This window comes from Erwinia sp. SLM-02 (assembly GCF_037450285.1).
Taxonomy (GTDB): Bacteria; Pseudomonadota; Gammaproteobacteria; order Enterobacterales; family Enterobacteriaceae; genus Erwinia.
Map to the genome: position 1 here is coordinate 633126 of NZ_JAQISN010000002.1, position 115343 is coordinate 748468.

Annotated in this window: 102 protein-coding genes (2 of these 102 cut by a window edge); 42 read left to right on the top strand and 60 right to left on the bottom strand. The window is 58.7% G+C overall.

Annotated features, from left to right (window positions below; translation table 11 throughout):
* The 3 genes from acs to actP all read left to right on the top strand — a co-directional run.
* Window positions 1-695, top strand: the 3' end of a protein-coding gene (gene acs / locus PGH32_RS16085) for an acetate--CoA ligase (protein ID WP_314417478.1). Its footprint begins 1261 nt before the window's first position; only the last 695 of its 1956 coding nucleotides appear in the window; its start codon lies off the left edge, out of view; it ends in the stop codon at window positions 693-695.
* A 158-nt stretch (window positions 696-853) separates the two neighbouring features.
* The gene (locus PGH32_RS16090) at window positions 854-1165 is read left to right on the top strand and encodes a DUF485 domain-containing protein (protein ID WP_314417476.1); all 312 of its coding nucleotides are present in this window, start codon (window positions 854-856) and stop codon (window positions 1163-1165) included.
* Entirely contained in the window at window positions 1162-2820 is a 1659-nt protein-coding gene (actP, locus tag PGH32_RS16095; protein WP_314417475.1) for a cation/acetate symporter ActP, read from the top strand. The genes PGH32_RS16090 and actP overlap by 4 nt, the downstream gene beginning before the upstream one ends.
* Before the next feature lie 66 nt (window positions 2821-2886).
* Here the strand turns inward: actP and PGH32_RS16100 are convergent, their stop codons facing one another.
* The 4 genes from PGH32_RS16100 to PGH32_RS16115 form a co-directional block, all read right to left on the bottom strand.
* Window positions 2887-3849, bottom strand: coding sequence for an Rpn family recombination-promoting nuclease/putative transposase (locus PGH32_RS16100; protein WP_337894547.1), 963 nt, complete (start codon window positions 3847-3849; stop codon window positions 2887-2889).
* A 350-nt stretch (window positions 3850-4199) separates the two neighbouring features.
* On the bottom strand, window positions 4200-4745 hold the full coding sequence (locus PGH32_RS16105) for a YfaZ family outer membrane protein (RefSeq protein WP_314417472.1): 546 nt from the start codon (window positions 4743-4745) through the stop codon (window positions 4200-4202).
* A gap of 144 nt (window positions 4746-4889) precedes the next feature.
* Entirely contained in the window at window positions 4890-5588 is a 699-nt protein-coding gene (locus PGH32_RS16110; RefSeq protein WP_314417471.1) for an LrgB family protein, read from the bottom strand.
* Window positions 5581-6012 carry a CidA/LrgA family protein gene (locus PGH32_RS16115; RefSeq protein WP_337894548.1) on the bottom strand — a complete coding sequence of 144 codons (432 nt, stop codon included), beginning with the start codon at window positions 6010-6012 and terminating at the stop codon, window positions 5581-5583. The genes PGH32_RS16110 and PGH32_RS16115 overlap by 8 nt, the downstream gene beginning before the upstream one ends.
* Window positions 6013-6121: 109 nt before the next feature.
* Here PGH32_RS16115 and PGH32_RS16120 point away from each other — a divergent pair, with 109 nt between their 5' ends.
* Window positions 6122-7024 (top strand): LysR family transcriptional regulator, encoded by a 903-nt coding sequence (locus PGH32_RS16120; protein WP_314417467.1) that lies wholly within the window; start codon window positions 6122-6124, stop codon window positions 7022-7024.
* Between the two features lie 45 nt (window positions 7025-7069).
* Here PGH32_RS16120 and PGH32_RS16125 read toward each other — a convergent pair whose 3' ends face one another.
* The 4 genes from PGH32_RS16125 to soxR all read right to left on the bottom strand — a co-directional run bounded on the left by PGH32_RS16125 (window position 7070) and on the right by soxR (window position 11776).
* The gene (locus PGH32_RS16125) at window positions 7070-8719 is read right to left on the bottom strand and encodes a Na+/H+ antiporter (protein ID WP_314417466.1); all 1650 of its coding nucleotides are present in this window, start codon (window positions 8717-8719) and stop codon (window positions 7070-7072) included.
* A gap of 196 nt (window positions 8720-8915) precedes the next feature.
* A complete protein-coding gene (locus tag PGH32_RS16130; protein ID WP_337894549.1) occupies window positions 8916-10265 on the bottom strand; it encodes an NCS2 family permease in 1350 nt (449 codons plus the stop codon).
* 340 nt (window positions 10266-10605) lie between these two features.
* Window positions 10606-11268, bottom strand: a complete 663-nt coding sequence (locus PGH32_RS16135) for a glutathione S-transferase family protein (protein ID WP_337894550.1) — start codon at window positions 11266-11268, stop codon at window positions 10606-10608.
* A 40-nt stretch (window positions 11269-11308) separates the two neighbouring features.
* The gene (gene soxR / locus PGH32_RS16140; protein ID WP_314417461.1) at window positions 11309-11776 is read right to left on the bottom strand and encodes a redox-sensitive transcriptional activator SoxR; all 468 of its coding nucleotides are present in this window, start codon (window positions 11774-11776) and stop codon (window positions 11309-11311) included.
* A gap of 143 nt (window positions 11777-11919) precedes the next feature.
* Between soxR and soxS the strand changes: the two genes are divergently transcribed.
* Window positions 11920-12342 carry a superoxide response transcriptional regulator SoxS gene (gene soxS / locus PGH32_RS16145; protein ID WP_314417459.1) on the top strand — a complete coding sequence of 141 codons (423 nt, stop codon included), beginning with the start codon at window positions 11920-11922 and terminating at the stop codon, window positions 12340-12342.
* Between the two features lie 10 nt (window positions 12343-12352).
* On the opposite strand, the gene PGH32_RS16150 is transcribed toward soxS, so the two are convergent.
* Genes PGH32_RS16150 through pgaA form a run of 5 tightly spaced genes read right to left on the bottom strand, consistent with a single transcriptional unit; the run spans window position 12353 to window position 19460 of the window.
* Entirely contained in the window at window positions 12353-13207 is an 855-nt protein-coding gene (locus PGH32_RS16150; RefSeq protein ID WP_337894551.1) for a diguanylate cyclase, read from the bottom strand.
* A gap of 26 nt (window positions 13208-13233) precedes the next feature.
* Window positions 13234-13656, bottom strand: a complete 423-nt coding sequence (gene pgaD, locus PGH32_RS16155; RefSeq protein WP_337894552.1) for a poly-beta-1,6-N-acetyl-D-glucosamine biosynthesis protein PgaD — start codon at window positions 13654-13656, stop codon at window positions 13234-13236.
* 5 nt (window positions 13657-13661) lie between these two features.
* Window positions 13662-14990 carry a poly-beta-1,6-N-acetyl-D-glucosamine synthase gene (gene pgaC, locus PGH32_RS16160; RefSeq protein WP_337894553.1) on the bottom strand — a complete coding sequence of 443 codons (1329 nt, stop codon included), beginning with the start codon at window positions 14988-14990 and terminating at the stop codon, window positions 13662-13664.
* On the bottom strand, window positions 14987-16996 hold the full coding sequence (gene pgaB, locus PGH32_RS16165) for a poly-beta-1,6-N-acetyl-D-glucosamine N-deacetylase PgaB (protein ID WP_443112793.1): 2010 nt from the start codon (window positions 16994-16996) through the stop codon (window positions 14987-14989). Before pgaB ends, pgaC begins: the two co-directional genes overlap by 4 nt.
* A gap of 10 nt (window positions 16997-17006) precedes the next feature.
* Window positions 17007-19460 carry a poly-beta-1,6 N-acetyl-D-glucosamine export porin PgaA gene (pgaA, locus tag PGH32_RS16170; RefSeq protein WP_337894554.1) on the bottom strand — a complete coding sequence of 818 codons (2454 nt, stop codon included), beginning with the start codon at window positions 19458-19460 and terminating at the stop codon, window positions 17007-17009.
* A 769-nt stretch (window positions 19461-20229) separates the two neighbouring features.
* On the opposite strand from pgaA, the gene PGH32_RS16175 reads away from it, so the two are divergent.
* Together PGH32_RS16175 and PGH32_RS16180 are read left to right on the top strand one after the other, a co-directional pair.
* Window positions 20230-20511 (top strand): YjcB family protein, encoded by a 282-nt coding sequence (locus PGH32_RS16175; RefSeq protein WP_314417451.1) that lies wholly within the window; start codon window positions 20230-20232, stop codon window positions 20509-20511.
* Between the two features lie 274 nt (window positions 20512-20785).
* Window positions 20786-21181, top strand: coding sequence for a transposase (locus tag PGH32_RS16180; RefSeq protein ID WP_337894555.1), 396 nt, complete (start codon window positions 20786-20788; stop codon window positions 21179-21181).
* Window positions 21182-21272: 91 nt separating this feature from the next.
* Here PGH32_RS16180 and PGH32_RS16185 read toward each other — a convergent pair whose 3' ends face one another.
* From PGH32_RS16185 to dld, 7 genes are all read right to left on the bottom strand, one after another.
* Window positions 21273-22268 carry a DMT family transporter gene (locus PGH32_RS16185; protein ID WP_337894556.1) on the bottom strand — a complete coding sequence of 332 codons (996 nt, stop codon included), beginning with the start codon at window positions 22266-22268 and terminating at the stop codon, window positions 21273-21275.
* 78 nt (window positions 22269-22346) lie between these two features.
* On the bottom strand, window positions 22347-23177 hold the full coding sequence (locus PGH32_RS16190; protein WP_337894557.1) for an AraC family transcriptional regulator: 831 nt from the start codon (window positions 23175-23177) through the stop codon (window positions 22347-22349).
* A gap of 79 nt (window positions 23178-23256) precedes the next feature.
* Window positions 23257-23721 carry a DUF3828 domain-containing protein gene (locus tag PGH32_RS16195; RefSeq protein WP_337894558.1) on the bottom strand — a complete coding sequence of 155 codons (465 nt, stop codon included), beginning with the start codon at window positions 23719-23721 and terminating at the stop codon, window positions 23257-23259.
* 134 nt (window positions 23722-23855) lie between these two features.
* The gene (locus PGH32_RS16200; protein ID WP_337894559.1) at window positions 23856-24563 is read right to left on the bottom strand and encodes an alpha/beta fold hydrolase; all 708 of its coding nucleotides are present in this window, start codon (window positions 24561-24563) and stop codon (window positions 23856-23858) included.
* Between the two features lie 3 nt (window positions 24564-24566).
* Complete coding sequence (locus PGH32_RS16205; protein WP_337894560.1) at window positions 24567-25985, bottom strand: J domain-containing protein; 1419 nt, start codon at window positions 25983-25985, stop codon at window positions 24567-24569.
* Between the two features lies 1 nt (window position 25986).
* A complete protein-coding gene (locus PGH32_RS16210) occupies window positions 25987-27684 on the bottom strand; it encodes an Hsp70 family protein (protein WP_337894561.1) in 1698 nt (565 codons plus the stop codon).
* Between the two features lie 38 nt (window positions 27685-27722).
* A complete protein-coding gene (dld, locus tag PGH32_RS16215; protein WP_337894562.1) occupies window positions 27723-29414 on the bottom strand; it encodes a D-lactate dehydrogenase in 1692 nt (563 codons plus the stop codon).
* A 605-nt stretch (window positions 29415-30019) separates the two neighbouring features.
* On the opposite strand from dld, the gene PGH32_RS16220 reads away from it, so the two are divergent.
* On the top strand, window positions 30020-31414 hold the full coding sequence (locus tag PGH32_RS16220) for an amino acid permease (protein ID WP_314417435.1): 1395 nt from the start codon (window positions 30020-30022) through the stop codon (window positions 31412-31414).
* Between the two features lie 186 nt (window positions 31415-31600).
* Here PGH32_RS16220 and gdhA read toward each other — a convergent pair whose 3' ends face one another.
* Window positions 31601-32944: an NADP-specific glutamate dehydrogenase gene (gene gdhA, locus PGH32_RS16225; RefSeq protein WP_314417433.1), complete on the bottom strand. Its 1344-nt coding sequence runs from the start codon at window positions 32942-32944 to the stop codon at window positions 31601-31603.
* 859 nt (window positions 32945-33803) lie between these two features.
* Entirely contained in the window at window positions 33804-34826 is a 1023-nt protein-coding gene (locus PGH32_RS16230; protein WP_314417431.1) for a LacI family DNA-binding transcriptional regulator, read from the bottom strand.
* Window positions 34827-35113: 287 nt separating this feature from the next.
* Here PGH32_RS16230 and PGH32_RS16235 point away from each other — a divergent pair, with 287 nt between their 5' ends.
* From PGH32_RS16235 to PGH32_RS16250, 4 genes are all read left to right on the top strand, one after another.
* Window positions 35114-36037 carry a substrate-binding domain-containing protein gene (locus PGH32_RS16235; protein WP_314417430.1) on the top strand — a complete coding sequence of 308 codons (924 nt, stop codon included), beginning with the start codon at window positions 35114-35116 and terminating at the stop codon, window positions 36035-36037.
* A gap of 268 nt (window positions 36038-36305) precedes the next feature.
* On the top strand, window positions 36306-37484 hold the full coding sequence (locus PGH32_RS16240; protein WP_337894563.1) for a Gfo/Idh/MocA family protein: 1179 nt from the start codon (window positions 36306-36308) through the stop codon (window positions 37482-37484).
* A 9-nt stretch (window positions 37485-37493) separates the two neighbouring features.
* On the top strand, window positions 37494-38435 hold the full coding sequence (locus PGH32_RS16245) for a sugar phosphate isomerase/epimerase family protein (protein WP_123331882.1): 942 nt from the start codon (window positions 37494-37496) through the stop codon (window positions 38433-38435).
* Between the two features lie 108 nt (window positions 38436-38543).
* Window positions 38544-40025, top strand: coding sequence for a sugar porter family MFS transporter (locus PGH32_RS16250; protein ID WP_443112800.1), 1482 nt, complete (start codon window positions 38544-38546; stop codon window positions 40023-40025).
* Between the two features lie 191 nt (window positions 40026-40216).
* Here the strand turns inward: PGH32_RS16250 and PGH32_RS16255 are convergent, their stop codons facing one another.
* From PGH32_RS16255 to srlA, 7 genes are all read right to left on the bottom strand, one after another.
* Window positions 40217-41179, bottom strand: coding sequence for a KpsF/GutQ family sugar-phosphate isomerase (locus PGH32_RS16255; RefSeq protein WP_314417421.1), 963 nt, complete (start codon window positions 41177-41179; stop codon window positions 40217-40219).
* 2 nt (window positions 41180-41181) lie between these two features.
* On the bottom strand, window positions 41182-41949 hold the full coding sequence (gene srlR / locus PGH32_RS16260) for a glucitol operon DNA-binding transcriptional repressor SrlR (protein ID WP_337894565.1): 768 nt from the start codon (window positions 41947-41949) through the stop codon (window positions 41182-41184).
* Between the two features lie 92 nt (window positions 41950-42041).
* Window positions 42042-42407 carry a transcriptional regulator GutM gene (gutM, locus tag PGH32_RS16265; RefSeq protein ID WP_337894566.1) on the bottom strand — a complete coding sequence of 122 codons (366 nt, stop codon included), beginning with the start codon at window positions 42405-42407 and terminating at the stop codon, window positions 42042-42044.
* A gap of 43 nt (window positions 42408-42450) precedes the next feature.
* The gene (srlD, locus tag PGH32_RS16270) at window positions 42451-43230 is read right to left on the bottom strand and encodes a sorbitol-6-phosphate dehydrogenase (protein ID WP_314417416.1); all 780 of its coding nucleotides are present in this window, start codon (window positions 43228-43230) and stop codon (window positions 42451-42453) included.
* A gap of 13 nt (window positions 43231-43243) precedes the next feature.
* Window positions 43244-43612, bottom strand: a complete 369-nt coding sequence (locus tag PGH32_RS16275; RefSeq protein WP_314417414.1) for a PTS glucitol/sorbitol transporter subunit IIA — start codon at window positions 43610-43612, stop codon at window positions 43244-43246.
* Window positions 43613-43624: 12 nt separating this feature from the next.
* Window positions 43625-44716, bottom strand: a complete 1092-nt coding sequence (gene srlE / locus PGH32_RS16280) for a PTS glucitol/sorbitol transporter subunit IIB (RefSeq protein WP_337894567.1) — start codon at window positions 44714-44716, stop codon at window positions 43625-43627.
* Window positions 44717-44730: 14 nt separating this feature from the next.
* Window positions 44731-45279 (bottom strand): PTS glucitol/sorbitol transporter subunit IIC, encoded by a 549-nt coding sequence (gene srlA / locus PGH32_RS16285; protein WP_123331897.1) that lies wholly within the window; start codon window positions 45277-45279, stop codon window positions 44731-44733.
* A gap of 1205 nt (window positions 45280-46484) precedes the next feature.
* Here srlA and PGH32_RS16290 point away from each other — a divergent pair.
* Together PGH32_RS16290 and PGH32_RS16295 are read left to right on the top strand one after the other, a co-directional pair.
* Window positions 46485-46838 carry a type II toxin-antitoxin system RelE/ParE family toxin gene (locus PGH32_RS16290; RefSeq protein ID WP_443112801.1) on the top strand — a complete coding sequence of 118 codons (354 nt, stop codon included), beginning with the start codon at window positions 46485-46487 and terminating at the stop codon, window positions 46836-46838.
* Window positions 46838-47137 (top strand): helix-turn-helix domain-containing protein, encoded by a 300-nt coding sequence (locus tag PGH32_RS16295; protein ID WP_123331899.1) that lies wholly within the window; start codon window positions 46838-46840, stop codon window positions 47135-47137. Before PGH32_RS16290 ends, PGH32_RS16295 begins: the two co-directional genes overlap by 1 nt.
* Window positions 47138-47176: 39 nt before the next feature.
* Here the strand turns inward: PGH32_RS16295 and PGH32_RS16300 are convergent, their stop codons facing one another.
* The 3 genes from PGH32_RS16300 to PGH32_RS16310 form a co-directional block, all read right to left on the bottom strand.
* Window positions 47177-47929 (bottom strand): Crp/Fnr family transcriptional regulator, encoded by a 753-nt coding sequence (locus PGH32_RS16300; protein WP_314417405.1) that lies wholly within the window; start codon window positions 47927-47929, stop codon window positions 47177-47179.
* 344 nt (window positions 47930-48273) lie between these two features.
* Window positions 48274-49620: an MFS transporter gene (locus PGH32_RS16305; RefSeq protein ID WP_337894570.1), complete on the bottom strand. Its 1347-nt coding sequence runs from the start codon at window positions 49618-49620 to the stop codon at window positions 48274-48276.
* Between the two features lie 80 nt (window positions 49621-49700).
* Entirely contained in the window at window positions 49701-50825 is a 1125-nt protein-coding gene (locus PGH32_RS16310) for a mandelate racemase/muconate lactonizing enzyme family protein (protein ID WP_314417402.1), read from the bottom strand.
* A 456-nt stretch (window positions 50826-51281) separates the two neighbouring features.
* On the opposite strand from PGH32_RS16310, the gene PGH32_RS16315 reads away from it, so the two are divergent.
* Together PGH32_RS16315 and PGH32_RS16320 are read left to right on the top strand one after the other, a co-directional pair.
* Window positions 51282-52211, top strand: a complete 930-nt coding sequence (locus PGH32_RS16315) for a ribokinase (RefSeq protein WP_314417401.1) — start codon at window positions 51282-51284, stop codon at window positions 52209-52211.
* Window positions 52212-52262: 51 nt separating this feature from the next.
* Window positions 52263-53681: a PTS transporter subunit IIC gene (locus tag PGH32_RS16320; protein WP_337894571.1), complete on the top strand. Its 1419-nt coding sequence runs from the start codon at window positions 52263-52265 to the stop codon at window positions 53679-53681.
* A 204-nt stretch (window positions 53682-53885) separates the two neighbouring features.
* Here PGH32_RS16320 and PGH32_RS16325 read toward each other — a convergent pair whose 3' ends face one another.
* The 5 genes from PGH32_RS16325 to PGH32_RS16345 form a co-directional block, all read right to left on the bottom strand.
* Window positions 53886-54899 carry an OmpG porin family protein gene (locus PGH32_RS16325; RefSeq protein WP_337894572.1) on the bottom strand — a complete coding sequence of 338 codons (1014 nt, stop codon included), beginning with the start codon at window positions 54897-54899 and terminating at the stop codon, window positions 53886-53888.
* Window positions 54900-54911: 12 nt separating this feature from the next.
* Window positions 54912-56405, bottom strand: a complete 1494-nt coding sequence (locus PGH32_RS16330; RefSeq protein ID WP_337894573.1) for a glycoside hydrolase family 32 protein — start codon at window positions 56403-56405, stop codon at window positions 54912-54914.
* A 14-nt stretch (window positions 56406-56419) separates the two neighbouring features.
* Complete coding sequence (locus tag PGH32_RS16335; protein WP_337894574.1) at window positions 56420-57706, bottom strand: OmpG porin family protein; 1287 nt, start codon at window positions 57704-57706, stop codon at window positions 56420-56422.
* 213 nt (window positions 57707-57919) lie between these two features.
* A complete protein-coding gene (locus tag PGH32_RS16340; protein ID WP_337894575.1) occupies window positions 57920-59356 on the bottom strand; it encodes a glycoside hydrolase family 32 protein in 1437 nt (478 codons plus the stop codon).
* 19 nt (window positions 59357-59375) lie between these two features.
* Window positions 59376-60614, bottom strand: a complete 1239-nt coding sequence (locus tag PGH32_RS16345) for an MFS transporter (protein WP_337894576.1) — start codon at window positions 60612-60614, stop codon at window positions 59376-59378.
* Between the two features lie 234 nt (window positions 60615-60848).
* Here PGH32_RS16345 and PGH32_RS16350 point away from each other — a divergent pair, with 234 nt between their 5' ends.
* The 7 genes from PGH32_RS16350 to PGH32_RS16380 all read left to right on the top strand — a co-directional run bounded on the left by PGH32_RS16350 (window position 60849) and on the right by PGH32_RS16380 (window position 70090).
* Window positions 60849-61844 (top strand): LacI family DNA-binding transcriptional regulator, encoded by a 996-nt coding sequence (locus tag PGH32_RS16350; protein WP_337894577.1) that lies wholly within the window; start codon window positions 60849-60851, stop codon window positions 61842-61844.
* 135 nt (window positions 61845-61979) lie between these two features.
* Window positions 61980-63803, top strand: a complete 1824-nt coding sequence (locus PGH32_RS16355) for an ABC transporter permease (RefSeq protein ID WP_337894578.1) — start codon at window positions 61980-61982, stop codon at window positions 63801-63803.
* Between the two features lies 1 nt (window position 63804).
* Window positions 63805-64884: an ABC transporter ATP-binding protein gene (locus PGH32_RS16360; protein WP_314417383.1), complete on the top strand. Its 1080-nt coding sequence runs from the start codon at window positions 63805-63807 to the stop codon at window positions 64882-64884.
* 29 nt (window positions 64885-64913) lie between these two features.
* The gene (locus tag PGH32_RS16365) at window positions 64914-66020 is read left to right on the top strand and encodes an ABC transporter substrate-binding protein (RefSeq protein ID WP_337894579.1); all 1107 of its coding nucleotides are present in this window, start codon (window positions 64914-64916) and stop codon (window positions 66018-66020) included.
* 54 nt (window positions 66021-66074) lie between these two features.
* Window positions 66075-67619 (top strand): inositol monophosphatase family protein, encoded by a 1545-nt coding sequence (locus PGH32_RS16370; RefSeq protein WP_337894580.1) that lies wholly within the window; start codon window positions 66075-66077, stop codon window positions 67617-67619.
* A complete protein-coding gene (locus PGH32_RS16375; RefSeq protein ID WP_337894581.1) occupies window positions 67609-68616 on the top strand; it encodes a LacI family DNA-binding transcriptional regulator in 1008 nt (335 codons plus the stop codon). Before PGH32_RS16370 ends, PGH32_RS16375 begins: the two co-directional genes overlap by 11 nt.
* 268 nt (window positions 68617-68884) lie before the next feature.
* A complete protein-coding gene (locus PGH32_RS16380; RefSeq protein WP_337894582.1) occupies window positions 68885-70090 on the top strand; it encodes an MFS transporter in 1206 nt (401 codons plus the stop codon).
* A 117-nt stretch (window positions 70091-70207) separates the two neighbouring features.
* On the opposite strand, the gene PGH32_RS16385 is transcribed toward PGH32_RS16380, so the two are convergent.
* The 3 genes from PGH32_RS16385 to ssb1 all read right to left on the bottom strand — a co-directional run bounded on the left by PGH32_RS16385 (window position 70208) and on the right by ssb1 (window position 72961).
* Window positions 70208-71122: a hypothetical protein gene (locus tag PGH32_RS16385; protein ID WP_314417372.1), complete on the bottom strand. Its 915-nt coding sequence runs from the start codon at window positions 71120-71122 to the stop codon at window positions 70208-70210.
* Window positions 71107-72186: a type IV toxin-antitoxin system AbiEi family antitoxin gene (locus PGH32_RS16390; RefSeq protein WP_314417369.1), complete on the bottom strand. Its 1080-nt coding sequence runs from the start codon at window positions 72184-72186 to the stop codon at window positions 71107-71109. The genes PGH32_RS16385 and PGH32_RS16390 overlap by 16 nt, the downstream gene beginning before the upstream one ends.
* A 229-nt stretch (window positions 72187-72415) precedes the next feature.
* Window positions 72416-72961 (bottom strand): single-stranded DNA-binding protein SSB1, encoded by a 546-nt coding sequence (gene ssb1, locus PGH32_RS16395; RefSeq protein WP_314417367.1) that lies wholly within the window; start codon window positions 72959-72961, stop codon window positions 72416-72418.
* A gap of 294 nt (window positions 72962-73255) precedes the next feature.
* On the opposite strand from ssb1, the gene uvrA reads away from it, so the two are divergent.
* The 9 genes from uvrA (at window position 73256) to PGH32_RS16440 (ending at window position 85112) form a co-directional block, all read left to right on the top strand.
* Window positions 73256-76084: an excinuclease ABC subunit UvrA gene (gene uvrA, locus PGH32_RS16400; RefSeq protein ID WP_314417364.1), complete on the top strand. Its 2829-nt coding sequence runs from the start codon at window positions 73256-73258 to the stop codon at window positions 76082-76084.
* 249 nt (window positions 76085-76333) lie between these two features.
* Window positions 76334-77386 (top strand): NAD(P)-dependent alcohol dehydrogenase, encoded by a 1053-nt coding sequence (locus PGH32_RS16405; RefSeq protein ID WP_337894583.1) that lies wholly within the window; start codon window positions 76334-76336, stop codon window positions 77384-77386.
* Between the two features lie 723 nt (window positions 77387-78109).
* On the top strand, window positions 78110-79096 hold the full coding sequence (locus PGH32_RS16410) for an ABC transporter substrate-binding protein (protein ID WP_337894584.1): 987 nt from the start codon (window positions 78110-78112) through the stop codon (window positions 79094-79096).
* Between the two features lie 56 nt (window positions 79097-79152).
* A complete protein-coding gene (locus PGH32_RS16415; RefSeq protein WP_337894585.1) occupies window positions 79153-79998 on the top strand; it encodes an ABC transporter permease in 846 nt (281 codons plus the stop codon).
* Window positions 79998-80756 (top strand): ABC transporter ATP-binding protein, encoded by a 759-nt coding sequence (locus tag PGH32_RS16420; protein ID WP_314417356.1) that lies wholly within the window; start codon window positions 79998-80000, stop codon window positions 80754-80756. Before PGH32_RS16415 ends, PGH32_RS16420 begins: the two co-directional genes overlap by 1 nt.
* A gap of 18 nt (window positions 80757-80774) precedes the next feature.
* A complete protein-coding gene (gene hisD, locus PGH32_RS16425) occupies window positions 80775-82103 on the top strand; it encodes a histidinol dehydrogenase (RefSeq protein WP_314417354.1) in 1329 nt (442 codons plus the stop codon).
* On the top strand, window positions 82096-83388 hold the full coding sequence (locus tag PGH32_RS16430) for a hypothetical protein (protein ID WP_337894586.1): 1293 nt from the start codon (window positions 82096-82098) through the stop codon (window positions 83386-83388). The genes hisD and PGH32_RS16430 overlap by 8 nt, the downstream gene beginning before the upstream one ends.
* 3 nt (window positions 83389-83391) lie before the next feature.
* Window positions 83392-84357, top strand: coding sequence for a zinc-dependent alcohol dehydrogenase (locus tag PGH32_RS16435; RefSeq protein ID WP_337894587.1), 966 nt, complete (start codon window positions 83392-83394; stop codon window positions 84355-84357).
* 5 nt (window positions 84358-84362) lie between these two features.
* Window positions 84363-85112: an SDR family NAD(P)-dependent oxidoreductase gene (locus PGH32_RS16440; protein ID WP_443112794.1), complete on the top strand. Its 750-nt coding sequence runs from the start codon at window positions 84363-84365 to the stop codon at window positions 85110-85112.
* A gap of 2 nt (window positions 85113-85114) precedes the next feature.
* Here the strand turns inward: PGH32_RS16440 and PGH32_RS16445 are convergent, their stop codons facing one another.
* The 4 genes from PGH32_RS16445 to PGH32_RS16460 all read right to left on the bottom strand — a co-directional run bounded on the left by PGH32_RS16445 (window position 85115) and on the right by PGH32_RS16460 (window position 89383).
* Window positions 85115-86251, bottom strand: a complete 1137-nt coding sequence (locus PGH32_RS16445) for an alpha-hydroxy acid oxidase (RefSeq protein WP_337894588.1) — start codon at window positions 86249-86251, stop codon at window positions 85115-85117.
* Complete coding sequence (gene hisC / locus PGH32_RS16450) at window positions 86232-87359, bottom strand: histidinol-phosphate transaminase (RefSeq protein WP_337894589.1); 1128 nt, start codon at window positions 87357-87359, stop codon at window positions 86232-86234. Before hisC ends, PGH32_RS16445 begins: the two co-directional genes overlap by 20 nt.
* A gap of 534 nt (window positions 87360-87893) precedes the next feature.
* Complete coding sequence (locus PGH32_RS16455; protein ID WP_337894590.1) at window positions 87894-88538, bottom strand: TenA family protein; 645 nt, start codon at window positions 88536-88538, stop codon at window positions 87894-87896.
* Window positions 88538-89383: a BtpA/SgcQ family protein gene (locus tag PGH32_RS16460; protein WP_123331958.1), complete on the bottom strand. Its 846-nt coding sequence runs from the start codon at window positions 89381-89383 to the stop codon at window positions 88538-88540. The genes PGH32_RS16455 and PGH32_RS16460 overlap by 1 nt, the downstream gene beginning before the upstream one ends.
* Window positions 89384-89410: 27 nt before the next feature.
* On the opposite strand from PGH32_RS16460, the gene PGH32_RS16465 reads away from it, so the two are divergent.
* Window positions 89411-90280, top strand: coding sequence for a PfkB family carbohydrate kinase (locus PGH32_RS16465; RefSeq protein WP_314417338.1), 870 nt, complete (start codon window positions 89411-89413; stop codon window positions 90278-90280).
* A gap of 3 nt (window positions 90281-90283) precedes the next feature.
* Here the strand turns inward: PGH32_RS16465 and PGH32_RS16470 are convergent, their stop codons facing one another.
* Window positions 90284-91237, bottom strand: coding sequence for an ABC transporter substrate-binding protein (locus PGH32_RS16470; protein WP_314417336.1), 954 nt, complete (start codon window positions 91235-91237; stop codon window positions 90284-90286).
* Between the two features lie 356 nt (window positions 91238-91593).
* Between PGH32_RS16470 and PGH32_RS16475 the strand changes: the two genes are divergently transcribed.
* The 6 genes from PGH32_RS16475 to PGH32_RS16500 all read left to right on the top strand — a co-directional run bounded on the left by PGH32_RS16475 (window position 91594) and on the right by PGH32_RS16500 (window position 97719).
* Window positions 91594-92604: a LacI family DNA-binding transcriptional regulator gene (locus PGH32_RS16475; RefSeq protein WP_314417334.1), complete on the top strand. Its 1011-nt coding sequence runs from the start codon at window positions 91594-91596 to the stop codon at window positions 92602-92604.
* 379 nt (window positions 92605-92983) lie between these two features.
* The gene (locus tag PGH32_RS16480) at window positions 92984-93730 is read left to right on the top strand and encodes an ATP-binding cassette domain-containing protein (RefSeq protein ID WP_172606574.1); all 747 of its coding nucleotides are present in this window, start codon (window positions 92984-92986) and stop codon (window positions 93728-93730) included.
* A gap of 18 nt (window positions 93731-93748) precedes the next feature.
* Window positions 93749-94750, top strand: coding sequence for an ABC transporter permease (locus PGH32_RS16485; RefSeq protein WP_205065684.1), 1002 nt, complete (start codon window positions 93749-93751; stop codon window positions 94748-94750).
* A 3-nt stretch (window positions 94751-94753) separates the two neighbouring features.
* Window positions 94754-95833: a phosphotriesterase family protein gene (locus PGH32_RS16490; RefSeq protein ID WP_337894591.1), complete on the top strand. Its 1080-nt coding sequence runs from the start codon at window positions 94754-94756 to the stop codon at window positions 95831-95833.
* A gap of 12 nt (window positions 95834-95845) precedes the next feature.
* Complete coding sequence (locus PGH32_RS16495) at window positions 95846-96601, top strand: glutamine amidotransferase (protein ID WP_337894592.1); 756 nt, start codon at window positions 95846-95848, stop codon at window positions 96599-96601.
* A gap of 5 nt (window positions 96602-96606) precedes the next feature.
* The gene (locus PGH32_RS16500; RefSeq protein WP_337894643.1) at window positions 96607-97719 is read left to right on the top strand and encodes a M20 family metallopeptidase; all 1113 of its coding nucleotides are present in this window, start codon (window positions 96607-96609) and stop codon (window positions 97717-97719) included.
* A 12-nt stretch (window positions 97720-97731) separates the two neighbouring features.
* Here PGH32_RS16500 and PGH32_RS16505 read toward each other — a convergent pair whose 3' ends face one another.
* The 7 genes from PGH32_RS16505 to PGH32_RS16535 all read right to left on the bottom strand — a co-directional run bounded on the left by PGH32_RS16505 (window position 97732) and on the right by PGH32_RS16535 (window position 105090).
* The gene (locus PGH32_RS16505) at window positions 97732-98841 is read right to left on the bottom strand and encodes an iron-containing alcohol dehydrogenase family protein (RefSeq protein ID WP_337894593.1); all 1110 of its coding nucleotides are present in this window, start codon (window positions 98839-98841) and stop codon (window positions 97732-97734) included.
* Window positions 98842-99002: 161 nt separating this feature from the next.
* Window positions 99003-101339, bottom strand: a complete 2337-nt coding sequence (locus tag PGH32_RS16510) for a molybdopterin-dependent oxidoreductase (RefSeq protein ID WP_337894594.1) — start codon at window positions 101337-101339, stop codon at window positions 99003-99005.
* A gap of 13 nt (window positions 101340-101352) precedes the next feature.
* Entirely contained in the window at window positions 101353-102114 is a 762-nt protein-coding gene (locus PGH32_RS16515) for an SDR family NAD(P)-dependent oxidoreductase (RefSeq protein ID WP_337894595.1), read from the bottom strand.
* Complete coding sequence (locus PGH32_RS16520; RefSeq protein ID WP_123331978.1) at window positions 102114-102578, bottom strand: S-ribosylhomocysteine lyase; 465 nt, start codon at window positions 102576-102578, stop codon at window positions 102114-102116. The genes PGH32_RS16515 and PGH32_RS16520 overlap by 1 nt, the downstream gene beginning before the upstream one ends.
* Before the next feature lie 16 nt (window positions 102579-102594).
* Window positions 102595-103263 carry a methionine ABC transporter permease gene (locus PGH32_RS16525; protein ID WP_314417319.1) on the bottom strand — a complete coding sequence of 223 codons (669 nt, stop codon included), beginning with the start codon at window positions 103261-103263 and terminating at the stop codon, window positions 102595-102597.
* On the bottom strand, window positions 103256-104281 hold the full coding sequence (locus PGH32_RS16530) for a methionine ABC transporter ATP-binding protein (protein WP_337894596.1): 1026 nt from the start codon (window positions 104279-104281) through the stop codon (window positions 103256-103258). The genes PGH32_RS16525 and PGH32_RS16530 overlap by 8 nt, the downstream gene beginning before the upstream one ends.
* Entirely contained in the window at window positions 104278-105090 is an 813-nt protein-coding gene (locus PGH32_RS16535; RefSeq protein WP_337894597.1) for a MetQ/NlpA family ABC transporter substrate-binding protein, read from the bottom strand. The genes PGH32_RS16530 and PGH32_RS16535 overlap by 4 nt, the downstream gene beginning before the upstream one ends.
* Before the next feature lie 241 nt (window positions 105091-105331).
* Between PGH32_RS16535 and PGH32_RS16540 the strand changes: the two genes are divergently transcribed.
* Window positions 105332-106510 carry an aminotransferase class I/II-fold pyridoxal phosphate-dependent enzyme gene (locus PGH32_RS16540; RefSeq protein WP_337894598.1) on the top strand — a complete coding sequence of 393 codons (1179 nt, stop codon included), beginning with the start codon at window positions 105332-105334 and terminating at the stop codon, window positions 106508-106510.
* 176 nt (window positions 106511-106686) lie between these two features.
* Here PGH32_RS16540 and PGH32_RS16545 read toward each other — a convergent pair whose 3' ends face one another.
* The 5 genes from PGH32_RS16545 to dnaB all read right to left on the bottom strand — a co-directional run bounded on the left by PGH32_RS16545 (window position 106687) and on the right by dnaB (window position 111586).
* Complete coding sequence (locus PGH32_RS16545) at window positions 106687-107103, bottom strand: secondary thiamine-phosphate synthase enzyme YjbQ (protein ID WP_314417312.1); 417 nt, start codon at window positions 107101-107103, stop codon at window positions 106687-106689.
* A 295-nt stretch (window positions 107104-107398) separates the two neighbouring features.
* Window positions 107399-108592: an amino acid aminotransferase gene (locus tag PGH32_RS16550; protein WP_337894599.1), complete on the bottom strand. Its 1194-nt coding sequence runs from the start codon at window positions 108590-108592 to the stop codon at window positions 107399-107401.
* A gap of 74 nt (window positions 108593-108666) precedes the next feature.
* A complete protein-coding gene (locus PGH32_RS16555) occupies window positions 108667-109284 on the bottom strand; it encodes a YitT family protein (RefSeq protein WP_314417308.1) in 618 nt (205 codons plus the stop codon).
* Window positions 109285-109550: 266 nt separating this feature from the next.
* Window positions 109551-110015 carry an Lrp/AsnC family transcriptional regulator gene (locus PGH32_RS16560; protein WP_337894600.1) on the bottom strand — a complete coding sequence of 155 codons (465 nt, stop codon included), beginning with the start codon at window positions 110013-110015 and terminating at the stop codon, window positions 109551-109553.
* 155 nt (window positions 110016-110170) lie between these two features.
* Window positions 110171-111586 carry a replicative DNA helicase gene (gene dnaB, locus PGH32_RS16565; RefSeq protein ID WP_314417302.1) on the bottom strand — a complete coding sequence of 472 codons (1416 nt, stop codon included), beginning with the start codon at window positions 111584-111586 and terminating at the stop codon, window positions 110171-110173.
* 98 nt (window positions 111587-111684) lie between these two features.
* On the opposite strand from dnaB, the gene PGH32_RS16570 reads away from it, so the two are divergent.
* The gene (locus tag PGH32_RS16570; RefSeq protein WP_337894601.1) at window positions 111685-112665 is read left to right on the top strand and encodes a quinone oxidoreductase; all 981 of its coding nucleotides are present in this window, start codon (window positions 111685-111687) and stop codon (window positions 112663-112665) included.
* A 223-nt stretch (window positions 112666-112888) separates the two neighbouring features.
* Here PGH32_RS16570 and pspG read toward each other — a convergent pair whose 3' ends face one another.
* On the bottom strand, window positions 112889-113119 hold the full coding sequence (pspG, locus tag PGH32_RS16575) for an envelope stress response protein PspG (RefSeq protein ID WP_314417300.1): 231 nt from the start codon (window positions 113117-113119) through the stop codon (window positions 112889-112891).
* Window positions 113120-113256: 137 nt separating this feature from the next.
* On the bottom strand, window positions 113257-114252 hold the full coding sequence (dusA, locus tag PGH32_RS16580; RefSeq protein WP_337894602.1) for a tRNA dihydrouridine(20/20a) synthase DusA: 996 nt from the start codon (window positions 114250-114252) through the stop codon (window positions 113257-113259).
* Between the two features lie 193 nt (window positions 114253-114445).
* Here dusA and zur point away from each other — a divergent pair, with 193 nt between their 5' ends.
* Window positions 114446-114955 (top strand): zinc uptake transcriptional repressor Zur, encoded by a 510-nt coding sequence (gene zur / locus PGH32_RS16585; protein ID WP_314418077.1) that lies wholly within the window; start codon window positions 114446-114448, stop codon window positions 114953-114955.
* 79 nt (window positions 114956-115034) lie between these two features.
* Here zur and PGH32_RS16590 read toward each other — a convergent pair whose 3' ends face one another.
* On the bottom strand, window positions 115035-115343 hold the final stretch of the coding sequence (locus PGH32_RS16590) for an SDR family oxidoreductase (RefSeq protein ID WP_314417294.1). The gene runs 468 nt beyond the window's last position; 309 of the gene's 777 nt are visible here — the last part of the coding sequence; its start codon lies beyond the right edge, outside the window — the gene reads right to left on this strand; its stop codon occupies window positions 115035-115037.

Here is a 115343-nt window from a genome sequence, read left to right on the forward strand (position 1 = left end):
TTATGATCACCCCGCTGCCCGGCGCAACAACGTTAAAACCGGGTTCCGCCACCAAGCCGTTCTTTGGCGTACAGCCTGCGCTGGTGGATAACGAAGGCCATCCGCAGGAAGGCGCTGCCGAAGGCAATCTGGTGATTGTCGATTCGTGGCCGGGACAGGCGCGGACCCTGTTCGGCGATCATGAGCGTTTTGAACAGACCTATTTCTCAACCTTTAAGAATATGTATTTCAGCGGTGACGGCGCACGCCGTGATGCCGATGGCGACTACTGGATCACCGGCCGCGTTGACGATGTGCTGAACGTATCCGGCCACCGTCTGGGCACCGCAGAGATCGAATCCGCGCTGGTTTCGCATCCAAAAATTGCCGAAGCCGCGGTGGTCGGTATTCCTCACGGGCTGAAGGGCCAGGCGATTTATGCCTATATCACCCTGAACCACGGCGAGGAGCCCACGCCGGAGCTGTATACCGAGGTGCGTAACTGGGTGCGTAAAGAGATAGGCCCGATTGCCACGCCGGACGTACTGCACTGGACCGACTCCCTGCCGAAAACCCGCTCCGGCAAGATCATGCGCCGAATCCTGCGCAAAATCGCCACCGGGGATACCAGCAATCTCGGCGATACCTCAACGCTCGCCGATCCGGGCGTCGTGGAGAAACTGCTGGAAGAGAAACAAGCCATTAAAATGCCGTAACCCGATGGGGGCCTCCGTGCCCCCATGCTTAACTGCCGCAGAGCAGCCCGTCGTCTTTCGTCCTAATTTTCAGCACCATGAAGTGATAACAAAAAAACCTGGCCGCCGAAGCCGTGCTTCTGCTGTCCCGGTATAACTCTACCTCTGGAGACGCTGTGATGAACGATGTCATTTATCAACGCATAGAAAAAAGCGCCCGATTTAAAGAACTGGTCAGAAAACGCCAGAGCTTTGCCACCCTGCTGTCCCTGATTATGCTGGTGCTCTACGTCGGTTTTATCCTGCTGATCGCCTTTGCTCCCGGCTGGCTGGGCACGCCGCTACATGACGGCACTAACGTCACGCGCGGTATCCCTATCGGTATCGGCCTGATCGTGGTCTCCTTTGTACTGACCGGCGTTTACGTCTGGCGCGCTAACGGTGAGTTCGACCGCCTCACCCGTGAACTGCTGAACGAGGTGAAAGGATGAAACTTCGCCTGCTACCCCTGACTCTGCCCGCCCTGCTGCCTTTCGGTGCGCAGGCCGCCGATGCGATTACCGGTGCGGTGGAGCGCCAGCCCACCAACGTTGAAGCCATTATCATGTTCCTGATTTTTGTGGCGGCCACGCTGGGTATTACTTATTGGGCGTCAAAACGTACCCGTTCGCGCAGTGATTACTACACCGCCGGCGGCAATATCACCGGTTTTCAGAACGGGCTGGCGATGGCCGGGGACTTTATGTCTGCCGCCTCGTTCCTTGGCATCTCGGCGCTGGTTTATACCTCCGGCTACGATGGCCTGATCTATTCACTCGGTTTCCTGGTCGGCTGGCCGATTATTCTGTTCCTCATCGCCGAACGCCTGCGCAACCTTGGCCGTTACACCTTTGCCGACGTGGCCTCCTACCGCCTGAAGCAAAAGCCGATTCGAACCCTTTCCGCCTGTGGTTCACTGGTGGTGGTGGCGCTGTACCTGATTGCACAGATGGTCGGGGCCGGTAAGCTCATTCAGCTGCTGTTCGGGCTGGACTACCACGTTGCGGTCGTTCTGGTCGGCATTCTGATGGTGATGTACGTGCTGTTCGGCGGCATGCTGGCCACCACCTGGGTGCAGATCATCAAGGCCGTACTGCTGCTGTTCGGTGCCAGCTTTATGGCCATCATGGTGATGAAAACCGTCGGCTTCAGCTTCAATAATCTGTTTACCGAAGCGATGAAGGTCCACCCGAAGGGCATTGAGATCATGCGTCCCGGCGGCCTGGTGAAAGATCCGATATCCGCGCTGTCGCTCGGCCTGGGCCTGATGTTCGGTACCGCAGGCCTGCCGCATATTCTGATGCGCTTCTTTACCGTCAGCGATGCCCGCGAGGCGCGTAAAAGCGTCTTTTACGCCACCGGTTTTATGGGCTACTTCTACTTCCTGACCTTTATTATTGGCTTCGGCGCGATCCTGCTGGTGGGGGCTAACCCGGCCTTCAAAGATGCCGCGGGTGCGCTGATTGGCGGTAATAACATGGCGGCGGTGCATCTGGCCGACGCGGTCGGCGGCAGCCTGTTCCTTGGCTTTATTTCTGCGGTGGCCTTCGCCACGATCCTGGCCGTCGTAGCCGGGCTGACCCTCGCAGGCGCATCGGCGGTTTCCCACGATTTGTACGCCAGCGTGTTCCGCAAAGGACAGGCGACCGAACGCGAAGAGCTGAGAGTATCCAAAATCACCGTACTGGTGCTCGGCGTGGTAGCAATTGCGCTGGGGATCCTGTTTGAGAAGCAAAATATTGCCTTTATGGTCGGGCTGGCCTTCTCGATTGCCGCCAGCTGTAACTTCCCGATTATCCTGCTGTCGATGTACTGGTCAAAACTGACCACTCGCGGCGCCATGATCGGCGGCTGGCTGGGGTTAATCACCGCCGTGGTGCTGATGATCCTCGGCCCGACCGTCTGGGTACAGGTGCTGGGGCACGACAAGCCGGTTTATCCGTATGAGTATCCGGCGCTGTTCTCGATGCTGGCGGCCTTTATCGGCACCTGGCTGTTCTCCATCACCGATAACTCAGCGGAAGGTGCGCAGGAGCGCCTGCGCTTCCAGGCTCAGTTTGTTCGTTCACAAACCGGCGTCGGTATTGAGGGCGGTAAAGGGCATTAAATTATGGCGACAGGGGCGGGTCGGATGCCTGCCCCTGAGTTGGTAAGCCGCAAGCTTAACTGATGATTAATGATTCATGTTGGCGAGTTCATCTTCCGACAGGCCGGTAATTTCTGCTATCGCCTGACGCTCGAATCCCTTCGCCAGCATTTTTCTCGCCAGCGATCGTTTTTCATCTTGTGCGCCTTCCTGGCGGCCTTCTTTCAGCCCCCTTTCCATGCCTTTTTCAATCCCTTGTTCCTCTCCCTGTTCAAAAAAAAACTGATTGCCGTTCTGCTCAAACCATTCTGCCAGCGTCATCATTCCCTCCCTGTATCCAGACATTCGGCGAGACAGCTCCTGTGCAAAAGCATGCGGTGAGGGCGTCCTGCCGACCTGTAACATATAGTTGAACAGCGGTTTCAGCTGCTCTTCGCCAGTGTAGCCAGCGAACAGCAGCGTGACCAGCGGCTCCAGCAACTCCACGAGATCGCGCTGGCGAATATGCTTCTGCAGCAGTTCGAGTATCGCCATTCGGCGATGTTGCATGATTTCATCATCCGGAATAACCGTCACGTCAACCAGTGGGAAGTCGCCGCCGTAGAGCCGGGCCGCTTGTTGCGGATCGCTAAATGCCTGCAGCCAGCTCATTGAACAGGGATAAGGCGTGACCCGACCGTGATAAAAAAGTATCGGCACCACCAGCGGCAGTTGTTCATTGCCGGCATCAAGATGGCGCTGCATCACCGCGATGGCGTAACGCATTAATCGAAAGGCCATATGCCTGTCGGGCGTGCTTTGATGTTCAATCAGCGTATAAATATAGCCCTCCCCTTTGAGGGTTTTGACCGAATAAAGCACGTCGGAATAGTAAGCACGCAGATCCTGTTCAATAAAACTCCCTGATTCCAGTGCGAGGGTATCAAGACGGCACGCATTGAGCAGATCTGACGGCAGGTAGATCTGTAAAAAGTCACGCGCGGTATCCGGGTGGCCTAATATCTTTTTAAAAATCGCATCATGCGGCGTTGGCGTTTGAGTTCCTTTCATCACCGCAAGATGCTTTATTTTTCAGATGCCAGAAAGGGAATTTTTTATTTATTCTCTGCGCCTGCGGCAGCCCTTCCATTTTTCTGCAAACGGCCTGTTTTCGATAATAATAACCCCGAGCTCGGCCCGAAAATTATCACTCCCTATTTCAGTTAAAAACGCCGGTCGGGTAATTTAACTTTAAAGGAACAGCAGAATGAACGGAGATGATGAACGGCTAAGGTGAACGGTGAAATACACCCGGCCAGATAATGCGGCAGACCAACGGGGCGAAACAGGCTCACTGCCCGTTTACGCCCCGTCAGCTTCCGCCGCGCGGGGCAGCGCGGCGGAAGTGTACAACTGGACGATTAGAAGTGCAGCGCGGCACCCACGTACGGGCCGTCGGCCACGACGTTATCTTTACGGCCGTCTTTGCCGTTCATTGACATGTATTTATAGCCAACGTTGACGTCAACCAGCGAAATCGGCTGGAAGCTGATGCCGGCCGAGGCTTCCTGATAGTTATCGATGTGGCTGGAGAAGGAGTCCGGCGAGTAGAAGTACTGGCCGTAAACATTGAACATTTTAGTGACCGGCACCTGTACGCCGCCGCCAACGGCGATCGCGTAGCCATCTTTGGTGTCTTTCGGATTGGTCGACATGGCTTTAATGGTTGGGGACAGCATCACATCGCCGATCGCCACGTTATAGCCCAGGCCCAGGCTGCTGACGTTGCCATCGTGATCGCTGCGCAGCCAGTCACCGGATAAGGCAAAACCCGGCGTGCTGGTGCCCAAACCAACGTGAACGTCGGTGTAATCTTTGCCGACGCTCACGCCGCCATCAATCGCCTGAGCCGTTCCTGCCAGCGCCAGCAGCGCCAGGGCGCCGGTCGTCATTGCCACTTTTTTCATTGTTCTCTCCCAATTTAATTTACTCACGCCTGAAAACGGCGGTGGTGCAGCGTAAACCAACTGTTTTAAGAATTATATGAGAATGAGCTAAATGGTAATAAATTTGAATAATCTTACAAAAGAGTGAGTAACCAGATATTTCCGTCAGGCGCTGACCCACATAATATGGCCGACTACCGGCGCGATAATCACCGTCAGCACCCCGGAGAGCATCATGACCAGGCTGGACACCACGCCCTCCTGCGGACCGAGTTCGTAGGCGCGCGCCGTACCGGCCCCGTGCGAAGCGGCACCGAAACCTGCGCCTTTCGCCATCCCCTGCTTGATCGCCAGGCGCAGGAACAGCAGGTCACCGACCGCCATGCCGAAGACCCCGGTGATCACCACAAACAGGGCGACCAGGTCGGGTTTACCGCCCAGCTGCTCTGCCGCCGCCAGCGCAAAAGGCGTGGTGATGGAACGCACCGCCAGGCTGCGCTGGATCTCCTCCGGCAGCGTCAGCAGGCGCGCCAGCCACACCGAGCTGCAGATCGCCACCAGCGTGGCGGTGATCACCCCGGCGGTCAGCGACAGCCAGTGGCGGCGGATAATCGTCATGTTTTCATACACCGGCACCGCGAAAGCCAGCGTTGCCGGGCCGAGCAGCCACAGCAGCCAGTGGCTTTCGCCAATATAGTCCTGCCAGCTGATGTGGGTGACAACCAGCAGGGCCACCAGCACCATTGGCGTCATCACCAGCGGCATCAGCAGCAGCCGGTGCCAGCGCCGATACAGTCGTTTATTGGCAAAGTAAATCAGCAGGGTTGCGGCCAGGCACAGAACGCTCAGGACAAAATCATTCATGATGCTGCCTCTGCTGTTTACGCGCGGCCAGCCACAGCTCAAAACGGCTGACCCGGTCGACGACGATGCTGGTTGCCCCCAGCACCAGCAGCGTGCTGAGGGTGATCACCAGCAGAATACGCCAGCCCTCAACCCGCAGCAGCTCGGAGTAGTTCACCACCGCCACCACTGCCGGGATAAAGAACAGCAGCATTTCGGCCAGCAGCCAGTTAGACCCGGCCTTCACCCAGCGAAGCGGCAGAATGCGCAGCATAATCATTGCCAGCAGCAGCAGCATGCCGACGATATTGGCCGGCAGCGGCAGGTGCAGCCAGCCCACCAGATGTTGTGAAAAAACAAACAAACCGACATACAGCATTACCTGTAGTGGAACCTGAACCCGTAGCAGCCAGCCCGTTTTCACCGGGTCTGTCATGGTGGCCATCGCGTCATTACCTCATTGGGAGCCTTTTTGCTGTGATTATTATAAAGGAGTAACAAAGCGTGAAAAAAATGACTTAATATTATTTCAACTATGCCAAACAGGAATGATTATGGACGTTCGCGCCCTGCGCTATTTTGTTGAAGTTGTCCGCCAGCAGAGTTTTACCCGGGCGGCCGAACAGCTTTACGTCACGCAGCCGACCATCAGCAAAATGCTCCGCCAGCTGGAGGATGAGCTGGGCTGCACCCTGTTAATGCGCGAAGGCCGCAAGCTGCATCTGACCGATACCGGCCAGGCGGTCTATCAGCGCGGGCTGACCATCCTGCAGGAGTTCAAGCAGCTGGAAGCGGAAATCAGCGATCTTAACGAACTGAAAACCGGCGAGCTGCGGCTGGGTATCCCGCCAATGGTCGGCATGCAGATCGCCGGCTCGATCTCTGCTTTTCGTCAGCGCTATCCCGGCGTGGAGCTGAAAATTTCCGAATTCGGCGGGCTGACCGTTCAGCAGGCGGTGCTGTCAGGCAGCCTGGATATTGCCATGACCGCCCTGCCGGTGGCGGACGATCTGCCGCTCAACTCGCTGCCGCTGATGAGCCATCCGCTGTGCGTGCTGGTACCGCGTACCGAGGCCTGGCTACGGCGCACGCACCTCAAACTCAGCGAACTGGCCGGACAGCCGATTTTAATCTACAACGAAGAGTTTTCCCTTAACCGCCAGTTGATGCGGGCCTTTCAGGCCAGCGGCTTCACGCCGCAGATCGCCGTTCGCAGCGGGCAGTGGGACTTCCTGGCGGCGATGGTACAGGCGGGAATGGGGGTGGCGATCCTGCCGGAACCGATCTGCCAGCGGCTGGATAAAAGCCAGCTGCTGTGGCTGCCGCTGGAGTCGGACCTGGTGTGGAAACTGGGGCTTATCTGGCGGGAAGGCAGCTATCTGTCGCGCAGCGCTCAGGCGTGGATTGCCTGCTGCCGTGAATTCTGGCCGGACAGCACGCCCGGACGGGTGGTTTAACGTCATAAAAAAGGGCGACCCTTTCAGCGGTCGCCCCGTTCAGGCTTACTCTTCTTTTTCGCTCAGCAGCGTTTCCATCAGGTCAAGATCGTGCAGCAGCTTGTGCATCGTTTCGTCACTGATCTGCTGCGTGGCGCGCAGGTGATACAGCTCGCCGCGTTCCGCACGCAGACCGGTCAGGCGGAAGCGGCGCTCCAGATTTTCCGCATACAGCGCGCGCTCCAGATCCTCTTTGCCATCCACCCGGCGGCGCAGATTACCAATCACCCGCGAGCTGACCTCTTTCAGCAGTTCCGGATCGAGCGCTTCTTCGCTGTCGGCCAGCAGGCGTTCTTCCATTTTGTACAGGCTTTCAATCGCCGTGCCGGCCATCACCGCCCGCGCCATCTGCACTTCGCGGCGGTGAACGGTTTTATCGGTGCCTTCAATCCCACGCAGCAGCAGCGGTAAGATCACCACCCCCACCAGCAGGGAGAAGAGGATCACCCCGGTCGCGAGGAACACCAGCTCATAGCGCGCCGGGAAGTCATTGCCGTTGCTTAACAGCAGTGGAATCGACAGTACGCCGGCGAGGGTAATCGCACCGCGCACTCCGGCAAAGGAAGCGATCAGCAGCTCACGCGTGGTGTAGCTGGAAAACTCCATCGGGCGCTTCTTCAGCATATGGCGGCTGATATAGCGCATGCCCCACAGCCAGCCGAAGCGGACGACCATCAGCGCGGCATAAATGGTGACGACGGAGGCAAACAGCGCCCACAGTTCCACGTTCGGATCGGCATCGGCCTGCCTGACGGAAATCTCCAGAATCCCCGGCAGCTGCAGGCCCAGCATCAGGAACACCATGCCGTTGAAGACAAACTCCAGCATCTGCCAGGCACCGTTGGCGCGCAGGCGCATCGCCAGCGGTGCCTGGCGGATGATGCCGGATCGGGAGATGGTCATCCCGGCGGCAACCGAGGCCAGAATGCCGGAAACGCCGATGTGTTCCGCAATCAGGTAAGAGGCAAACGGCAGCAGCAGCAGCAGGACGGTCTGCGTTGCCGGGTCATCGCCGCTCCAGCGGCTGAACAGACGCAGGGATTTGCCGTACAGCCAGCAGATAGCGATACCCGCCAGCAGGCCGCCAATCGCCACCTTGAGAAATTCCAGCGACGCCCCGGAGACGGTAAACACCATAGTGCCCATCGCCACGGCGACGGCAAACTTCAGCGACACCAGGCCCGACGCGTCGTTCATCAGCGCCTCACCCTGCAGGATCGCCATAATCTTTTTCGGGATGCGCCCTTCCCCAACGATGCCGGACAGCGCCACGGCATCGGTCGGCGACAGCACGGCCGCCAGGGCAAAAGCCGGGATCAGCGGGATACCCGGCACCAGCCAGTAAATCAGGTAGCCAATACCCACCACGGTGATCAGCACCAGCACCAGCGCCAGGCCGATGATCTCGCGCCCGTGGTGCAAAAACTCACTGGTGGGGGTTTTCCAGCCGTCGGCAAACAGCAGCGGCGGGATAAACAGCACTAAGAACAGCTCCGGATCGAAATCAACGTGCAGACCAAACGTCGGCCAGGCGAGCAGTGCGCCCACGGCGATTTGAACCAGCGGCAGGGGGATTTGAAATGGGATCATTCGCGCGGCGACGCCCGACAGCGAAACGACCAGCATCAGAATCAGGATGGTAAAGAAGATTTCCATGCTTTCCTTTTATTTATCTTCCAGTGGTGTGCAGGTGAACGCCTGCAAGGCAAGGGCAAAGCCCTATCCGGCAGCGCCGTAAGACACTGGTTATAGTAAAGCAAATAAATAAACTGATGAAAAACAGGATGTGCGTCGAGGGGAAAATTCAGTGACATCTGAAGGTGGGGCCGGCGATCCCGGCCCCGGAACAGGATTAAATCGCCCAGCCGCCCGCGTAGAAGGCCACCAGGATCACCGCGATAACCACGGTGCCAACATTCAGCTTGCGCCATTCACCGGCCACGATGCGGCCAATCACCAGCGAACCGAAACCGATCATAATGCCGGTCACAATGTTACAGGTCAGTACGATAAACACCGCGGCCAGCAGGCCGGACATGGCATCAACGAAGTCATCGAAATCGATTTTCGACACGTTGCTCAGCATCAACAGGCCAACGTACATCAGCGCAGGTGCCGTCGCATAACCCGGTACCAGATACGCCAGCGGCGACAGGAACAGGATCAGCAGGAACAGCACGCCCACCACCACCGCCGTCAGGCCGGTTTTACCGCCCGCCGCCGTACCGGCCGCCGATTCGATATACACCGCCGCAGGCGCAGCGCCCACCAGACCGGAGAAGATGCTGCTCACCGAGTCGCTGGTCAGGGCTTTGCCGCCGTCGATAATCTGATTGTTTTTATCCAGCAGGTTCGCCTGGCCGGCCACGGCGCGAATGGTGCCGGTGGCATCAAACACCGCCGTCATCACCAGCGCCAGCACGCTTGGCAGCACCGCCGGCTGCAACGCACCGAGAATATCCAGGCTGAACACCAGCGAGTTGCCCTGCGCATCGCTCAGGCTCGGCATGGCAAACAGCCCCTGGTATTTCACCGCCGGGTCAAAGATCAGCCCAATCACCGAAATACCGATGATGGTCAGCAGAATGCCACCGGGTACGCGGCGCTTTTCGAGACCAAAAATTACCGCCAGACCCAGCAGCGACATAATCACCGGGAAGGAGACAAAGTTACCCAGCGCCACCGGCAGGCCCGGGGCCGGGTTTTTCACCACCAGGCCCACGCCGTCGGCGGCAATCAGCAGCAGAAACAGGCCGATACCGACGCCGGTACCGTGTGCCACGCCCATCGGTAGATTACGCAGGATCCAGGCGCGGATCCCGGTTGCGGAGATCACGGTAAACAGAATACCCATCAGGAACACCGCACCCAGCGCGACCGGCACGCTGATGTGCTGGCCCAGCACCAGACTGAAGGCGGTGAAGGCCGTCAGGGAGATGGCGCAGCCGATGGCCATTGGCAAATTCGCCCACAGCCCCATCAGCAGTGAACCAAAACCGGCCACCAGACAGGTGGCAACAAACACCGCCGTGGGAGAGAAACCGGCTTTGCCCAGCATGCTCGGCACCACAATCACCGAATAAACCATTGCCAGAAAAGTGGTCACACCGGCCAGAACTTCGGTCCGCACGCTGCTGCCGCGCGCGGATATTTTGAACCAGGTGTCTAACGTACCACCGGCCGGTTTAGAAGGAGTCGACATAGTAATCCCCTGAAATTTCTTATGAGCTATTGCTGCGCGGCACCGGGAAACAAACCTACGTAAACGTTTGCGTCTCCGGTGCAATATTCACGACAAAAGGAAACACGTTGTCTTTTGCGTGTTTAAAACCGCGTAATTTAGATGCTTAATTAAAAGGCAAACGATTATCCAGCGTTTAACGGTCCGTTTTCAACACCTGTTCACGGTTATCTTTATTTATTCCAAAACCCGCAACCCGGTAATTCAATGCGAATCCCGGATTAAGCGAAACTTTATCGGGATATGCTGGACGGCAAAAATAGCGCTTTCTTATGAGCGCCTACCCGCCGCAAACAGACCTTCAGGAGAGGGTGATTTCGCCGCCCTTTTCCAGCGCACGCTGCCAGGCTCCGCGATGCTGAACTTTCTCCAGCCAGTTTTGAATCGCCGGGCTGTCGGCCGCACCTGCGCGGGCGGTCAGCGCCAGCAGCGGGAAGCTCATCTGCACATCGGCAATGCTGAAGCGGCTGCCGGCAAACCAGTCGTGCTGCGCCAGATGCTGTTCGATATACTGCCGGTGGGTGGTCAGCTGCTTGTCCAGGTACGCTTTCTGTATCCCTTTGCCAAACGCGCTGCCAATCGGCCTGAGCAACCAGGGCACCGGCGCCTGCCCCATCCGGCTGAAAATCAGCTTCATCACCAGCAGCGGCATCAGCGACCCTTCGGCGTAGTGCAGCCAGTAGCGGGACTGCAGCAGCTCGTCTTCATCCACCAGCGCCAGGCGGTCTTCGTCATCATAGTGGCCGGCAAGGTATTCAAGGATCGCGCCGGACTCGGCAATCACCCGATTGCCGTCGGTTATCACCGGGGATTTTCCCAACGGATGGATTTTTTTCAGCGCTTCGGGGGCCAGCATGCTGGGTTCACGCTGGTAGCGTTTGATCTGATAAGGCACGTCCAGCTCTTCCAGCAGCCACAGGACGCGCTGCGAACGGGAGTTGTTGAGATGATGTACGGTGATCATGTTCGCTCCGGCAGTCAAAGACTTTCAGTATAGAAGCGGCTCAGCTGCTTTTCACATCCAGCAGGATCGCCCCGGTCCCCTGTTCGCTCAGGCGGTCATTCGGGTTACGCAGCGGGCAGTCTTCCATAGAGAGGCAGCCGCAGCCAATGCAGCCATCCAGATCGTCACGCAAATGGGTCAGCATTTCGATACGGCTGTCCAGCTCGTCGCGCCACTGCTGCGACAGCACCGCCCACTCTCTTGGCGACATCCTTTTCCCCGGCGGAAACTGCATTAAATTATCGCCGATCGTCGCCAGCGGAATACCGATACGCTGGGCAATTTTGATAATTGCCACTCGCCGCAGCACGTCTCGCGTATAGCGGCGCTGATTCCCCGCATTGCGGTGGCTGCTGATTAACCCTTTACTTTCATAGAAATGCAGTGCCGAAACCGCAACGCCGCAGCGCTGCGCCACGTCGCCCGGAGTCAGTTCACGCTTGTTGGGGGAGTTGCCGTTTTTTTTCATTTAGCGCTTTACCTCAAGTTAACTTGAGGAATTATACTCAGCCTCCATTGAAAGGGCGAGATGCATATCATCGTGCCCATCCGTTGCCAGTACGTCAGACGTTATGGCGGCCAGATTTGACGCAGAACCAGGGAGAAAAACGTATGCATGATGACATCATCCGCACCCTTACCGACTGGATCGAAAGCAATCTTGATAAAACGCTGTCGATTGATGAAGTGGCGGCCAAATCGGGCTATTCGAAATGGCACCTGCAGCGTATGTTCCGTACCGTGACCAAGCAAACCCTCGGGGGCTATATTCGCGAACGCCGCCTGACGCTGGCGGCAGAAGAGCTGCGGAAAACCCAGCGCCCGGTGTTTGATATCGCCATGCAGTATGGCTACGACTCGCAGCAGACCTTTTCCCGCGTGTTCCGCCGTCAGTTCTCGCAGACGCCGACGGCCTACCGCCACACTATGCGTCGCCAGGCGCTTCAGCGCGGCAGCTGGAATTTCGACTGCAGCGACTTTGCCATGAACGGCTTCGCGCGCGGCGGCAGTAAAGTCAGCACCGTCTGCAGCTGACCCGCACGGGTCAGCACGGTGCCGCCGCCGTCTCCGGTGGCCCTCCGGGCGTCAGTTCCCAGAACGACGGGGACAGGAACCAGCCGCCGCCCCGCTGTTTAATCTGATACATCGCGCTGTCCGCCTGGGCAAGCAGCACCCCGGTACTTTGATGATGCTTGCCTAAGGCAACGCCGATACTCAGCGTCTGGGGAAGCCGCGTACCGTCTTCCAGCTCTACCGGCTGCCGCATCTCGGCGGTAATATCCCGCGCCACCTGCGCCGCCTGCTCTTCGCGATCGATCGCGGTCAGCAGAATGGCAAACTCGTCACCGCCCAGCCTCGCCACCAGATCGTCTTTGCGCAGCCGCGCCCGCAGCCGCCGGGCGATAACCCTCAATACCCGATCGCCCGCCGCATGACCAAATCGATCGTTCACTTCTTTGAAGCGGTTACCGTCGATAAACAGCACGGCAACGCGCTGGCGCTCGCGGGGATCCAGCCAGCGTTTTTCCAGCTGATGGTTAAACGCCGCGCGGTTGGGCAATCCGGTGAGCGGGTCGTGCAGCGCCTGATGGGCGAGCGTGTCATTTTCCCGCGTCAGGTGCTGATGCCAGCGGTCCAGCTCCGCATTCAGCCGCCGGGTCAGGAAGCTGGCCACCAGCCCGCTCACCAGCAGCGCCACGCTGAGCAGCAGCAGCAGCGGCCATAAATAATCGGGCAGTTGGCCGCCCTGATGGGGGTTATCCAGCGCCATGGCCAGCAGCGAAATCAGACCCGCCAGCAGCGCAACCGCAGCAATAATGAGATGGATGCGGTGAAAAGATTTACGCAGCGTGCGCGACGGTGCGGCGACAGGCGAGCTGCCATCCCGGTCAATGCTCATAGTGAATCCCTCCCTGAAAGCGGCGCTCAGGCCGGCCCCCGTAGCGGTTCTACCTGCGTAATGCGCCCGTCGCCGTCGTGATAAACCCGTAGCCTGTCGCTGCCGCTCAGCAGGCCGACGTCCTGCTGGCTGATGTCAAAGCTGCGCGCCACCTCCACCGGCTCCAGCCCCGGCCTGCGCCGGCGCCGCTCGGTGCGAAAACGCAGCTGGTTATACTTGGCCCAGCCGATCAGCAGCAGGGCATTAAACAGCCCGATGCCGATATACAGCGTCAGCGTGCTCAGCCCGGACACCAGCGGGCGCGGGCCGCTGAACGGCATGGTTTGCAGGACCTTGAGCAGCCCGGTGGTAAACAGCCAGATAAAACCGCCCCAGCCAAACAGCGTCAGCACAAAATCGATTACGCGCGGCACCCAGCCGCGAGGGGTGAAAATTAACGGATTCGCCATAGTGATTATCCTTTTTCGATACCGCGATCGGGGCTTTCCCAGCGGGCGCGCTGCTTTCTGGAACGCAGCATCACTTTGGGGAAGGCCACCAGCGTGGTGAACAGACTCAGCATCCAGTAGACCAGCGGATACCAGATGACCCAGAACAGAGAACCGGCCAGGCGCGGCTCGTAGCGCCGTTCAATCAGCAGACTGACGCTGAACTGCAGCAGACAGGTCACCGCCAGCACCATGCCGGTAAACTGCGGCGGAAACAGGTCGTAAACGCGGATGCTGTCCGGGATCGGCATCACCAGCCCCAGCAGGAACAGAATGACGCTCACCGCATAGGTAAAGGCCCAGATGGTTGACAGGCTGAACTCAAAGAACAGCGTCCACATCCGGCGATATTCCCACGACCAGATATGGCGCAGATTTTTCAGGAACACTTCCGCCCCGCCCTGTGCCCAGCGCAGCCGCTGGCGCCACAGGCCTTTCAGCGTTTCCGGCATCAGGATCCAGCACAGCGCGCGCGGTTCAAAGAACACCGACCAGTGACGCAGCTGCAGTTTCCAGCTGATATCAATATCCTCGGTGATCATGTCCGGGCTCCAGTAGCCGATCTCCGCCAGCGCGCGGCGGCGGAACGCCGCAACCACGCCGGAGACGGTAAACACCTGGCCGTATACCCGCTGCGTGCGTTTGATCAGACCGATAATTGAGGAAAACTCCCCCACCTGGATCCGCCCAATCAGCGTGGAGCGGGTGCGGATGCGCGGATTACCGGTCACCGCCCCCACGCGCGGATTATTCAGCAGCGGCGCCACCAGCCAGGCGGCGGCGTCTCTGTCCAGCAGCGCATCGCCGTCGATGCACACCAGGAAGTCGCTGCGCGCGGCGGCGGCCCCGGTCTGCAGGGCAATCGCCTTGCCCTGGTTAGCCGCCAGATGGATCACCCGCAGCTTAGGATGGCTGGCGGCCATGGCATCCAGCACGGCGGCGGTGTTGTCTTTAGAACCGTCGTTAACGGCGATCACTTCGATATTGCTATAACGCTGCCCCAGCGCGGCCAGCAGCGCCTCCCCGGCGTTGGCCTCTTCGTTGTAGCAGGGAACGATAATCGAAATCAGCGGGTTCCCCTCCAGCTCGGGGGCGGCAACGTCTTTCCCCCATTTCCAGTGGCGTTCGCGGTAAAACCAGAAATAGAGTCCGCCGGTCATCCAGATGCCGGACATAAACAGCGGCCAGAAGAAAACAAAGTTCAGCATCACTTCACCGGTATAAATCACCGTAATACCGAACGGTATGCTCAGCACCAGGCAGAGCATCAGAAAGGCAAGGATACGATCGATCATGGCAGCGGATACCAGGTTGATGAAAAGACGGGACGGATGTCGTTCAGCGCGGGGCTGTCGTTCAGGAAGTCATCCGGGTAATAGCCGAAGCTTTGCGCGCCGCTGGTCTGCAGCTGCTTCATCCAGCTCGTCAACTGGGTGGCAGGAATAGCGCCGTGTTGTTCCGGCTGTCGCCAGTCGCGGGACTGCAGCTCAAAGACGGTCTTCTTCAGCGCGCCCGGTCGGCGACCTACCTCGGTCACCAGCCTGTCCAGCCAGGCGTTGCTTTCCTGCGCGGGCACCTGCTCCATCAGCGGCATCGCCATCGGTGCCACCCAGTCATAGGCCTGCAGGAAGTCGTCGAGGTTTTGCGCAAACCACGCTTCGCTCTGCGGCTCCAGGATCGGCAGGGCAAAGATATTGCGCGCGGTTTTCACCTGCGGTCCGCGAATGGCCCGCACGTCGGCGGTCAGCTGGCGGGTGAAGTCGATCAGCGTGCGGCTCTTGAAGCGCGTCCAGCGCTGGAAGGTTTCAGGATCGCGGCGAATTTCGGCAATCGACGCCGGGAATCCGGCGGCCTGATAGGCACGAAGCGCATCCAGACCGGCGTCCTCATCGTCGGCGAGCACCGCATCATCGTGGTAGATGATGCCGCTGAACACCGCGTGGCTGGCCAGATCCTGATAGATCTCGCGAATGCGGTCGCGGGCGACGCTGCTGTACGGCGACAGCCGCTGATACTGCTGCGGGTCCACCCGGGTCTGCCCGGTTTTCAGATCGATTTTCTCCACGCGCGGCAGGGATTTGTCCAGATCGAAGGCCAGCACCGGCATCCAGGCGTAAACCTCGGCGCGGGTGCGGGTGGCGATCTGCCAGGCGACGCGGTTAAACAGATCCTCGCGCACCGGCAGCCAGCGGTTGGGGAAATAGAGCTCATGCACCTGCCCGTCTCCGTCCGGGTCGGCGAAGGCCTGTAAAAAGACCGTGTTCGCCCCGGAGTCGGCCACGCGCTGGATCAGCTTGTCTAAATTGCGCGCCTGCTGCTTAGGGTCGGCATCGTAGACGTAGTCGAGATCGACATGCATTACCCGCATCGCGCTGGTTTCCTGTGCCTCAACAATCCGCTGGGCAAAGCTTTCCAGGCTGGGGTTATTGGCAATCAGCAGGCGCGGCACGTTGTCCAGCGCATCCACGGAGGCCAGCCCGTCATCCAGCGTCATCGCCATCTGATAGCCGTGCTGGCGCACGATGCTCAGCGCTTCTCCGCCGGCGGCGCCGTAAGGCCAGACCCACACGCGCGGCGCTTTGCCGGTCGCAGCGGTAATACGCTGGGTGATTTTATCCACGTCGGCGTTGACCCGCTGGCGGTACTCGGCCCCGGTTTCGTAACGCTGCTGCTTCGTGTCATAGCGGCGATTCACCGCATACGGCTCGCTGTTGCCCTGCGGGTTGGACACCTCGCCCTCGTGCTGGGCATACGTGTGCGCACCGATTTCAACCAGCCCGGAGCGGGACATTTCGCCAATCTGTTGCCAGGTGGTGAAACGATCGCGCGGCGTCATCAGCCCGCCAAAGTTCACCGGCTGCCCGGCGGGGGTATCAATCCAGCTGCCTACCGGCGCCAGCACCGCGTGCCACTGGTAAGCTTTTAACAGCGGCCAGACCCGGCGATAAAAGCTGCTGTAGCCATCATCGAAGCTGAGCAGCACCGCCTTTTCCGGCAGCGGCTTGCCGCCGGCTCTGGCGGTGAGAATGTCATCCACGGACACCGGGTGATAGCCGTTTTCCCGCAGCCAGGCGAACTGATCGTTCAGCGCGCTGCTGCGCACCGACAGGTAGCGCTGATCGGCGGACTCGTCCTCCACGTCGTGATAGGCGAGAACAATAAAGTGATTTTTCGGCCACGGCTTTTCAGCGGCCGACAGCGGCCGGTCAGCGGGAGAGAGAAAGCGCGGGTGCCCGGCCTGGCTGCAGCCGTTTAACAGCAGTGCGGCAGGCAACAGTAAAAGAAGCATGAACAAACGCATCGTCCGGTCCTCAGAATCGGTAGTTCATATCAAATGAAACAGAAAGGTTTTGCTCGCGGACGCCGTCATACGGGCGTTTATCCCACGTCAGCTTCACGCCGGTATCCAGCACGTCGTTCCAGCGAACCCGCTGGCCGTAGCTGACCGTGGTCACCGCGCCGCTGCCCTGCCCCTGCTGCCAGTACGAACCGGCACCCAGCTCAACCTGCTGGCTCCATTCGGTCTGATAGTGGCGATACATCAGGTGATCGAGGCTCAGCGCGGGCACCACCGCCAGATCCCGCGACGGGCTGTAGTACGGCGTATCCGTTTTGCTGTTGTGGCTGCCGCTGATACCCGGCGTAAAATCGAGGGAGTAGCGCGCCCCGGAGGTCAGCCGCTCCGAGCCGTCAATCGACCACTCCACGCGGTTGTTGCCGTCCGAAAACCAGGAGGGAGCAACGGAAACCTGCCATTCCCGGCGTTCGCTCTGCCGCCAGCGCGCCCACAGGCTGCCGCCGTTAACGGTGATGCCGTTGCGCAGCGCCTGCAGCGGTGCTTCACGCATCAGGCGCTCCGCGCTGCCGCCAATGCGCCAGCTATCGCTGAAGTCGTGCCAGCCCGACAGCCGCGCACCGATTTTCTGCCCGCTGCCGAAGCGCTGGCCGTTCAGTTCGGCTTCCGCCCAGTTATCGCGGGTGCGGTATTCCACACCACCGCGCACGCTGCGGTTAATCCCCCGGCCTTCGCTGAACTCGCTGTCGGCAAACGACAGGCCGGTAAAGATCCGCCAGTTGTCATCGATGGGCGGGCTGTAGAGCAGCGCGTCGAGGGAGAGGTCGTTGTCCCCGCTGACCGGGCTGTCGGAGTTGATGCCGTGTTCACCCTGCACGCGCAGCTCGGCGTAACGATGGACGTTGCGCAGGCGATCGAGGCGCTGCGTGCTGCGGCTTTCCGGCTGGCGCTTTATCACGTCATCCGCCAGCAGGTCGGCCTGCCGCCACTCCTGCAGCTCCAGCGCCGTCAGCCCCTGCTGGGTTTCCAGCCCCAGGCTGCGCGGCTCCATGCTCTCCACGCGCTTCAGCTCGGCTTCCGCGCGGTGCGGCCAGCCGCGAATCAGCCACAGGCTGGCTACGTCTATCTGTAATCCCTGATTGCCCGGCGCGGTTTGCGCCAGATGTTCAGCGCGCTGCTGGGCGGCAGGCAGATCGTCATGCAGCAGGGCAGACTGAACCTGCAGCTGCTGCGCATCCAGCCAGTCATCGTCAGGAACCCGTTCCGGTGAGCCGAAAATATTGAGCAGATAGGGGCTGGAGGCGACGAAACGATCGCTCTGCCGACGGGCGGCATCGGGCTGCTCATCCTCGGCCAGTGCATAGAACAGATCGCTCTGCTCGGTGCGGCTGAGCGGGCTGGTCGACGTTTCGGGCGGCAGCGACTGATAGATGGCCACAGCACGATCCGGCTGGCGCAGCCACAGAAACGCCGCCGCCACCCAGCGGCGGGCATAGGTGGGTATCACCGTCCCCTCTGCCGTCAGGCGCTGATACTCCTCCACCGCGTCCTGCATACGGCTGCGGGCAACCAGCGCACCCAGCCTGTCGATGCGCGCCTGCTGATAATCGGCGTGGGCGTCGGGGTCGTTCTGCCATGCCGCCAGCAGCGGCTGATAGTCAGCCAGCGCACGGTCGGCCACGGCAAAACGCTCCGCTTCCGAACGGCTCGGGGTAAAGGCGACACGCACCTTTTCCGCCGCGGCGTCACGCTGCAGTCGGCGTAGCTGCGCCGCGTCCGGCTCTGCGCGCGTGGCCTGGCGCAGCGCCGGGCCGCTGACCCGGTTCAGGGAGAGCGCGTTAAGGTAGTTTTGCTCAATCTGCCGATCGCCGGCAAAGCGCGACTCCGCCGCGCTGGCGGACTGCAGCGCATCCTCTTTTTTCCCGGCGGCAAACTGAACGTAGGAGAGGTCGAGCCAGCGCCGGGCGGTGGCCGCCGCCGCAACACGCTGCTGCGCCAGCGGCAGCGCCCGCGCACTGTTTCCGGCATCGGCCAGGGTCATCAGATAACCGCTGTGCAGGTCGTCATTGCCCGGCTCGCGGGCCAGCGCCCGCTGCCAGACGGCAAGCGAAGTCTGCCACTGGTGCAGGTTGCGCAGCGATCCGGCCACCGCCTGCAGGCCACGAACCGGCAGCGTAACCTGCCGATCGTAGCGCTGCCAGACGGCCACGACCTGGCGATCCTCCCCGGCCCAGCTGGCAATCTGTAGCCAGTCGGCGATTTCACCCGCGCTCAGCGTTCGTCGTTCGGCTTCACCGTCGAAGAATCGCAGGGCGGGCGCATTGTTTCCCTCGCGAGCGGCCACGATCAGGGCGTCATAATTCTGCGCCGCCGCCAGCGATGGCAGGGTGCTGAATGTGAGTAATAACGCGACCGCTTTTTTCCGCTGGTGTGGGCGGCATTTCAACCTGGAAAAGCAACAAAATAACACGGCAACTCCTTTATTATTTTACTTATCCGTACAGGTGTATTGTTGGGTTTATTATTTATTTGAGTTTTTATAGCGACGAAATCCCCACCCAAAATCAGGTTTCGGGAGAATAGATAGTCGTATCATTTGTTATGAAAATCCTACATAGCATTGAGAGCCTGTACAACTTTTAAGGCTTAAGATTCCTCTTAAACCTTTGTAATACGGACTTATTTGTCGAAATTCAAAAACAATAAGTTATTTATTTTCAATAAATTACCAAACTCACCATACCAGTTGAAATAAGACTCATCCCCGCACTCAGCTCAATTTATAAAAAACGCTGCTGTACAAAAACTGAAAAACAAAATTCCTATCAGACTCATTAATCAATGTCGTAATGCGAATTGAATCGGGGAAATGAAAACAGCAAAACTCCAGTAATAAATGGATCTGATTTACACCGCACGTCCTTAGCCGATCCCCCGCCTTTCTGCAAAGAGAAAAAGCCTTTTTCAACGGCTGAATTTAATCACCGTGATTAATTTCATTCTTTTCAATTGAAAAAAACCCGGCGGCAGCAGAGCGACAGCCCGCTTTCAGCGCGCCAGAAAATTGTCATATCGTGCGTAAATTTCGTTCAACTTTTAAAAACCGATGATATAATGTGACCGTCGTCACACTTCCTTGACCTTTATGTCAGTCCGGAAAGAGCCTACCTGGCAGCTCTTGTTCCGCTTACGGTGATGCCGCTTCCAGTCAGTCAGGACCGATCATCGTGGAGTTAAACATGGGTACGATAACCGCCAGCGTTATGCTGATGAGATGGGAACTGCTGAGCGCAGTCATGATGTTTATCGCCAGCACGTTCAACGTGCAGTGCCGTAAAGCCAGCCGCAACGCTATGGCTTTCGTCTTTACCGGCATCGGTATTGGCATGTCATGCTGGTTCGTTACCGGCCTGCTGGGGATTAGCCTGGGGATGGAAAATTTATACAACTTCTGGCATATCACTAAAGACGTGTTTATCAACGTCATGAGCCAGACGCCGCCGGACTGGCCGATGCCCTGATTTCCCGGCCCGATGAGCCGGACTCATCGGGCCAGTTTGCTTCCCGCCCTGCTTCGTTTCCCCTCCTTATCTGCTTTGTTAAAACAGCGCGAATTATCGCTGGCTTATAAATAATCCTCAGCGCAATAAACCGAATCAGAATTTATTTTTAAATCCACAGGAATTTTCCTAATCGCATATCGTGAAATACTGATATAAAATAGCCGAACTACCTCAGCACGAATTAATTCCAGTTATTATCGCCATATAATAGTTAAGAAAGGTAATAGCATTTATGAGAAAGTCACGATATACGGCAGAACAAATCAGCAGAGCTATTAAAGATTCAGAAGACGGTATTAAAGTTAAACAGATTTGTGAAAACCTCGGTATTTCTGAAGCGACGTTCTACAGTTGGAAAAAGAAATATGCCGGATTAAACTCAGAACAGGGAAGAAAAATCAAAGAATTAGAGGAGTCCCTGCACAGCCTGTCGCGCGAAGTGCAGCTGCTCTCTTCCGATAAAGAACTGCTTCAGAGTATTGTGAAAAACTTCTTCACTACCGGGGATAAACGCAAAGCCGTCACCTTCCTGCAGGATACCCATAAGGTGGGAACCCGCCGCAGCTGCCGCCTGCTGAATATCAGCCGCAGCGTTTATCATTACCCTTGCAATTGTGAGGGCCCGTAACTGACTGACAGTGGAAATTATTTATCACTCTTTAACATTAGCCACCGATCGGGGGAGAGATATACGGTCGGTGCTAATGTTTTCTTTAAAGTTAATGCGGCGTGCTGTCTGGCATGGATTCGTTCAGCGGCACAATTCGCGACTGAGGCTTAATCCTCATCGCGACCACCACCCCGCAGATCAGGCAAAAAATGCCGAAAAACGTCAGCAGCGGCGGCCACGCCTGGCGCAGGGCAAAGGTATAGGCCAGCCCCGCCAGCGTTTCAAACACGATTAACGGCCCCAGCAGCACCGCGGGCAGGCGCTGGCTGGCTTCGTTCCAGCACAGCGTCCCCAGCCACGAACACAGCAGGCCAATGGTCAGCATCAGGGCAATAAATACGCCTGGCCGTGGGCCAAACGGCAGGGTAAACGGCAGGGTAAACGCAGGCTGCGTCAGATGCAGCTGCCCCATCACCAGCAGATAGCCCAGCAGCGCCAGCGGCAACGTGACCAGCCCCTGCGCGGTTGCCCATGTGCCGGGCCTCAGCGTGGGATGCTGCCGCAGCCAGCGCGCGTTGCGCAGCGGATACCACGTCCAGCAGATGACCGCCGCCAGCGCCAGCGCAATGCCGCTGAAATAGCGCCACGGATCGAGCCGCTGCCCGGCCCCGTGAATTTCAGCCACGTTAACGCAGATCAGACCGCATACAATCAGCAGCAAAGCAGGAGCCAGACTACGCCAGCTGAGGCGCCCTTCATCGCCGCCGTAAAACAGGTTGGCACAGACCGCAATCACCACCGGCAGCGTACCGATAATCATCGTGGAAACCGGTGCGCCGGTACGCTGGATGGCCGTGGCAAGAAAGGCGTAGTAAAGCAGATTCCCCACCAGAGTCAGCTTAAACGCTTCCCGCCAGTCATTGCCGGTCAGACCGCGCAGACGCTGGCGATCCTGCCAGGCCAGCGGCAGCGCTATCAGCCCGAAGGCCAGATAGCGGCCCATTGACTGCAGGGTTCCCGGATAATCCGGCACCAGCAGCGGCCCGACAAAGATTAATCCCCACATCAGCCCTGCTCCGAGGGCAAATAAAATTCCCGCTAACATCATTCACTCCAAATCACGCGCAAAAGCAATGCCGCATTATGGCGGGAGATCGCGTGAAGAGGATTGTAGCAAATTGCGCTAGCGGCTCTGGCGAACCTGTTTCTGGTAGCGGGCAGGCGTGATGCCGTAGCGTCCGGCAAAGCTGCGGGTCAGATGCGCCTGATCGGTCAGGCCGACGGCGGCGGCAACGTCCGCCGGGGGCAAACCGTCAATCAACAGCTGGCGGGCCTTATAGAGGCGGAAAGCCATCAGCATCTGATGCGGGGTCACATGATACTGCGCCTTGAACTGGCGCTGGAAATGGTAAGGACTGAGCGACATCAGCGCGGAGAGATCGCCGAGAGTGACGCGCTCGGCCAGATTATCGCGCAGATAGTCCCGCACCCGATCGAAGCGGTGACGGGTCAGTGCCTCGGTGGGGCGAACGCTGCGGGCGTGGGGGCGCAGCACGTCACAGAGCGACAGCAGCAGGCCATCGATCGCCAGCGCATCGTCCGTCTGCCACAGCCGGGCCAGGATCTGCGAAATTTCACGCGCGTGCTGCGGGTGATGGCGCACCGCGCGATCGAACCACCAGCCGTGCTCACCGGTCAGCGCGGCCAGCCGCTGCGGTTCCAGATAGATCATCCGGTACTGCCAGCCGCCCTCGCTGGCCGATTCCCCGGTATGCAGCTCGTCCGGGTTCATTAACACCAGCGAGTCGACCGGGGCCAGGTGCTGTTCGCCGCGATAGCGAAACCGCTCGGCACCGTGGTCGATAGTCCCGATGCCAAACGCCTCATGGGTGTGCGGCTCGAAGGCATAGCGGGTGATATGCGCCCGATACAGCTCCACGCCCGGCATGTCGGGCAGATGGCGAAAGCTGGCGCGGTCCTGCTCGTAGCAAAACTGTTCCGGTACCCCTTCCACTTTCGCCTCCCCGCTTAAAATTCGACCGCCAGTTTACGCTGTTCAGGCCGCGCCGAACAGCGCTGGCTCAACCGGGAGATCAACCGGCGGGCGGCTGAGCGGTGCCGGCAGCCGGTTCCTGCTGCACGTCATCAATCTTCCAGCCGTCGTGCTCGTGCACCAGCGTGACCAGCAGATGCTGTTGATCGGTCGGATCGCGCCCGAGGGTGACGTCACCAAAGGCACGATTGCCGTTGAGGGTGAAATCGCTGACGCTGACGTTATTCACCCAGCCGTCGCTGTAGTCCTGATCCTGCAGAAAATAATCATCATCCATGCCTTCCGGGCTTTTAATCAGCAGATTTATTTTCTGCAGCAGCCGCTGGGTCACGTACTCATTCAGCAGCGGATCGTGCTCATCAATCGGGCTTTCTTCTTTGCTCAGCGCCGTCAGATACCAGCTGTAGAAGGCCACGCTGGTACTGTGCGGATCGGCATTATGCTCTGCCGCCATCGCCTGAAAGGCGAAGATCGGGGCAATTAGCATCAATAACCACTTTTTCATTCCAACCATCCCGGATTCACCACGACTTGTTTTCCTCAATCAGCCCAGGCACTCCCTGCCGCCTGTGATTGTATTGAATTTACGCGGCTAATCCAGTGTTCCCGGCGGCGTTATCGCCTTTTTTTGGTAACGGTTTATCGGCGGGTGATGCGGCTGTTCATCCATTCGGAAAGGATGGCCGCCAGCCGCTGCGGCTGTTCAAACGGCAGCATATGGCCGGAATCTTCCACCAGCCGGAATTCCGCGTGAGGGATCGCCTCACAGAGCGCCTGCGACTCCGCCAGGTTACGCATGCGATCGTCAGCGGCGGCCACCACCAGCGTCGGGCAGCGAATGTCACCCAGCAGCTGGCTGTCGCTGTTGCGGGCCATCAGCAGCTGGCGGATCCAGGTTTCCCGCCCCAGCCGCAGGCTCATATCGAGGATCTGCTGCACCAGCTGTGGATCGTTCTCGTGTTGCTGGCCCAGCGACAGTTTGATCGCCCGGTGGCTCAGTCCGCGAAACGGGCCGCTGTCCTGTTGAAGCCCCCCGGCGACGGTCGCTTTAAACTGCGACTGCATCGGGGTGTCTGCCGCGCTGGAGGTGGCAATCAGCACCAGCCCCCGCACGCGATGCGGCACCCGGCGGGCAATCTCGCGGGCGACAAAACCGCCCATTGAAAAGCCCACCAGCACGAACTCCGGCGGGCAGCACTCCAGCACGCTCGCGGCCATCTCCTCAATCGATTCTCCCTGCGACAGATCGCCAAAGGTCAGCGGGCCTGCCACCTCCAGCTGCGGCAAAAGGCTTTGCCACAGCCCGGCATCGCACATAAGCCCGGGCAGTAATACCAGCGCAGTCATCGGTTAATGCTCCAGAAAGTTATTGGCCAGCTTGAAAAACTTATACATCACGGCGCAGCTGCCAAAATAGACGATCAGCCCGGTAATCGCCCCCAGCAGGCGTGACGGTATCGCACGCGGTGCGTTCCACGGCGCGGACAGCAGCCAGTTGACCAGCTTACCCGGCAGGCAGATAACGGGCACGCCGCGCTCGCGGATGCGCCATACCCCGCTGAGCACAATCAGCGCCAGCATGATTTCTAGCAGGCCCGCCAGCTCTGACCGGTTGCCCAGCAGCTTCGGCAGGCCAAAATGCATCAGCACTAAAAAGAGGGCAACCACCAGGGCCGAGAGTATGCCTTCAATCAGTAGCCAGACGCCTAACGCGATCTGCCAGCGCCGCAGCGTTTGGAAAACCAGATCGTGGCCGTAGAGATAGAACAGGATCAGTACGCCGCTCAGCGTCAGCACTGGCCAGGTGGGATGCGCCTCAACCGCACTGCGGTTAATGACCACGCCCCAGAACAGCAGCAGATACACGCCGGCCCAGCTCAGGGCAACGTGCTTTTCTTCAAAGGGCGTTCCCTGAAAGCACTTTTCCTGACTGTACTGCAACACCATCGGATTGATGCGGTCGGTCAGCTCGGGATAGCGGGTGCACAGTTCATCCACCTGCCTGCTCATATCGGCGAGAAAATTGGGGATCAGCCTTGCCCACAGCGGCATTTTCTCCTCGCTGCCGGTTATCAGAGCCACCATCCGTTTTTTGCGCCAGGAATCCCCGGCGGAGTTCAGCAGCGCCTGCCAGCTTGCCCCCATTGCCGTGCGACGAGCGGCCCGGTTGAGCTGCCACACCAGGCGACCCGACAGCAGACGGGTGTCATCGTAACCGTCCAGCCCCCAGCCGAGTACGTCCGAGAGATGCATCAACCGTTCGTCGGTCAGCCCCGGTCGGTCAACCAGCGCCTGCGCCAGCTGCTGATGAAACTGCTGCTGCTGCAACAGCGAGCCGTTAGCCGCAACCCGCAGCCAGGTTTCCTCCAGCTGCGCCATACCCTGCTCCGACTCCAGCAGCCGGTCCGCCAGCCGGTTGATTTCCTTTATGCTGTAGGCAGGCGGCGGCAGAGGGATATCTTCCGCGTCCTCGTCGGTGATTGCCGTGTCATCACGCGCAGCATCGTCGTCCTTTCCGCTGAAGTCCGCGCCATCATCAAGCACCAGCGTTAAGCCCGTTTCCCCGGGCTGAACCTGAAAACCAAAACCGGCCAGCTCTCCCGGCTCGCTGGCGGCATACTGCTTCGCCTGCTCCCATGCCTCGCGCAGCCGCTGATAACCTTCAGGATCGCGATCCGGGCGGTGCTGCTTCAGCTGCTTCACATAGGCGCGGCGAATCTCACTCTCGTCGCGGGTCGGATCGATCCCCAGTACGCTCCATTCGTTCATGTTACTGGGTCCAGTTATCGTAGCGGGACAGCATCTGCTCCAGATGCTGACGGAAATCGGCAATCTGACGCACGTCCTGGGTTTCCAGCAGCTGTTCAAATGCCGACAGCGCCGCATCAATCTGCTGCCGCTCTTCGCCCAGCAAGAAGCGATAAAGCTCGTTGCAGCGGGTCAGCACCCGGCGGTTTTCCGGCCGATCGCGCGGATGCTGCTTCAGCGAAGCCAGTCGTTGCAGGCTCTGCTGGATCGCCTCCGCGCTCATCTGGCCCGGCACGTTTTCAATCACCAGCCGGCTGATGGTTTCCGAAGCCGACGTACGGCACTCCACTTCCAGAATGCCGTCCAGCGTATAGGTAAAGCGCACGTCAATGCTGACTTCACCCGCCTTGCGCGCCGGTACCTCAAGTTTAATGTCGCCGAGCAGGATATTGTCCTTAACCCGCCGTCCTTCCCCCTGGTAGATCTCAACCTCCACCAGGGTCTGATTATCAACGGCGGTACACAGGGTTTTCTCCATGCTGACCGGCAGGAAGGTGTTGCGCTCAATCAGCGGCAGGAAGAAGCCCGACTCCTGGCGGCCATGCTGCTCGCGCATTGTCGCCACCCCCAGCGAGTACGGCATCACGTCGGTGAGGATCACGTCTTCAACAGCGCTGTCCTCCATCACCATTCCGGCCTGCACGCCTGCACCCAGCGCCACCGCCTGGTCAGGATGCAGGTCATGGCGCGGGAAGCGGCCAAACAGGCGGGCCACGGTCTGACGGATCAGCGGCATACGCGTAGCGCCGCCGACCAGCAGCACGTGATCCAGCTGGTCGAGGGTGAAACGGGCATCCTGCAGCGCCTGACTGACGGGCCGCTGCAGCCGGGCAATCAGCTCGCTGCAAATCTCGGCAAACTTCGCCTCGCTCAGCGCCCACTGCCAGCGCTTATCCTGCCACTCCAGCTCGGCGGTGGCGGGAGAGGACTGGGTGAGATCGCACTTCAGGCGTTCGGCCAGCTGGCTGAGGCTGGCATAAAGCTCCCCTTCCGCCTGCTGAAGCTCCGGGAACTGCTGCTGCATCCAGCGCAGGATCGCCGCATTAAAGTCATCACCGCCGAGGAACACGTCGCCGCTGCTGGAACGCACTTCCACCACGCCGTCGAACATATCGATAATCGACACGTCAAAGGTGCCGCCGCCGAGGTCAAAGGTCAGGTACTTCTGCTGCTGGTTATTCAGCAGGCCAAACGCCAGCGAGGCGGCAGTCGGCTCGTTTAGTAGCCTTTTGACCTCCAGTCCGGCCAGCTCGCCGGCGGTTTTCACCGCCCGGCGCTGCACGTCATTGAAATAGGCCGGCACGGTGATCACCGCGCAGGACACCGGCTGGCCGAGCGCGTTCTCCGCATCCTCTTTCAGCTGGCGGAGCAGGATCGCCGACAGTTCCTCGGCGCGGAAGCTCTGCGCGCCGAGCTTAATCGTGGTTTCGCTGCCCATATGGCGCTTAAAGCTGGCGGCGGTGAGGTGAGGATGCGACTGCAGGCGCGCCTTAGCAGGCTGGCCCACCAGCATATTGCCCGCATCATCCACGCCGACGACCGAGGGCGTCAGAACGTCGCCAAAGCGGTTCGGCACCAGTTCTGAACGCCCGTTGCGCCACAGGCACAGCAGACTATTTGAGGTGCCAAGATCGATACCAATGACTAAATCGGTGGTCATTCACGCTGTCCTTGTTGACCCGCCCGCGCGGGTTAATGTTATGCCCAGTTCTTTTTCTTGCTGGTTTTGCCAATGCCCGGATTGCAGCTGTTGGTCGGGTCAAGCTGATGAAAATGCTGCTCGTGCTCGCTGGAGGCGTGGTACAGATGGCCGATATTGTGCTCCGCCGGGTACTTCGCCCCGCGCTTATCGAGGTACGCCAGCACCGCCTGTTTAAAGGCTGCGCCGTCCACGCCGGGCTTCAGGATGTAGTCCTGATGATTGACCAGGCAGAAGAAGTGGCCGCAGCAGGAACCTTCCAGCACCTGCGCCTGGAGTTCCGGCGGCAGCTGGATCATCCACTGCTCGTCGTTACGCCGCAGCGCCACGTCGAAGGCGATCAGTCGGCGGTCGGTATTGATGCCGTAGTAGTCGCAGTAAAAAACGGTACAGGCACCGACGCCGAAACGCACCAGGAACGCATCGCCCTGCTCCGCCTGCGTACAGTGGAACCAGTCGCCGTTGCGTTCGGCAAAGAAGGCGGTCAGCAGGCGGTTCATCGCGGCGGCTTCCTCGTGCGCCACCTTGATCATCAGATGGTGCTCATAGCGGCGATGCCACGACAGCAGGCGCGGTGAAATAGTCGACGGCGTCAACCGGTTACCCAGCTGGATCAGCTTATCAATGGTGTTGGCCGGCAGCAGCCTGAGCTGCTTCACTCGCGCATCCCAGCGGGCCTTTTTCTGCATCAGCCCCGGCAGCGCCGACGGCCCCAGGCGCTTAATCGACAGCAGCATATGGCGGGCATAGCGCAGCGTCAGGCGGAAGGCATTCCGATGAATGTATTCCGCCTGAATCGGCAGCTGTTCAAGGCTTTCTATCAGATAGCGGCGCAGCTCCAGCAGTACCTGTTCATCGTTGGTGCCGATATAGAAGGTGTCTTCCTGCGGCGTGGCGTCAAAGGTGGCCAGGCGCACGGCGAAGACAATCACCTTTCCGGCGCAGCCCGCACTGTCGTGCAGATACTGCGGATTGCCGTTAAAGCGCGTCGGCGTCACGGCATCCACGTCTTTAATCACCGAAGCGTAGTCGTCGGCCCAGATTTTCCCTTCCCAGTCGGCGGCGGTGCCGGTGGTGTAATCGCCGGATTCCAGTCGGGCAATCATCTCCTCCGGGTCCGTGCCCAGATCGATCCCCAGATGATTCACCAGCTCCAGCTGGCCGTCGTCGGTAATGCGGGCAAACAGGGATTTCTCGGTAAACGCCGGGCCGCGCTGCAGCAGCGAGCCGCCGGAGTTATTGCAGATGCCGCCCACTACGGAGGCACCAATGCAGGAGGAACCGATCACCGAGTGCGGTTCTTTGCCGAAGGGCTTCAGGCTCTCTTCCAGTTCGGTCAGCGTGCTGCCGGGGAAGGCAATAATCTGCTGCGCCTCATCGATCACCTGCACCCCTTTGATTTTGCGGGTGCTGATAATCACCACCGGACGATCGTAATCGTCCCCGTGGGGTGTCGATCCGCCCGTGACGCCGGTGTTGGAGGCCTGCATCAGAATAATCACGTCGTTTTGCTGGCAAACCTTAAGCGCCTGCCAGAGCTGAGCCAGCGACGCGGGCAGCACCACGGCCAGCGCGTCCCCGTGACCGACGCGGAAGCCTTTACAGTAGTACGCTTTCTGATAGCTGTCGGTAATCAGGCCGTCGGCACCAACCACGACGGCAAGCTGTTGTAGGGTATTGGCATGTTGCATAGCGGGTTGACCTCTCCCTGGAAGATTGATGTGCGCAAAGAGTGTACCTGACAGTTTTCCGACAGGGCTAGCTCCGATCGACAGAAAATGCCCCGGCTTACCGGCGGATAAATCCACAGGATTAATAATGATTTCAGCCATTTTGGGAATTTCAGAGAGATCGTCGGTAAAAGCGCAACAGGCAGAGGCGATCGACTGGATGAGTGGCCGTTCATCCAGAATTAGCGCGACGCATGTTTATTCTGACCGTGGATTATTTTTCTGAAAAAACAGCGGGAAAGGATGAATAAATAGTTAGCTTTTCAGCAGCCATAGGCAAAGTATTTTTATGCATATTCTATTCACACAAAATGCATAAAATTATTTTTTCCTCTGTTTTTCAGAAACTTGAATGTGATCAAAAAGTGAATAATTACGAGCTATTCTGTGTTGACATTGTTATCCCCCACGGCCAGCATTAGGCCACTCGCTTACCTCCCGCCAGCGGTTCTGGCCTGAGTGAAGGCCACACGGCGCTGTCCGTTTTCTCGTCGCGCAGTACCCATAACCCCCCTTTTCATCGGGACGGGATTGCTTTGCCTGCAAAAAAATATTGAGAGGATGCCATGTCTGACCAAGCGGATGCGCAGCAAAATCTGCACCGGGGCCTGAGTTCCCGCCATATCCAGCTGATCGCCCTCGGCGGTGCCATCGGGACCGGGCTGTTTATGGGGGCCGGGAAAACCATTGCCGTTTCGGGAACCTCCATTCTGATCACCTACGTGGTGGTCGGATTCTTTATGTATATGACCATGCGGGCGATGGGTGAGCTGCTGCTGACCCGGCTGGACTATCGTTCGTTTGCCGACTTCGTGGCCGACTATCTGGGACCGAAAGCCAGTTTCTACCTCGGCTGGTCCTACTGGCTGAGCTGGGTGGTCACCTGCATCGCCGACGTGGTGGTCTGCGGCGGCTACGTGCAGTACTGGCTGCCGGCGCTGTCGCCGTGGATACCGGCGCTGTCGACGCTGGCGCTGCTGTGCCTGCTCAACCTGCTGTCGGTAAAAATGTTCGGCGAGGCCGAATTCTGGTTTGCGATTATCAAAGTGATCGCTATCGTGGCGCTGATCGTCACCGGCGGCTGGATGATCGCCAGCGGCTGGACCTCGCCGGATGGCGTGCAGGCGTCGCTCAGCAACGTCACCAACCCGCAGGTGTTTATGCCGCACGGCATCGTCGGCTTCTTCGCCGGGTTCCAGATAGCCATCTTCTCCTACACCGGAATTGAGCTGCTGGGCACCATGAGCGCCGAAACCCGCTCGCCGGAGCGGGTGCTGCCGAAGGCGATTAAGGCCATTCCGATGCGCATTATCATTTTTTACGTGCTGTCGATGGTGGTGATTATCGCCGTGACGTCCTGGCAGCATATTGCGCCGGATACCAGCCCGTTCGTCACTCTGTTTGATAAAGCCGGGCTTCCGGCAGCGGCGGCGGTGATTAACTTTGTCGCCCTGACCTCGGCGATGTCCTCCGCCAACAGCGGCGTTTACTCCAGCACCCGCATGCTCTACGGCCTGTCGGTGGACGATCACGCCCACTGGCAGTTCCGCATTCTGTCGCGCACCACCTCGATTCCGGTACACAGCCTGCTGTTTACCTGCTTCTGTATGCTGATCGGTACGCTGCTGCTGTTCCTGGTGCCGGACGTAATGACGCTGTTCACCGTGGTGTCCACGCTGGCGGCCATTCTGGTGATCTACAGCTGGGCGATGATCCTGATTGCCTATCTGGTGTACCGCAAACGCCGCCCGGATCTGCACCAGCGCTCGACCTTTAAGATGCCGGCGGGCATCGCCATGAGCTGGCTGACGCTGCTGTTCTTCCTGTTTTCACTGGTGGTGATGGTGTTTGATGCGGATACGCTGACGGCGCTGTGTACCATGCCGCTGTGGTTTATTCTGCTGGAGTGGGTCTGGCGGGTGAAACAGCGTAAAGCACAGGTCGAGTCGGAGGCGGTGTGATCGCCTCTGCGAGATGGCAAGCGCGTTGCCGCAGACGATAATCACGCTCGACAGGCTGCATCATAAAAAAAGGCTCTGCCGGATAACCGGCAGAGCCTTTTTTGCAGCAGACGGCGTCTCTTCTGATGCCGTCTGCTGAAGCCGCCTGCGGTGAGCTCAGCGCCCACCGCCCGGCGGCGTCATCGTTTACAGCACGCCCTGCGCCAGCATGGCATCGGCCACTTTCACGAAGCCCGCGATGTTTGCACCGTGAACGTAGTGAGTCTGCTTGCCTTCGCCGCCGTGCTCAACGCAGGCGTGGTGAATATCCAGCATGATGTGCTGCAGGCGGATATCCACTTTCTCAGCCTTCCAGCTCAGACGCGCGGCGTTCTGTGCCATCTCCAGACCCGACGTTGCCACGCCACCGGCGTTAGCCGCTTTGCCCGGTGCAAACAGCACGCCCGCATCCAGGAAGGCGTCGGTTGCCGCGATGGTGGTTGGCATGTTCGCGCCTTCGGCAACGGCCTTCACGCCGTTGGCAATCAGCTGCTTAGCGGCAGGCAGATCCAGTTCGTTCTGCGTGGCGCACGGCAGCGCGATATCCACCGGCACGCTCCACGGCTGCTGGCCGGCGAGGTAAACCAGGTTGCGTTCGCGGGCGTAATCTTCCACGGTGCCGTAGCGCACGTTTTTGATCTCGGCCAGATGTGCCAGCTTCTCGGTGGTGAAGCCTTCTTCATCCACCACGGTACCGCCGGAATCGGAAGCGGTCACCACGCGGGCGCCCAGCTCCAGCGCCTTCTCAATGGCGTACTGTGCCACGTTACCGGCACCGGACACGGCAACGCGGCTGCCTTCGAAGCCCAGACCGTGACGCTTGAGCATCGCATCGGTGAAGTACACCAGGCCATAGCCGGTGGCTTCAGGGCGGATCAGGCTGCCGCCGAACGTCAGGCCCTTACCGGTGAACACGCAGCTGGTGTTGTTAGACAGCTTTTTCATCATCCCGGACATAAAGCCCACTTCACGGCCGCCCACGCCGATATCGCCCGCCGGCACATCGGTGTCCGGACCCAGATGGCGATACAGTTCGGTCATCAACGCCTGGCAGAAGCGCATCACTTCCGCGTTGCTTTTGCCTTTCGGATTGAAGTCAGAACCGCCTTTGCCCCCGCCCATAGGCAGCGTGGTCAGGGCATTTTTAAAGGTTTGTTCAAAGCCGAGGAACTTCAGAATGGACAGGTTTACAGAAGGATGGAAGCGCATGCCGCCTTTGAAAGGCCCAATGGCAGAGCTGAACTGTACGCGCCATGCGCGGTTCACCTGTACCTGGCCGCGATCGTCGGTCCAGGCTACGCGAAACTGAATGGCTCGCTCTGGTTCCACCAAACGCTCCAGCAGTCCCTGCTCCTGATACTGCGGGTTCTGTTCCAGAAACGGCCACAGAGAGGTAAAGACTTCACGTACCGCCTGCAGGTATTCCGGTTGATTAGGGTCACGCTGTTGGACGGAGGTTAGAAACGACTCCAGAGAGTTAAAACCTTTCATTACTAAATCCTTCTGACTGTGGGCTGTCACCGGAGCTAATTAAGAGTTATTTGAATAGCCAGTGAGGTAATATTGTGCGTCAACGACTATATCACCGCTTTTCCCGCGCACAACAAAAAAGTTTTCAACCTTAAATTCTTAAAGTGCTATATCCGCGAAATCATCAGGGGAAAAACTTAACTAAGAATCAGGCTCAACGGCACAACCGGCGCGGGTTCCGGAGGATCTGATAGTAATTAAACTACCCAAAACAAGACATGAAGCCACATTGTCAAACCATCGTAATTACATGAAGTTACGAGAATCTATAAGAAAAAATTATGACGACCAAATGTTAATTAAAGTTAATCATAGCCAGAAAAACCCTTTTAATTAACGCGGACAAATAACGATAAATATAAAAGCCATAAGATTGACAAAAATGAATAAGAAAGAATAAAAACGACCATCATCAATATATGAAATTAGTTTTTAAAAGGTAAGAGGGTTTTATTTTAATAAGTCTGCTCCCGGCACCACCTCAGAAATTACAATGATAAAATATCGTAATAAAAATGATTTTAAGTGTATTCAACCAGGTGAACGGGGCTAAACCCCCTGAGTATCCGGCTGATTCACCCCATCAGGCGGATCGGCCATCATGATATTTTTCAAGAAAACATGCGTTTGCTCAGCCGGACTCCCGCGAGGAACGCACCGGCAGGAGAGAGAAATTAATCTAAATGGCGGTCTTCCTGCCCTGCGGAAATTATCGGTTTCTGTTCGACCGGGGCAAAAAAAAATGATTTAGCGGGCAGGAAACGTCAGGCCGTTAATAACAGAATGCCGGCATAAAAGCCGTGCACTCCGTATCGCGGTGCTATTTCAGGCGATTCTTCAGATGGGATCGCCGGATGCGAATTTCACCTTTGCGCCACTCCCCTTCCGGCGTTGCCCGATCGTCAATCAGCCGGTTAAGCGCCTCGGCGATCAGCAAATCAATCCGCTGGCTGAAGGTGGTTAGCTGCCAGCCCTCGGCGGCGGCTTCATCGATGTCATCAAAGCCGACAATGGCAATATCACCCTGATGACCGGCCAGCCGCAGCGCTTCCAGCGCGCCCAGCGCCAGAATATCGTTCTCACAAAACAGCGCATCTACCCGCTGCTCTGCGGGCACCGACTGCAGATAGTCGGCCATCGCCCGATAGCCCGAATGCCGATCGTAATGCCCGGCGGTCAGCAGCACATCGGAACGCAATCCCCCCTCCTGCAGTCGGCCGCTGTAGCCCTGCATTCGCTGTAGATGATCGTTGTGGGTGTCCGGCCCTCTGATGTAACCGAAACGCCGATATCCCTGCTGCATCAGCAGGCTGGCAATATCGCGCCCCGCCTGGTGACCGTTGATATTGACCACGTCGATATCTTCCGCGTCGTTGTTGCGGCACACCTGCACCAGCGGAATATGCAGCATATCGTTGGCCACGGCGATCAGCTCATCGGTTAACAGCGTGCCGAGAAACAGGATCCCGTCCACCTGCAGCTGGTCGGCCATGGTCATCACCGAGGTGTAGTTTTCGCCCGGGGTAATATTCAGCGTCAGCGCCATGCAGCCGCGGCGCTGGAGCTGGCGGGTAACGGCGTCAAGCAGCATCATCAGATGCGGGTTTTTCAACTCGTCGATAACCACACCGATGATGTTGGTTTTCTTCTTCGACAGGCTGCGCGCCAGCAGGTTTGGCCGGTAGCCCAGCTCGCTTGCCGCGGCCAGGACCTTCTCGCGCGAGCGATCGGAAACGGATGCGCCCGGCGTAAAAGCGCGTGAAACCGTCCATTTCGAGACGCCCGCCCGTTTGGCGACGTCGTTCGCGGTGGTTTTATGGTGCATTTTTGCTCTAGTGGTCATAGCCCCTGCGTTTCAGAGTTTGCTCAGTCTGCCCCTGCATTGAACGCTAAACGTGGTGGAAAAGGAACCGAAAAAATAAAATGCAATCGGGTGCAAAATGTTAATTTTTTGTGATCAAGAGCGGTGATTTTCACTTTCGGTGATTGACTATTTTTTAGGCGTGGAAGACATTCCCCTCACTCCCCCGGCGAAAAAAGACTATTTTTCCGGTTGAGTACCCCTCTGACTGCACCCGGTTGCATTCGCCCGACGAATCAGCCGACAACCTTATGATATGGAATAAAAAAATGAAAAATATCAAAGTGCTGCTGTTGATGTTCTGTTCGCTGTTTATGTTCCAGGCCCAGGCCAAAAGCTATCAGGTCGGCGTGGCCCTGGCGAATTTCGATTTAAACTTCGTTTCCATACTGCGCACGCAAATGATTGGCGAACTCAAAAATCAGGGAATGAACGGCCAGTTCTCCGATGCCAAAGGTGACGTGGCGTTACAGATCCAGCAGGTGGACGATTTTATCAACCAGGGGGTGGATGCGATTATCCTCAACCCGGTGGATACCCAGGGCGTGAAACCGGCGATGGATGCCGCCAAACGTGCCGGTATTCCGCTGATCTTTGTTAACCGCAAGCCGGAAGTGAAGCTCGAAGGCATGCAGGCCTACGTCGGATCCGACTCGGCGCTCAGCGGACGGATGCAGATGGAAGAGCTGGCGAAAAAAATGAACTACAAGGGCAACGTGGCCATCCTGATGGGTGCGCTTTCCACCGAAGAAGCCCGCGAGCGTACCCGCGCGGTTGAAGAGGTAATTGCAAAGCATAAAGATATGAAAGTTATCGAAAAACAGAGCGCAAAATGGCAGCGTAACGAAGCGGTTGACGTCACCTCCAGCTGGCTGCTGAACGGCACGGCGATCGACGGTATTGCCGCCAACAACGACGAAATGGCCATCGGCGCGATTATGGCGCTGAACCAGGCGAAGCGCAGCAATATCGCGGTCGCGGGTATCGACGGCACCCCCGACGGACTGCAGTTTATCAAAAATGGCGAAATGGCCGTGACCATCTTCCAGGACGCAAAAGGCCAGGCTATCGGGTCGGTCAAAGTGACCAAAGCGATGCTGGAAAAACAGCCAACGGAAGCCTACAACTGGATCCCTTACGAAGTCGTGACCAAACAGAACTACGCCAGCTTTGCCGAGAGAAATGCGAAGTAACTCACAGTAAACACCTGTTTTAATTACGGATAACTCACATATCACAGTGGATGCCCCTTCGAAACATCCACTTTTGCACCCGGGTGCAATTTGTTGAATTTTTGTGATCCAGATGGTGAATTTTGCATCAGCTCGATTGACTTAATCTTCGCCATCTCTAAAAGTGCAGTACATGACAAGCAACGGCAACACCGCTTATCACCGTCTGTGAAACCCGATAAACATCCTTTTTTGCACCCGGGTGCAAAACAACATTCAGGAGTCAGATATGCTTAACGGCGAAAGAAAAATCCCTCGTCCTCTGCGCTGGGCCATGATCGGCGGCGGGCGCCTGAGCCAGGTTGGCTACAAGCACCGCAGCGGTGCGCTGCGTGATAACACCGCCTATCAGCTGGTAGCCTGCGCCTTTGATATCGATGCCGAACGCGGCCGCGATTTCGGCGTCAACCTCGGCGTGGCGGCAGAGCGCTGCTACGACACCTACCAGCAGCTGCTGGCGGAAGAAGCGAAGCGCGAAGACGGCATCGAAGTAGTGACCATCGCCACGCCAAACGGCACCCACTATGAAATCACCAAAGCCGCGCTGAACGCCGGTATCCACGTGATTTGCGAAAAGCCGCTGTTCTTCACCACCGCAGAAGCGCGTGAAATCAAAGCGCTGGCGGCGGAAAAAGGGCTGATTGTTGGCGTGACCTACGGCTTCTCCGGCCATCCGCTGCTGATGCAGATGCGGGCGATGATCGCCAGTGGCGAAATCGGCGATGTGCGCATGGTCGAACTGCAGTACACCCACGGCTTCAGCGCTAACGACAGCGCCGACAAATTCAGCGAATCGCAGAAATGGCGCGTGGATCCGAAAATTGCCGGACCGACGTTCGTGCTGGGCGACATCGCCACCCATACCTTCTACATCTCTCAGCTGGTGCTGCCGGAGCTGCATATCAAATCGCTGCTGTGCGACCGTCAGAGCTTTATCCCGTCGCGCGCGCCGCTGGAAGATAACGCCATGGTGCTGATGCACTACGAAGGCGGTGCGGTTGGCCGTATGTGGGCCTCCTCCATCAACGCCGGTTCTATGGACAGCCAGTTCATCCGCGTGATTGGTTCCAAAGCCAGCCTGCAGTGGAGCGACTACAACCCGGGCGAGCTGAAGTATGAAATTCAGGGCCAGCCGACGCAGACCATGCACCACGGTATGCCGTACCTCGACGAAAGCGCGCTGGCCGATGAACGCCTGGGCGCGCTGCACACCGAAGGACTGGCCGAGTCCTGGGCCAATATCTACCTGAAATTCGCCGTGGCCATCAGCGCGCAGCAGCGCGGCGACCGCCAGACGCTGGAAAACCTAATCTATCCCGATATCGACGCCGGTCTGGAAGGCGTTCGCTGGATTGAAAACTGTGTACGCTCCGCCGACAACGGCTCCACCTGGGTTAACTACGAGTAAGGCTCCGCCATGAAATTATCATTCTGTACCGACAGCCTGGGCCACCTGCCCTTCGAAGCAATGCTGGATAAACTGCTGGAGCTCGGCGTAACCGGCGTGGAGATGACCACCGGCGGCTGGTCTTCCGCCCCGCACCTGCGCACCGACGAGCTGCTGGCCAGCCCGGCTAAGCGTCAGCAGGTTCTGCAGGCGCTGGAAAGCCGCGGTATGCAGATCGCCGCGCTGAACGTCTCCGGTAACCCGCTCGATCCGGGCGAACTGGGCCAGCGCCACAAAAGCGACACCGATAAAGCATTACAGCTGGCGGGCCACTTTGGCGTGAAGAAAATCGTGATGATGAGCGGCCTGCCGCCGGCCAGCCCGCAGGACACCATTCCAAACTGGATCACCTATACCGTCAGCTGGCCGCCAACGCTGAAAAACTGCCTCGACTACCAGTGGAACGAAGTGGCGATCCCTTACTGGCAGGGGCTGGTTGCCCGGGCGAAAGAGTGCGGCGTGGAGAAGTTCGCGCTGGAAAACTTCAGCTCAATGCTGGTATGGAACCCGGAAACGCTGTTCCGCCTGCGCGATGCCGTGGGACCAACGGTCGGTCTGAACCTCGACCCGAGCCACCTGCTGTGGATGGGCGCTGACCCGATTGCCGCCGCCCGCGCCCTTGGCCCGGCTATCCATCACGTTCACGGCAAAGACGTGCGTATGGAGCGCGGCCTGGTCGGCATCAACGGCCTGCTGGAAACCAAACCGGTGGAAGACGTCGCCAACCGCGCGTGGAACTACGTGGCCGTCGGCTGCGGCCAGGATCTGCAGTGGTGGAAGGAGTTCTTCTCGGTGGTTCGCATGATGGGCTACAACGACTGGGTTTCTCTGGAGATGGAAGATCTCACCATGTCGGTGGAAGCGGGCGTCACCTCCTCTATCGCCGCACTGCAACAAACCATCAGCCAGTAGTTCTGCTCTCCGGTGGCCGCCGCGCGCGGCCACCCGCATCCTTCATTTCAATCCCCGACTGGCCCATAACAACCACACCACATAGCCCAGTCTTTATCCGGAGTGTGAATTTTGGAACATTACATCTCTAAAAATCCGGCATCTGGCCCTAACAGTAAAACCCGGACCGAACCCTTAGTGAAAGTGATCACCGCCATCGCCACCCTCGGCGGCCTGCTGTTTGGTTACGATACCGGGGTGATCTCCGGTGCTTTGCTGTTTATGGGGCCGGAGCTGCAGCTAACGCCCTTTACCACCGGGCTGGTCACCAGCTCCCTGCTGGTCGGTGCGGCCACCGGCGCGCTGGTGTCCGGTAGCCTGGCCGATCGGCTCGGGCGGCGGAAAATCATTCTGATCCTGGCGATTATCTTCGCCGTCGGCGCGCTCGGTACGGCGATGGCCCCTAACCTGGAGGTCATGCTGATTTCCAGGTTGATCCTCGGCCTCGCCGTGGGCGGCGCGGGCACCACGGTGCCGGTCTACCTGGCCGAAATTGCCCCGGCAAACCGGCGCGGCCAACTGGTATCCATCAGCGAGCTGATGATCGTGACCGGGCAGATGCTGGCCTATATGTCCAACTTCGCCTTTAACGAAATCTGGGGCGGCGAACACACCTGGCGCTGGATGCTGGGCATCGCCACGCTGCCTGCGGTGCTGCTGTGGTTCGGCATGTTGTACATGCCGGACACGCCGCGCTGGTACGCGCTGAAGGGCCGCTTTGCCGAGGCGCGCGACGTGCTGAACCGCACCCGGGCGAAGGAAGACGTGGACTGGGAGATGATGGAGATCGAAGAAACCATGACCGCCCAGGCACAGGAAAAAGGTTCACTGCGCGACCTGCGCGTGCCGTGGATGCGCAAAGTGTTTCTGATCGGCGTGGGCTTCGCCTTCTTCCATGCGGCAACGGCGGTGAACAGCATCATGTATTACGCCCCGGTTATTCTGCAAAACACCGGCATGAGCACCAACGCGGCGCTGTTCGCCACCATCGCCAACGGCGTCGTTTCGGTGATTATGGTGATGATTGGCATTCTGCTGCTGGGCTACATCGGGCGACGGAAAATGGCCGCGCTGGGGCAGATTGGCTGCACCTGCTGCCTGTTCCTGCTGGCGGGGATCTCGGCGTTTATGCCGGAGCATATTGGCAGCGAGGTCAACCTGCTGCGCAGCTATCTGATCTTAGGCTCGATGCTGCTGTTCCTGTGCTTTATGCAGGGTGCCTACGCGCCGGTGATCTGGCTGATGCTGTCCGAAATGTTTCCGGCGAAAATTCGCGGCATCTGCATGGGCGGCGCGGTGTTTGCCCTGTGGTGCTCTAACGTGATCATCGCCCTGTCGTTCCCGGTACTGCTGGCGTCGTTCGGGCTGGCCAGCACCTTTGCGATTTACGGCGCGGTGGGCATCGTAGGCATTATCTTCGTGCTGAAATATATCCCGGAAACCCGCAACCGCAGCCTGGAGCAGATCGAGCACTATCTGCGTGATAAGTATGACGAAGAGAGTGCGCTGAAAGCGCAAAAGCGCCAGAAGACGGCACGCCAGGCGGGCTGACGGGCTTGTGAAACCAGGGTGCAGGCCGGGTAGCAGTAAAAAGTAAATGTCCCGATCGTGCAAAGTCGGGATAAACCCAGGGAAACGGGCCGTGGCAGAACGTTACGGCCCGTTTCCCTTCCCGGGTCTGGCGCACCTGGCCGACATCGCCCCCTGCGCTGCCCACTCTCGCACCCCGCCCGCGCGGACGCTTAGATCCCCGCCTCGCGAATATCATGAGCGTTAATCGCCCCGATAATCATGCCGTCCTCGCCCAGCACCGGCGCGGAGGAGATTTTGCGCTGCTGGAACAGCGCCAGCGCTTCGGCGGCATGCTGTGAAGCCAGCAGCGTAAAGCCGGGGGTGCTCATCGCTTCCTTCACCGGGGCCGCAATCACCCCGCCCTTCAGCAGCCAGCGGCGCAGATCGCCATCGGTAAACACGCCCTTCAGCGCGCCGTCTTCACCCGTTACCGCCACCAGCCCCAGCCCGGTTCGGGTCAGTTCAAACAACGCATCGGTAATGCTGGCTTCAACACTGACGCGGGGGATCTTCTCACCGGTGCGCATAATGTCACCCACCAGGCACAACAGGCGCGCGCCCAGGCTTCCCGCCGGATGGGTGCGGGCATAGTCCTGCTCGCTGAAGTTGCGGGCGCGCATCAGCGCAATCGCCATCGCGTCGCCCATAATCAGCGTATTCACCGCCGACGAGGTCGGGGCCAGCCCCAGCGGGCAGGCCTCTTTTTCCACGTGAATATTAATCCAGCGATCGGCGGCCTGCGCCAGCGGTGACGCGGCATTGCCGGTAAAGGCGATGATCCCCACCGGCAGCGCTTTGAGCAGCGGAATAATGCGCACGAACTCGGCGGCGTGGCCGGAGTAGGAGATCAGGATCACCACGTCACCGGCGGAAATCATCCCCAGATCGCCGTGCAGCGCTTCGGCAGGATGCACGTAAAACGCCGGGGTGCCGGTGCTGGCCAGGGTGGCGGCGATTTTTCTGCCGATGTGGCCGGACTTGCCGATGCCGCTGACAATCACCTTGCCCCCGCAGCCGTGTACCATCATGCAGGCCTGTACAAAGTCGTCGTTCAGCCTGTCGGGCAGGCTGGCGGCTTCCTGAAGTTCGGTGGCGATGGTTTCGCGCGCCGCGTTTAATAAAATGTCCCGCACGGTTAATTCTCCCCGGCAATAATGACCTGAATCCCTTTTTCCCGCAGCTGGGCGACGGTTTCATCCTCCACGTCGCTGTCGGTGATCAGCACGTCAACCGCATCCAGGCTGCACACCACGTTCGGGCTGCGGCGGCCAAACTTGGATGAGTCGATCAGCAGCACAATCTTCTTCGCCGCCCGGCACATCGCCTGGCTGACGGCAAAGACTTCATTGAAGGTGGTGACGCCCGCGGTGATCTCTACCCCATCGGCGCCGATAAACAGCGTATCAAAGCTGAAGTGGCTGAAGGCGGACTCCGCCAGGCTGCCGTGGAACGAGGCGGAGGTGCTGCGGTAGGTGCCGCCGGGCATCAGGATCACCTGATCGTTGTTCAGCTCCACCAGCTCGTTGACGATGCCGAGGCTGTTGGTCATCACGGTGATATTATTGAAGCGCGCCAGATGCGGCACCATTTGCAGCACGGTACTGCCCGCGTCAAATATCAGCGAGTCGCCCTCGTGGATCAGCCCTGCCGCCAGCGCGGCAATGCGCTTTTTCTTCTCGATATTGATCAGCGTTTTTCTGTCGATGGGCTGATCGCCTTCATCGCGGTTCAGCATCACGCCGCCGTAGGTACGGATTACCGCGCCCTCCTGCTGAAGCCGGGCAAGATCCTTGCGGATAGTGGTTCCCGTGGTGTTGAAGTGCGCGATCAGCTCCTCCACGGTGGTGCGTCCCTTATCCTGAAGATAATCGAGAATGTGTGCCTGACGCTGTACAGGTTTCATAAAACGGTCCTTTGCAATATCTGAACTGTTCCTCTTCACCCCGGACGGCATAACGCGTGATGCAAAGGATTAATCTTTCAGAATGAAAGGTATCACCGTTTATTTGAAATGGCTAATGCCAGCGCCTGCTGCGCGGATTTATTACGCGGAAACATGATCTCGGGACGGATTTCGCTGGCCAGTTTTCCGGTCAGCATCCCTTCGCTCTGCGGTCGGGAAAATACCGTCAGCCCCTTGATTAAAAAGTTGCCGAGCACCCGGCGATCGTCATCCAGGCTCAGCACCACGACGACGCGGGGCTTAAAGCGCCCGGCAGAACGACCAATGCTGATACTGCCGTTGTTATCGGCCAGGTCGGCCAGCGCCTGATTAAAGCGGCGGATTTGCACCCAGCCCAGCGCGATTTGTCCGAGCCAGGCTACGCCCGCCAGGCAGATTAAGCTATTAACAGGATCCATCGAATCACCTCCAGAACCGGCAGCCGAAGCTGCCGGGGTTAAATCAGAACATCACCTGACCGCCGGTGATATTCACCGACTGTCCGGTGCAGTAGGCGGCTTTATCGCTTGCGTAGAACAGCAGCACGTTCAGCACATCCTGATAGTCGCAGCCGCGCTTCAGCGGCACCTTGTCGATGTAGTGCTGCTCCACCTCTTCCGGTTCGATGCCCAGCTTCTCGGCGTACTGCGGCAGCAGGGACTGGAACATCGGTGACTTCAGCAGGTTGCCCAGCATCAGCGAATGCACGGTAATGCCGTACTCCGCGAGGTCCAGCGCCAGCGACTGGGTCAGCCCCACGCCGCCAAACTTGGCCGCGCTGTAGCCGGAGTTGTGTTTGCTGCCCACTTTACCGGATTTGGAGTTGATCTGGATGATGCGGCCTTTAATGCCGTCGCGGATCATCAGCTTCGAAAACTCTCTGGCGCAGAGGAAATAGCCCACCAGATTCACCTGCAGCGACAGGTCAAAATCGTTCAGCCCGAACTCGGTAATCGGTGCCGCACGCGCCACACCCGCGCTGTACAACAGCAGATCGGAGCGGCCAAAGGTTTCATCTACCGCCGCGGCCAGCGCCACGACACTGGCTTCTTTGGTGGCATCAGCCTCGAAACCGGCGGCACGCCCTTCCCCATAACGGTTGTTAATGGTGTCCGCAACGCGGCGGGCGTTCTTAATATTAAGGTCAGCAACCGCAACGCGATAGCCGGCTTCCGCCAGCCCTTCGCACAGGTAAGCACCCAGCGTCTGACCGCCACCGATGACTACAGCAACCTGATCCATGATTCTCTCCTGGTTATTCACTCAATAAACGAAACTTCTGGCCCGCGCCGATCGCCGACGGCGCAGCGCCGGAGACGTGGACGGTACCGGGAAACTCGGCCTCACCCGCGCCGTCAAAACGCACGGTGATATGCCCGAGGTCGCGCAGGTTTTCCCGCGCCACCTCACCCACCGCCGTCACCGGCCAGTGCTGCTCGCCGATAGCCAGCACCGACCCGGCGCCAAACGCACCGCCGTCATTAATATCGGTGCGGTGGATAAAGCAGTACTCGGCGACATCTTCCGGCGCGCCTTCGCCGAAGGTGATGATGAAATTGTCTTCCAGCGCCGACATGGCCTCAGCGCCGACGGCGACAAACGTGGATTCGTAAACGGTTTTCATAGCTCTCCCCAGTTACTGATAAATAAACCCGGACGCGGCCCAGGCAAGAAGGACCGCCGGTGCGCCGGTCAGGAAGCGGCCAACCAGCACCGAAGGCACCCCGACGCGTACCGTCTCCTGGCGGGCATCGGCCAGCGACAGGCCGACCGGAATAAAGTCACACGCGGCCTGCGAGTTGATGGCGAACAGCGCCGGCAGGGCCAGATGCGGAGGAATGTTGCCAAGGCCGATCTGCACGCCAACCAGCACCCCGATCACCTGAGCGATAACCGCACCCGGGCCGAGAAAAGGGGACAGCAGCGGGAAGGAGCAGATCAGCGCCAGCGTCACCAGTCCGACCGGACTGTTGGCCAGCGGCGTGAGTCCGTGCGCGATCAAATCCCCCAGCCCGGACGCCATGATGATGCCGATCAGCGCCGAGACGAATGCCATAAACGGCAGGATGGTTTTCAGTACGGTATCAATGGTTTCACGACCCGCCTGGAAGAACACCGCCACCACCGAGCCCATGCCCATGCCGACTTTCGCCAGCAGGCCGTCGCTCTGTTCGGTGATTTTTTTGCTGGTATCGTAGTCACGCGTGCCGGCAGCCGCCGGCGCTGAACCCGCAGTTGCCGAGGCAGCAGCCGATGCCGGCGCTGAAGCTGAAACCGGGGCAGTCGCCGCCGAGGCTGTGGAACCCGCCACTGCCGACGAGCTGGCGGAACCCAGCGCATCCGCCTGAGCCGCTGCGCCCTCTGCCACGATGTTGATATCGCCGGGACGCACGCCGGAAACGTAGATATCCTCGACGATATACTGCGCCAGCGGGCCGGATTTGCCGGTGGCATGAATGTTAACCGTGGGAATACGGCGCTTCGGATAGATACCGCAGCGCAGCGTGCCGCCGCAGTCGATCACCGCCACACCGATCTCTTCCGCCGGCGGCTCCCCTTCCTTGAAGCCGTCCACCGCTTCCCAGCCGGTGACTTCCCGCAGTCGGTCGACAATCGCCGGACGCGTGCCTGCGGTGATATAAACAATTTTTTTGCCTGGTGTGGCGGTCAGAGTCAGCGGGCCGCCCCAGCCGCTCTCGCCTTTTTTAATCTCAATCGTGTTAGCCATCGTTTACTCCGCGCTTATAAACGAACCTGACGGTCCAGTTGAATACGCATTTTTTTCTCAAAGATGGTGGTGGTCAGATCGGTCACCCAGCCACGGAAGAAGTTCATGATCATGCCGACCAGCAGATAGCTGACCGCGAGTGGACCCAGCGGCAGATTCAGCGTGGTCAGCCCGCTGGCGATGCCGAGATAAACGAACAGTTCACCGGGGTTGATATGCGGGAACAGGCCGTTCATGGAGTGGCAGCTGTAGGAGGCCGAGGCGTAGTAGCTGGGCTTGTATTTTTCCGGCAGAAACTTGCCGAGGCTTAGCGTCATTGGATTACAGAAGACAAAGGTGCCGATTACCGGCAGGAGCAGATAGCGGGACACCGGATTCCCGGCGCAGCGCTGCGCCAGCCGTTCGATGCGGCGCTGGCCGACGAACACAATCAGCGCGTTCATAACCACCAGCAGGCTGATCAGCAGCGGCAGGATGCCCGTCACCATGCCGACAAACACTTCCCCGCCTTTCTGGAAGAGGCCGATAAACCATTCGGCCCCGTGGGTGATGCTTTCAATCATTGTTAACCCCTCGCGTAGAGAACAGATAAAACGTTCTTATTCACAGCGCTAAGAAGGTAGATCGAAAACCATTTAAAAAAAGCAATCTATGTCACAAAACGATTATAAAATCTTTCATTGTGAAAGAAACAATGAAAGGTAAAATCTTTCATTTAGGATGAGAAGTGGGTGAAAAGCCGTTTATTGGGGGTTTTTGGCATGGGCGGGAGTTGCGCTGGCTGGCAGCGCCCCCGTTCGGGCGGTCCTCGCGCCGCTTCGCGGTCCCTGCAGTACGTTCATTAACCGGTAGGGCCGTGAAGCTAAGCTGTTTGCATAAACGAGAGTTGCGCTGGCTGGCAGCCCCCCCGGCCGGGCGGTCCTCGCGCCGCTTCGCGGTCCCTTCACTTCGTTCGTCAGCCGGTCGGACCGCCACAGACGGGCGTCCCTGCCCGGCTGTGACTTTCGGCCGCGTCCATGCGGCCGAATCCTGGCTTCCTCTCTCCGTTCAGCGCTGCGGATTGCCCGATCGGGGGCGCTGCCAGCCTGCTCTCTGACTTCTGCGTTGCCTGAAAGCCGAAAAGCGATGGAATGGATTAAAGGGGACAGCCTCTGCTGCTGCGCAAGGGCATCCGCAGCGCTGAGGTGTAACCATTGAGCCAGGAGACGACAACAAGGATGTTGGCGTCAGGCCGGGTTTGAACAGGGACGTTCAATCCTGGCCGATCCGTCGGCGCAATGGCGTAACCGAAGGCACCGCAACGCGGCGCGAGGACCGCCCTGAAGCAGCAGCAGAGGCTGAACCCCAAACCCCCGTTCCATAGCAACTTGTTACTCAACATAACCCAGCTTCCAGCTTATTCAGATGTTGACCCTTACCAACTCAAGACGCTGATTTAACGAATAAAATTAGAATTTATAATATTTAAAAAGCGATGAAATGATCAACGAGGGGACAGCCTCTGCTGCTGCGCAAGGGCATCCGCAGCGCTGAGGTGCAGCCCTGAAGCAGCAGCAGAGGCTGAACCCCTACCCCATATTTCACAGCACCACCTTCCTACAAACTAAAAACGTTGAAAATGTAACAAGGGAACAGCCGCTTAAGTTGACACGCTCAATCTGCATGCATGATTTTGTAAACCTGAGGAATAAAAGGAAGAACAATACTTGATGCTATAACCTACGGGTTATATCATTATTGTATAACCTGAAGGTTATAGGTGATGCAAATTTGGACGATAGTTACACGGCCACGCTTTGATGCATGGTTTGCCCGGCAAAGTGATGCAGTACAGGAAGAGATCTTAGCGGTACTTACCCTCTTACGGGAGGATGGCCCTAATCTCGGGCGACCACAGATTGATACACTCAACGGTTCATCATACTCAAATATGAAAGAGTTGAGGGTGCAGGTGGGAGGGCATCCTGTACGAGCCTGCTTTGCTTTTGATCCCCGCAGACGAGCTATCGTTCTATGCGCGGGTGATAAAAAAGGTGAAGATGAAAAGCGTTTCTACAAGCGTCTGATTAAAACGGCAGATACAGAGTATGCAAAGCATCTGCAAAGTCTGGAGGAGGAATAATGGCAACGTTCGAAGAACTGCTGGCACAGCGAACTCTCGAAAGTCGGGAACGCATTGCAGCGCGGGCGGATGAGATCCGCCAGGAAAACACGCTGGCAAAGATCCGTGAAGAGCTTCAGCTATCCCAGGTGCAGATAGCGGATGCCATGGGAATTACGCAGCCGGCCATCGTCAAGATGGAGAAGGTAGAAAACGATCCGAAACTCTCTACGTTAAAACGCTATGTCAAAGCTCTCGGTGGTGAATTATCGCTGGACGTCACGCTCCCTAACGGCAAACGTATTGCACTGCATCTTTAATTCCCGAACGCCAGCAGGACAGGCACACACCGCGAAAAACTATTCATCCAGATACAGCTGTTTTAACGCTTCCGAATTCATAATTAATATTTTGCCGTATCTGGCATCAATCCAACCCAGCTTCTGCCAGTCCACCAGCCGCTTATTGATCGTCTGACGGGTGGTATTGATGATGGTGGCCATATCATCCTGCGTCAGGTACAGACCAATCAGAATGCCCCGCTCGTGCGGCTCTCCGTAAGCTTCCGCAAGGCTGATTAATCGCTTTGCCAACCGGGCCGATACCGACAGCAGCGTGGTGTCGTTCAGAATGGTAAAGGCGTTTCTGACCACCCGGCACAGCAGCAGCGCGAGGAATTTATAAAAAATCGGATAGAGGTTTAGCAGCGTCTGCACATCGTGGGAGGAGAGCACCAGCAGCAGGGTTTTGTTAATTACGCGGGCATCGTGGGTTCTGGCAGATTTATCCAGCATGCCGATTTCACCAAACCAGCTGCCGGGAGCGAGGTAGCGAAAGACGCACTCTTTGCCATCGGCACCGAGGGAGCTGACTTTTACCGCGCCGGAGAGCACCGCATAGAGTCCGCGCGAGGAATCGCCCTGGTAGTGGATAACGTCGCCATCTTCATAGCTGCGGATGCTGGACAGCTCGACGATTTTGGCGATCAGGTAGTCCGGCACTTCGTTAAACCAGCTGCTTGTGGAGAGGATAGCCAGTAATTCCTGTTCCGACAGGGTGATAACGTCGCCTTCGGGCTGAAGCAGGTACTGGCCGTTGTCGGATAATTTCACGTTGTTTACCTTTGCTGCCGGGTGGGGATAGGGATGGGAATTTATAGCATTTATTTGATGTCTGCTGGCTTCGGCGATCGCGCTGACGGGTTTTGCCCCCGGCCGGGCTGGTCCTCGCGCCGCTTCGCGGTCCCTTCACGTCGCGCGTCAGCCTTACGGACCGCCGCAGACGTGCGTCCTGCACGGCTGCGCCTTTCGCCAGCTTCCCTGCTGGCGAATCCGGGCTTCCTTCCTCCGTTCAGCGCTGCAGATGCTTCAACCGGGGGCAAACCCTTTCCGCTGCTTAGCTTTCGCGTTGCCCGATTAAATATCCCGTTTCGTAAATTCAGCCAGCTTCATCTCTTTCATTTCAGCGCGGCGGAAGGTTCCGTGGAGCGAGGAACCGCCACCTTGTTATCCATCCCCATGCGGCGCAGCAGCAGGATCATCACGCCGCCGATAAAGGTCACCAGCGCGAGGAAGTACAGCCCCGCCCGGGCGGAATGGAACGTCTGCTCTGCCCAGACCCGGATATTCGGGGCGACAAAACCGCCCAGATTACCCATCGAGTTAATCAGCGCAATCCCCGACGCCGCCGCCGTGCCGCCCAGATAGGAAGACGGGAAGGTCCAGTACAGCGGCTGCATCGCCAGATGCCCGGCCGCGGCCACGCACAGCGCGGTGATGGCGATAACCGGGACGCTGTCAGCAAAGCCGGAGATGGCAATACCCGCCGAGCCGAGCATAAAGGTCACCGCCGCCACGATCCGCCGCTCGCCCAGCTTCTCGGAAAGGCGCGGCACGTAATAGACCGCAATCGCCGCGCACAGAGGAGGAATGGCGGTGACAAAGCCCACCAGCAGACCCACTTTGGTGCCCATCAGCGTGGCAATCTGCGTCGGCAGGAAGAAGTAAATCCCGTAGCCGCAGACCTGCACGGTAAACCAGATCAGGCACAGATACAGCACCTTGATATCCAGCAGCGCCGCCAGCGCGCCCTTCGGCCCGTGAGCAATTTTTTGTTCGTCTTCCGCTGCCAGCTTATCGGAAAGCGCTTTCTTCTCGCTGGCGTTCAGCCATTTGGCCTTTTCCGGGCGATCGTCCAGGTAAAAAATCACCCACACCCCGACGATAGATGCCAGCAGCCCCTCAACGAGGAACATCATCTGCCAGCCGTGCAGGCCAAAGGCAAACGGCGTGCCGTCCAGCGTCAGCAGCCCACCCGACAGCGGCCCGCCGATAATAAACGCCAGCGGCGCACCGAACAGAAAATACCCGGTCACCCTGGCGCGGATATGCAGCGGGAACCAGAACGTCAGATACAAGATCACGCCCGGGAAGAAGCCGGCTTCGCTCACGCCGAGTAAAAAACGCAGGAAGATAAAAACGTTCTCGGTATGGGCAAACATCATTGAGGCGGAAACTAAACCCCAGGTGATCATAATCCTGCCGAGCCATATTCTGGCGCCCACCTTATAGAGCAGAATATTGCTGGGCACTTCAAACAGCGCGTAGCCGATAAAGAATATTCCCGCGCCAAATGCATAGGCGGCATCGCTCAGCCCGGTATCGTACTGAAACTGTTGTTTAGCGAAGCCAATATTAGCCCGGTCCAGATAGGCCAGAATAAACATAAGCGTCACCATCGGGATAATTCTTTTTATCGCTTTACTGATGGCGACGGACAAATGATCGGGAGACGTATTATCCATGACATTCCTCTGCTGATGTTATTTTAATTATCGATACAGTGATGAAATAAAGGGTACAGTCCTGAAATAGTAAAACCGGATTATCTGACGCTGAATCGCTCTAAAGCTTCCGGACGTAACGTGGTACCCGCGCCCGGCTCAACAGGCGTTTGATACACGCCGTCCTTCACCACCACCGGGTTAACGAAGCAGTCCAGCGTCCACGGAATATACTCCAGCAGCGAGCAGGCCGGGTGCGCCATCACCAGGTGCAGCTGCGCCTGCATCATATCGCCATGGTGCGGGGTCACCGGCAGATTGAACGCCATGCCCAGGTCGGCAATTTCCCATACCGCCGTCAGCCCGCCGCAGCGCGTGGCATCGGGCTGCAGGTAGTCAACGGCACCGGCCAGCACAAACTCCTTAAATGAATCAAACTGATACAACAGTTCGCCCAGGGCAATCGGCGTGGTCATATGTTTTGCCAGCTCTTTGTGGCTGGAGACATCATCGTGCCACATCGGCTCTTCGAACCAGGTAATGTCATAGTCGGCCAGACGTGGGCCGTACTGCTTTGCCGTGCTGATATCCCATTTGGCATTGGCATCCACCATCAGCTGGGCATCGTCACCGATCGCTTTTCTGACGGCTTCAATGCGGCGGATATCCTCTTTCGGATCCGGCTTGCCGATCTTCATCTTGATGGCGTTAAAGCCTTCTTCGAAGATCATTTTTTTACAGTCATCCACCAGCTCGGCGGTTTCACGCACCAGCCATCCGCAGTCGGTGTTATAGGCGGAAACTTTCGCCTGCCTCGATCCGCCAAACAGCTGCCACAGCGGCTGCCCGGCGTGCTTGGCCTTCAGATCCCACAGCGCGATATCAATCGCCGACAGCGCCATTTGCATCAGCCCGCCGCGCCCTACCCAGATATTGGTTGAGCTGCGGGATAACTTGCGGTGCAGGTGGCGCACTTCGGTCGGGTCTTCGCCAATCAGCATCGGGCCAAAAACGTCGGTAATAATAGTGGTGATCAGGCGGTCGGTGGTGATATCCGCGTGGGTGCCGGTATGACCATAGCCCACCAGACCGCATTCGGTTTCAATCATTACCCCCGGCATGCCCCAGTGGGTAATGCTGTGGGTGGAGTCTCCAATGATGTTTTTCGTCACCGGAACATGCATGATAAACGGGGTAAGTTTCTTTATTTTCAGTGTATTAGACATCAGTTTTTACCTGGCAATGTTAATGTGGGTATACTCTAACAACGACCCAAACCGATGACTGTCAAACGGCATACACATCCCCTGCTGCCGCCAGATTTAGTTGGAAAATTTGAACTGGATCTAACTTTTCAGGAAATTATTCCACAAAAAAAATGCCCCAAAACTCAGCATTAAACAGATACACCCACCGGATTTAAAAAAACAAACCCGTTTCTAAACAACGCGTAAAACCTTTATTACGTTACATCACTAAATAACAACTCCGCATAATAAAAAATAACCGCCACGGTCTGAGGCAGGAAAATAACCGCAACAAAACATAAAAGAAGCACCCAAAGCCAACGTATATTCACCTGACGAAAACATTTTTTACTTATTACAAATTCAGTTAATAAAAAGTTAAATTCATTAATTATCGAAACAGCCAATATTGCGCCAAAACACCAGGGAGTGCATATGTACGATATTATCGTTATGGGAAGTATTAATATGGATGTGATTGTTAACTGCCATCACTTTCCTTCAAGCGGGGATAATACCTTCTGCGAATCCATTCGTTTAGCCGCAGGGGGGAAAGGCAATAATCAGGCGGTCAGCGCCGCGCGCTACGGCAAAAAAGTCTGCTTTCTGGGCTGTATCGGTGATGATGCCCCCGGCAGGCAGCTGCGGCAAAACCTGCAGGAACGGGGCATTGACGACCGCTGGCTGATGGTGAAAGAAGGCGTGGGGACCGGTTCCTGCGTGGGTCTCGTGGAGCCGGGCGGCGAAAACACGCTGCTGGTGAATCTCGGCGCTAATTTTGCTTTCGGCGAAGAAGAAATCAGCCAGCGGCTGGATTCGGTAAACGGAAAAATTCTGCTGATCCAGATGGAAACCAGCAAAGAGTCGGTGCTGGCCGCCGTGCGCACCGCGCGTGCCAAAGGCATGCTGATTATTCTCGATCCGGCTCCGGTGCAGGGCATTAATCCGGCCTGCTTCCCTTACGCCGACATCATCGTGCCGAACAGCAGCGAAGCCAGACGTATTTCCGGCGTGGAGGTGAAGGATGAACGCTCGGCGCTGGCGGCAGCAAAGATTATCCATGGTATGGGGGTTAAAAACGTCATTGTGAAAATGGGCGGCAACGGATGCCTGCTTTATCGCAATGAAAAATCGACGTTTTTCCCTGCTCTGAAGGTCGAGGCGGTGGATACCGTCGGTGCCGGTGACTGCTTTGCCGGCGCGCTGGCAAACTACCTGATCGACCATCCCGATAACCTTGACGAGGCCATTCGTTTTTCCCACGTGGTGGCCGGCATCAAGGTTTCCCGCCGGGGCGGCCAGGACGCCATGCCCTCGCTTGATGAAGTCAACGCCGTGTTGAACAAGGGTATGCGCACGGAATAAAACGCGCGCAGAGCTAACACGTTATTTCCATGGAAAAGGAAGAGCCGACCTATGTTTGCTTCACTGAATAGCGGGTTTACCGCTTTTATTTCGCTTGGCGCACCGGCGATGATGTTCTTTATTATCACGCTGCTGTCACTGATCTTCAGGGTTAAAATATCGAAAGCGCTGGAAGGCGGCATCCTGATTGCGCTGGCCCTCACCGGCATGGGCGCAGTCATCACCTTATTAACCGGCGCCTTCGCGCCGGCCTTAACCCAGTTTGTCGAGTCAACCGGCGTCACCCTGTCGATTACCGATCTGGGCTGGGCACCGCTAGCGGTCATTACCTGGGGGTCGGTCTATACGCTCTATTTCGCCACCGTCTGCATTATCCTCAATGTGCTTCTGCTCACGCTCAATAAAGTCAAAACGCTCAATGTGGACCTGTTTAATATCTGGAATCTGTCGGTGATAGGCCTGCTGACCCTGTATTACTCAGACAGCAATTTGATACTCACCACCTGCGTTGTCGGTGTGGTTTACATTCTGATGCTGTTCAATTCCGATGTGATGCAGCCGCAGATTAAAGCGCTGATGAAATATGACCGCAGCAGCATCACCACCACCGCGCACCCTTCCCTGCTGATTTGTCCGCCGGTTCTGGTGATTAACGAACTGATATCAAAGCTGATCCCGTCTATTGATAAATATGACTTTGACGCGGAAAAGCTCAATCAAAAAATCGGCTTCTGGGGGTCGAAATTTGCCATCGGCGTTTATCTGGGGTTCTTCGTCGGGCTGCTCGGCAGGCTGCCGATGAGTGAACTGTTTTCGCTGGCCTTCACCGCCGGGGTGTCGCTGGAGCTGTTCGGTGCGGTCGGTAACTGGTTCGGACCGGCGATCAAACCTCTGTCCGACGGTATTGCCAGTATTATGGAAAAGCGCATGAAGGGCCGTCAGATCTATGTGGCCATCGACTGGCCGATCCTCGCTTCCCGCGCGGAGCTGTGGGCCGTGGCCAATATCCTCGCCCCCATCCTGCTGGTTGCGGCGATCCTGCTGCCGGGGAACAGGGTACTGCCGCTTGGCGGCATCCTGCTGACCGTCCTGGCGCCTGCCCTGCTGGTGATCACCCAGGGAAAAGTGATCCGCATGACGCTGATCGGCACGCTGCTGATCCCGCTTTTCCTCTGGGCCGCCACGCTGATTGCCGAGTTCGTTACCCAGACCTCCATCGCCATGCACAGCTTCCCTAAAGGAATGGCATCCGATCAGCTGTTCTCATCCGTCGATTCCGACCCGCTGGAAAAAATGCTGTCGATGCTGATCGCCAAAGCCAGCGTCACGCTGAATCCGCAGATGCTGATGCTGGCGGCGGTGGCCACCGTGGCCTATCTGGGTATGTTTGTCTGGTACTTTAAACGGATGAAGAAAATTAACGCCGCGCGGTTTAGCGCTACGCCCGTTGCTGATGGCCCGCAGAACTGAAGATCCCGATCGGAGGCAATCTGAAAGCCATTAATGCCTTGTGAATAACTGACCGCGCGGGAATGGCAGGTAGCATGGCGTGATAAAGCAGCGCATCACAGCCAGCGGGAGTCCTGAGAATGTGCCCGAAACGCCAGATTCGGGCACAGAGAAAACCGTGCAGACCACATTCCTGCCGATTGCGGTCAGCCGGTTCCGGCCGGGTTAAAAGTTGTAATCCAGCATCAGCTTATACTCGGTGGTAATCGCATCGCCGTGGGTCACCCAGTTTCCACTCTGCGCAATATCAGAGCCGGTCACTTCCCCCGACACGGTAAAGCGTGTGGTGATGGGATAGTTGGCCGTCAGTTTGACAAAGCGATAGCGCGTATCCTGGAAGACCTCGCTGTTATCCTGCAGCGCGTTGTCCTTTTTAAAGTGGCCGTAGCCGCCGCTGAAGGTGGTGGAGAGCCGGCCCCAGTTGTGCCAGACGCCGGCGGAGGTCGTCCAGTCCCTGCTGTCGATATTGCCCCACTGCGCCCGCTCAAGAATGCCGGAGGAGAACGCCTGACGGAACCAGACCCCGGTGGTGTTGTTGATAATGTACTGTACGCCCGGCTCAATCTGGAACGAACGCAGATCGCGGTCGTTTTGCGATGCGCCGCTGCGGCGATGGTCGATCTGCTGATACAGATAGCCAAAGAACGACAGGCGATCCATCGCCCGCAGGTCGGCAAAGAACTTGGCCCGCGCCTGCCAGCGGTCGTCCTGCGAGGCGCTGCCGCCCATCACATCCCAGCCGAAGCGCAGCCACTGGTAGAAGTATTCATGGCCGACAATCACCTGCGTCCACTGATCCTGGCTGAGGTAAGTTTGATTATCCCAGGCACCGTTATAGTTGGTGGTGCGCCCGTCGGAGAACGCCAGATACCAGCCCGGCAGCGCATCGTGGCGCATCACGCCCTGCACAAAGGTGGCGGATTCGCTGCCGTTATGAAAGCTGCTGTGCCGCCAGTTGTTATCCTCAATGGCGTACTTCACTTTCAGCTGGCCGTGGATTTTTCCCCCGGCCGGATTTGAAGAGCGCGCCGAGGTCCACATCACCGCCTCGTCGAGATAGGACCAGGGATCGACCGCAATGACGTTTCCCGCCCGGTCTTTTGCCAGACTCATACCGGCATGGGTGACGCCGGGTAATATCAGTGCAATTAAAACCGCCAGGGCATGATAATTTTTCATAATAAGATCCCATTAAAGCATTTCTTTAAAATTCAATTCGGCGTGAATGCCATCTTTTTGCGGCAGGCTGATGCTCCAGGGTTTGTCTTCCATGGCATACATTCTCGTGCTGAACGCGGCTTGATTATTGATATAGAACACCGCCATCGAATTCTGGATCAGGATCTTAAGCTCAACTTTTTCCCCCAGGGGAATATCAACCCAGGACTCGGCATTAGCCTGATTAACCGAGGCCAGCGGTGAATTAAAGAAATAGACCTTCCCTTTGCTTTTATTAAATACCACGTTGAGCCGTGCTTCACCGACGTTGTTATTATTCACGCCAAAGCTCATTGCCATTCCGGCGCTGGGGATATCCACGCTGGCGGTCAGCACACCGCGTTTCGGTAAGGCCGGATAAACCGCCGAGCGCAGCGGACCGAACTGCGTGGCGGTGGTAACCTGCGCGGTGCTTTCCAGCGTCCGGGTTCTGCCGCCGTTGGCGTCGATTGCCGCCTGCAGCTCCTGCGGAATCACGCTGTTAAGCTGGCCGTTGGCACCGGCGGTCAGCTCATGCCCGACCAGATTCCCCGCCCAGTCGATATTGCCGCCGTCGCTGTTGCCGCCTTTGGTGGGGATCCAGCCAAAGACAAACAGCCGGTCGTCTTTCATTACCAGCTTACCGGCATACAGCCCCGCGCCGTCGAACACGTAGCTGTCCGGCTTGCGCCACGGCCCTTCGGGTGTATCCGCCACGCGGTACTGGGTCAGGCGCAGCGGCCACTGATCGCTGAAGCTCAGATACCAGCGTCCGTTGAAATACACCAGCGTCGGGCACTCCAGATTGGAGTCCGGGGCAATGGTGTCGTTATCGATGAAGACCCCGCGATCCTGCCAGGTTTTTAAATCTTTTGAACTGTAGCGGGCAATGATCCCACGCCCGTTGCTGCGGGTGGTGATCAGCATCCAGTACTCCTGTTTCTCCTCCACCCACACCACGTGCGGATCGCGGAAGTCATTACCGCGATAGTTCGCACCCGGTAAAATCGTATCCTGCGGATGCTTAACCCAGTGAAGGCGGTCCTGGCTGGTGGCGTGCATAATCGACTCCACCGGGAAAACATTCGCGTTGTGCGCGGTATACCAGGCGTGCCAGGTATCGCCGACCTTAATCATTGAGCCGGTGCCTAATAACAGTTCCGGGCTGTCGACATCATTCACATAGGGAATAACCTCGGAGTGATTCTGATAGTGATATAAATCCGCACTGGAAAGTAAATGAATGGCGTGCACGCCTAAATCGCCGCCGCCGCGAATATCATTCAGATAAAAAATATTAAATTCACCGTTATCGTAAGCCGGCATCGGGTCGCCTACGAATGAACCTTTAATTTTCGGGAAGAAGTCTTCAACGTGGGTAATTTTTTTATTTTCCAGCGTTTCCTTACCCATTTGTGCATAAGCGGCAATATTGCCGCCCGCCAGCAGCAGCAGTGCGGCCAGCGCCGCAGAGGTTAATTTTTTCATGATTACGTTGCTCGTCAGAAATTATAAACCGCGCCCACCACGGTGAACGGCGTCCAGGAGTAGCCCGCGGTGGTCCAGGCACCGGCCTCTTTGGTGAATTTCGCTTTAAATTCGCCGTACAGGCGAAGCTCATCCACAATCGGGTAGCTGAGGGTGCCGCCGACGTACTGATAGCGGCCATCGTAGAACAGCTCGTAGCTGTCGCTGGCGTTGGTGGTTTTCTTCTGGCCGACGCCGACGTACAGCGAGGTTAACAGCGGGTACCAGTTTTTCCACAGTCCGGCGGACACCTTCCATTCACGTTCGATGATATCGCCCCACTGCTCGCGCTCCTGGCGGTTGTAGGAGTAGAACGGGCGCAGATACAGGCCGAGATCCGGGTTCACGCGGTACTGCAGCGCCGGTTCGGTTTCGAAAATGAGTTTTTCCAGATCGCCGTTGCCCGGCTCCGTGCCCTGCGGCTGGAACTCGCCAAAGGCGTAGCCCGCAATGCTCCAGCGGTCGGAGAGTCGCAGGTCCTGCCACAGCTTGAAGCGGCTTTTCCAGCGCTTGCCGGCCGACTCCGAGCCGCCCATCACTTCCGCACCGATATTGCCGCGCCAGGTTTCAAAGATATGCCCGATAAAGACTTCGTTAATCGTATTGGTGCCGCCGTAGTGCTGATTGCTGAACTGGCCTTTATAACTGTCTTCGCGGGCGTTATAGAAACCAAAATACCAGTTCGGCATTTCGTCATGACGTAAAAAAGCCTGTAGCGTGGCGTATTTAAATTTCCCGCCGTTGTGTTCATTATTGCTGCGGCGCGCATCGTCAATTTCAATCTGCGTGCCGATATTGCCGTGCAGGCCACCGGCTTCCATATTGCGGCCGACGCTGTTCCAGTGTACCGGCGGCTCGTCCTGGCGCAGGCGCAGTACGCTGACCTCGTTGGCGTTGCTGAGCAGCACACCGCCTTTATCGGGAACGGAGCCTGGCGCTGCTGCACTGCCGTGCACGGACTGCCCGCCCGGGGCAGCGGCTGCCCGATCGTTCAATCCCGTCAGCGCTGCGGCGGGTGTTGAAGAGACTCCTGCTGCTGCCGTTGTACCGTCAGATGCGGATGTGGCTGAAGCTGCTGATGCCGTTGCACCGTCAGATGCGGATGTTACTGACGGCGCGTTACCGGGTGCCGACGACGACGTTTTACCGTTCGCAGCAGCAGCGGATTTACCGCTGGCTTTGGGCGTATCTAAATCGTCGTGAAAATAACTTTGATAGCCGCCAATATAATTATCGCTATTATCTTTTATTTCATCAGCCATAGCTGGAAGGCTTAACAGCGTTGCCATAATTAGCATGCCATTTCTGCCGTTAACCATTCCGCGCGGACTTATTACCCTATAACGGTGGAGAGGAGAGGTTATTGCTTTCATTTTATTATCCTCGTTATTCAGAGCACAACGATGCCTACCTGAGAAAGGCATTAATTCAGAACGGGTGGCCGCAGTACGGAATGTACTGCGGCAAAGGTTAGATTAGTTATCCAGCGACCAGTATCCCCCCTCTTTCAACACCGCGCTGCCGTTATTAGCGAACAGCAGCAGATCGCGCTGGTCAGCACGCGGATAGATGCGGCTGCTCAGGCAGGCTTCGCCGTCGTTGACGAACACCTCTACGGAGGAGCTATCAATAAACAGGCGCAGGGAGAGAATACCGCCGGCAGGCAGCGCGATACTGCGGCTGCCCTCAACGCCGAATTCCGGGTAGCGGCGATCCAGCACCAGCCGCTGCGCCTGGTTATCCACGTAAACGCGCAGCCCATCGCCCAGCGCAATACCGTATTCTTCCGCCGCTGCCGGATGCTGCTCCCACCGCAGCTCCACTTCCACCGCCTCGGCATTGGCCAGCACCAGCGTCTTCTGGTTTTTCAGATGCTGCACCGGGATCGGATAGTGGCTGCCGCGCAGGGCGGTCACTTCCGCCGCGGGCTTCATCAACAGACGGTTATCGTCGCTGAGGCTCAGCTCGCGCGGCAGGGATAGCATCCCGGACCAGCCGTCCTGCTGCTCCGGCATCGCCGACTCCCACATCGACAGCCAGGCAATCACAATCCGGCGGCCATCCGGGGTGAGGAAGCTCTGCGGGGCATAAAAATCGTGGCCGTGGTCCATTTCCACAAAACCACCGTCGCGCACAAACGGCTGCCCCGGCTGCCAGTCGCCCAGCAGATAGCCGCTCTGGAACAGGTTACGGTGGTGATAGCCGTCAGCGGCGATGCCCTGCGGAGAAAACATCAGTACGCGCCTGCCGTTAAGGGTGAAGACGTCCGGGCACTCCCACATAAAGCCCATGCCCGCTTCCGCTTCGTCGAAGATGCCTTCATCGTGCCACTGGTGCAGATCGGCGGAGCGATACAGCCGCACCTGGCCGGTGTCGCCGACGCGGGAGCCGACGATCATGAACCACTCATCCCCCTCGCGCCACACCTTCGGATCTCGGAAGTGATGCAGCCCCGGTGGCGTGTCGACCACCATGCCGTGGCGCTCAAAGTGAATGCCGTCGCGGCTGGTGGCCAGGCACTGCACCTGGTAGAGATTGTCGTCGCTGCCCGCATCGCCGATAAAGCGGTGCCCGGTATAAATCAGCGCCAGCGTATCGCCGTTGACCACCGCAGAGCCGGAGAAGCAGCCGTCTTTATCGTCCGGCCCTTCGGGAGCCAGCGCCACCGGCAGGTGTTCCCAGTGAACCAGGTCCTTACTGCGCGCGTGCCCCCAGTGCATCGGCCCCCACTGCGTGGAGTACGGATGGTGCTGATAAAACGCGTGATACCAGCCGTCAAACCACACCAGACCATTAGGATCGTTGATCCACCCGGCGCGCGGAGCCAGGTGATAGCGCGGATACCAGCGCGTGTTCACTTCGGCCTGGGCTTTTTCGAGTGTCTGTTCCGCTTGTTCTAACATTGACGTCATAATGTTTACTCTTGCTGAATTAAACCGCATTGGGCTGTGGAAAAGAGTGCCCGGTCGGCGTGCCGTTCGAGCGTAAAAGGAAGATGGAGATAAAGGTGGTGCAGAACACCATGATGCCCATGATCAGATACGACTGCGCGAAGCCGAACTTCTCGTAGCTGAATCCGGCCAGCGGCGACAGCACGGTGCCGATCACCGAGCTGGTGCAGGCAAAGCCCACCAGATAGAGGGTGGAAGACAAACGCTTATCAAAATTCAGGCTGTTGTATTTGAAGATGGCCACCAGCAGGATCGGCAGTTCAACCGCGTGCAGCAGCTTGGTGATGGAGATCAGCAGCGGCCCTTCCACCAGCCCGGAAGCGACCATCCGCAGCGCCATCACCATCCCGGCGAAAATCAGGCCGTTTTTCGCGCCGATGCGGTTAACCAGCCACGGGGCGCAGAACATGCCCGCCGCTTCAAGAAACACCTGGAACGAGTTCAGGTAGCCAAACATGGCGTTGCCTTCGCGCAGCGTCGGGAACTGCGAGGCGAAGTAGACCGGGAACTGCTGGTCGTAGACGCCGTAAATGCAGGTGCCGATAACGAAGAACACCAGCGCCCAGAAGCGCGGCAGCGTCAGCAGGCGCAGCGCGTCGTCGAGGGAGATCCTGCTGGCCGGAACGCCCTGCTCTACCGTACCCGCCGGGAGGGAAACCTTCAGGCGGGTCAGCAGCCAGAAGAACACCAGACCGGAAACGGAAGCGGCCATAAAGTTCAGATGCGGATTGAGGTTAAACAGCAGACCGGCGAAGAAGGTCGCCACCGCCCAGCCCAGCGAGCCCCACATTCTGGCGCGGCCAAACTCAAAGCCGTCGCGGCGTGCGGCGCGTTCGGTGTAGCTTTCCAGCACGCCAATCCCGCCGTTAAAGGTGAGGCCGATAAAGAAGCCGCCGAAAATACTGCCGAGCAGAATGTTAATGTTCAGCAGATAGCCAAACAGCATATAGGCCGGGCCGGAGAGGATCAGCATCAGGGTGATCACCCACAGCAGGTTTTTTCTCAGCCCCAGTTTGTCCTGGATAAAGCCGTAGCAAATCTGGGCAAACAGCGCAGAAACCGACAGCACCGAAAAGATGATCCCGGTATCCGCCGCTTTCAGACCCACTTCCTGATGCAGCCAGATCGAAAGCAGCGAGCTGGATGAAGACCATGTCACAAAGAAAAAAAACAAAAGTGCGCTAAGAATCAAATAATTATGAGAGTGTTCTTGTTTCATAACGGCAAACTCCAGGGAAGGTATGCCGCGAATGGTAACGTTAACCAAACGAACTATTCATGCGGATTGCGTTCACTATATGATGTTAATCACACGAGTTAACGTTAACATACCTGTTATGAGAGCTGGATCAAATTTATGTTCAGATCCGCCTGAAGCCGGTACGCATGCGCGTGGAATAGCGTAGTATTTTATACATCAACGAGTTAATTCGATTATCGCAGGGATAACACAATGTCTTCACTAAAGGACGTGGCAAAACTGGCAAACGTCTCCCTGATGACCGTCTCGCGCGCCATCAACACGCCCGAGCGGCTTCGGCCGGAAACGCTGGCACACGTTCAGGCGGCGATAAAGCAGCTCAACTACGTGCCCGACCTGTCGGCGAAAAAGGTCCGCGGCGCCCGCGCCACGCCCAATGCGATCGGCGTGCTGGCGCTGGATACGGTCACCACGCCCTTCTCCGTTGATATCGCGCTGGCGATAGAGGAAACGGCCCGCGCCCACGGCTGGCACAGCTTCGTGATCAACATGTTCGAGCACGACAATGTCGATGACATTATGAACCTGCTGCTGTCGCACCGCCCGGCGGGGGTGATCTACACCACCATGGGCCTGCGCCACGTGCAGGTGCCGAAAAAGCTGCTTACCCTGCCCTGCGTGCTGGCCAACTGCGAAAGCAGCAATGCACCGCTGGCCAGCTATATTCCCGACGATGAACAGGGCCAGTACGCCGGCACCCGGGCGCTGCTGGAGGCCGGCTATCGCCAGCCGCTGTGCCTGCATCTGCCCGAACAGCGCGTGGCCAGCCACCGCCGGCGCAGCGGACTGGAACGGGCCTGCCGCGAGCAGAATATCGACCCGAACGCCTTTACCCATCTTTATATGGCCAGCGGCGACGAACACTATCGCGACATTCCGGCGATGGTGCTGGCGAATATCCGCCAGGGTAAACCGCAGTTTGATTCGGTGATCTGCGGCAACGACCGAATGGCTTTTATGGTCTATCAAACCCTGCTCGGCCACGGCATACGCATTCCTCATGATGTGGCGGTACTGGGCTACGACAACATGGTTGGCATCGGCGATCTGTTTTTACCGCCGCTTTCCACCGTGCAGCTGCCGCACTACGATATTGGCCGCCTCAGCGCGCTGCATATCATCAACGGCAACGACCACTGCGACACGATTAAGGTCAACAGTCCGCTGCTGCTGCGCGACTCGCTGTAAGGTCAGAGATATCGCGCCTCAAAGAGGGGGAAAAAAGGATCTCGTCGATTTTTGCACATACGTGCAAAGAATTCGCAGAACTGTAACATTGCGCCGATATATTCCTGTCAGACCTTCACTGCCAGGGATAACCCCGTGTCCTACCAAGTTGAAACCCGCCACCGCCCAGCCGCGTGGCCCAGGATCCGCCATACGCTGTCGATCGTCAGCCATGAACCCGCCAATCTGCTGGCCGCCCTGCTGCTGATGCTGTTCAGCTGGATTATCCTTGCCCCGGTGGTATCGGTACTGCTGAATGCGGTGCTGGTTCAGAGCGGCGATGAAGGCCGCACCGGCGCGACCGAAGGCACCGTCACCGCCTATTACCTGCTGCGCACGCTGACCTCGCGGATGTCCGAACTGCTGCTGTGGACGCCGATGCTCAATACGCTGGCGGTGGCCCTGAGCACCGTGGTGGGGGCGATGGTGGTGGGCGTTTCGCTGGCGTGGCTGATTAACCGCACCGATATCGCCGGCAGAAAGTGGTTTGCCACCCTGCTGATCGTGCCGTTTATGCTGCCTTCCTGGACCTTCGCGCTGGCGTGGAGCACCATTTTCAAAAACCACACCATCGGTGGACAGCCGGGCTGGCTGGAAGCCATGGGCATTCAGACGCCGAACTGGATGGCCTACGGTTACTTCCCCATCGTCGCCATTATGGTGCTGCACTACGCCCCGCTGGTGATCCTGATCGTCGGCAACGCGCTGAAGCGCATGGACAGCCAGATGGAAGAGTGCGCGCGGGTGCTGGGCGCATCCCGCAGGGCGATCGCCTTTAAAATCATTATTCCTCTGGTGCGCCCGGCGCTGCTTTCCGCCGCGCTGCTGATTTTTGCCGACTGCATCGGTGAGTTCGCGCTGCCGTATATCCTTGGCCTGCCGGTGCATTTCGATACGCTCTCCACCGGGCTGTATCGCGCTATCGGCACGCGCCAGTCCGGCGTGGCGGCGGTGATCGCCACGGTGATCATGCTGATGGGCATGCTGACCCTGATGCTGGATATGAAAATGCTGCGCGAGGCGAAACGCTTCATTACCGTCGGCGGCAAGGGCGTGATGGAACGCCGCCGCAGTCTGGGCCGCTGGCGCATCGCCGCCGGGAGTCTGCCGCTGCTGTTCGTGACGCTCGGCGTGGCGATCCCGCTGCTGACCCTGTTCCTGTCGACCATCATGATCCTGCCGGGGCGCTTTAACGCCGACAACTTCACCCTCGCCTACTGGATCGGCCATGACCTCGATACGGTGGCGCTGCGCAGCGGCATTCTGCTGACGCCGGAGTTCTGGCACACGGTGGGGAACACGCTGCTGATCGTCGGCTCGGCCTCCGTCGCCTGCGGCGTGCTGGGCCTGCTGGTCGGCTACGCGGTGATGCGCTGCCATTTTCGCTGGATGGCCGCCTGCCTGCGCCAGCTGACTTTCCTGCCTTATCTGGTGCCGGGCATCGCCTTCGCCGCCGCCTTCCTCTCGCTGTTTGCGGTAGCCCGAGGCCCGGTCCCGGCGCTGTACGGCACGCCGCTGATTCTGGTGCTGGCGCTGATTGCGGAAAAAATGCCCTACGCCAGCCGTTCCGGCATCGCCGCGATGACCCAGCTGGGTAAAGAAGCCGAAGAAGCGGCGCGCATTGCCGGAGCAGGCTGGTTCGCCCGTATTCGCCGCATCGTGATCCCGATTCAGGCCGCGCCGCTGGCTACCGGCGTGCTGCTGCCGTTTATCTCAGGGATTAAGGGCGTCAGCCTGTTCGTCATCCTCGCCACCCCGGCGACCGACGTGCTGACCACTTATTCGCTGCGCCTGATTGACTACAACTACCAGCAGGCGGCCAACGCCGTGGTGCTGATGATTGCGCTGATTTCATGGGCTGGCACGGTGATGATCCAGAGGATCACCGGTACCGGTCTGGCTGACGGACTGGAGAAATAAGATGCCGACAATTCATTTAAATAACCTTACCAAGACCTACCCCGGCAGCGATGCGCCGGCGGTGAATAACATTAACCTGACGGTGAAAGACGGCGAGTTTATGTGCCTGCTGGGGCCGTCCGGCTGCGGTAAAACCACCATCCTGCGGATGATCGCCGGGATCGAGCACGCCAGCGGCGGCGAAATCCGCATTGGCGAGAAGATCGTCGACTCCATTGCCCACGGCACCTGGGTGCCGCCGGAAAAGCGCGGCATTGGCCTGGTTTTCCAGAGCTATGCGCTGTGGCCACATATGACGGTGGAGCAGAACGTGGATTTCGGCCTGCGCCTGCAAAAGGTGCCCGCCCGCGAGCGCATTGCCCGCTGCCAGGACGTGATGGAAAAGCTGCGCATTGCCGACTACGCCAGACGCTATCCGGCCCAGCTTTCCGGCGGCCAGCAGCAGCGCGTGGCCCTGGCCCGCATGCTGGCGGTGAATCCCGGCGTGCTGCTGCTGGACGAGCCGCTCTCTAACCTCGATGCCACCCTGCGCCTCGAGATGCGCGCCGAGCTGCGCCGCCTGCATGAAACCTTCGGCACCACTATCGTCTTCGTCAGCCACGATCAGTGGGAGGCGATGACCCTCGCCACCACCATTGCGGTGATGAGCGCCGGGCATATGCAGCAGGTCGGCACCCCGGATGAGATCTACGCCACCCCGGCCAACCGCTTTGTCGCCGAATTTATCGGCACGCCGCGGCTGAATATGATCCCGCTGAACCCGGCGGCCAGCCCGCTGGCACGGCATCTTCAGCAGCGCTTTAACCTGCAGGATCGCACCCTGCACTGCGGCATTCGCCCGGAGGAGATCGTGCTCAGCGAAGGCGCCGGCAACAACGGCATCGCGATGACCATCGACAACATTATGCCCACCGGCGGCAGCTGGGTGATTGAACTGGTGGCCGGAGACGATCGCCTGTTCCACTCCACGCAGCTGCGTCCTCGCTGGCAGGCGCGCCAGCAGGTGCACTGCCAGCTCCCGACCCACTCCCTGCACTTCTTTAACAGCAGCGGGCTGCGTCACGACGTTTACGCACGTTAATTCGTTTTTATCACTTTAAGGGAACCACCATGAAGCGCAATTTGACCGCCGCCGTTGTCGCCAGCGCCCTGCTGAGCTGCAGCGCCTTTGCTCAGGCTGAAACGTTCGATCTCCAGCAGCTGATCGCCGCCGCGAAGCAGGAGCAGCCGATTACCGTGTACGCCTCCACCGGCAAAATCGTCCAGCAGGCGAAAGCCTTCAGCGAGCAGTACGGGCTACAGGCTAACGGCGTTAAGGCCGATGCGCCGCAGATTATTGAGATTATCAGCCGGGAAGCGCAGGCGAAAAACGTGCGGGCCGATGTCGCCATCGTTGAAGATGCCCCGGCGGGAATGACGCAGTTGCTGAACAAAGGCTACGTGCAGAGCTGGGTGCCGGACGATCTCAAAGGCAGCATCCCCGCGCGCTATCAGGACCCGCTGACCGTGGTACTGGCCCCGAACGTCTTCGCCTATAACACCACCCATCACGCGACCTGCCCGGTCACCAATCTCTGGCAGCTGACCGAGCCGGCCTGGCGCGGCCGCGTGGCGATGCAGGATCCGACCAGCAAACCGGCCTATACCGACTGGTTCAGCCAGATGGAAACCCACTACGACCAGCAGATGCGCGATGCCTATCAGCAGCAGTTCGGCAAGCCGCTGCAAACCGACGAGAAGTCCGCCACCGCGGCCTTTGTGAAGGCGCTGGCGGGCAACGGCGTGCTGCTGACCCACTCCGATAACGATGCCGCCTCCGCCATCGGCGCGCCGGACGGTAAAACCGACTTCGTTGGCCTGGTGTCCACCGCCAAATTCCGCGACAACAAGCAGGGGATGAAGCTGGGCCTGTGCAGCGGCCTGAAGCCATTTATCGGCTGGAATTACCCGAGCCTCGGCGTGGTGGCGACGGGCAGCAAAAGCCCGAATACCGCGAAGCTGTTTATCCACTATCTGCTGACCGCCGAAGGTATCGCCCCGCAGGGCGTGGACGGCAAAATGTCCAGCAATCCGGCGGTGAAACTGCCTGCCGATGAGGCTTCCGGCATCGAAAAATATCGCGGCGAACTAATGGAATACCTGACCGCCACGGCGAAAGAGGACTGGAAAAGCCGCCAGGACTGGCAGGATATCTGGAGCCTGAACTACAAAAAATAACGCCCCGCGCAGCATCGGAGCCGTTCCTCTTTCACTCAGAACAGGCAGCATATTTTGACCACGATCGATATTGCACAGCGCGAAGCGGCGCTCAAACGCATTGTTACCGAAGCCGGGGATACCGCCCTGCGCTTTTTCCACTCCAGGACGGCAGGGGAATACGAACTGAAGGGCCATCAGGATATCCTGACCGAGGCCGATACCTTCGTTGAGGCGCTGATCCTGCAGGCGATTGGCGAAGCCTTCCCCGACGACTCGATCCTCGGCGAAGAGTCCGCCAGCCAGCCCGCCAGCGCGGAGAGCCTGTGGGTGGTCGATCCGATTGACGGCACCGCCAACTTTGCCCGCGGCATCGCCCACTTCTGCGTCTGCATCGCCTGGGTTCACCACGGCGTGACCGAGCTGGGGGCAATTTATAACCCCTCAAGCCGGGAGCTGTATCTGGCGCGGCGTGGCCACTATGCGCTGAAAAATGACCGGCCTTTGCGCTGCACCGCCATTACCGACACGCAGCGCGCCGCCGTGGAACTGGGCTGGTCAGCCCGCCACAGCCAGCGGCGCTATCTGGAGGTGATGACGTCGATCCTGAATCAGGGCACCAGCATACGACGCGGCGGCTCCGGCGCGCTGGCGCTGGCGTGGGTGGCGGAAGGCCGCACCGACGGCTATGTGGAAATTCATATGAACGCCTGGGACTGCCTGGCTGGGATGCTGCTGGTGCGTGAAGCGGGCGGCCGAGTTGGCATCGCACCCGAGACGGCCGAAGGGATTTTCAACGGTCTGCCGGTGCTGGCCGTCGCGCCGGGAATTGCCAGCGAACTGTCCCGCGCATCCGGTATCCCGCTGGCGGAGGAGGAGCCGCAGGATACTAATGATCACACCAGTGGATCTGAGGCTGCGCCCGCCGCTGGCGTAACGTTGGAGAACAGTGAATCGGGCGCAGCCAGGGCATCATCCATCGCACAGGCGGCGGATGCAGCTCAACCGGCCGTGCCGCACTATCCCCGTCCGCCGATCAGCCTGATTGCGGAAGACTTCCCAGGCTGGGGGATGGATATCTATATCGGCGGTTCCGCCGGCGTGAGCGATACCGCGCTGCTGGCCGAACACGATATCGGCGTGGTGATTAACTGCGCGGTAAACCTCGACATTGACTGGGTTAACGCGCCGGAGGCCGGAGCCGCCGCGCATCTGCTCCCCCACGGTGCCGGACCGGTTCGCTACTACAAGCTGGGGCTGATTGACGGCGACGGCAACGCGCCGGAGATGCTGCACGCGGGCTATCAGCTGATGCGTTCGGCGCTGCTGCAGCAGATCCCGGAGAAAGCCTCCTACCGTAACCGCCGGCGCGGCAATATCCTGGTCAACTGTCGCGGGGGCCGCAGCCGCTCCGTGGCGTTAGTGGCGCTGTTTATGCACCTGGAGTGCCCGGCGCGCTTCCCGACGCTCGACGCCGCGATTGCGTTAATCCGCGACCGCCGCCAGCTCCACCCGGATGAATGGTTTGAAGCGCCGAAGCCGTCACTGACCCGGCTGGCGGAACGGGCCATTCTTCGCGAACGAGCCATCGCCGCAGCGGAACAGCGCGATGAGCGATAGCAGCAAGACGTCCGGATTTGCCAGCGCCACCGAGGTGGCGCGCCTGGCGGGCGTGTCGCGCTCGGCGGTATCGCGCACCTTTACCCCCGGCAGCAGCGTCTCGGCGGAAACACGGCGCAAGGTGCTCGCCGCCGCCGAGGTGCTGAACTACCACGTTAACCATCTGGCGCGCGGCCTGTCGAAGGAGGCCAGCCGCCCGGTGTGTATTCTCGGCGGTAATCTGGCGTCGCCGTATCAGTCCAGCCTGCTGGAGCACCTGACCCGCCGACTGAACAAGGCCGGACGGGCGGTGATGGTAATCAACACCGACGATGGCGAAGCGAGTGCCAAAGAGGCGCTGCAGCAGACGCTGAACTACCGCTCCACCGCCACCATCGTGCTGTCGGGCAAACCGCCCGGCTCGCTGATTGAGATCTGTCTGCAAAGCGGGCAGCAGGTGATCCTGATTAACCGCATGGGCCAGTATGCCGGCGCGGACACTATCGATATCGATTACAGTTCGACGATGAAAGAGGCTTTTGACCACCTGATCGCCGCCGGATGCCGGCATCTTGCCGTGGTTTCCTCCTCTGCACGTTCGCCCAGCATGGTAACCCGCGAAACCGGCTTTATGCAGGCCGCGGCCGACGCCGGAAAGGACGTTTCCCCGATCCGTCCCGGCAGTACCAGCTACCAGACCGGCGTAATTGCCGCGCGCGAGCTGCTGAGCCAGCCGACGCGCCCGGACGGCGTGTTCTGCGTGACCGATCTGATCGCCTGCGGCTTTATCGACGCCGCGCGCCACGAATTTGGCCTGCGCATTCCGGAAGATCTCTGCGTGATTGGCTTCGATGATATCGAACAGGCCGGCTGGCTGGGCTATCAGCTCACCACCTTCTCGCAGCCGCTTGCTGAGATGGCGGAAGCCGCCTGTGAACTGCTTTTATCACCGGATGCGGAGAAACCGGGAAGCCGGGTGTTTGATGCACGGCTGGTGAAGCGAAAAACACTGCGGTGAAATGGATTTTAGCGCAAGTGCGATCGGCATCAGCGTATGAAAAATTAAGCGATTTTTGACCAGCAATTCCCTAAAAAGCAGTGGGATTTATCGTATACTGATTGCGCTATAAGAATAAATTCACCTCGCTGAACGTCCACCGTCCTCGAAGCCGTTGGTTGCCGCACAGCACCCCGCCCCCGCGCGGGGTTTTTGTATTACAAAGATAAAATGGACATACCGCGCGCTGCGGGATGCTGATAAGCATCAGAGAATAACAGGAGACTTCATGGCTAACCCTTATCGCGAACTGTTTACCACCCCCGGTGCACTGGGGCTGGCGCTCGCGAGCACCGTTGTGCGCCTGCCGCAGGCGATGATCGGCATCGGCATTGTCACCATGCTGGTGCAAAAAACCGGACAGTACTGGCTGGCCGGTGCCGTAGCCGGTGTTTATACGCTGGCGAATGCGCTGGTCGGCCCGCAGATCTCCAAGGTGGTGGACCGACGCGGGCAAAGCCGGGTGCTGCCGTATGTTACCGCCTACAGCATCGGCATGCTGACGGCGCTGATTGCCGCCGTTTATCTGCAGGCACCTGCCCCGCTGCTGTTTATTCTGGCGCTGCTGGCGGGGGCGATGCCGAGCATGCCCGCGATGATCCGCGCCCGCTGGCTACAGCTCTTTCGCGGCAGGCCGCAGCTGCACACCGCTTTTTCTCTGGATACGGTGATCACCGAATTAGTGTTTACCATCGGCCCGCCGGTGGCCATCGTACTGAGTACCAGCTTCTTCCCCGAGGCCGGGCCGCTGGTCGCGCTGCTGCTGCTGATTGTGGGCATCACCGCCTTTCTGATGCAGAAGCAGACCGAGCCTAAAGTGGTTGAAGGCCTCGGTAAGCAGACCAGCTCAACCCTGCTGATCCCCGGCGTGCGCACCATTGTCTTCGCGCTGCTGGCGCTGGGGGTGATTGCCGGTTCAGTTGAAGTGGCGGTGGTTGCCTTTGCCAATATGCAGGGCTGGCCGGCCGCCGCCAGCTTTGTGCTGGCCGCCTATGCGCTGGGATCGATGATCGCCGGGCTGCTGTTCGGTACGCTAAAAATTACCGCCCCGATTGAGAAGCAGTTCCTGTGCGGCGGCGTGGTAATGGCGGTGACCACCCTGTTCCCGATTTTATCCCCCAGCGTCTACGTGCTGGCCGCCACGCTGTTTTTCGCCGGCGTGTCGTTTGCACCGACGATGGTTATCGTGATGAATATCGGTACCACAATCCTGCCGCCATCAAGGATAACCGAAGGGCTGACGTGGATGACCACCGGCATCAGCCTCGGCGTGGCGCTGGGCAGCGTGCTGGCGGGGATGGTGATCGACCTCTACGGCGCACGGGCCGGATTCAGCGTAGCGATGGTCGCCGGGCTGGTGATGGTGCTTGTTGTACTGATGGGGCTGCGCGTGCTGCGCTCGTCGTCTGCGGTGTGCGTTGAGACGGCGAGCTAGCCCTCGTTGTAGCAGGCGAAAGGGTGATCATTACTACTGGCATCAAGCTTGATCCTGGGCTTGATGCCAGTTCAATTCAGGAATAACATAGTATCAAAATCAAAATCTTACAACACATCACTTGTTATGCAGCTGACGACTCGTTTGCATTTTAATCTCATGTAGTAATGCCTGAATTAACCCCGATGCATAGCGCTGCGCGCCAATACGTTCGTCATCGTTCTCAATGGCAAAAAATCGAGCGTAGGCAACAGCTCCCACTTTTTCAAAGCCCTCTCCGTAGTCGTCATCGCAGAAACGCCGTGCCAGTGCGGCTAATCCGTCTCTGAGTGCCTCCTGATGCAACCCCGAGCGAAACCTGTCGACAAAAAGCGCAGCAACTTCTTTAACTGAACCTGAATATCGAATGACGTGAATCAGATCAGCAGCATCTTTATTTTCCTGCCGCTGGTCCAGTGCAATAGCCTTCAGGATCACAAAAGATGGCACATCCGCAAAGCGCACCACATCCACAGATATGCCACCGCCATCCAGAAGTGCTGCAGCAACTTCTCTTTCCTCATACCAGTCACTTACGATCCCAGCATGTTTGATTGTGAGAGCAGATACCGACTCACCGCTGACACTGACCGTCTTACCTGGGGTATCATTCCCTGCATCGCGAAGAAGTTCGACAACCACCTCAATCTGCTTATCAACCCTCCTACGCCATCTCCAGGATGCCGCCTTTCCATCTTCCAGCCATCGTTCAAATCCCCGAGCCTTTAGCTGATCCGCCAGACTGGTGTATTCATTTCCAACGGCCAATACTTCAAGATTTAGCACAATATCTACATCAGAAGTCCCAACGTGCATCGGCACATCAGGAGGGGATTCAGGGGTAAGGTAACGTGGCACCAATCCGCCCACCAGGCGTAGCGTATCCTTCAAATTTCCAAATGCACTGAGCAGTGTCAAAAGCGTTCTCTCACACGCGAGAGTAACATCAGTATCGTAACCTGATGCAGTACGAGGTTTCAGTTCCTTTGCCATAACAACTCCAGGTGTTTTCTAAAGCTATCTGCCAGTTCTTTATTGCGTCCACGTCCATTTAGCAAGTCCAGATACAGAATGTACGGACTGGCAAAATAACCCAGACGATCTGCGCACTTACTACGAAAAAGTAAGCTCGCACCCCGGCGTTCGACCAACGAGATATTAGCCCCTTTTGGGGCTGGTTTAAGATTCAGTGCTTCCGCCATCAAATGGCCGTCACCATCAGCCACAACGATTTCTGCGCTATCTGTCCCCGTCAGTACAGGCAGAATCGTATTGGCTGCAGCTGTCCCGGTGAAAGCCCAGGCGAAATCAAGTTGATGTGTATCTATCCTTTCGGCAAGCTCACCCAGCAGGAGGCCAGGATTTTCAACGAAGGTATACCATCTGGATTCCTGAGCATTACGCCTCTGCCAGTTTTCAGCCCAGGCGTCCAGTAGCAGCCCGGGTCGTATCAGCTTTCTACGTTTGCCCGGCCCCTTACCTTCCTCATTAACCCATTCCCGCAAGATGAGTTCCTGTAATACCAATGAACAAGTGTATTGAGATGTCTGGGCAAGACTCGCCAACTCCGTTCCTGATAGCCAGGTATCGTTGTGCATTAACAGAGCATGGACAACGTTTTCACGCGCATCAGTGAACAGATCAACCACACCCTCTTTTTTTCTCACTGGATTTGAGGGTTTTTCGATATTAATCAACCAGAAACCATGTTTGAGGAAAAGGCTTCCACCGAATTCATAATAGGCAAAACCTGATTCCTTTAGTTCCCTTTTAGATCCGGGACTGAGGGATTGCGCGGCAACCATACCAATAACGTCGCCAGGGTGGCGATGCGCATTTTTGCGAAGATTTAGCCGCCTGACTGCATTTCGGATATCTCTCGGATAACCGCTACTAACGATCTCAACATGAATAGTCAGTACGCTGTTTTGCATCTTAATGTTGATTGCGTCATCAGGTGCAGACGTTTCGGACGCATCAGGTTCGGGAACTGACACCGTATGAATAGCTGCATCGGTTCCAATTGCATCAGTCAGATTCTTAATCAACGCTTCCAAAGTCTGCCTTCTAAATCCAGGCCTTACAGCCCTGATTCCAGCCATATTGTTAGCCTTAAATTCGTTATTAGCTGTACAGCTAATAATATTAAATTAGCAAATATTAAAGCTAACCTAATCATAAATTGTGCAGATAACAAGCGTTTTAAGGTTGAGCCAGGCCTGTGGCTGGAATAAAAAAACCCTGCCGAAGCAGGGTTTCATGGACATAACTTGCGTTCTTTGAAACTTAGAACGGAATATCGTCATCAAAGTCCATTGGCGGTTCGTTGTTCGCCGGTGCGCTGTTCTGCTGTGGCTGCTGCTGCGGGCGAGACTGCGCGCCACCGCTGAACTGGTTGCCGCCCTGTGGCTGCTGTGGCTGGCCCCAGCCGTTGTTGTTGTTCTGGCCCTGGCCGCCGCCTGCCGGTGCGCCGCCGCCCTGTGCACGGCCGCCCAGCATCTGCATGGTGCCGCCCACGTTAACCACAACTTCGGTGGTGTATTTTTCTACGCCGGCCTGGTCGGTCCATTTGCGGGTCTGCAGTGCACCTTCGATATACACCTGGGAACCCTTACGCAGGTATTCACCGGCCACTTCCGCCAGCTTGCCGAACAGCACAACGCGGTGCCACTCGGTCTTCTCTTTGGTTTCACCGGTCTGCTTGTCACGCCAGCTTTCGGACGTAGCCAGAGTAATGTTGGCAACGGCACCGCCATTTGGCATGTAGCGGACTTCCGGATCTTGCCCCAGATTCCCAACTAAAATAACTTTGTTTACGCCTCTGCTGGCCATGTTGCTGTCTCCGATAAATGTGTCTGACTAAGTCTAAGCGCAAAATTCTAACACGCACACCTCCTAATGACACGTGCAGAGATCCGCGTTTTCGAGGCGGATCCAAAACTCTTTTTTAATACAACGCATAACGATCGAAGAGGGAAACCACAGCAGAAAGCGGATCGCCGCAGATGGCACCTGACGCCAAAACACTGGTTATCCATTCAGGTTTTTTTGTGCCATAATGACGTGTTTCTTTTCTGGCCATGCCGGGCAGGCATGGTGAGGTATGTGCTAATCCGGGAATTGTGAATGGATAAGATCGAAGTACGGGGTGCCCGCACCCACAATCTGAAAAATATTAACCTGATCATTCCGCGCGATAAACTGATCGTCGTCACCGGCCTGTCAGGTTCCGGTAAGTCCTCGCTGGCGTTCGATACGCTGTATGCCGAGGGCCAGCGCCGCTACGTGGAGTCGCTCTCCGCCTATGCGCGTCAGTTTCTTTCGCTGATGGAAAAGCCGGACGTTGACCATATTGAGGGGCTGTCACCGGCGATCTCAATTGAGCAGAAGTCCACCTCGCACAACCCGCGTTCCACCGTCGGGACCATTACTGAAATTCACGACTACCTGCGCCTGCTGTTTGCCCGCGTCGGCGAGCCGCGCTGCCCGGATCACGATGTGACGCTGGCCGCGCAGACCGTCAGCCAGATGGTGGACAACGTGCTGGCGGAGCCGGAAGGCCGCCGCCTGATGCTGCTGGCGCCGATTATCAAAGAGCGTAAGGGCGAGCACACCAAGACGTTGGAAAACCTCGCCAGTCAGGGGTATATCCGCGCCCGCATCGACGGCGAAGTCTGCGATCTTTCCGATCCACCGAAGCTGGAGCTGCAGAAGAAGCACACCATTGAAGTGGTCGTCGATCGCTTTAAGGTGCGTGAAGATCTGGCCCAGCGCCTGGCGGAGTCGTTTGAAACCGCGCTGGAGCTGTCCGGCGGCACCGCCGTGGTGGCCGATATGGACGATCCGAAGGCCGAAGAGCTGCTGTTCTCAGCCAACTTCGCCTGTCCTGTCTGCGGTTACAGCATGAGCGAGCTGGAACCGCGCCTGTTCTCCTTTAACAACCCCGCCGGTGCCTGCCCGACCTGCGACGGGCTGGGCGTGCAGCAGTATTTCGATCCGGATCGCGTGGTGCAGAACCCCGATCTGTCGCTGGCCGGTGGGGCCATTCGCGGCTGGGATCGTCGTAACTTCTACTACTTCCAGATGCTGCGCTCGCTGGCCGATCACCTCGGCTTCGACATTGAAGCGCCGTTCAGCTCGCTGAAAGAGTACGACCGCAAGGTCATTCTTTACGGCTCCGGCAAAGAGAATATCGAATTCAAATACGTTAACGATCGCGGTGATACCTCGGTGCGCCGGCATCCGTTTGAAGGCGTGCTGCATAATATGGAGCGCCGCTACAAAGAGACGGAATCCTCCGCCGTGCGTGAGGAGCTGGCGAAGTTTATCAGCAACCGCGCCTGCGCCAGCTGCAGCGGCACGCGCCTGCGTCGCGAAGCGCGCCACGTTTTTGTTGAGAACACCACGCTGCCGACCATCTCGGATATGAGCATCGGCCACGCGATGACCTTCTTCGAAAATATGAAGCTCAGCGGCCAGCGCGCGAAAATCGCCGAGAAGGTGCTGAAAGAGATTGGCGATCGCCTGCGCTTCCTCGTTAACGTTGGTCTGAACTACCTTTCCATGTCCCGTTCGGCGGAAACGCTCTCCGGCGGCGAGGCGCAGCGTATCCGCCTCGCCAGCCAGATCGGTGCCGGGCTGGTTGGCGTGATGTACGTGCTGGATGAACCCTCTATCGGCCTGCATCAGCGCGACAACGAGCGCCTGCTGGAAACGCTGGTCCACCTGCGTAATCTCGGCAACACGGTGATCGTGGTGGAGCATGATGAAGACGCGATCCGCGCCGCCGATCACGTGATCGATATCGGTCCGGGCGCGGGCGTTCACGGCGGGCAGATCGTCGCGGAAGGCACCGTGGACGACATCATGGCGGTTGAGGAATCCCTCACCGGCCAGTTCCTCAGCGGCAAGCGCGGGATTGCCATTCCCGCCGAGCGGGTCAAGGGCGATCCGGAGAAGGTGCTGAAGCTGACCGGGGCCAGCGGCAACAACCTGAAGGACGTGACGCTGACCCTGCCGGTCGGGCTGTTCACCTGCATTACCGGGGTTTCCGGCTCCGGTAAATCCACGCTGATTAACGATACGCTGTTCCCTATCGCCCAGCGTCAGCTGAACGGTGCCACTATTGCCGAACCGGCCCCGTACCGCGAAGTCAGCGGCATGGAGCATTTCGACAAGGTGATCGATATCGATCAGAGCCCGATTGGCCGCACGCCGCGCTCTAACCCGGCTACCTATACCGGGATTTTCACCCCGGTACGTGAGCTGTTTGCCGGCGTGCCGGAGTCGCGCACCCGCGGCTACACGCCGGGCCGCTTCAGCTTTAACGTCCGCGGCGGGCGCTGCGAAGCCTGCCAGGGCGACGGCGTGCTGAAGGTGGAGATGCACTTCCTGCCGGATATCTACGTGCCGTGCGACCAGTGTAAGGGCAAGCGCTATAACCGCGAGACGCTGGAAGTGAAGTACAAAGGCAAGAGCATCCACGAAGTGCTGGAGATGACCATTGAAGAAGCGCGTGAGTTCTTCGATGCCGTTCCGGCGCTGGCGCGCAAGCTGCAAACGCTGATCGACGTGGGCCTGTCCTATATTCGCCTCGGCCAGTCGGCGACCACGCTCTCCGGCGGCGAAGCGCAGCGCGTTAAGCTGGCGCGCGAGCTGTCCAAGCGCGGTACCGGCCAGACGCTGTATATCCTGGATGAGCCGACCACCGGTCTGCACTTTGCCGATATCCAGCAGCTGCTGGAAGTGCTGCATCAGCTGCGCGACCAGGGCAACACCATCGTGGTGATTGAGCACAATCTTGACGTGATCAAAACCGCGGACTGGATCGTTGACCTGGGGCCGGAGGGCGGCAGCGGCGGCGGCGAGATCCTGGTATCCGGTACGCCGGAAACCGTTGCCGAGTGCGAGAAGTCCCACACCGCGCGCTTCCTGAAGCCGCTGCTGGCGAAATAAACGGAGGGGGCAACATCGTGTTGCCCCTCTTTGCCCTCCGCAGCTTTCATCCGTTTTATCGTTATTTTTCCGACATTCAGCGCTAAATCTTGCAGAAACAGGCAAGATTTAGCGACGTTTAGACATCCCTTCGTCATGCTTTCAGGACTATGCTTTACCCTCAACATTCGTGGAGGAAGGCAGCCTGTGTCATCGCCGTCCTCCCGCCGTAATGGCCTCGCGCTATCCCATCATTTACCGGAGACACCAATGAACATTACGCATGCTTATGCCGCCCAGGACGCAAAATCCAGACTGGCTCCGTTCGAGTTCCAGCCGCGTGAACTGCGGGAACATGATGTGCAAATTGAAGTGCTGTACTGTGGCGTATGCCACTCGGACCTGCACCAGGCACGCAATGAATGGCGTAACACCATTTTCCCGGTGGTGCCGGGCCACGAAATCGTGGGACGCGTGACCGCCGTCGGCGCGCACGGCCATAAATACAAGGTAGGCGAGCTGGTTGGGGTTGGCTGCATGGTCGACTCCTGTCGCACCTGCGACAGCTGTAAAGAAGACCTGGAGCAGTACTGCGAAGAGGGCTTCGTTGGCACCTATAACGGTCAGGATCGCATCAGCGGCGACATTACCTACGGTGGCTACGCCACTCAGGTGGTTGTGCATGAAGACTTCGTGCTGCGCGTGCCGGAAAACCTCGATCCTGCCGCCGCCGCGCCGCTGCTCTGCGCCGGTATCACCACCTTCTCGCCGCTCAACCACTGGGGCGTGGGTCCGGGTAAGAAAGTCGGCATCGTCGGCCTGGGTGGCCTGGGTCATATGGGCGTGAAAATTGCCCATGCGATGGGCGCGCACGTCGTGCTGTTTACCACTTCGCCGTCAAAAATCGAAGACGGTAAGCGCCTGGGCGCGGATGAAGTGGTGATCTCGAAGGATGCCGACCAGATGGCGGCGCATGCCAACAGCTTCGACTTTATCCTGAACACCGTGGCCGCACAGCACGATCTGAACCCGTTTATCACCCTGCTGCGCCGCGACGGCACCATGACGCTGGTTGGCGCACCGGAACACGACCACCCTTCACCGCAGGTGTTTAACCTGATCTTTAAACGCCGCAGCATTGCCGGTTCGCTGATTGGCGGCATTAAAGAAACCCAGGAGATGCTGGATTTCTGCGGTAAACACAACATCACCTCCGATATTGAGCTAATCAATATTAATCAGATTAACGAGGCCTACGAGCGGATGCTGAAAAGCGACGTGAAGTATCGCTTCGTGATTGATATCGATACGCTGCGGGCGTAACGCCCATTGCTCCGGTCGGCCAACTTGTCCGGCCGGAGCGACATCCTGCCCCTGCAGCTCCTTTTCTGTCGCTTCGCACTGGCATTTAACACGGATCGGACGTCGTTCAATGCTCCTGTAACTCCCCATCTTTACTGCACGTAATCGCTACAACGTTATTTCCGCCCGTCACTGTTGATATTTATACGGTTTTCTCACAATGGCCTTCGCGCCGTAATTTAAGACGGGAAAAGTGAATATTATCGACAATATAGAATTAAAAAGAGATTGATCGCGCTTAATACGCCAGGTTAATAGTATTAAACGGCTATAAAGGACAATCGACAACATAATCAATGGACGGACCACTCACCTTGAAAATCGAATCCCCCGCCCCACCATCAACATATAACCCTATAAATTAATTGATAAAAAAACCAAAATACTCAATGATACCGGTGACTCTATTTGTGTAATTTTAACAAGTTACGCTTTATTGTGAGTCAGGTAGACAATTCCAGCTATTTCCTTTGCCTGATTAAATATTTTCTATTTGAATGAAATCCGATGAATTGCCTTTCCATGGTGCGCTGCGCCGGTAATATGCACCAACAAAGTGCGAAAATATTAATTAAACGCCCGTTTACAGGCAGTTATTGTCTGGCATTGCTCTTGCATATGCTTGTATATACATGGCTGGACAATCACCAGCTCTTTCCCAAACGAAATACAGAAGGAACCGCTATGCATTCTCTCCGTGTATTGAAACGTTCGCTGGCCGCACTGTGCTGTGCCGGGATGTTATCCGCAGTGGCTGCCCCTGCTTTTGCCGCGGAAGCGGACACCGTCAAAATGGGCGTTGAACCCTGGCTGGGCTACGGTCAGTGGCATGTGGCGGCAGATCAGAAACTGTTTGAGAAACAGGGGCTGAAAAAGGTCGAGGTGATTAACTTTGCCGAAGATAAAGATATCAATGCCGCGCTGGCCAGCGGGCAGATCGATGCCGCGAATATCGCTACCCACACCGCCATCGGAATGATCTCCGCCGGGTTGCCGATTAAAATCGTGATGGTGTTGGACCAGAGTAATACCGCCGATGCGATGCTGGTGACCAAAGATATCGCGACGCTGCAGGACCTGAAGGGCAAGCAGGTGGCCTATGAAGAAGGCACCACCAGCGATATTCTGCTGCGCAGCGCGCTGGCCTCCGCCGGGCTGAAGTTCTCCGATATTAAACCGGTGCCCATGCCAGCGGCCTCGGCGGGCAGCAGCATTATCGCCGGGCGCGTCCCGGTCGCCGTGACCTATGAACCGTATCTGACCGTGGCGATGAAAGGCGATCCGAGCCTGAAGATGCTGTACAGCGGCTCGTCCGATCCCGGCCTGATCAGCGATGTGCTGGTGGTCCACGATGATTTTATTAAAAATCATCCCGAAGCCATTAAAGCGCTGATTAAAACGTGGGACAGCTCGCTGAATTACTACAACGCCCACACCACGGAAGCCCGCGCCATTATTTCCAAAGCGGTGGGTGCCTCGCCGGAAGATCTCCATACCGCCTTTGACGGCGTGAAATACTTCTCTCTGGCGGATAATAAAAAACTGTTATCCCATGATTTTAGTGAAAAAACCTTCCCTCACCTGCTGAAAGCGGCGACGGATGCCGGCATTGTCAGCCAGCCGGTGACCCCGCAGCAGACTATTGATGCCAGCTTCGTTAATAACCCCTAGCCATCCCTCTTTCTTCCCGCCGTTATGCGGCGGGGAGAAAGATGTCAGGAGGAAATATGAGTGTGGTTGAGCAGCAAAAAACACCTCAACAATCAAAAAAACGGCGCAGGCGCAGCAATCTGCTCACTATCGGGAAATCGCCTTCGCGCTCGCAGTTCCTGAGCATCGCCATCGGCGTATTTGCCCTGCTGATTTTTGTCTGGTGGCTGGCGACCTCAATGGGCGCCATTAAACCGATTTTCTTACCGGGAATTGAACGCGTCTGGCAGCGGATGGTCGCGCTGGCAGCAGACGGCACGCTGCAGAGTGATATTGAGAGCAGCCTGTACCGCATTATCATCGCCTTTACGATTTCATCGGTGATGGCGATCGTCATCGGCGTGCTGGCGGGCTGCTATGGCCTGGCGAAGGCGATTGTCGAACCGCTGGTCGATTTCGTGCGCTATATGCCGGTGGTGGCCTTTGTGCCGCTGACCATCCTGTGGACCGGCACCGACGATTTTCAGAAATTCCTGGTGATCTGGATTGGTACCTTCTTCCAGCAGGTGCTGATGATGATCGACGCCGTGAAGCGCGTTCCGCCTGATTTCATTGGCCTGGGCCGCACGCTGGGCATGTCGGACCGTAAGATCCTGCTGCGCATCGTGATCCCCTCCGCCCTGCCCGCCATCTGGGACGCGCTGCGCATCAGCATCGGCTGGGCCTGGACGTGGCTGGTGCTGGCCGAACTGGTGGCGTCCACCTCGGGCCTCGGCTACCGCATCGTGGTGTCCCAGCGCTATTTCCAGACCGATACCATTATTGGTTACATCCTGCTGCTTGGCCTGCTGGGCCTGATCACCGACCAGATTATGCGTGCCCTGGAGCGCGTGCTGTTCCGCTATAACCGGAGACGTTCCTGATGGCGACGCTAACGCTAAACAAGCTGGAAAAAAGTTTTCCCCTCGGCAAGGGCTATCGCCGCGTGCTGCACGGCATTGACCTGACGCTGAATGACAATGAGTTCGTGTCGATCGTCGGCACGTCCGGCTGCGGTAAAAGCACCCTGCTGTCGATTGCCGCCGGGCTGGAAGATTTTGACGGCGGTGATGTGCTGGTCGACGGCGTGCCGATCGAAGGCCCGGGGCTGGATCGCGGCGTGGTGTTTCAGTCCTACACCTTGCTGCCGTGGCTGACCGCGCGCGGCAATATTGAGTTTGCCCTCAAGGCGGCGGGCACTCCGGCCAGCGAATGCCGCGATATCGCCCAGCAGCATCTGGAGCTGGTCAAGCTCGGCAACGCCGCCGATCGCTGGCCGGGGGAGCTTTCGGGCGGTATGAAGCAGCGCGTGGCGATTGCCCGGGCGCTGTCCTACCGGCCGAAAATTTTGCTGATGGACGAGCCGTTTGGCGCGCTGGATGCCATGACCCGCCACCAGATGCAGCAGCTGCTGGTGGAGATTTGGGAAAAGCATCGCCTGACAGTGATGTTTGTCACCCACGACATTGAGGAAGCGGTCTGGCTTTCCGACCGTATCGTGGTAATGGGCCAGGGGCATATCGATTCCACTTTCGACGTCACCCTGCCGCGCCCGCGCCATGAAAGCATTAACCGCACCGCAGAATTCATCGAGCTGCAGCACGACGTGCTGAGCCGCATTCAACAACACGCGATTGGCTAACTGAAAAAAGGTAACACTATGTCTGTGACATTCCACGACCTGTCGGCTTCCACTGAATTACCCGCTGACCTTTTCAAACGTACTGAATCCGACCTGTCATTTTTCGTTGAGAAGGTGAAGCCGATTATTGCGGCGGTGAAGGAGGAAGGCGACAGCGCGCTGATCCGTTTTGCCCGCGAGTTTGACGGCGTGCAGCCGGAAAGCTTCTCGGTGCGTGCCGAAGAGCATGAGTTCGAAGAGGCCTTTGCGCGCGTCGATGCCGAGGTGATTGAGGCGATTCGCTTCTCGGTGGAGAACGTGCGTGCCTTCCACGAAGCGCAAAAGCCCGAAGAGATGTGGTGGAAAGAGATGCGCCCGGGCGCCTTCGCCGGGGACCGCCACGTGCCGATTGATGCGGTGGCCTGCTACGTGCCGCGCGGCAAGGGTTCATTCCCCAGCGTGCTGATTATGACCACCGTACCCGCCGTGGTGGCCGGGGTACCGCGCGCGGTGGTGATCACCCCGCCTGGCCCAGATGGTCGCGTGGATGATGCCACGCTGATCGCCGCACGCCTGGTCGGCATTACGGAAGTGTACAAGTGCGGCGGCGCACAGGGCGTGGCGGCGGTGGCTTACGGCACGCAGTCGGTGCCGAAATGCCTGAAGATTGTCGGCCCGGGCAGCCCGTGGGTGGTGGCCGCCAAGCGCCAGCTGTCTCATCTGATCGACCCGGGTATTCCGGCAGGCCCGAGCGAAAGCCTGATCCTCGCCGACGACTCCGTCAGCGGTGCGCTGGCGGCGCTGGATCTGTTGATCGAATCCGAGCACGGCCCGGACTCGTCGGCGTATCTGGTCACTTCCAGCCGCCGCGTGGCGGAAGAGGCGATTGCCGCGCTGCCGGGCTACTGGGAAACCATCGGTGAAAAGCGCGCCGGGTTCTCGCGCAGCGTGCTGGGCGGTACCCACGGCGGCGTGGTGCTGACCAAAGATTTCGCCACCGCCGTGGAGTTCGTCAATCAGTATGCGCCAGAGCATCTGGAAATTCTGGCAGAGGAACCGATGGCGGTGATGACGCAGATCCGCAACGCCGGGGAGATCCTGCTGGGCGAACACACGCCGATCACCCTGGGTAACTTCGTGCTGGGTCCGAATGCCGTTCTGCCAACCAACAGCGCCGCCAAAACCGCCGGCCCGCTGTCGGTGTTTGATTATATGAAGCGGATCTCCGTGGGCTACGTTACCCGCGCGGGCTACCCGCAGCTGGCCACCAAGGCCAAACGCTTTGCCGAGTACGAGGGCTTCCCGGGCCATGCGCTGGCCGTCTCAGAACTGCGCGACCGGCTGCTGAAAGGAGAGAATCATGACTGAGCCGCGCGCGCCCTTAGCGGCAGAGGCACGCCGCCTGACGCAGCAGGGTGACTGGCAGCAGGCCAGCGAGAAGCTCAGCCAGCTGATTACCGAAGTTACCGGCGTGCGGGCGACCGGCCTGAACATTAACCGCGACCAGTACAGCCTGAACTCGCTCAACGGCCGCGTGACGCTGGTCGATGGCCGCACGCTGTTCTTCAAGTATCACCACGAAGAAGGCGAAGAGCACACTATTGAGGAGTACTACCGCGCCGAGCTGCTGCGCGAGCACGGCTTCCGCGTGGATGTGCCGATCTACGCCTGCGGCGAGCCGGGGCGACAGATCCTGCTGTATACCCTGCGCGATGAAAAGCGGCTGGCCGACGTCTGCCGCGAGATTGAAGCGAATGCCGACTGGCAGGGAATGGCCCCGGTGGTCGATGCGCAGCGCCGCGCCGATGCGGAAATCCTCGCGCATACGCTGCCGACGCTGCAGCAGGCGCAGGTCAGCCAGGTGGAGGCCGAGTCTATCCACCAGCTGTTCTGGAACCGGCTGGTTTCCCCGGGCCACACCGCCGGACTGGGCGGGCGGGTTGACGGCTTTTACGTCAATCAGGACTTCACCCTGGGTGAGGTCACGCTGCCGTGGCAGAGCCTGAGCAACCTGCGGTGGCGCATCAACGGCGTGAGCTATCAGCACACGCTGCGCCAGCTGTTCCTGGATGCCGGGCAGATCCTCGCGCCCGCCGCGCTGGCCCATCACGGGGTGGTAGTGGCGCACGGCGATGCGCACAATGCCAACGTATGGTTTGATTCCGAGGACGGCGTACCGCAGCTGGTCAGCTTCGATCCGGCCTTCGCCGGCAGCCATATCCCGGCGCTGCTGGCCGAGATCAAAGCCACCTTCCACAACATTTTTGCCCATCCCTGCTGGCTGTATGAGCCGGCGCAGGCGGCGGATATCTACCGGGTCAGCGTGCGGCGCGATGGCGATACGCTGGAGGTGGAGCACAACTGGCAGCTGACGCCGCTGCGTCAGGCGTTCCTTGATAGTAAAGGCGAGCTGTACTGGAAGCCGCTGCTGGCCGCGCTGAAGGCCAAAGGCTGGCTGCCCGCGAACTGGCAGCAAATTATGCGCCTGGCGCTGTTCTGCTGCCCGACGCTGGTGATGAGCCTGCGGGCCGGGTCGGCCAGCCAGCATAATCCGGTCAGTTCGACGATTGGCCTGGCGATGGCCGTGATGCTGGGCAGCGGCGGCGATGATGAGTTCTCCCGCTGGCTGGACGGCCTGCTGACGGAAGGATAAGCGATGAAAACGGTACAGCTGTACGGCGTCGGCGATCTCAGAGTGGAAGCGAAAGCGCCCGCCGTGCTGGCGGCCGGTCAGGTACGCATTCAGGTGCGTGCGGCCGGGATCTGCGGTTCCGACATTCATAACTATCGCACCGGGAAATGGATGGCCGGCCTGCCGGTCACGCCGGGCCATGAGCTGTTTGGCGTGGTGATCGACGCGGCGGAAGCCACTGCAGGCTTCCCGCCGGGAACCCGCGTGGTGGCCGATTCCCGCGTCTGGTGCGGCACCTGCCCCGCCTGCCTGCGCGGTGCGCACAATCTCTGTACCTCGCTGGGCTTTGTCGGTGAGGTGTGCGACGGCGGTTTCGCCGAGCAGGTCGTGCTGCCGGTCAGCGGCCTGCTGCGGGTGCCGGACGAGGTGGCAGATGATATTGCCGTGCTCAGCGAACCGCTCGGCGTGGCGCTGCGGGTGGTTAATCAGCTGAACCCGCCGCCGGGCAGCCGGGTGCGCGTTGCCGGCGGCGGCACCATTGGCGGGCTGGTGGCGCTGCTGTTGCACCATACGCGCCGCTGCCGGGTACAGCTGAGCGAGCCGAACGCAGCTCGCCGGGGGCGAATCGCCGCGCTGATCCCGCTGGATGAAGACGGCGACTATGACTTCGCCGTGGAGGCCACCGGGATCGGCAGCGTGCTGCAGCAGCTGGTCGGCGGCATCACCTCCGGCGGGCGTATTGCGCTGGTGGGGATTTTTCACCACGACGGCGAGCTGGACTTCAATCAGCTGGTTGAGCGGGAAATCTCCCTGACCGGCTGCAGCGTGTTTCAGAGCGAACAGCAGGCCGCGCTGGGGCTGATGGCCGATCTGGCCGACGGGCTGCGCACGCTGATCGCGCCTCCTGTGTCGCTGGACGACGTGCCGCAGGCCTACGAAATGCTGATCCAGGGCAAATCCTCCTACCTGAAGACGGTGGTGATACCATGAATGTGATGAACAGCTTTTCCCTAAGCGGCAGGCGCGCCCTGGTGACCGGGGCTACGCGCGGGATCGGCCTGGCGCTGGCGACCGCGCTGGCGCAGGCCGGGGCCAGCGTGATCCTCACCGGCCGCTCCTCGTCCACGGTGGACCGGGCCGTAGCGGAACTTCAGACGCAGGGCTTTTGCGTTGAGGGCCGGGTGCTGGATGTGACCCGCACCGCCGATATCCAGCGCTGTCTGGGGGAGATCGGTGATATCGACATCCTGATTAACAACGCCGGGACCGAGCAGATCTGCCCGTCGCTGGATGCTGACGAAGCGCTGTGGGACACCATTATTGCCACCAACCTGAAAGGGGCGTTTTTCTGCGCGCAGGCGGCGGCACGCAGCATGACCCGGGGCAACGGCGGAACCATTATTAACCTCTGTTCGCTGACCAGCGCGGTCGGCGTGCCGGGCGCTGCGGCCTACGGCAGCTCTAAATCGGGGCTGACCGGCATGACCCGGGCATTAAGCACCGAGTGGGCGCCGCTGGGGATCCGGGTGAATGGCATCGCACCGGGGTATTTTGAAACGGAGATGACCCAGGCCTTTTATCAGGATGCGGCCTGGGTGGAGAGCATGCAGGCGAAGATCCCGCTGGGCCGCTTCGGCGAGCTGGCGGATCTTGCCGGGGCGGTGGTATTCCTCTGCTCCCCGGCTGCCCGCTATATCACCGGGCAGATCCTCTACGTTGACGGCGGCTATCTGGCGGCGATTTAAGCTCAGACGCGGTGCAGCAGTCCGGCGTGCAGCTCGTTGACCGAACGGCAGCCCAGCTGCGCCAGCGTGCGGTCAATTTCCTGCTTCATCGTAGCGATGGTGCTGGCCACCAGCGCTTCGCCACCGGCGGCGACGGCATACAGCAGCGGCCGACCCAGCAGTACCGCATCGGCCCCCAGCGCCAGCGCTTTCACCACGTCGGTTCCGCGCCGGAAGCCGCTGTCGATCAGCACGCTGAAGTCCGGCCCCACCGCCGCCCGCACCGCAGGCAGGGCCAGCATCGGGCTGTGCGTGCCGTCCAGCTGTCGGCCACCGTGGTTCGACAGCACGATGCCTTCCGCCCCCAGCCGCTGCGCCGCCAGCGCATCGTCAACCGTCATAATTCCTTTGATATACAGCGGCCCCTGCCAGATTTCACGAACCCAGGCGAGGGTTTCCCAGCTCAGCGCCGGGTCCATCTGGCTGGCAAAGTAGGCCGCCCCGCCCGCGCCCCGCTGGTATTCTGCCGGGATATAGGGTTTCAGGTTGCCAAAGCCCGGCATCCCCTGCGGCAGCAGCGTGCGCATCACCCAGCCGGGATGGGCGGCAACATCGGCCATCGCCCCCAGGGAGAGCTTCATCGGCCGCCGGTAGTGGCGCTTATCACGCTCGCGGTTACCGAAATGCACCGCGTCCACCGAGACCACCAGCGCCGTGCAGCCCGCCTGCCGGGCGCGCTCCAGCAGGTTGCGGGTGACGTTGCGGTCTTTCAGCACGTAAAGCTGGAACCAGCGTTCGCCGTTGGATGCGGCGGCAATCTCCTCCATCGAGGCGGTCGACACCGTGCTCTGGATGTAGCCAATCCCCTGCCCGGCCGCCGCGCGGGCGATCATCTGGTCGGCCTGATTGCGCAGCATGCCGTTATAGCCGGTCGGCGCAACCAGCAGCGGTGCCGCCAGCCGGGTTTGCCCCACACTCGTTGCAGTGTCGCGGCTGGCCGCATCCTGCAGCACCGCCGGGGCGAACATCCAGCGGCGGAAAACATCCAGATTGTGTTGCAGCGTGGTTTCGTCTTCCGCTCCGCCGTCCACATAGCTAAAGGCGAAGGCGGGCAGCATCCGCCTGGCCTGACGGCGCAGGTCAGCCGCATTGAGTAGCATAGATACCCCTTAAGGTATTGATAAAAGTTGAATTATCTTCCGGACTGCCGACGGAAACCCGCACCCAGTCAGTATAACCAGCTTCACGCCACGGTTTCACGATGATCCCGTACTCCAGCAGTTTTTTTGCCAGATCGCGGCTGTCCCCGCCCGTGCGGAAGAACAGGAAGTTGGCTACGGAGGGGGCGACCAGATAGCCCAGCTCTGCCAGCTGCTGGCGCATCAGTTCCCGCTGTTCGGTCACCAACGCCATACTGGCCGCCACGTGATCCGGATCCTGCAACGCGGCCAGCGCCGCCGCCTGCGCGGAGCGGTTGATATTAAACGGCGTGCGCACGCGATTGATCACCCCGGCGAGCGCATCGTCGCTGGTGATACCGTAGCCCACGCGCAGCCCGGCCAGCCCCCATGCCTTCGAGAAGGTGCGCAGCACAATCCACGGCCGCGGCTGCGCTTTCAGCACGCTCAGGCTGTCTGGATAGTCGCTGAGGTGGTGGCAGTATTCATAGTAGGCTTCATCAATCACCAGGATGCAGTCCTGCGGTGCCTGTGCGACCAGCCGGCTGAAGTCCTCGCGGCCCAGCATGCAGCCCACCGGGTTAGAGGGATTGCTGAGGATCAGCATTTTGGCCGGCTGGCTCAGCGCCTGCTGCCAGGCCGGCAGGTCGAATTCCATCTGCTGATTCACCGGCACCAGCGCCACCTCCGCGCCCATCATCTGCGGATAGATCTGATGCAGCCCGAAGGACGGCTCCAGCGTCACCACCCGTTCGCCGGGATTGATAAACGCCAGGCAGAGCAGCTTCAGCAGCTCTTCCGAGCCGTTACCGATCACGATACGTTCCGCATCAGCCCCGGTGTGTTCCGCCAGCGCATGGCGCAGTTTCAGGCTGGCGGAATCAGAGTAAATTCCGGTGTGGCCCAGATCGGCACGCAGCGCCGCCGCCACCAGCGGACTGGCCCCGAGGGGATTTTCATTGCTGCCCAGCCGGGTGATACGGTCAACCTGCCAGGTTTCACGCACCGCATCGTCCGACATCCCGGCGTTATATACGCCCAGCTGCAGGGCCGCTTTTCTTGCCAGCTTTTCTATTTGAGTCTGAGACATCTGAATTCCGCTCCGTTAATGGAATATCGATCGTTGCCGCCGTCCGGAAGCCACGGTTCGGGTCACCGCCGCGACAGCAATGAGTGAGATTAATTTATCAGAAAAGTGTAGATGTATAATCTTGTATATACAATTGCAATTCATATGCCAGCTGCGCAAAAAAACCAGTCCGTAAAGCAACGTGGGCGCAGAGGGGATATGCGGTAAGGATCTGGCGGGAAACGCGGGTTAAGGCGGCACCGTTTCAGTGCATGGCGATGGGTGATGGTGCGCAGATTATCTCGTGGAAGAGCGATTATCGATTCAACCCGAGTTCCCATCAGGACAAAGATTATCGAATGAGTAGTGCTTCCCAACGGTGTAGTGTGTATCCGCGCGATGGCATTAATCGCCAGGCATGAACGATACGGTAAATGACACCTTGATATGCCCAATGGTTAAAAACAATCGCTCGGTCAACGAGCCAGCCAATCAGCCTGCATGAAAGAAAGCGGCTCATCGCGAGCCGCCTATTAGCCAGGCGTAAGCCCTTAATTAATCGACGTAGGCCGCGGTATGGAAATCAATTTCCCACTGCAGCACCTCACCGTACAGCGTCGACAGCGCCTGTTTTTCCGCTTCGCTCAGCGCGTGGGCGCAGCGGTCCAGCTCTTCTTTCAGCCAGCAGGCCTGCTGGTAGAACTCTTCTTCCGCATGCATCTCCACCCAGCGCCGGACGTCGGCATCCTGCTGGCTCTGCTCGCTCACCCGACGGCACCAGTGGTAGTACATCCACTCGGCGCCGAACATCAGGGTGATAATCTGCGCATAGCTGCCCTGCTGTGCGGTATGCAGCATGCCGTCGCGGAAGCGCCGCACCCCGGGCAGGTCGTCCGGATAGTCGGCAGGATCGACCTGACGCTCCGCCAGCACCCGTTCAAACCAGGCGATCTGCGTATCCACCAGCGCGTTCAGCACGCCAATCAGCCAGCGCTGCTGGCGGATATCCGGGGCCTTGCTGACGCCAAGCGCGAATATCGCAATCGCCGTGGCCACGAAGTTGCCTTCAAACACCAGATAGCGGTTAAACACCGACGCCGGCAGGCGATCGTGTTCGATATCCAGCACAAAGCGGTGCTGCTGCATCGCCCGCCAGGCATCCTGATGTTCGCGCAGCAGCCTTTCGCTGAACGCTTCCATCACGCTTCCTCCAGCGCGGCCTGAGCAACGGACATAAAGTGCTTAACGCGGGCCAGGTCCACATCGTTCCACCACACGCCGTCCACCTTCATGGTGCTGGCAACAATCACCCCCTGGGTGCGGCCGAGGATCTGACAAATGTTGGCGGGCGTCACGCCGGAACCCACCAGCAGCGGCAGCCCGGTAGCGGCGCGGATCTCGTCGATTTCCTCCATCGTGGCGCTGTCGCCGGTGCGCTGGCCGGTGGCGATCACCGCGTCGGCCTCGAAGAAGTCCACGTCACGGGTCAGTTCCTGGATCGAGCGGTCGGCGACGATGGCGTGGCTGCCGTGCTTCACGTGGCTGTCGGCAAAGACGCGGATCTGTTCGGCGCGCAGCTGGCTGCGATAGCGCAGTGCCTTCGCCGCGGCACCTTCGATAAAGCCTTCGTTAGCGATATACGCATTCGCCCACTGGTTGACGCGAATAAAATCGGCACCGCCCGCCAGCGCGGTAGCCATCGCCGGGATCGCGGCGTTGGCCAGCACGCTAATTCCCAGCGGCACGCCAAAACGCTCGCGCACCTTTTCGGTAATCACCGCCATCAGCGCCGACGTTTCGTGGCCAATATCTTCAGGTTTAGAAAACGGAATATCGCCATGGTTTTCTACAATCAAACCGTGAACGCCGCCTGCAACATAATTTTCGGCATCACGAAGAGCACGTTCAATAATATCCCTGACTGATTTACCACGATATTTCGGCGTGCCGGGGAACGGGTCACAGTGAATAACACCCATCACCGCTTTACTACGTGAAAAAATAGCTTGTATTGCATTCGTTTTTTCTGCTGAGATAGCACCCATCTTATCCATCCTGTTTAAGGAAACACTATGCGTGTTTATGTCACCGGTAATATTACCGTCGATGAAACATGGTCCATTGCGGATATTCCGCAAAAGGGATCCTCGATTCATGGCGTTAAAGTCTCGCAAGATATTGGCGGTAAAGGTGCAAACCAGGCGATTATTTTATCCCGCTGCGGAATAGAAACACATTTAATTGCCGCCACGGGAAATGACAGCAACGGCATATGGCTCCGCCAGCAAATGATTAATGAAGAATTAACGTTATTACCCACTACGTATTTTAACCAACATAGCGATACCTCAATTATTTTAAACAGCGCCGATGGCGATAATGCCATTATTACGACGACCGCAAGCGCGGATGCCTTTGGCCTGGAAGATATTATTCCCCATCTGGCCGATGCCGCTCCGGGCGATATTTTGTTGCAACAGGGGAATTTCTCCCTGGAAAAAACGCGCGCTCTGTTCCAGCTGGCCAAAGCGCGCGGCCTGACCACGGTATTTAATCCTTCCCCGGTTAACCCCGACTTTGCTCATCTCTGGCCGCTGATTGATATCGCGGTGGTCAATGAATCAGAGGCCGGGGAACTCCAGCCCCATGGCGTTAAGACCTTAGTCATTACCGAGGGTGCGGCCGGTGCCTGGCTGGTCAGCGAAGGCCAGCGCCGGTTCTGCCCGGCGGTTGCGGCAACGGCCGTGGATACCACCGGTGCGGGCGATACCTTCCTCGCCGTCATGCTGGCCTCTGCGCTGCTGCGCGGTGTTCTGCCGGATCCGTTAGCACTGGCTCACGCCAGCCGGGCCGCCGCCATCACCGTCAGCCGCCGGGGAACCTTTAGTGCGTTTCCCAGCCAGCAGGAACTCGCCGCCCTGTTAAGCACGGGCGGCGAGTAAGCCTTATTTAAACAGCGAACGGTAACCGTCTACGTTCGCTTTTGTCACCACCGTGGCCGGAACCAGAATGGTTTTCGACACGGTCTTACCTGAGGTGATGGCGTTCAGGGCGTTGAGCGCTTCCACGCCCATCTGCTTCGGATCCTGCTGCAGCACGGCGGTGACATAGCCGCCGTCAATGCCGCTGATTGCCTTCGCCGTCAGATCCCAGCCGAAGACTTTAATGTCCTTCTGCCGCCCCTGGTTTTCGACGGCCGCAATGGCCCCCAGCAGGGCCGGTTCGCCGGTGGCATAGATCGCCGTCAGGTCCGGGTTACCGGTGATCAGGTTTTCCGCCGCGGTCATCGCTTTATCCTGCACGTTCTGGCCGTCAACAATGTTGGCTACGGTGATTTTCGGGTTGCTTTTCAGCGTCTCCTCGAAGCCCTTCTGGCGCTGGTTCTGGATAGCCGAGTTCAGCGCGCCCACAATACCCACGCGCGCCTTGCCCCCCATCTCTTTCTGCACGTAATCCACAAAGAATTTACCAATGATCTTACCGCCTTCGATATTATCCACGCCGACCTGTGCCGCCTGTGGCCCCGCCGGTAATACCGCATCAATGGCAATCACCGGTATTTTCGCGGCTGCCGCTTCTTTTACCGCCGGCATAATACCGTTGACGTCGATGGCCGCGACCATAATCCCTTTAACACCTTGCTGAATATAGTTTTCAATCGCGTCATTCTGGGCAACCGGGTTATCGTTGGAGTTGAAAATCACTACATCCTTGCCGCTGGCTTTTGCCGCTTCCTGCGCGCCTTTATTCATCTGGTTAAAGAACAATGCCTGCTGATTTATTTGAATCAGCGCATAGTCGGGCGTGGCGGCACCGGCAACAGAAATAACACTGCCCGATGCGATCAGGGCGGTTGCCAGAGCAATAAAACGCAGTTTTCCGGTGTTTAATAACATCATCAGTATCCTCGTCGGGAATAGGTGATAGCCAGCAGGTGTCCGCGCCGCAGGGCAAACGCAGAAGGATTATTTTTTTGGCGGGCAAATATCTGATGTAAGACTGAAACAGCGAAACGCCGTTCAGCTAAGACCTGCTTTCTCCCATTCCGGCAACCGGTCCGTTTCGGTGCACGACTGGAATGTTTCAAGCGGGTTTGGGAATGAACCCGGGTAATGCGGTAAACTGCTTATACAATTCTCCGCTGCTCAATTTTTGTCAAGCATTTATTTAACAATTTATTCACCAGAAAAATTGCTGTATTGCGCGCGCGTAACTGTGTTACAGATAGCCCTCTCTGGCAGAAACGGCGCAGAAAATGAGTGTAAAACGCGTATTGTTATCCGATGTGGCAAAGCAGGCGGGGCTGTCTAAAGCCACCGTATCGCGCTATATGAATCGCAATATCGTACTGCCGCAGGACACCATCGATCGCATTGAAAGCGCCATCCGCGAGCTGGACTATCGCGGCAACAGCCTGGCGCGCCGCCTGAGCAAAGGCGGCAGCGAAACCCTCGGCCTGGTGCTGCCCGATATCACTAACCCCTTCTTTGCCGAACTGGCCGACGCCGCCGAAGAGGCCGCCTCCGCCAGCGGCTACAGCCTGGTGCTGTGCATCACCCGCAATAACCCGGACAAAGAGTGTCAGTTTATCCGCTGGCTGGATACCTGCCAGGTGGACGGCCTGCTGTTCACCACTAACCGCCCGGATAACGGCCTGCTGCGCAAAGAGATTCAGCGCCATCAGCGCATCGTGCTGCTGGATGAGGATATTCCGGGCAGCAAAGTGCCGAAGGTGTTTGCCGATAACGTCCAGGGCGGGCGCATCGCCACCGAAAAACTGATTGCCGCCGGGCACCGCCATATCGCTTTCGTTGGCGGTCCCGATGCGCTGATGAGCGTGCGCGAGCGCTATCAGGGCTTCTGCACCGCGATGAAGCAGGCCGGACTGAGCTGGCCGCCGGAATGGGTGATGTACGGAGACTATCAGCGCGAGTTCGGCCAGCGGGCGCTGCGGCACCTGTTCAGCCAGCCCGTGCGCCCTACCGCCGTGTTTGCCGCCAGTGACTATCTGGTGCTGGGCCTGCTGGACGGGCTGCGCGCCAGCGGACTCCAGGCTCCCGCCGCACTTTCGCTGGTCGGGTTTGACGACGCCAACTATGCCGACTTCACCCAGCCGCGTATTTCCACCATCCGCCAGCCCGCGCGGGAGCTGGGACGCACCGCGGTGAGCATCATGCTGCGCCTGCTGAACAACGAAAAAGATATCCCCTCAGAAACCCGTCTGCCGGTTGAATGGATCGGTCGCGATTCCATCAGGATTTGTTAAGCGCGTCCCAAAATGGCGCAAAAGCGCCCAGTTTTGGCGCAAAAAGCGTTCAATTTAAAATCTCTTCGTTATAATTAGTAAACCGGTTTACCTTCGAATCTTAAAAAAATTCGTTGCGTTACAGCGAGTTAAACCCACGGGCTGCTGTGTTATTTTTGCCCTGGCACGGATGCTGCAAAGACTAACTGGCGAACAAATATCTTAAATAGCGTTTGACCTGATTGCGTAGGTGAAAGCTCCACTCCACAGGTAAACCGGTTTACAAGATGTAGACCGTGTTGGATGGATGACTTTTCCGCAGGAGGGCAAACATTTTCCCGGCACCAGCGATGGGAGTTATCAGATGCAGCAGCCCCAGACTACCCCGCCACGGGTAGAGATGATCAATATCACCAAGACCTACGGGTCAATACGCTCACTACGCGGCGTGAACCTGGAGCTGGCTCCGGGTGAAGTGCTTGGCCTGGTGGGTGACAACGGCGCAGGGAAATCCACCCTGACCAAAGTGCTTTCCGGCGCGGTGGTCCCCACCAGCGGCACCATCCGCATTGACGGTGAAGCGCACCAGTTCACTAACCCGGCGGATTCACGCCGCTGCCATATCGAAATGGTCTACCAGGATCTGTCGCTGTGCGACACGGTCGACGTTGCCGGAAATCTGTTTATGGGCCGCGAGCCGATGAAATCGATCCTCGGTATCCCGTTCCTGGACGAAGCCAAAATGCACGCCGATGCGCGCGAGATGCTGAAGGGGCTGGGGATTTCCATTCCCGATACCCGCCTGCTGGTGCGCAATCTTTCCGGCGGTCAGCGCCAGGCCATCGCCATCGCCCGCGCGGCGGCGTTCGACCCAAAAGTGCTGATTATGGACGAACCCACCGCCGCGCTGGCCGTGGCGGAAGTGGAAGCGGTGCTGGAGCTTATCCGCCGCGTTTCCGCCCGTGGGGTAAGCGTGATCCTGATTACCCACCGCCTGCAGGACCTGTTCCTGGTCTGTGACCGGATCATGGTGATGTATGAAGGCACCAACGTCGCTGAACGCCGGGTCGCTGACACCGATCTGAGCGATATCGTTAACCTGATTGTGGGCGAAAAATTCACCGCTCGCTCTGCCGCCGCACACTGAGGTAACAGGATGAGTATCATGAACTTAAGCAGCTCCCGCATGATCCAGCACTCGCTGCCGCGCCGCCTGCTGCATAACCACTCGGGCGTGGTCAGCATCGCACTGTTTTTCGTTTTCTGCTGCGTGGTGTTTTCGCTGATCACCAGTAACTTTCTCACCGGCACCAACTGGCTGAACATCGTTCGCCAGAGCGCGCCGCTGCTGATCGTCGCCACCGCCATGACGCTGGTGATCACCACCGGCGGGATTGACCTTTCGGTCGGTTCCACCCTCGCGCTGGTCGGTGCGCTATCGGCAATCGCCCTGAACAACTGGGGGCTGCCGTGGCCGGTCGTACTGCTCGGCGGCCTGCTGCTCGGCGGGCTGGTCGGCGCGATCAACGGCTTTTTCATCGCCTACGAAGGGATACCGGCGTTTATCGTCACTCTCGCCACCCTGGCGGTGGTACGCGGGATTGCGCTGCTGGTCACCCAGGGCTATTCGATTCCCGTCCCTGAAGACAGCCTGTTTACCCTGATGGGCCGCGCCTGGGTGCTGGGGATCCCGATGCCCGCACTGATCGCCATTATCGTGCTGATTGTCGGGCATTTTGTTCTCAATCATATGCGCTTTGGCCGCTACGTCACCGCCATCGGTGCCAACGCCGAGGGCGCGCGCCGCAGCGGAATTAACACCAAAGCCGCCACGATGAAGGTCTATATCATCAGCGGCATGGCCGCCGCGCTGGCCGGGATGATTATCACCGCCCGCCTCGGCAGCGGTTCATCTAACCAGGGGGAAGGCTTTGAGCTGCAGGTGATTGCTGCCGTGGTCCTCGGTAGCACCAGCCTGTTCGGCGGCTTCGGCACCATTATCGGTACGCTGCTGGGCGCGCTGTCGATTGCGGTTATCCAGAACGGGCTGATCCTGTCGCATATCTCGCCGTTCTACACCCAGATTGCCACCGGCACCATTATCCTGCTGGCCATCTGGCTGAACACCCGTATTCTCAACCCCACGCGATCTGCGGCGAAAGGATAGCTGATGAAAGGATCAATTTTTCGCCATCCGCATCCGCTGCCGGTTGGCGTCAGCAGCGGCTATGTGATGACGGTGCTCGGCCCGCTGCCGATTGCTGAGATGGGCGTAACGCTGATGCATGAGCACATCCTGCTGGATGCCTCCGGCAAGTGGGTACCGCCGTGCTGCTGTAGCGATCGCCACATGGCCGAGATGCCGGTGAAGATGGAAAACCTCGGCGAGCTGTCGCTGAATCCGCTGATGAGCCGCGATAACTGCCAGCTGTTTGACGCCGATCTGGCGATTGAAGAGCTGACCAAATACCGCGCCCTCGGCGGGGAAACGGTGGTCGACCCGACCAACATCGGCATTGGCCGCGACCCGAAGGCGCTGCAGCGCATCTCGCGCCTTACCGGGCTGAATATCGTGATGGGCACCGGGCTGTATCTGGAGCCGTCGCACCCCGAGTGGGTGAAAACCACCAGCGTGGAGCAGCTGACCGAAAAGCTGATCTACGACCTGGGCGGTGCGGAAGAGAAGCCGGAGGTGATTGCCGGGCTGATCGGCGAAATCGGCATCTCCAGCCGCTTTACGCCGGATGAAGAGAAGTCCCTGCGGGCGGCGGGCCGGGCCAGCGCGGCCACCGGCGTGCCGATTGAGGTACATCTGCCGGGCTGGGAGCGTCTGGGGCATAAGGTGCTGGATATCCTCGAGCAGGAGGGGGCCGATCTGCGCCATACGGTGCTGTGCCATATGAACCCGAGCTTTGCCGACAAGCGCTATCAGCGCGAGCTGGCGCAGCGCGGCGCGTTCCTGGAGTACGACATGATCGGCATGAGCTACTACTACGCCGACGAGTCGGCGCAGTCGCCTTCCGACGAGGAGAACGCCCGCGCCATTCGCGAGCTGATTGACGACGGGTTTATCCAGCAGATTTTGCTGTCGCAGGACGTGTTCCTGAAAACCATGCTGACCCGCTACGGCGGCCACGGCTATGGCTACATTCTTAAGCATTTTGTCCCGCGCCTGAAGCGCCACGGCGTCAGCGGTGAACAACTTGAAACCTTAATGATCGGTAATCCCCAGCGGGTATTTGGCGGATAAAAAGGAAAACAGATGAAGAAGAAAATTTTACTGGTGGGTGAATCCTGGACCAGCACCTCGGTACACGTGAAAGGCTTCGACCAGTTTGCGACTGCCACCTGGCACAACGGCGCAACCGACTTCCTGGCCGCGCTGGCGGACAGCAATTATGCCATCACCTATATGCCCGCCCACGCGGCGGCCACCGACTTCCCGCTGACGCCGGAAGGGCTGGCGGAATGGGATGCGATTATCCTGTCGGATATCGGTGCCAACACGCTGCTGCTGCACCCGGACACCTGGCTGAAAAGCCGCCGCACCGCCAACCGCCTGACGCTGCTGCACGACTATGTGGCTAACGGCGGCTCGCTGATGATGATCGGCGGCTATTTCAGCTTCCAGGGGATCAACGGCGGCGCGCGCTACCGTAATACGGCGGTGGAGAAAGTGCTGCCGGTACGCTGCCTGGCCTGGGACGACCGCATCGAAACGCCGGAAGGCTGCTATGCCGAGGTCACCGAATCGCACGCGGTATTTAACGACATTCCGGGCGAATGGCCGTGGCTGCTGGGCTATAACGAGGTGGAAATGCACCCCGAGGGTAAACTGCTGGCGACCGTGGCCGGCACCGGGCATCCGCTGCTGGCGGTGCGCGAGTACCAGCAGGGCCGCTCGCTGGTGTGGACCAGCGACATGTCCGCCCACTGGCTGCCGGAAGAGTTTGCCAAATGGCCGGGCTATCGCCAGCTGTGGGTGAACTGCCTCGACTGGCTGACGGAACGCGGCTGATGGCAGTGGAGAGCACGGTTGAACTGGCCCGGCAGCTGCTGGGCTTTAACACCATCAACCCGCCGGGCAATGAAGCCGACTGCATGCGGTTTTTCGCCGGGTGGCTCAGCGAACGCGGTTTTGAGGTTTCGCTGACGACATTCGGCGAGGGGCGCAGCAATCTGGTCGCCCGCCTGCCCGGTAACGCGCCGGGCAGGCCGCTGGCGTTTACCGGCCATCTGGATACCGTGCCGCTCGGCAACGCGGCGTGGCAGAACGATCCTTTTGGCTCGCAGATCGACGGCGATCGTCTGTACGGGCGCGGATCCAGCGATATGAAAGCCGCCGTGGCGGCGTTTGCCGTTGCCTGCGTTCAGCACCGCCAGAAAATCCTTAACGGGCGCGGCGCGGTGCTGCTGATCACCGGCGGGGAGGAAACCGGCTGTGACGGTGCGCGGGCGCTGATCGAGGTCGGTGAACTGCCGGAGATCGGTGCGCTGATCGTCGGTGAGCCGACGGCCAACTATCCGGTTATCGGGCACAAAGGCGCGCTGTGGCTGCGCTGCGAAACGCGGGGAAAAACCGCCCACGGCGCGATGCCGGAGCTGGGGATTAACGCAATTTACCTGGCGGCGGATGCGCTGGGCAAGATCCGCCACTTCTCGCCGGGTGCGCCGCATCCGCTGATGAAGCAGCCGACGCTGAACGTCGGGCGCATTGAGGGCGGGCTGAACATTAACTCGGTGCCGGACCGCACGCGGTTTGATGTCGATATCCGCAGCGCGCCAAACCTTCAGCACGCCACTATTCGCGAACGGCTGGGCGCGCTGCTGGGCGAAAGCGTCACCCTCACCACGCTGGTCGATCTGCCTGCGGTGCTGAGCGAAGAGCGCCACGCCTGGATCCGCCAGGTGTATCATCGCTGCCAGCCGCTGCACGGTGCGCCGCTGGCGGCGCGCGTAGTGCCCTACTTTACCGATGCCTCGCTGCTGCTGCCCGCGCTGGGCAATCCGCCCTGCATTATTCTCGGCCCCGGCGAGCCGTCGATGGCGCACCAGACCGACGAATACTGCCTGCTCAGCCGACTGGCTGAGGCGGAGCAGCTGTACGCGGAAATCATTCAGGACTGGATGGATTAGTGCCGCTGCCGGTTACGCTGCGAAGTCCTGCTCCTCGGTCGCCTGCAGCGCCCGATGCAGCGCCTCAGCGGTGACGGCAAACGGCAGTCCGCTCAGGCTCTTTTGTGGGAACTGGATATCGGCGGCGATCTGCGCGATGCGGGCCGATCTCTCCCCCGCCAGTGCGGGCAGCCTGAGCGGGCTGCGGTAGATTTTCAGCAGGGAGAGCAGCTGCGCATCCGGCTGGCCGTATTCCACCAGCGACTGAAGCAGCAGACTGAACCCGACTTTTTCACCGTGCAGCCAGTCGTGCAGCTCCGGCTGATGGGTCAGCGTATCGTGGATGACGTGCGCCAGCCCCGGCGTATCCAGTTCGCCGCGCACGCTGTTGGCTAATCCTGCCAGCACGATACTGGCCTCAATCACCTTCTCCAGCGCCGGCGTCACCTGCTGCTGCTTATTCGCCGCTACCGCTTCTTCGCCCCAGTGCAGAAACGCATCGTACGCCTGCCTGGCCGCCAAGACTTTCACCTCCAGCGCCAGGTGGTGCGGGTTGTGCCGCTGCCAGGGATCGAACTCCACCCATTTCGCCAGCGCATCGACAATGCCGGAGCGCAGAAAGCGCACGTCGGCGCGGGCGATAATTTCACTGTCCACCAGGATCAGCGCGGGCATCGCGTTCAGCGCCCGGCTGTCGAGATGGCCGCCTTCGTCGTTGTAGATAATCGCCAGCGGCGACCAGGCGGCGCAGGTGGCCGCCAGCGTTGGCAGCGCAATCAGCTGACGATCGCCCAGCGCATCGTTAACGGCCTTCGCGGTATCCAGCACGCGCCCGCCGCCGATGGCCAGAATGCCTTCCGCCCCCTGCTCCAGCAGGTTGTGGCGAAACTGCGCAATGGCCGCATCGGTACATTCGCCGGTTAAAAACTCTACCTGCCAGCGCAGGCCTTCCCGGTTCAGGCTTTCTTCCAGCGCCGGGTTCACCGCCCGCCAGGCCTGCGGCGAAGTAAGAATGCGCAGATGGCCGACCAGCGGACGAATGCGCTCGCCGACCTGATGAACCAGGCCCGGCTGCTGAAGGTAGTTGCCCGGCGACTTGATGGTGAACTGCGCGGGCGTTGATAGCGGTTGATCTGTGCTCATGGCATCCTCCGATGACAATAAAATCTGTGACTGGAAACATACACCAGCGGCAATTGCGCGATGCGACCCGCAGCACGAGAACACTGACCGGCGATGCACGTGCCATGCAGTGGACAATATCAGCGCGGTGGGCCTGTCGGGCAACGCTACTGGCTACGTGGCTAAGTTGTCTCGCCGGCCCAGGCCACAAACGTCGGCGGCAGCCAGGCAGTCACCGCCGGCAGCGGTTCATTAAAGCGGGCGATCTCTACAAAGCAGGTCTGCGCGGTGCTGCCCTGGCCGAGCCGGGAGCTGCCGATATCGGTGGTTAACACGTTCGGGTTGCCGTGTTTATCCAGCGAGCGGTTCTCCTGCGCGTTCAGCGGGTCGTACCAGGCACCGGTGGAGATCTGCACCACGCCGGGCCGGATATCCTCGGTGAGATGCACCCCCGCCAGCAGCGCGCCGCGATCGTTAAACACCTTCACAATGTCGCGCTCGGCGATGCCGCGTGCGGCGGCGTCCTGCGGGTGCATCCACAGCGGCTCGCGGCCGTTAATTTTGGTCTGCTGGCTGACGGTGCCGTGGTCGTACTGGCTGTGCAGCCGCGTGCGCGGCTGGCTGGAAAGCAGATGCAGCGGCCAGCGCTGGCGCAGCGCCTGCTGTGCCCCCTGCTCTTCCTTATCCCACCAGGCGTGGCCCGGCGCTTCGCGGTAGCCGAAGGCGGCCACCGCGGCGGAGAACAGCTCGATTTTCCCCGACGGGGTGGACAGCGGTGCGGCCTCGGGATCGTCACGAAAGGCTTTCAGCAGCACCTGCGGCTCACCGGGACGGTCGTACTCCAGCTTGCCCCGCGCCCAGAAGGTGTCGAAGTCGGGCAGCTGAATGCCCTCCTCTGCCGCTCGCGGACGGGAATCCTGGTAAATCTTCTCCAGCCAGCCGCGCGCGCTGTGTCCTTCGGTAAACTGCGCGGCAAAATTCAGCCTGTCGGCCAGCGCGCTGAAGATGGCGTAATCATCGCGTGCTTCCGCCAGCGGCGGCAGATGCTGGCGCATGGCGATCATAAAGCCGTCGTTGCTGGCGCTGCCGATATCCTCCCGCTCCAGCGAAGTGGTGGCGGGCAGCACGATATCGGCGAACTTAGCCTGGGCGGTCCAGTACTGCTCGTGAACGATCACCGTGTCCGGCCGCCGCCAGCCGTCGATCAGTCGGTTCAGATCCTGATGATGATGGAAGCTGTTGCCGCCCGCCCAGTAGATCAGGCGGATATCGGGGTAGGTTAAGGTCTGGCCGTCGAACTCATACCGTTCACCGGGGTGCAGCAGCATATCGGTGATACGTGCCACCGGAATGCGCGCGCTGACCGCATTGCGGCCCGCAGGCATGCGCGGGCCGGAAAAGCGCCGCCGTTCGGCTCCGGCCAGGTTGGTGGAGGCGTAGCCAAAGCCGATACCGCCGCCGGGAGTGCCGATCTGCCCGAGCAGCGCGGTGACCGCCACCAGCGCCCAGTAGGCCTGTTCGCCCTGCCGCGCACGCTGCACCGACCATGCCATATTGATCATCGTTTTCTTCTGCGCCATCTGCCGCGCCAGCTGGCGGATCGTTTCCGCCTCCAGTCCGGTGATGGCCGCCGCCCACTCGGGGGTTTTGGCTTCGCCGTCGTCCTCACCCTGCACGTAGGCCGCAAAGCGCTCAAAGCCCACCGTACAGCGGGCGATAAAGTCCCGATCCACCCGGCGTTCGGCAATCAGCACCTGGCAAACCGCCAGCAGCAGCGCGGTATCGCTGCCGGGCCGAATAGCCAGCCAGTCGGCATCGCGAACGGCGGCCAGATCGTTGCGCACCGGGCTAACGTTAATAAAGCGGCAGCCGTTGGCGCGCAGGGTTTGCAGCCAGTGGTCAAGGGCGTGATCGTTAGCCCCGCCGCCGTTCACCTGAGCATTGCGCAGCGGCAGACCGCCAATGGCGACAAACAGCTCGCAGTGTTCGGCCAGTACCGGCCAGTGGGTGTGCTGGCGCTGAAGATCGTCGAGATCGCCAAGAATATGCGGTAAAACGCGCTCTCCGGCGGCGATACTGTAGGTATTGGTGCTGGCGGTGTAGCCGCCAAACTGATTGAGGAAGCGGTGCAGCTGACTTTGCGCATGGTGGAAACGGCCGGCGCTCGACCAGCCGTAGGATCCGCCGTAAATCGCCTGATTGCCGTGGGTATCTTTCACCCGCCGCAGCTCCCCGGCCACCAGCGACAGCGCCTGCTCCCAGCTCACTTCCACAAAGGGCTCTTTACCGCGCCCCTCGCGATTCGCCGGTTTGCCCTGCAGGTAGCTGAGCCGCACCGCCGGCCGCCGCACGCGGCTGTTGCCCTGCACCGCACCCGGCAGCGAGAAGCCAATCTTTGACGGGTTACGATCCCACTCGACGGGGTCGACGGCGGTCAGCACGCCGTTATCGGTGGTTACCCGGTAGGTACCCCAGTGGGTCACGGTCAGTCGTTTATCGGCTTCGGCCTGCTGGCTCATAAAGCGCTCCGGATCAGTGCATGGTCATACCGCCGGTGACGTTAATCGCCTGGCCGGTCATATAAGAGGAGAGCGGGCTGGCGAGAAACAGCACCACGTTGGCCACGTCCTCCGGCTGCGCGGTGCGCCCCAGCGGTACCTGCGAGCAGTCTTCGGCATAGATCTCCTCCGCCGTCAGGCCGCGAAGTGCGCCGCCCAGCTCCCGCTCGCGCCACTTCATCGCCGTTTCGACAATGCCGGGGCACACGGCGTTGACGAGGATATTGTCGCGGGCCAGTTCAATCGCCGCCACCTTGGTTAAACCCAGCACCGCATGTTTAGAGGCGACGTACTGCCCCATCAGGCGATAGCCGTTTTTCCCCGCCTGCGAAGCGATATTGATGATGCGGCCGTAGCGCTGGGCCTTCATCAGTGGGACGGCGGCCTGCGAGGCGTAGCCGACGCCCTTAACGTTAACGTCGAGGATGCGCTGCCAGGCCGCCTCATCCAGCTCGTCAATGCGGCTCATCACCGACACGCCGCAGCTGTTGACCAGGATATCCACCCCGCCAAACTGCTGCTGCGCCGCCGCAATCAGTTCGCCCGCCTGCTTGGGGCGGGCAATATCACAGGGCAGCCACAGCCAGCGGTCGCCGGTTTCCCGCGCGGCAATGGCGATATCGCCCACCACCACGCTGGCACCGGCCTGATGTAGCCGTTCGGCGATCGCCCGCCCGATGCCCTGCAGGCCGCCGGTGACGACCGCCGTCTGCCCGCGGAGATCGATGGCAACCATCACACCACCTGACGGGAAAACGCGTCGGTACTGATCCCGGCCGCCAGCACCTGTCGCGCGTACTCTTTCGCTGAAAACAGCGAGTGATCGCGATAGTTGCCGCACTCCAGCGGCGTAACCGCCGGCACGTCGGTGGCATCCACCACGCGTTGCAGCACGCGGGTCAGCGCGGTGGCGATGGTTTTCGGGTCGCGGTTATCCCACAGGATTAAATAGAAGCCGGTGCGGCAGCCCATCGGGGAAATATCGATCACCCCGTCCAGCTCTTCACGCAGGCCGAAGGCCAGCAGGTGCTCCAGCGTGTGCAGCGCGGCGGTCGGGATGGCATCCACGTTCGGCTGCAAAAGGCGCAGATCGTATTTTTCCACCACGCTGCCCAGCGCGTGTTTTTCGTTGCCGGCCACCCGGACATAGGGGGCGATGACTTTGTTATGGTCGAGGGTAAAGCTCTCTACTACTGGCATACTGTTCTCCTTACGATTATTCGCGACGTATCCGGCGCGCCAGACGCGTGCCGAAGGTCTGTAAAAGCTGCACGATAACGATCAGCACCAGCGCGGTGCTCAGCGTGGCAAAGGCATCAAAACGCTGGTAGCCGTAGGTAATGGCCAGGTCGCCGATACCGCCGCCGCCAACGGTGCCCGCCATCGCGGTGGCACCCAGCAGGCCGATGGTGGCGGTGGTCAGCGCGAGGATCAGCGATGATGCGGCCTCCGGCAGCATAAAGTGCCAGATGGTCTGAAAGGTGCTGGCCCCCATGGCGTCGGCGGATTCGAGGATGCCCTCATCCACCTCCAGCAGCGAGCTTTCCACCAGCCGGGCAATATAGGGAGCGATAAACACCACCAGCGGTACAATCGCGCCGGGGGTGCCGATAGTGGTGCCGACCAGCCAGCGGGTAACCGGCAGGATGCTGATCAGCAGAATGATAAACGGCAGCGATCGCAGGATATTCACCACCGGGTTCAGCACCTGATGCAGCGCGCGATTCGGCAGAATGCCGCCGGGGCGGCACAGCACCAGCACAATGCCCAGCGGAATGCCGAGCAGCGCGCCAAAGCCCAGCGAGATGCTGACCATGATCAGCGTGTCGTACAGCGCCAGTAAAAACTGATCGCCGGTGATGGCGGTATCAATGAATTCAAACATCGCTGATTTTCACTCCTGCCTCGTGGAGGTAGCGGGCCGCCGCCGCGATATCCGCCGCTTCGCCGCTAATCTGCACGATCATAAAACCGAGGATGGTGCTCTGAACTTCGGACATACTGGCAAACAGGATATTGACCTCCACCGGATACTCGCGGATCAGCCGGTTGACGATCGGCTGCTGCGCGGTCTGCCCCACGAATTCCAGCCGTAGCGCCCGGCTCTGGCTTTGCTGCCTGATGCGCGCCACGGTCTGTTCCGGCAGGCGATCGTGGATCACCGACTGCACAAAGCTGGCGGTGACCGAATCTTTCGGCTGGCCAAACAGCTCAAGCACGTTTCCCTGCTCCACCACCTGCCCGTTGGCCATCACCGCGACCTTGTGGCAGATTTTCTGCACCACCGACATTTCGTGGGTAATCAGCACGATGGTGATGCCGTAGCGGCGGTTAATTTCCTGCAGCAGCAGCAGGATCTGCACGGTGGTGTGCGGGTCCAGCGCCGAGGTGGCCTCATCACACAGCAGAATCGACGGGTTGGTGGCCAGCGCGCGGGCAATCCCCACGCGCTGCTTTTGCCCGCCGGAAAGCTCATCGGGATAGCTTTGTGCCTTATCGCTGAGGTTCACGAAGGCCAGCAGCTCGTTGACCCGCTCGCGGATAAAGGCTTTATCGCGCCCCTGTAGGATCAGCGGGATCGCCACGTTGTGAAATACCGTGCGCGAGTTCAGCAGGTTAAAGTGCTGAAAGATCATGCCGATATCTTTTTTCACCTGGTTCAGCTGTTTCTTACCGATGCCCTGCAGCGAAAGATCGTTAATCAGCACATCGCCCTGGGTGGGCGTTTCCAGATGGTTAATCAGGCGCAGCAGCGTGCTTTTTCCCGCGCCGCTGGCACCGATAACGCCAAAGATATCGCCCTGATCGATGGTCAGGTTGACGTTATCCAGCGCAAGGAAGCTTTCTCCCTTGCGGGTAAACGTTTTGCTGACCGCGTTAAAACGGATCGCCGGCTGACTCATTTGAAATAGCTGGGCTGCAGGTAGCCCTCATACTGCGGATGAGTGGTGATATAGGTTTTAAACTCGGCAGAGTGGTAGCCCGCCACGATGTCTTTGGCAAACTGCGCGTCTTTATTTTTCCCGGCCACCGTGACCACGTTGATAAACTGGCTGGTTGGCGTTTCCAGCTTCAGCGCCGAGCTTAATTTCATCCCGCTGGAGACGGCGAAGTTGCCCTGGATCAGCCCGAAATCAACGTCCGGCAGCGCGCGAACCTGCTGGGCGTTATCCATCTCTTTCAGCACGATTTTGTACGGGTTTTCGCTAATCGCTTTCTGTGAGAAGGTCGCCGGGTCGATATCGGCCTTCAGCTTGACCCAGCCGAGGCTCTGCAGCACCAGCAGGGCGCGATATTCGTTAGGCGCCTGGTTGGGTACCGAGATTACCGTGCCCGGTTTCGGCGTATCCAGCGTGTTAAGTTTGCCGGCATACAGGCCCATCGGCGGGGTTGGCACCTGTACAATGCCGACGTTATCAATACCCAGCCGCTCGTTGACCGATTTTAAGTACACCGGGTGCTGCATAATATTGGCTTCGATATTACCCCGCGCTACTGCATCATTAACCTGAATACCGTCGCTGAAATCTTTATACTCGACTTTATATCCCTGCTTGATCAAAAATGGTGCAACGCCATTCTGAAACTGTTCTTTATAGGGGCCGGGGTTAAAACCCACGCGAATTAATTTATCATCGGCATGCGCTGTCGAAATAACTACAGCAGAAGACAATAAGGCAATAACTACTCCGCTAATCAATGACCTGCGCATAAAAATTCTCTCTCCGGTGCAGTGTTGAATATAAAAATAAGTCATTCCAATATACTCAGAACTTTGCAGCGAAAGTGAATTCTGCTCAATATCTTTATTGTGCTAACCTTATCCGCTTTTCGTTATTGCGATTTCTGCATATCCTTATCAGTTTTACTTTTTCACTCGCGGGGAAATTTCATTTTATGCATTGATGGGCTATGCCATAGTCCGGTTATTATTCGTTTTTATTGAGAGTATTATGCCGGTATTTTCCGCTTCGCCCCTTTTAGATCGGTTAGAAGAGAATCTGTTTAGCGCGCTGGAGAGAATGGCGGCGCAGATCGACACCTCGCAGCGCCCGCTTGTCGACCTCTCTTCCGGCAGCCCGCGCCAGCCCACTCCGGCGGTGGTGGTCGCCACGCTGCAATCCGCCGCCGCACAGCCGGAAAACCACGATTACCCGTCGTTCTGGGGTAAGCCTACGCTGCGCCAGGCAATCGCCCGCTTTTATCAGCGCCAGTACGGCGTGGCGCTGGATCCGGACAGCGAGATTGCCGTTTTCCACGGCTCGCATATCGGCGTCACCGGGCTGCCGCGCGCGCTGCTGGCGCCCGGTCAGTATCTGGTTTCGACCGATCCCTGCTACCCCATTTACCGTTCGGCGGCCGCGCAGGCGCAGGCGCGGTTCTACGGCATCCCGCTGCACGCTAAAAACCAGTTCCTGCCGGACTTTACCGACGTGCCGGAAGCGGTCGCCCGCGAGGCAGGACTGCTGATGCTCAACTACCCACATAACCCGACCGGTGCGGTGGCTACCCCGCGGCTGTTTGACGATGCGCTGGCGTTCGTCCAGCGGCTGAACGTTCCGCTGCTGCATGACTTCGCCTACTCGGCGATTGGCCGCCATGCGCAGGAAGCGCCACCGAGCCTGCTGACGCAGCCGGAGGGGAAAGCGTGGGGCGTGGAGATCTATACGATGTCGAAAACCTTTCTGATGGCGGGCTGGCGCTTTGGTTTCGCCGTCGGCAACGCCTCGGTGATTAGCGCGTTTAAAAAGCTGCACAGCCACAGCTACAGCACGGTGTTTGGCGCGGTGCAGGATGCGGCGATTACCGCGCTGGATCTGCCGGAGAGCGAGGTTGCCGGGTTTGCGGCGCTTTACCACCGCCGTCGCGAGCGGGCCATCCGCGCGCTGGAAGCGATGCGCTGGCCGGTGGATGCCCGCCAGGGCACCTTCTTCCTCTGGCTGCCGGTGCCGGCGGGCTACAGTTCACAGCAGTTCACCGAGCGCCTGCTGCACGAGGCGCAGGTGCTGGTCGCCCCCGGCCACGGTTTTGGCGCAGGCGGCGAAGGCTTTGTGCGCCTGAGCCTGACGGCCAGCGATGAGGCGCTGGATGAGGCGCTGAAGCGGATTGCGGCACTGAAATTGTTTAGCTGACTCTGCCGGGTTACGGGGGTTAACAGGTCACCCCGGTAGCCCGGCTGCAGCCGTCTTTACCCTGGCTTCAGAACAAAGCTCACCGGCTTACGGGCCAGCGCTTAGTCGTCTGCATCATCGCTCCAGCGCAAAGCTCCTCTGCCAGCGATCACCGGGCCAGCCAACAACAGGAGTGCTCACTCCCCCTGTAGCGTTGCGACTATCCGACGCTCGCCGCCGTGAATGCGGTGCTCGCCCAGATAAATTCCCTGCCAGGTACCTAACAGCAGCCGCCCACGGCTGACCGGCAGCAGCAGCGAGGTGCCCAGCAGCGAGGATTTGATGTGCGCCGGCATATCGTCCGCGCCTTCGTAGTCATGCTGGTACGGCGCGTTTTCCGGCACGTGACGCAGGAAGTGCTGCTCCATATCGCTGCGCACCGTGGGGTCGCAGTTTTCATTGAGGGTTAATGACGCGGAGGTGTGCTGCAGCAGAAGGTGAAGCAGGCCGGTCTGCACATCGCTCAGGCGGCGCAGTTCGCCGAGGATCTCATCGGTGACGAGGTGAAAACCACGCGGCTTCGCGTTCAGGGTGAGCGTTTGCTGATACCACATTGTCAGACTCCTTAACGTAACAGATGCGTTAAGTGTGCAGCATATGAGGCAAAGGTAAACCGGAAAGCGTTGAAACAGGGAAATCAGGATGAAGAAGTTTGGCGCTCTGGCAGATTCAGGGAGTTCGAGGCCCGGGGGCCAGGGGCCGGCAGATTGGCAGGTCAGCAGGTCAGCCGATAAGCCGATAAGCCGATAAGCCGATAAGCCGGTAAGCCGGTAAGCCGGTAAGCAGGTAAGCAGGTAAGCAGGTAAGCAGGTAAGCATAGCTGGCCGGGCGCCCCCGGCCAGCAGAACATCAGATTACCGCAGCGATAGCTTCCGCCACCTGACGCACGTTGTTATGGTTCAGACCGGCGACGCAGATACGGCCGCTGGCGATCAGGTAAACGCCAAACTCGTTGCGCAGGCGGTCAACCTGCGCCGCGCTCAGGCCGGTGTAGCTGAACATTCCGCGCTGCTTCAGCAGGTAGTCGAAGTTTTTACCCGGTGCCGCCTGGCTCAGCACGTCCACCAGCGTCTGGCGCATTTCCTGGATGCGCACGCGCATCGCTTCCACTTGCGCCAGCCAGTTCGCCTTCAGATCGGCATCGTTCAGCACGCAGGAAACCACCTGCGCACCAAAGTTCGGCGGGCTGGAGTAGTTGCGGCGAACGGTCGCTTTCAGCTGGCCCAGCACGCGGGAGGCTTCGTCGGCATCGTCACAGACGATTGACAGGCCGCCAACGCGCTCACCGTACAGCGAGAAGATTTTCGAGAAGGAGTTGCTGACCAGTGCCGGCAGGCCCGCTGCAGCAATGGCGCGAATCGCATAGGCGTCCTCTTCCATGCCGCCGCCAAAGCCCTGATAGGCGATGTCGAGGAACGGGATCAGCTCGCGCGCTTTCAGCACTTCGGTGACTTTATCCCACTGATCGTTGGTCAGATCCGCGCCGGTCGGGTTGTGGCAGCACGGATGCAGCAGCACGATGCTCTGCGCCGGCAGGGCGTGCAGTTTTTCCAGCAGCGCATCAAATTTCACGCCGTTGGTTGCCGGGTCGTACCACGGGTAGGTGTTCACCGTGAAGCCGGCACCGGCAAAGATAGCAATGTGGTTTTCCCAGGTCGGATCGCTGACCCACACCTGTGAATTCGGGAAATAGTATTTAAGGAAATCTGCGCCGACTTTCAACGCGCCGGAGCCGCCCAGCGTCTGAATAGTCGCGATACGGCCCGCTTTCAGTACCGGATGGTCCGCACCAAACAGCAGCGGTGCAACCGCGCTACGGTAAGGCGGCAGGCCTTCCATCGGCAGATACAGTGACGCCATCTGCGGTTTGGCATTCAGCAGCGCTTCCGCTTTCGCCACGGCGTCCATCTGCGGGATTGCACCCTGTGCGTCGTAATACAGGCCGATGCTCAGGTTTACCTTGTGCGCACGATCGTCCTGCTTGAACGTTTCCATCAGAGAAAGAATTGGATCGCCAGCATAGGCATCAACATTTTGAAACACGGTGCAGATCTCCATTTAATAATCAGTCATTCTGACGACGGTTAACCCCGCGTCACGTAGTCATACAGAGGATATTACACGAAGTAACGGCCCGGGCGATGGTTCATGGCAATAATCAGGTTCAGGATCACCGCGCCCAGAATCGACGCCACCAGCATTTCGCGGGTTACGACAAACAGCGAGGCCAGCACCACGCAGGTGTCCACGCCCATTTGCAGTTTACCGGCACGGATACCGTAGCGATCCTGCAGCCACAGCGCGAGGATATTGATACCTCCCAGGCTGGCCTTATGGCGGAATAACACTATAAACCCAATGCCGGTCACCACGTTACCGAACAGTGTCGCATAAAAGGGATCCAGTGCCGCAAAATGAATAAACAGCGGGTGCAGCTGGGAGAACAGCGACACCAGGCCAACCGCGCAGAAGGTTTTAATGGTGAAGGCCCAGCCCATGCGCTTCACCGCCAGCCAGTAAAACGGCAGGTTGATGGCAAAGAAGGCCAGGCCAAAGGTGCTTTTGGTGATGTAGCTAATCAGGAAGGCGATCCCCGCCGTGCCGCCGGTCAGCGCGCCGGCCTGCTTCATCAGCGTCACGCCGAAGGAAACCATCAGCGTACCCAGCACGATTGCCATGATGTCTTCGACCAGGGTATGGGGGATTTTTGCGGGTTGTTCTACGACGTTATCCATCTTGTTTCTCGGGGGCTAAGTTGTGCGATTATCTCCCTGATAGTTAGCAAAAATCACACCAGATCGGGGGGGCGATGGCCCCTGAATCAGCCTGAAGAATTAACCCGTTGAATAAAATGCGCTTTAATTTTACATTTTGTGCGTAAAAATCGATTAATGTCGTCACTTCACGCACATTTCAGCATTTTCGCGCACAACATACGCATTCACAATGATGCAGGTGCACAATAAAGGTGCATCAGTTGCACCATTTTAGCGCATTGGCCTCAGGCCTGCGCCAGCATGCCGTTCTCTTTCAGACGATCCAGCACTACCGACGTTTTCACGTGTGCAACGCTTTTATGCCCGGCAACCAGCTGGCTGATCAGCGCGCTTAATCCCGCCAGATCGGCCACCGCCACCTTCAGCAAATAGTCGGCATCGCCGGTGGTTTTATAAGCGTCAACGATCGCCGACTGCTCCGCCACCATGCGGTGAAAGCTGTCAACGTACTCCAGGGTATGGTTGATCAGGCGCACTTCAATCAGGCCGATGACCCCCATCCCTACCGCGTCCGGCGACAGCCGCGCGTGATAGCCGAGGATCAGGCCCGCCTGCTCAAGATTAATGCGGCGGCGCGAGCACTGCGAGGCGGATAACCCGACCAGGTCACTCAGTTCCTGATTAGTCAGCCGTCCGTTACTTTCCAGTAAAGTCAGTATCTTAAAGTCAAAATCATCAATCTGGGTCATCGTCATTCCATGCCGGTGTCAGGGGAGAGCTTGTTGACAGATAACCGTATTTTTTGTCGTGTTGTCCAACACTATTTTTCGCGGGGGGATGAAACGCAGACCGAACCTGGAAGGAACGGCGGCCCCTCGCGGAGCCGCCTGTTTCAAGCTTGTCATTACTCGTCGTCGTACTGCGGACCGGCGTAGTTGTCAAAGCGCGACCACTGGCCGTTAAAGGTCAGGCGCACCGTACCGATCGGGCCGTTACGCTGTTTACCGAGGATGATTTCGGCCACCCCTTTCAGATCGCTGTTCTCGTGATACACCTCATCACGATAGATAAACATGATCAGGTCAGCATCCTGCTCGATGGAGCCGGATTCACGCAGATCGGAATTGACCGGGCGCTTATCCGCGCGCTGCTCCAGCGATCGGTTAAGCTGCGACAGCGCCACCACCGGCACCTGCAGCTCTTTCGCCAGCGCCTTCAGCGAGCGGGAGATTTCGGCAATTTCCAGCGTTCGGTTTTCCGACAGCGCAGGCACGCGCATCAGCTGCAGGTAGTCGATCATAATCAGGCTCAGCCCGCCGTGCTCGCGGAAGATACGGCGTGCGCGGGATCGCACCTCGGTCGGGGTCAGACCGGAGGAGTCATCGATAAACATGTTCTTCTTTTCCAGCAGGATCCCCATGGTGCTGGAAATACGCGCCCAGTCCTCATCATCGAGCTGGCCGGTACGGATTTTGGTCTGGTCCACGCGCGACAGCGAGGCCAGCATACGCATCATGATCTGCTCACCGGGCATTTCGAGGCTGAAAATCAGCACCGGCTTATCCTGCAGCATCGCGGCGTTTTCACACAGGTTCATCGCAAAGGTGGTTTTACCCATCGACGGACGCGCGGCAACGATAATCAGGTCCGAACGCTGTAACCCGGCGGTCTTTTTATTAAGATCCTGATAGCCGGTATCCACGCCGGTTACGCCGTCGTGCGGCGTCTGGTACAGCGATTCAATACGGCTGATGGTCGCTTCGAGGATCTGATCGACGCTTTTCGGCCCTTCATCCTTGTTGGCGCGGTTTTCGGCGATCTGGAACACGCGGGATTCCGCCAGATCGAGCAGATCTTCACTGCTGCGCCCCTGCGGATCGTAGCCCGCATCGGCGATTTCGTTGGCGACGGAGATCATCTCACGTACCACGGCACGTTCGCGCACGATGTCGGCATAGGCACCGATATTCGCCGCGCTTGGCGTGTTTTTCGACAGCTCGGCGAGATAGGCGAAGCCGCCCACCAGGCTCAGTTCGCTTTTGGTTTCCAGTGACTCGGAAAGCGTAATCAGGTCAATGGGCTTACCCAGTTCCAGCAGGCGCTGCATTTCCGCGAAGATCATGCGGTGCGGACGGCTGAAGAAGTCCTTCGCCACCACGCGTTCAGAGACGTTATCCCAGCGTTCGTTATCCAGCATTAAACCGCCCAACACCGACTGCTCAGCTTCCAGCGAGTGCGGGGGCAGCTTCAGACCTTCCATCTGGCGATCGCGCGGCTCTCGGTTTTCGAAGGATTTGTTGGTGGGTTTATTTCCTGCCATAGTGATGTGCTACCAAAAATCTTGTGGGGGACGCGTAAGTATACTCGTTTGCGCCGCTGCCGTCCTCCTGCATTAAGTCGTAATCCACAGGAGTGAGCATGGCAAAACGTATACAAATCAGCCAGCACGGCGGACCGGAAGTGATGCAGGCGATCGATTTTGATCCTGCCGATCCCAAGAATGGCGAGGTGCAGATTGAGAATAAAGCGATAGGGATTAACTACATTGATACCTATGTGCGCAGCGGTCTGTATCCCGCTTCGCTCCCGACCGGGCTGGGCAGCGAGGCCGCCGGGATCGTCAGGCGCGTAGGGCCGGGTGTGACGGCGCTGAAGACGGGTGACCGCGTGGTTTACGCTCAGGCAACGCTGGGTGCCTACAGCGAGGTGCACAACGTGGCGGTAGACCGAGTGGCGCTGCTGCCCGATGCCATTTCGTTTGAGCAGGCGGCCGCCTCATTCCTGAAGGGCCTGACGGTCTATTATCTGCTGCGCCAGACCTATGTCGTGCAGCCCGATGAACGCTTCCTGTTCCACGCCGCTGCCGGTGGCGTTGGGCTGATTGCCTGCCAGTGGGCGAAGGCGCTGGGTGCGCATCTGATCGGCACCGTAGGCTCGGCGGAAAAAGCGCAGCGGGCGAAGGATGCCGGGGCCTGGGCCACCATAAACTATCGCCAGGAGAATATTGCCCAGCGCGTCAGCGAGCTGACCGAAGGGAAAAAGCTGCGCGTGGTGTATGACTCGGTCGGTAAAGATACCTGGGAAGCCTCGCTCGACTGCCTGCAAAGGCGCGGTCTGATGGTCAGCTTTGGCAACGCCTCCGGCCCGGTGACCGGGGTGGATCTGGGCATTCTGAACCAGAAAGGATCGCTGTACGTCACCCGCCCTTCACTGTATGGCTACATCACCACCCGCGATGCGCTGACCCAGGCCAGCAACGAGCTGTTCTCCCTGCTGGCCAGCGGCGCGATTAAGGTGGACGTGCCGGAATCGCAGAAGTTTGCGCTGGTGGATGCCCGTCGTGCGCACCAGGCGCTGGAAAGCCGCGTGACCCAGGGATCCAGCCTGCTCATCCCATAAAAAAATGGGGCTTCCTTGCGGAAGCCCCTTTTGTTTCTTTCTTTTTTTAGTTCGCGCTGGGTGTAGGGTCAGCGGCGATGAATACGCTTTGTTTCAATCCAGCCATCCTGACAGAATTTATAAGTAAAAAATATGTTTAATTGCGAATTGCGCTGAATAATGTTTCACGTTGTGATCTAAAGCGCATTCGCCCGTCGCCGATGATTACAACCCGTTGATATCATCAGAATAAACGGTTGCCGTTAGCGCCCGGTTGCTTGATATACGTCCGGTACAGCCACACCGCAGCGACCGCCAGCAGCAGCCAGGGCAACAATTTAATCACAATTGCGAACAGCCCACCGACGAACATCACCAGCGTTGCCACCACCAGTGCCGCCAGGATCCCCAGTATTGAAATACCGGTCAGCATCAACATCAGAAAGAAACCGAGAACAAACAGGATCTCAATCATTGCACACCCCCATCAATAATCACTGGATAAGGTATTACAAGAAGCGTGCCATAACGGAGTTAAAGGTAATTCGTTGAATTTTATCAGGAAGGATTGACCAGACTAAAAAGAGCCTGGTCAATTTAATCAATCTGTGGTCAGGCGTTAACCACGATCTTATCGGCCACCAGCGACAACGCCTGCTCGACCACTTCAACGCCCGCACCGGCTTTGTGCGCGTTTTCACTCAGATAGCGGCGCCACTGGCGCGCACCGGGAATGCCCTGGAACAGACCCAGCATATGGCGAGTGACATGGCCCAGATAGGTGCCCGAAGCCAGCTCACGCTCAATGTAAGGATACATTGCACGAACGACCGCCACGGAATCGGCGACTGGCTGGCTGCTGCCAAACAGCTCGCCGTCAACGTGGGCCAGCAGCCCCGGATTTTGATAGGCTTCACGCCCTACCATAACGCCGTCCAGATGCTGCAGATGGATCTTCGCTTCCGCCAGTGATTTCACGCCGCCGTTCAGCGACATCGTCAGATGGGGGAAGTCACGCTTCAGCTGATAAACCCGCTCGTAGTCCAGCGGTGGAATTTCGCGGTTCTCTTTCGGGCTGAGGCCGGAAAGCCAGGCTTTGCGTGCGTGAATAATAAACGTCTCGCAGCCTCCCTCTTCCGACACCCTGCGGATAAAGTCGCAGAGGAATTCATAGCTGTCCTGGTCATCAATGCCGATGCGGGTTTTCACCGTAACCGGAATCGAGACCACGTCGCGCATGGCTTTGATGCAGTCGGCAACCAGCTGCGCTTCGCCCATCAGGCAGGCGCCAAAGCGACCATTCTGCACGCGGTCTGACGGGCAGCCGACGTTGAGGTTCACTTCGTTGTAGCCGCGCTCTTCCGCCAGCTTCGCGCACTGCGCCAGCGCGGCCGGATCGCTGCCGCCCAGCTGAAGCGCAACCGGCTGCTCCTCCTGGCTGTAGGCCAGATAGTCACCCTTGCCGTGGATAATCGCCCCGGTGGTCACCATTTCGGTGTAAAGCAGGCTCTGACGGGTCAGCTGGCGATGGAAATAACGGCAGTGGCGATCGGTCCAGTCAAGCATCGGAGCGATGGAGAAGCGATGTGCAGGGAATTTTTCGGTCATGAAAAGCGCTAACTCTGTAGTCAGAAATAAAATGGGGTGACGATATTGTGGGCAATGATAGCACGACTGGCAGAGCAGTCCTATTCTCCCGGAATTTCGGGCGATAGAGACGTGGAAACGACGGCAAATTCGGCGTTTTGTGGCAGACGTGATAAAATAACACCTTGATCATGCCTGAGGGAAAACGATGAATATTACCAGTGCCGAAAAAATCCTGTCGCAGGCGGAAGTCATTTGTCAGCAGCGCAGCGTGCGGCTGACCCCGCAGCGTATGGAAGTACTGCGCCTGATGACCGAGCACAACGCTTCAATCAGCGCCTACGATTTGCTGGATTTACTTCGGGCATCTGAACCTCAGGCCAAACCGCCTACCGTTTACCGGGCGCTGGATTTCCTGCTGGAGCAGGGGTTTATTCACCGCGTGGAATCGACCAACAGCTACGTGGTCTGCCATCACTTCGAAGAGCCGTCGCACACTTCCGCGATGCTGATCTGCGATCGCTGCGGTTCAGTGGCCGAGCAGCATGCGGATGGCGTAGAAGAGATCCTTAAAAAGCTGGCGCAGAAAACCGGTTTTACCCTGGCCCACAGCGTGATTGAAGCACACGGTTTTTGCCAGCGGTGCAGCGAAGTGGAAGCCTGTACCCATCAGGATGCCTGCGACCACGACCACAGCGTGCCGGGCAAAAAACGCGGGCGCTGAGCATAAGGCTGTTAAATCAATCAAAAAGCCCTCCAGAGAGGGCTTTTTAGAATACGGCTCTATAACGGTATCAATGATATCAGCTATTATTTTTTGCTACCCAGGCATCTTTCTGAATTGTTTTAATGGTATCTTCAAACTCTTTAGGGAAAACATTACGAACGTAAGCGCGGTCGTCTAAAATCACATCAACCATCTCTTTTATATCCTGATACTGATCGTACTGAGGCATAGTAAAAGTAACGCCATCATGGTCAATTATTGCCGTGCTTTTATCATACCAGTTATAAAAAGCTTCCAGCTGCACATCGTTAAATCCTGTTTTGTACGGCGCCGGATTTATTGTTGATACAGAGATCCCAAAAGGTTTCAATTCCAGTTGTAGCGT

Excerpts from the sequence above, each read along its gene's own strand:
- PGH32_RS16090 (WP_314417476.1), top strand. The coding sequence starts at position 854 with ATGAACGATGTCATTTATCAACGCATAGAAAAAAGCGCCCGATTTAAA.
- actP (WP_314417475.1), top strand. The coding sequence starts at position 1,162 with ATGAAACTTCGCCTGCTACCCCTGACTCTGCCCGCCCTGCTGCCTTTC.
- PGH32_RS16100 (WP_337894547.1), bottom strand. The coding sequence starts at position 3,849 with ATGAAAGGAACTCAAACGCCAACGCCGCATGATGCGATTTTTAAAAAG.
- PGH32_RS16105 (WP_314417472.1), bottom strand. The coding sequence starts at position 4,745 with ATGAAAAAAGTGGCAATGACGACCGGCGCCCTGGCGCTGCTGGCGCTG.
- PGH32_RS16110 (WP_314417471.1), bottom strand. The coding sequence starts at position 5,588 with ATGAATGATTTTGTCCTGAGCGTTCTGTGCCTGGCCGCAACCCTGCTG.
- PGH32_RS16115 (WP_337894548.1), bottom strand. The coding sequence starts at position 6,012 with ATGGCCACCATGACAGACCCGGTGAAAACGGGCTGGCTGCTACGGGTT.
- PGH32_RS16120 (WP_314417467.1), top strand. The coding sequence starts at position 6,122 with ATGGACGTTCGCGCCCTGCGCTATTTTGTTGAAGTTGTCCGCCAGCAG.
- PGH32_RS16125 (WP_314417466.1), bottom strand. The coding sequence starts at position 8,719 with ATGGAAATCTTCTTTACCATCCTGATTCTGATGCTGGTCGTTTCGCTG.
- PGH32_RS16130 (WP_337894549.1), bottom strand. The coding sequence starts at position 10,265 with ATGTCGACTCCTTCTAAACCGGCCGGTGGTACGTTAGACACCTGGTTC.
- PGH32_RS16135 (WP_337894550.1), bottom strand. The coding sequence starts at position 11,268 with ATGATCACCGTACATCATCTCAACAACTCCCGTTCGCAGCGCGTCCTG.
- soxR (WP_314417461.1), bottom strand. The coding sequence starts at position 11,776 with ATGAAAAAAAACGGCAACTCCCCCAACAAGCGTGAACTGACTCCGGGC.
- soxS (WP_314417459.1), top strand. The coding sequence starts at position 11,920 with ATGCATGATGACATCATCCGCACCCTTACCGACTGGATCGAAAGCAAT.
- PGH32_RS16150 (WP_337894551.1), bottom strand. The coding sequence starts at position 13,207 with ATGAGCATTGACCGGGATGGCAGCTCGCCTGTCGCCGCACCGTCGCGC.
- pgaD (WP_337894552.1), bottom strand. The coding sequence starts at position 13,656 with ATGGCGAATCCGTTAATTTTCACCCCTCGCGGCTGGGTGCCGCGCGTA.
- pgaC (WP_337894553.1), bottom strand. The coding sequence starts at position 14,990 with ATGATCGATCGTATCCTTGCCTTTCTGATGCTCTGCCTGGTGCTGAGC.
- pgaB (WP_443112793.1), bottom strand. The coding sequence starts at position 16,996 with ATGCGTTTGTTCATGCTTCTTTTACTGTTGCCTGCCGCACTGCTGTTA.
- PGH32_RS16175 (WP_314417451.1), top strand. The coding sequence starts at position 20,230 with ATGGGTACGATAACCGCCAGCGTTATGCTGATGAGATGGGAACTGCTG.
- PGH32_RS16180 (WP_337894555.1), top strand. The coding sequence starts at position 20,786 with ATGAGAAAGTCACGATATACGGCAGAACAAATCAGCAGAGCTATTAAA.
- PGH32_RS16185 (WP_337894556.1), bottom strand. The coding sequence starts at position 22,268 with ATGTTAGCGGGAATTTTATTTGCCCTCGGAGCAGGGCTGATGTGGGGA.
- PGH32_RS16195 (WP_337894558.1), bottom strand. The coding sequence starts at position 23,721 with ATGAAAAAGTGGTTATTGATGCTAATTGCCCCGATCTTCGCCTTTCAG.
- PGH32_RS16200 (WP_337894559.1), bottom strand. The coding sequence starts at position 24,563 with ATGACTGCGCTGGTATTACTGCCCGGGCTTATGTGCGATGCCGGGCTG.
- PGH32_RS16205 (WP_337894560.1), bottom strand. The coding sequence starts at position 25,985 with ATGAACGAATGGAGCGTACTGGGGATCGATCCGACCCGCGACGAGAGT.
- PGH32_RS16210 (WP_337894561.1), bottom strand. The coding sequence starts at position 27,684 with ATGACCACCGATTTAGTCATTGGTATCGATCTTGGCACCTCAAATAGT.
- dld (WP_337894562.1), bottom strand. The coding sequence starts at position 29,414 with ATGCAACATGCCAATACCCTACAACAGCTTGCCGTCGTGGTTGGTGCC.
- PGH32_RS16220 (WP_314417435.1), top strand. The coding sequence starts at position 30,020 with ATGTCTGACCAAGCGGATGCGCAGCAAAATCTGCACCGGGGCCTGAGT.
- gdhA (WP_314417433.1), bottom strand. The coding sequence starts at position 32,944 with ATGAAAGGTTTTAACTCTCTGGAGTCGTTTCTAACCTCCGTCCAACAG.
- PGH32_RS16230 (WP_314417431.1), bottom strand. The coding sequence starts at position 34,826 with ATGACCACTAGAGCAAAAATGCACCATAAAACCACCGCGAACGACGTC.
- PGH32_RS16235 (WP_314417430.1), top strand. The coding sequence starts at position 35,114 with ATGAAAAATATCAAAGTGCTGCTGTTGATGTTCTGTTCGCTGTTTATG.
- PGH32_RS16240 (WP_337894563.1), top strand. The coding sequence starts at position 36,306 with ATGCTTAACGGCGAAAGAAAAATCCCTCGTCCTCTGCGCTGGGCCATG.
- PGH32_RS16245 (WP_123331882.1), top strand. The coding sequence starts at position 37,494 with ATGAAATTATCATTCTGTACCGACAGCCTGGGCCACCTGCCCTTCGAA.
- srlR (WP_337894565.1), bottom strand. The coding sequence starts at position 41,949 with ATGAAACCTGTACAGCGTCAGGCACACATTCTCGATTATCTTCAGGAT.
- gutM (WP_337894566.1), bottom strand. The coding sequence starts at position 42,407 with ATGGATCCTGTTAATAGCTTAATCTGCCTGGCGGGCGTAGCCTGGCTC.
- srlD (WP_314417416.1), bottom strand. The coding sequence starts at position 43,230 with ATGGATCAGGTTGCTGTAGTCATCGGTGGCGGTCAGACGCTGGGTGCT.
- PGH32_RS16275 (WP_314417414.1), bottom strand. The coding sequence starts at position 43,612 with ATGAAAACCGTTTACGAATCCACGTTTGTCGCCGTCGGCGCTGAGGCC.
- srlE (WP_337894567.1), bottom strand. The coding sequence starts at position 44,716 with ATGGCTAACACGATTGAGATTAAAAAAGGCGAGAGCGGCTGGGGCGGC.
- srlA (WP_123331897.1), bottom strand. The coding sequence starts at position 45,279 with ATGATTGAAAGCATCACCCACGGGGCCGAATGGTTTATCGGCCTCTTC.
- PGH32_RS16295 (WP_123331899.1), top strand. The coding sequence starts at position 46,838 with ATGGCAACGTTCGAAGAACTGCTGGCACAGCGAACTCTCGAAAGTCGG.
- PGH32_RS16305 (WP_337894570.1), bottom strand. The coding sequence starts at position 49,620 with ATGGATAATACGTCTCCCGATCATTTGTCCGTCGCCATCAGTAAAGCG.
- PGH32_RS16310 (WP_314417402.1), bottom strand. The coding sequence starts at position 50,825 with ATGTCTAATACACTGAAAATAAAGAAACTTACCCCGTTTATCATGCAT.
- PGH32_RS16315 (WP_314417401.1), top strand. The coding sequence starts at position 51,282 with ATGTACGATATTATCGTTATGGGAAGTATTAATATGGATGTGATTGTT.
- PGH32_RS16320 (WP_337894571.1), top strand. The coding sequence starts at position 52,263 with ATGTTTGCTTCACTGAATAGCGGGTTTACCGCTTTTATTTCGCTTGGC.
- PGH32_RS16325 (WP_337894572.1), bottom strand. The coding sequence starts at position 54,899 with ATGAAAAATTATCATGCCCTGGCGGTTTTAATTGCACTGATATTACCC.
- PGH32_RS16330 (WP_337894573.1), bottom strand. The coding sequence starts at position 56,405 with ATGAAAAAATTAACCTCTGCGGCGCTGGCCGCACTGCTGCTGCTGGCG.
- PGH32_RS16335 (WP_337894574.1), bottom strand. The coding sequence starts at position 57,706 with ATGGCTGATGAAATAAAAGATAATAGCGATAATTATATTGGCGGCTAT.
- PGH32_RS16340 (WP_337894575.1), bottom strand. The coding sequence starts at position 59,356 with ATGACGTCAATGTTAGAACAAGCGGAACAGACACTCGAAAAAGCCCAG.
- PGH32_RS16345 (WP_337894576.1), bottom strand. The coding sequence starts at position 60,614 with ATGAAACAAGAACACTCTCATAATTATTTGATTCTTAGCGCACTTTTG.
- PGH32_RS16350 (WP_337894577.1), top strand. The coding sequence starts at position 60,849 with ATGTCTTCACTAAAGGACGTGGCAAAACTGGCAAACGTCTCCCTGATG.
- PGH32_RS16360 (WP_314417383.1), top strand. The coding sequence starts at position 63,805 with ATGCCGACAATTCATTTAAATAACCTTACCAAGACCTACCCCGGCAGC.
- PGH32_RS16365 (WP_337894579.1), top strand. The coding sequence starts at position 64,914 with ATGAAGCGCAATTTGACCGCCGCCGTTGTCGCCAGCGCCCTGCTGAGC.
- PGH32_RS16375 (WP_337894581.1), top strand. The coding sequence starts at position 67,609 with ATGAGCGATAGCAGCAAGACGTCCGGATTTGCCAGCGCCACCGAGGTG.
- PGH32_RS16380 (WP_337894582.1), top strand. The coding sequence starts at position 68,885 with ATGGCTAACCCTTATCGCGAACTGTTTACCACCCCCGGTGCACTGGGG.
- PGH32_RS16385 (WP_314417372.1), bottom strand. The coding sequence starts at position 71,122 with ATGGCAAAGGAACTGAAACCTCGTACTGCATCAGGTTACGATACTGAT.
- ssb1 (WP_314417367.1), bottom strand. The coding sequence starts at position 72,961 with ATGGCCAGCAGAGGCGTAAACAAAGTTATTTTAGTTGGGAATCTGGGG.
- uvrA (WP_314417364.1), top strand. The coding sequence starts at position 73,256 with ATGGATAAGATCGAAGTACGGGGTGCCCGCACCCACAATCTGAAAAAT.
- PGH32_RS16405 (WP_337894583.1), top strand. The coding sequence starts at position 76,334 with ATGAACATTACGCATGCTTATGCCGCCCAGGACGCAAAATCCAGACTG.
- PGH32_RS16410 (WP_337894584.1), top strand. The coding sequence starts at position 78,110 with ATGCATTCTCTCCGTGTATTGAAACGTTCGCTGGCCGCACTGTGCTGT.
- PGH32_RS16415 (WP_337894585.1), top strand. The coding sequence starts at position 79,153 with ATGAGTGTGGTTGAGCAGCAAAAAACACCTCAACAATCAAAAAAACGG.
- PGH32_RS16420 (WP_314417356.1), top strand. The coding sequence starts at position 79,998 with ATGGCGACGCTAACGCTAAACAAGCTGGAAAAAAGTTTTCCCCTCGGC.
- hisD (WP_314417354.1), top strand. The coding sequence starts at position 80,775 with ATGTCTGTGACATTCCACGACCTGTCGGCTTCCACTGAATTACCCGCT.
- PGH32_RS16430 (WP_337894586.1), top strand. The coding sequence starts at position 82,096 with ATGACTGAGCCGCGCGCGCCCTTAGCGGCAGAGGCACGCCGCCTGACG.
- PGH32_RS16435 (WP_337894587.1), top strand. The coding sequence starts at position 83,392 with ATGAAAACGGTACAGCTGTACGGCGTCGGCGATCTCAGAGTGGAAGCG.
- PGH32_RS16440 (WP_443112794.1), top strand. The coding sequence starts at position 84,363 with ATGAACAGCTTTTCCCTAAGCGGCAGGCGCGCCCTGGTGACCGGGGCT.
- PGH32_RS16445 (WP_337894588.1), bottom strand. The coding sequence starts at position 86,251 with ATGCTACTCAATGCGGCTGACCTGCGCCGTCAGGCCAGGCGGATGCTG.
- hisC (WP_337894589.1), bottom strand. The coding sequence starts at position 87,359 with ATGTCTCAGACTCAAATAGAAAAGCTGGCAAGAAAAGCGGCCCTGCAG.
- PGH32_RS16455 (WP_337894590.1), bottom strand. The coding sequence starts at position 88,538 with ATGGAAGCGTTCAGCGAAAGGCTGCTGCGCGAACATCAGGATGCCTGG.
- PGH32_RS16460 (WP_123331958.1), bottom strand. The coding sequence starts at position 89,383 with ATGGGTGCTATCTCAGCAGAAAAAACGAATGCAATACAAGCTATTTTT.
- PGH32_RS16465 (WP_314417338.1), top strand. The coding sequence starts at position 89,411 with ATGCGTGTTTATGTCACCGGTAATATTACCGTCGATGAAACATGGTCC.
- PGH32_RS16470 (WP_314417336.1), bottom strand. The coding sequence starts at position 91,237 with ATGATGTTATTAAACACCGGAAAACTGCGTTTTATTGCTCTGGCAACC.
- PGH32_RS16475 (WP_314417334.1), top strand. The coding sequence starts at position 91,594 with ATGAGTGTAAAACGCGTATTGTTATCCGATGTGGCAAAGCAGGCGGGG.
- PGH32_RS16480 (WP_172606574.1), top strand. The coding sequence starts at position 92,984 with ATGATCAATATCACCAAGACCTACGGGTCAATACGCTCACTACGCGGC.
- PGH32_RS16485 (WP_205065684.1), top strand. The coding sequence starts at position 93,749 with ATGAACTTAAGCAGCTCCCGCATGATCCAGCACTCGCTGCCGCGCCGC.
- PGH32_RS16490 (WP_337894591.1), top strand. The coding sequence starts at position 94,754 with ATGAAAGGATCAATTTTTCGCCATCCGCATCCGCTGCCGGTTGGCGTC.
- PGH32_RS16495 (WP_337894592.1), top strand. The coding sequence starts at position 95,846 with ATGAAGAAGAAAATTTTACTGGTGGGTGAATCCTGGACCAGCACCTCG.
- PGH32_RS16505 (WP_337894593.1), bottom strand. The coding sequence starts at position 98,841 with ATGAGCACAGATCAACCGCTATCAACGCCCGCGCAGTTCACCATCAAG.
- PGH32_RS16510 (WP_337894594.1), bottom strand. The coding sequence starts at position 101,339 with ATGAGCCAGCAGGCCGAAGCCGATAAACGACTGACCGTGACCCACTGG.
- PGH32_RS16515 (WP_337894595.1), bottom strand. The coding sequence starts at position 102,114 with ATGGTTGCCATCGATCTCCGCGGGCAGACGGCGGTCGTCACCGGCGGC.
- PGH32_RS16520 (WP_123331978.1), bottom strand. The coding sequence starts at position 102,578 with ATGCCAGTAGTAGAGAGCTTTACCCTCGACCATAACAAAGTCATCGCC.
- PGH32_RS16525 (WP_314417319.1), bottom strand. The coding sequence starts at position 103,263 with ATGTTTGAATTCATTGATACCGCCATCACCGGCGATCAGTTTTTACTG.
- PGH32_RS16530 (WP_337894596.1), bottom strand. The coding sequence starts at position 104,281 with ATGAGTCAGCCGGCGATCCGTTTTAACGCGGTCAGCAAAACGTTTACC.
- PGH32_RS16535 (WP_337894597.1), bottom strand. The coding sequence starts at position 105,090 with ATGCGCAGGTCATTGATTAGCGGAGTAGTTATTGCCTTATTGTCTTCT.
- PGH32_RS16540 (WP_337894598.1), top strand. The coding sequence starts at position 105,332 with ATGCCGGTATTTTCCGCTTCGCCCCTTTTAGATCGGTTAGAAGAGAAT.
- PGH32_RS16545 (WP_314417312.1), bottom strand. The coding sequence starts at position 107,103 with ATGTGGTATCAGCAAACGCTCACCCTGAACGCGAAGCCGCGTGGTTTT.
- PGH32_RS16555 (WP_314417308.1), bottom strand. The coding sequence starts at position 109,284 with ATGGATAACGTCGTAGAACAACCCGCAAAAATCCCCCATACCCTGGTC.
- PGH32_RS16560 (WP_337894600.1), bottom strand. The coding sequence starts at position 110,015 with ATGACCCAGATTGATGATTTTGACTTTAAGATACTGACTTTACTGGAA.
- dnaB (WP_314417302.1), bottom strand. The coding sequence starts at position 111,586 with ATGGCAGGAAATAAACCCACCAACAAATCCTTCGAAAACCGAGAGCCG.
- PGH32_RS16570 (WP_337894601.1), top strand. The coding sequence starts at position 111,685 with ATGGCAAAACGTATACAAATCAGCCAGCACGGCGGACCGGAAGTGATG.
- pspG (WP_314417300.1), bottom strand. The coding sequence starts at position 113,119 with ATGATTGAGATCCTGTTTGTTCTCGGTTTCTTTCTGATGTTGATGCTG.
- dusA (WP_337894602.1), bottom strand. The coding sequence starts at position 114,252 with ATGACCGAAAAATTCCCTGCACATCGCTTCTCCATCGCTCCGATGCTT.